The organism is Lysobacter sp. P5_B12 (genome assembly GCF_056400425.1).
In genome coordinates, this window is record NZ_JBFULG010000004.1 from 227,140 (window position 1) to 312,786 (window position 85,647).

General features: G+C 66.3%; 89 protein-coding genes and 2 pseudogenes (1 of these 91 only partly in view). 41 read left to right on the forward strand and 50 right to left on the reverse strand.

The window, feature by feature from the left end; translation table 11 throughout:
• Positions 1-315: the 3' portion of a 4a-hydroxytetrahydrobiopterin dehydratase gene (locus AC1DOM_RS08835; RefSeq protein ID WP_498962315.1), read on the forward strand. The gene continues 27 nt to the left of window position 1, outside the view; only the last 315 of its 342 coding nucleotides appear in the window; the start codon falls outside the window, past its left edge; the stop codon is at positions 313-315.
• Entirely contained in the window at positions 312-983 is a 672-nt protein-coding gene (locus AC1DOM_RS08840) for a hypothetical protein (RefSeq protein WP_498962317.1), read from the forward strand. The genes AC1DOM_RS08835 and AC1DOM_RS08840 overlap by 4 nt, the downstream gene beginning before the upstream one ends.
• Here the strand turns inward: AC1DOM_RS08840 and AC1DOM_RS08845 are convergent, their stop codons facing one another.
• A complete protein-coding gene (locus tag AC1DOM_RS08845; protein WP_498962319.1) occupies positions 984-1,949 on the reverse strand; it encodes an RluA family pseudouridine synthase in 966 nt (321 codons plus the stop codon). It lies immediately after the preceding gene.
• 435 nt (positions 1,950-2,384) lie between these two features.
• On the opposite strand from AC1DOM_RS08845, the gene rne reads away from it, so the two are divergent.
• Positions 2,385-5,381, forward strand: coding sequence for a ribonuclease E (gene rne, locus AC1DOM_RS08850; RefSeq protein ID WP_498962321.1), 2,997 nt, complete (start codon positions 2,385-2,387; stop codon positions 5,379-5,381).
• A gap of 45 nt (positions 5,382-5,426) precedes the next feature.
• Here the strand turns inward: rne and AC1DOM_RS08855 are convergent, their stop codons facing one another.
• Positions 5,427-6,074, reverse strand: coding sequence for a response regulator (locus tag AC1DOM_RS08855; protein WP_498962323.1), 648 nt, complete (start codon positions 6,072-6,074; stop codon positions 5,427-5,429).
• Positions 6,075-6,238: 164 nt separating this feature from the next.
• On the opposite strand from AC1DOM_RS08855, the gene AC1DOM_RS08860 reads away from it, so the two are divergent.
• Complete coding sequence (locus AC1DOM_RS08860; protein WP_498962325.1) at positions 6,239-6,565, forward strand: antibiotic biosynthesis monooxygenase family protein; 327 nt, start codon at positions 6,239-6,241, stop codon at positions 6,563-6,565.
• Here the strand turns inward: AC1DOM_RS08860 and AC1DOM_RS08865 are convergent.
• The 10 genes from AC1DOM_RS08865 to AC1DOM_RS08910 all read right to left on the reverse strand — a co-directional run bounded on the left by AC1DOM_RS08865 (position 6,549) and on the right by AC1DOM_RS08910 (position 12,944).
• Positions 6,549-6,758: a dodecin gene (locus AC1DOM_RS08865; protein WP_498962327.1), complete on the reverse strand. Its 210-nt coding sequence runs from the start codon at positions 6,756-6,758 to the stop codon at positions 6,549-6,551. The two genes, AC1DOM_RS08860 and AC1DOM_RS08865, sit on opposite strands and share 17 nt — an antisense overlap.
• Positions 6,759-6,819: 61 nt before the next feature.
• Entirely contained in the window at positions 6,820-7,983 is a 1,164-nt protein-coding gene (locus tag AC1DOM_RS08870) for a hypothetical protein (RefSeq protein WP_498962329.1), read from the reverse strand.
• A gap of 7 nt (positions 7,984-7,990) precedes the next feature.
• Complete coding sequence (locus tag AC1DOM_RS08875; protein ID WP_498962332.1) at positions 7,991-8,911, reverse strand: HAD family hydrolase; 921 nt, start codon at positions 8,909-8,911, stop codon at positions 7,991-7,993.
• Positions 8,904-9,308: a YidH family protein gene (locus tag AC1DOM_RS08880; protein ID WP_498962334.1), complete on the reverse strand. Its 405-nt coding sequence runs from the start codon at positions 9,306-9,308 to the stop codon at positions 8,904-8,906. The genes AC1DOM_RS08875 and AC1DOM_RS08880 overlap by 8 nt, the downstream gene beginning before the upstream one ends.
• Complete coding sequence (locus AC1DOM_RS08885; RefSeq protein ID WP_498962336.1) at positions 9,305-9,670, reverse strand: DUF1622 domain-containing protein; 366 nt, start codon at positions 9,668-9,670, stop codon at positions 9,305-9,307. The genes AC1DOM_RS08880 and AC1DOM_RS08885 overlap by 4 nt, the downstream gene beginning before the upstream one ends.
• Before the next feature lie 9 nt (positions 9,671-9,679).
• A complete protein-coding gene (locus AC1DOM_RS08890; protein ID WP_498962338.1) occupies positions 9,680-10,633 on the reverse strand; it encodes a formylglycine-generating enzyme family protein in 954 nt (317 codons plus the stop codon).
• A complete protein-coding gene (locus AC1DOM_RS08895; protein WP_498962340.1) occupies positions 10,630-11,172 on the reverse strand; it encodes a DUF4136 domain-containing protein in 543 nt (180 codons plus the stop codon). The genes AC1DOM_RS08890 and AC1DOM_RS08895 overlap by 4 nt, the downstream gene beginning before the upstream one ends.
• A 20-nt stretch (positions 11,173-11,192) precedes the next feature.
• Entirely contained in the window at positions 11,193-11,660 is a 468-nt protein-coding gene (locus tag AC1DOM_RS08900) for a YidH family protein (protein WP_498962342.1), read from the reverse strand.
• Between the two features lie 78 nt (positions 11,661-11,738).
• Positions 11,739-12,164 carry a response regulator transcription factor gene (locus tag AC1DOM_RS08905; RefSeq protein ID WP_498962344.1) on the reverse strand — a complete coding sequence of 142 codons (426 nt, stop codon included), beginning with the start codon at positions 12,162-12,164 and terminating at the stop codon, positions 11,739-11,741.
• A gap of 93 nt (positions 12,165-12,257) precedes the next feature.
• The gene (locus AC1DOM_RS08910) at positions 12,258-12,944 is read right to left on the reverse strand and encodes a response regulator transcription factor (RefSeq protein ID WP_498962346.1); all 687 of its coding nucleotides are present in this window, start codon (positions 12,942-12,944) and stop codon (positions 12,258-12,260) included.
• Positions 12,945-13,141: 197 nt separating this feature from the next.
• Here AC1DOM_RS08910 and AC1DOM_RS08915 point away from each other — a divergent pair, with 197 nt between their 5' ends.
• From AC1DOM_RS08915 to AC1DOM_RS08930, 4 genes are all read left to right on the forward strand, one after another.
• On the forward strand, positions 13,142-14,734 hold the full coding sequence (locus AC1DOM_RS08915; protein WP_498962348.1) for a sensor histidine kinase: 1,593 nt from the start codon (positions 13,142-13,144) through the stop codon (positions 14,732-14,734).
• A 70-nt stretch (positions 14,735-14,804) separates the two neighbouring features.
• Positions 14,805-15,758, forward strand: a complete 954-nt coding sequence (locus AC1DOM_RS08920) for a SphA family protein (RefSeq protein WP_498962350.1) — start codon at positions 14,805-14,807, stop codon at positions 15,756-15,758.
• Between the two features lie 11 nt (positions 15,759-15,769).
• Entirely contained in the window at positions 15,770-16,483 is a 714-nt protein-coding gene (gene aqpZ, locus AC1DOM_RS08925; RefSeq protein ID WP_498962352.1) for an aquaporin Z, read from the forward strand.
• Position 16,484: 1 nt separating this feature from the next.
• Positions 16,485-17,786: a peptidase MATCAP family protein gene (locus AC1DOM_RS08930; RefSeq protein ID WP_498962354.1), complete on the forward strand. Its 1,302-nt coding sequence runs from the start codon at positions 16,485-16,487 to the stop codon at positions 17,784-17,786.
• Between the two features lie 3 nt (positions 17,787-17,789).
• On the opposite strand, the gene AC1DOM_RS08935 is transcribed toward AC1DOM_RS08930, so the two are convergent.
• The 6 genes and pseudogenes from AC1DOM_RS08935 to AC1DOM_RS08960 form a co-directional block, all read right to left on the reverse strand.
• Complete coding sequence (locus tag AC1DOM_RS08935) at positions 17,790-18,671, reverse strand: bile acid:sodium symporter family protein (protein WP_498962356.1); 882 nt, start codon at positions 18,669-18,671, stop codon at positions 17,790-17,792.
• Positions 18,672-18,677: 6 nt separating this feature from the next.
• Positions 18,678-19,112, reverse strand: coding sequence for a hypothetical protein (locus AC1DOM_RS08940; protein ID WP_498962358.1), 435 nt, complete (start codon positions 19,110-19,112; stop codon positions 18,678-18,680).
• Between the two features lie 102 nt (positions 19,113-19,214).
• A pseudogene (locus tag AC1DOM_RS08945) lies at positions 19,215-19,889 on the reverse strand (copper resistance protein B); the annotation flags it as partial.
• 38 nt (positions 19,890-19,927) lie between these two features.
• Positions 19,928-21,709 carry a copper resistance system multicopper oxidase gene (locus AC1DOM_RS08950; protein ID WP_498962360.1) on the reverse strand — a complete coding sequence of 594 codons (1,782 nt, stop codon included), beginning with the start codon at positions 21,707-21,709 and terminating at the stop codon, positions 19,928-19,930.
• 78 nt (positions 21,710-21,787) lie between these two features.
• Positions 21,788-22,177, reverse strand: coding sequence for a CopL family metal-binding regulatory protein (locus tag AC1DOM_RS08955; RefSeq protein ID WP_498962362.1), 390 nt, complete (start codon positions 22,175-22,177; stop codon positions 21,788-21,790).
• A gap of 46 nt (positions 22,178-22,223) precedes the next feature.
• The gene (locus tag AC1DOM_RS08960) at positions 22,224-23,018 is read right to left on the reverse strand and encodes an OmpA family protein (RefSeq protein ID WP_498962364.1); all 795 of its coding nucleotides are present in this window, start codon (positions 23,016-23,018) and stop codon (positions 22,224-22,226) included.
• 174 nt (positions 23,019-23,192) lie between these two features.
• Between AC1DOM_RS08960 and AC1DOM_RS08965 the strand changes: the two genes are divergently transcribed.
• On the forward strand, positions 23,193-23,591 hold the full coding sequence (locus AC1DOM_RS08965) for a low affinity iron permease family protein (RefSeq protein ID WP_498962365.1): 399 nt from the start codon (positions 23,193-23,195) through the stop codon (positions 23,589-23,591).
• A 6-nt stretch (positions 23,592-23,597) separates the two neighbouring features.
• On the opposite strand, the gene AC1DOM_RS08970 is transcribed toward AC1DOM_RS08965, so the two are convergent.
• From AC1DOM_RS08970 to AC1DOM_RS08990, 5 genes are all read right to left on the reverse strand, one after another.
• Positions 23,598-24,629, reverse strand: coding sequence for an alpha/beta fold hydrolase (locus AC1DOM_RS08970; RefSeq protein ID WP_498962367.1), 1,032 nt, complete (start codon positions 24,627-24,629; stop codon positions 23,598-23,600).
• Positions 24,626-25,393 (reverse strand): alpha/beta fold hydrolase, encoded by a 768-nt coding sequence (locus AC1DOM_RS08975; protein ID WP_498962369.1) that lies wholly within the window; start codon positions 25,391-25,393, stop codon positions 24,626-24,628. The genes AC1DOM_RS08970 and AC1DOM_RS08975 overlap by 4 nt, the downstream gene beginning before the upstream one ends.
• 133 nt (positions 25,394-25,526) lie before the next feature.
• On the reverse strand, positions 25,527-26,573 hold the full coding sequence (locus tag AC1DOM_RS08980; protein ID WP_498962371.1) for an NAD(P)H-dependent flavin oxidoreductase: 1,047 nt from the start codon (positions 26,571-26,573) through the stop codon (positions 25,527-25,529).
• Positions 26,574-26,576: 3 nt separating this feature from the next.
• Positions 26,577-27,338, reverse strand: coding sequence for a LytR/AlgR family response regulator transcription factor (locus AC1DOM_RS08985; RefSeq protein WP_498962373.1), 762 nt, complete (start codon positions 27,336-27,338; stop codon positions 26,577-26,579).
• Positions 27,335-28,408, reverse strand: a complete 1,074-nt coding sequence (locus AC1DOM_RS08990; protein WP_498962375.1) for a sensor histidine kinase — start codon at positions 28,406-28,408, stop codon at positions 27,335-27,337. The genes AC1DOM_RS08985 and AC1DOM_RS08990 overlap by 4 nt, the downstream gene beginning before the upstream one ends.
• A gap of 148 nt (positions 28,409-28,556) precedes the next feature.
• On the opposite strand from AC1DOM_RS08990, the gene AC1DOM_RS08995 reads away from it, so the two are divergent.
• Positions 28,557-29,231 (forward strand): DUF2306 domain-containing protein, encoded by a 675-nt coding sequence (locus AC1DOM_RS08995; RefSeq protein WP_498962378.1) that lies wholly within the window; start codon positions 28,557-28,559, stop codon positions 29,229-29,231.
• Here the strand turns inward: AC1DOM_RS08995 and AC1DOM_RS09000 are convergent.
• The 12 genes from AC1DOM_RS09000 to AC1DOM_RS09055 form a co-directional block, all read right to left on the reverse strand.
• Entirely contained in the window at positions 29,228-30,148 is a 921-nt protein-coding gene (locus AC1DOM_RS09000) for a rhodanese-like domain-containing protein (protein WP_498962380.1), read from the reverse strand. The two genes, AC1DOM_RS08995 and AC1DOM_RS09000, sit on opposite strands and share 4 nt — an antisense overlap.
• A 4-nt stretch (positions 30,149-30,152) precedes the next feature.
• Positions 30,153-31,460, reverse strand: coding sequence for a sensor histidine kinase (locus AC1DOM_RS09005; RefSeq protein WP_498962382.1), 1,308 nt, complete (start codon positions 31,458-31,460; stop codon positions 30,153-30,155).
• Positions 31,457-32,197 (reverse strand): response regulator, encoded by a 741-nt coding sequence (locus AC1DOM_RS09010; RefSeq protein WP_498962384.1) that lies wholly within the window; start codon positions 32,195-32,197, stop codon positions 31,457-31,459. Before AC1DOM_RS09010 ends, AC1DOM_RS09005 begins: the two co-directional genes overlap by 4 nt.
• Before the next feature lies 1 nt (position 32,198).
• A complete protein-coding gene (locus AC1DOM_RS09015) occupies positions 32,199-32,774 on the reverse strand; it encodes a thioredoxin family protein (RefSeq protein WP_498962386.1) in 576 nt (191 codons plus the stop codon).
• Between the two features lie 8 nt (positions 32,775-32,782).
• Entirely contained in the window at positions 32,783-33,208 is a 426-nt protein-coding gene (locus AC1DOM_RS09020; RefSeq protein ID WP_498962388.1) for an organic hydroperoxide resistance protein, read from the reverse strand.
• 8 nt (positions 33,209-33,216) lie between these two features.
• On the reverse strand, positions 33,217-34,038 hold the full coding sequence (locus AC1DOM_RS09025; protein ID WP_498962390.1) for an HvfC family RiPP maturation protein: 822 nt from the start codon (positions 34,036-34,038) through the stop codon (positions 33,217-33,219).
• Positions 34,031-34,888, reverse strand: a complete 858-nt coding sequence (locus AC1DOM_RS09030) for an HvfB family MNIO-type RiPP peptide maturase (protein WP_498962392.1) — start codon at positions 34,886-34,888, stop codon at positions 34,031-34,033. The genes AC1DOM_RS09025 and AC1DOM_RS09030 overlap by 8 nt, the downstream gene beginning before the upstream one ends.
• Before the next feature lie 31 nt (positions 34,889-34,919).
• Positions 34,920-35,375 carry an HvfA family oxazolone/thioamide-modified RiPP metallophore gene (locus tag AC1DOM_RS09035; protein ID WP_498962394.1) on the reverse strand — a complete coding sequence of 152 codons (456 nt, stop codon included), beginning with the start codon at positions 35,373-35,375 and terminating at the stop codon, positions 34,920-34,922.
• Between the two features lie 45 nt (positions 35,376-35,420).
• Entirely contained in the window at positions 35,421-36,050 is a 630-nt protein-coding gene (locus tag AC1DOM_RS09040) for an HvfX family Cu-binding RiPP maturation protein (protein WP_498962396.1), read from the reverse strand.
• 197 nt (positions 36,051-36,247) lie between these two features.
• The gene (locus AC1DOM_RS09045; RefSeq protein WP_498962398.1) at positions 36,248-36,958 is read right to left on the reverse strand and encodes an SDR family NAD(P)-dependent oxidoreductase; all 711 of its coding nucleotides are present in this window, start codon (positions 36,956-36,958) and stop codon (positions 36,248-36,250) included.
• A gap of 116 nt (positions 36,959-37,074) precedes the next feature.
• Complete coding sequence (locus tag AC1DOM_RS09050; RefSeq protein ID WP_498962400.1) at positions 37,075-37,986, reverse strand: LysR family transcriptional regulator; 912 nt, start codon at positions 37,984-37,986, stop codon at positions 37,075-37,077.
• 13 nt (positions 37,987-37,999) lie between these two features.
• Positions 38,000-38,941 carry a GlxA family transcriptional regulator gene (locus AC1DOM_RS09055; protein WP_498962402.1) on the reverse strand — a complete coding sequence of 314 codons (942 nt, stop codon included), beginning with the start codon at positions 38,939-38,941 and terminating at the stop codon, positions 38,000-38,002.
• 114 nt (positions 38,942-39,055) lie between these two features.
• On the opposite strand from AC1DOM_RS09055, the gene AC1DOM_RS09060 reads away from it, so the two are divergent.
• From AC1DOM_RS09060 to AC1DOM_RS09100, 9 genes are all read left to right on the forward strand, one after another.
• A complete protein-coding gene (locus AC1DOM_RS09060; protein WP_498962404.1) occupies positions 39,056-39,859 on the forward strand; it encodes an SDR family NAD(P)-dependent oxidoreductase in 804 nt (267 codons plus the stop codon).
• A gap of 41 nt (positions 39,860-39,900) precedes the next feature.
• A complete protein-coding gene (locus tag AC1DOM_RS09065) occupies positions 39,901-41,502 on the forward strand; it encodes an MFS transporter (RefSeq protein ID WP_498962406.1) in 1,602 nt (533 codons plus the stop codon).
• On the forward strand, positions 41,499-42,530 hold the full coding sequence (locus tag AC1DOM_RS09070; RefSeq protein ID WP_498962408.1) for an HlyD family secretion protein: 1,032 nt from the start codon (positions 41,499-41,501) through the stop codon (positions 42,528-42,530). Before AC1DOM_RS09065 ends, AC1DOM_RS09070 begins: the two co-directional genes overlap by 4 nt.
• A gap of 40 nt (positions 42,531-42,570) precedes the next feature.
• A complete protein-coding gene (locus tag AC1DOM_RS09075; protein ID WP_498962410.1) occupies positions 42,571-43,491 on the forward strand; it encodes an SDR family NAD(P)-dependent oxidoreductase in 921 nt (306 codons plus the stop codon).
• A gap of 13 nt (positions 43,492-43,504) precedes the next feature.
• Positions 43,505-44,494 carry an esterase/lipase family protein gene (locus tag AC1DOM_RS09080; RefSeq protein ID WP_498962412.1) on the forward strand — a complete coding sequence of 330 codons (990 nt, stop codon included), beginning with the start codon at positions 43,505-43,507 and terminating at the stop codon, positions 44,492-44,494.
• 134 nt (positions 44,495-44,628) lie between these two features.
• On the forward strand, positions 44,629-45,354 hold the full coding sequence (locus AC1DOM_RS09085; protein ID WP_498962414.1) for a TorF family putative porin: 726 nt from the start codon (positions 44,629-44,631) through the stop codon (positions 45,352-45,354).
• A gap of 58 nt (positions 45,355-45,412) precedes the next feature.
• Positions 45,413-47,056 (forward strand): MFS transporter, encoded by a 1,644-nt coding sequence (locus AC1DOM_RS09090; protein WP_498962416.1) that lies wholly within the window; start codon positions 45,413-45,415, stop codon positions 47,054-47,056.
• Complete coding sequence (locus tag AC1DOM_RS09095) at positions 47,053-48,171, forward strand: HlyD family secretion protein (RefSeq protein ID WP_498962418.1); 1,119 nt, start codon at positions 47,053-47,055, stop codon at positions 48,169-48,171. Before AC1DOM_RS09090 ends, AC1DOM_RS09095 begins: the two co-directional genes overlap by 4 nt.
• Complete coding sequence (locus AC1DOM_RS09100) at positions 48,168-49,550, forward strand: efflux transporter outer membrane subunit (RefSeq protein ID WP_498962420.1); 1,383 nt, start codon at positions 48,168-48,170, stop codon at positions 49,548-49,550. Before AC1DOM_RS09095 ends, AC1DOM_RS09100 begins: the two co-directional genes overlap by 4 nt.
• Positions 49,551-49,554: 4 nt before the next feature.
• On the opposite strand, the gene AC1DOM_RS09105 is transcribed toward AC1DOM_RS09100, so the two are convergent.
• Together AC1DOM_RS09105 and AC1DOM_RS09110 are read right to left on the reverse strand one after the other, a co-directional pair.
• Positions 49,555-50,370, reverse strand: coding sequence for an enoyl-CoA hydratase/isomerase family protein (locus AC1DOM_RS09105; RefSeq protein WP_498962422.1), 816 nt, complete (start codon positions 50,368-50,370; stop codon positions 49,555-49,557).
• Positions 50,371-50,431: 61 nt separating this feature from the next.
• Entirely contained in the window at positions 50,432-51,358 is a 927-nt protein-coding gene (locus AC1DOM_RS09110; protein WP_498962509.1) for a LysR substrate-binding domain-containing protein, read from the reverse strand.
• Between the two features lie 152 nt (positions 51,359-51,510).
• Here AC1DOM_RS09110 and AC1DOM_RS09115 point away from each other — a divergent pair, with 152 nt between their 5' ends.
• The 3 genes from AC1DOM_RS09115 to AC1DOM_RS09125 all read left to right on the forward strand — a co-directional run bounded on the left by AC1DOM_RS09115 (position 51,511) and on the right by AC1DOM_RS09125 (position 53,683).
• Positions 51,511-52,212 (forward strand): pirin family protein, encoded by a 702-nt coding sequence (locus AC1DOM_RS09115; protein WP_498962424.1) that lies wholly within the window; start codon positions 51,511-51,513, stop codon positions 52,210-52,212.
• A gap of 26 nt (positions 52,213-52,238) precedes the next feature.
• The gene (locus tag AC1DOM_RS09120; RefSeq protein WP_498962426.1) at positions 52,239-52,631 is read left to right on the forward strand and encodes a DoxX family protein; all 393 of its coding nucleotides are present in this window, start codon (positions 52,239-52,241) and stop codon (positions 52,629-52,631) included.
• A 113-nt stretch (positions 52,632-52,744) separates the two neighbouring features.
• A complete protein-coding gene (locus tag AC1DOM_RS09125) occupies positions 52,745-53,683 on the forward strand; it encodes an alpha/beta fold hydrolase (RefSeq protein WP_498962428.1) in 939 nt (312 codons plus the stop codon).
• A gap of 3 nt (positions 53,684-53,686) precedes the next feature.
• Here AC1DOM_RS09125 and AC1DOM_RS09130 read toward each other — a convergent pair whose 3' ends face one another.
• The 5 genes and pseudogenes from AC1DOM_RS09130 to AC1DOM_RS09150 form a co-directional block, all read right to left on the reverse strand.
• Positions 53,687-53,992 (reverse strand): DUF1330 domain-containing protein, encoded by a 306-nt coding sequence (locus AC1DOM_RS09130; RefSeq protein ID WP_498962430.1) that lies wholly within the window; start codon positions 53,990-53,992, stop codon positions 53,687-53,689.
• 20 nt (positions 53,993-54,012) lie between these two features.
• Positions 54,013-55,056 carry an MBL fold metallo-hydrolase gene (locus tag AC1DOM_RS09135; RefSeq protein ID WP_498962432.1) on the reverse strand — a complete coding sequence of 348 codons (1,044 nt, stop codon included), beginning with the start codon at positions 55,054-55,056 and terminating at the stop codon, positions 54,013-54,015.
• A 91-nt stretch (positions 55,057-55,147) separates the two neighbouring features.
• Complete coding sequence (locus AC1DOM_RS09140) at positions 55,148-56,413, reverse strand: alginate export family protein (protein WP_498962434.1); 1,266 nt, start codon at positions 56,411-56,413, stop codon at positions 55,148-55,150.
• Positions 56,414-56,478: 65 nt separating this feature from the next.
• Positions 56,479-56,628, reverse strand: a pseudogene (locus AC1DOM_RS09145) (DUF1427 family protein); the annotation flags it as partial.
• An 11-nt stretch (positions 56,629-56,639) separates the two neighbouring features.
• Positions 56,640-57,308 (reverse strand): isochorismatase family protein, encoded by a 669-nt coding sequence (locus tag AC1DOM_RS09150; protein ID WP_498962436.1) that lies wholly within the window; start codon positions 57,306-57,308, stop codon positions 56,640-56,642.
• 219 nt (positions 57,309-57,527) lie between these two features.
• On the opposite strand from AC1DOM_RS09150, the gene AC1DOM_RS09155 reads away from it, so the two are divergent.
• From AC1DOM_RS09155 to AC1DOM_RS09165, 3 genes are read left to right on the forward strand one after another with little or no spacing between them, the layout of a single operon-like run.
• Complete coding sequence (locus AC1DOM_RS09155) at positions 57,528-57,977, forward strand: DoxX family protein (RefSeq protein ID WP_498962438.1); 450 nt, start codon at positions 57,528-57,530, stop codon at positions 57,975-57,977.
• Positions 57,974-59,833 carry an amidohydrolase gene (locus AC1DOM_RS09160; RefSeq protein ID WP_498962440.1) on the forward strand — a complete coding sequence of 620 codons (1,860 nt, stop codon included), beginning with the start codon at positions 57,974-57,976 and terminating at the stop codon, positions 59,831-59,833. Before AC1DOM_RS09155 ends, AC1DOM_RS09160 begins: the two co-directional genes overlap by 4 nt.
• A 10-nt stretch (positions 59,834-59,843) precedes the next feature.
• Positions 59,844-60,527, forward strand: a complete 684-nt coding sequence (locus AC1DOM_RS09165) for a YoaK family protein (protein ID WP_498962442.1) — start codon at positions 59,844-59,846, stop codon at positions 60,525-60,527.
• Positions 60,528-60,586: 59 nt separating this feature from the next.
• Here the strand turns inward: AC1DOM_RS09165 and AC1DOM_RS09170 are convergent, their stop codons facing one another.
• The gene (locus AC1DOM_RS09170) at positions 60,587-61,324 is read right to left on the reverse strand and encodes an alpha/beta fold hydrolase (RefSeq protein WP_498962444.1); all 738 of its coding nucleotides are present in this window, start codon (positions 61,322-61,324) and stop codon (positions 60,587-60,589) included.
• A gap of 185 nt (positions 61,325-61,509) precedes the next feature.
• Here AC1DOM_RS09170 and AC1DOM_RS09175 point away from each other — a divergent pair, with 185 nt between their 5' ends.
• Positions 61,510-61,920 (forward strand): nuclear transport factor 2-like protein, encoded by a 411-nt coding sequence (locus AC1DOM_RS09175; RefSeq protein ID WP_498962446.1) that lies wholly within the window; start codon positions 61,510-61,512, stop codon positions 61,918-61,920.
• Here the strand turns inward: AC1DOM_RS09175 and AC1DOM_RS09180 are convergent.
• Positions 61,902-63,584 carry a PAS domain-containing sensor histidine kinase gene (locus tag AC1DOM_RS09180; RefSeq protein WP_498962448.1) on the reverse strand — a complete coding sequence of 561 codons (1,683 nt, stop codon included), beginning with the start codon at positions 63,582-63,584 and terminating at the stop codon, positions 61,902-61,904. The genes AC1DOM_RS09175 and AC1DOM_RS09180 overlap by 19 nt on opposite strands.
• A gap of 112 nt (positions 63,585-63,696) precedes the next feature.
• Here AC1DOM_RS09180 and AC1DOM_RS09185 point away from each other — a divergent pair, with 112 nt between their 5' ends.
• The 5 genes from AC1DOM_RS09185 (at position 63,697) to AC1DOM_RS09205 (ending at position 68,237) form a co-directional block, all read left to right on the forward strand.
• Positions 63,697-63,888: a hypothetical protein gene (locus tag AC1DOM_RS09185; protein WP_498962450.1), complete on the forward strand. Its 192-nt coding sequence runs from the start codon at positions 63,697-63,699 to the stop codon at positions 63,886-63,888.
• 125 nt (positions 63,889-64,013) lie between these two features.
• Positions 64,014-64,652, forward strand: a complete 639-nt coding sequence (locus tag AC1DOM_RS09190) for a response regulator transcription factor (protein WP_498962511.1) — start codon at positions 64,014-64,016, stop codon at positions 64,650-64,652.
• A 36-nt stretch (positions 64,653-64,688) separates the two neighbouring features.
• Complete coding sequence (locus AC1DOM_RS09195; RefSeq protein ID WP_498962452.1) at positions 64,689-65,060, forward strand: response regulator transcription factor; 372 nt, start codon at positions 64,689-64,691, stop codon at positions 65,058-65,060.
• A 25-nt stretch (positions 65,061-65,085) separates the two neighbouring features.
• The gene (locus AC1DOM_RS09200) at positions 65,086-66,927 is read left to right on the forward strand and encodes an amidohydrolase (protein ID WP_498962454.1); all 1,842 of its coding nucleotides are present in this window, start codon (positions 65,086-65,088) and stop codon (positions 66,925-66,927) included.
• Positions 66,927-68,237, forward strand: a complete 1,311-nt coding sequence (locus AC1DOM_RS09205; protein WP_498962456.1) for a tyrosinase family protein — start codon at positions 66,927-66,929, stop codon at positions 68,235-68,237. The genes AC1DOM_RS09200 and AC1DOM_RS09205 overlap by 1 nt, the downstream gene beginning before the upstream one ends.
• 26 nt (positions 68,238-68,263) lie before the next feature.
• Here AC1DOM_RS09205 and AC1DOM_RS09210 read toward each other — a convergent pair whose 3' ends face one another.
• The gene (locus tag AC1DOM_RS09210; protein ID WP_498962458.1) at positions 68,264-69,172 is read right to left on the reverse strand and encodes a LysR family transcriptional regulator; all 909 of its coding nucleotides are present in this window, start codon (positions 69,170-69,172) and stop codon (positions 68,264-68,266) included.
• Between the two features lie 204 nt (positions 69,173-69,376).
• Entirely contained in the window at positions 69,377-70,114 is a 738-nt protein-coding gene (locus AC1DOM_RS09215; protein ID WP_498962460.1) for an MgtC/SapB family protein, read from the reverse strand.
• A 127-nt stretch (positions 70,115-70,241) separates the two neighbouring features.
• Here AC1DOM_RS09215 and AC1DOM_RS09220 point away from each other — a divergent pair, with 127 nt between their 5' ends.
• Positions 70,242-71,093: an alpha/beta fold hydrolase gene (locus AC1DOM_RS09220; RefSeq protein WP_498962462.1), complete on the forward strand. Its 852-nt coding sequence runs from the start codon at positions 70,242-70,244 to the stop codon at positions 71,091-71,093.
• Between the two features lie 62 nt (positions 71,094-71,155).
• On the opposite strand, the gene AC1DOM_RS09225 is transcribed toward AC1DOM_RS09220, so the two are convergent.
• A complete protein-coding gene (locus AC1DOM_RS09225; RefSeq protein WP_498962464.1) occupies positions 71,156-73,006 on the reverse strand; it encodes a S8 family peptidase in 1,851 nt (616 codons plus the stop codon).
• A 17-nt stretch (positions 73,007-73,023) separates the two neighbouring features.
• Positions 73,024-75,189 (reverse strand): YadA-like family protein, encoded by a 2,166-nt coding sequence (locus AC1DOM_RS09230; protein ID WP_498962466.1) that lies wholly within the window; start codon positions 75,187-75,189, stop codon positions 73,024-73,026.
• A 173-nt stretch (positions 75,190-75,362) separates the two neighbouring features.
• On the opposite strand from AC1DOM_RS09230, the gene AC1DOM_RS09235 reads away from it, so the two are divergent.
• Positions 75,363-76,760, forward strand: a complete 1,398-nt coding sequence (locus AC1DOM_RS09235) for a sensor histidine kinase (protein WP_498962468.1) — start codon at positions 75,363-75,365, stop codon at positions 76,758-76,760.
• On the opposite strand, the gene AC1DOM_RS09240 is transcribed toward AC1DOM_RS09235, so the two are convergent.
• The gene (locus tag AC1DOM_RS09240) at positions 76,745-77,446 is read right to left on the reverse strand and encodes a response regulator transcription factor (protein ID WP_498962469.1); all 702 of its coding nucleotides are present in this window, start codon (positions 77,444-77,446) and stop codon (positions 76,745-76,747) included. The two genes, AC1DOM_RS09235 and AC1DOM_RS09240, sit on opposite strands and share 16 nt — an antisense overlap.
• A 126-nt stretch (positions 77,447-77,572) precedes the next feature.
• Here AC1DOM_RS09240 and AC1DOM_RS09245 point away from each other — a divergent pair, with 126 nt between their 5' ends.
• The 7 genes from AC1DOM_RS09245 (at position 77,573) to AC1DOM_RS09275 (ending at position 83,525) form a co-directional block, all read left to right on the forward strand.
• Entirely contained in the window at positions 77,573-78,742 is a 1,170-nt protein-coding gene (locus tag AC1DOM_RS09245; RefSeq protein ID WP_498962470.1) for an acyltransferase family protein, read from the forward strand.
• 199 nt (positions 78,743-78,941) lie between these two features.
• Positions 78,942-80,180, forward strand: coding sequence for a tyrosine-type recombinase/integrase (locus AC1DOM_RS09250; RefSeq protein ID WP_498962471.1), 1,239 nt, complete (start codon positions 78,942-78,944; stop codon positions 80,178-80,180).
• A gap of 35 nt (positions 80,181-80,215) precedes the next feature.
• Complete coding sequence (locus AC1DOM_RS09255; protein ID WP_498962472.1) at positions 80,216-80,731, forward strand: hypothetical protein; 516 nt, start codon at positions 80,216-80,218, stop codon at positions 80,729-80,731.
• Positions 80,732-80,830: 99 nt separating this feature from the next.
• Positions 80,831-81,055, forward strand: a complete 225-nt coding sequence (locus AC1DOM_RS09260; RefSeq protein ID WP_498962473.1) for a helix-turn-helix transcriptional regulator — start codon at positions 80,831-80,833, stop codon at positions 81,053-81,055.
• A 19-nt stretch (positions 81,056-81,074) separates the two neighbouring features.
• Entirely contained in the window at positions 81,075-81,566 is a 492-nt protein-coding gene (locus tag AC1DOM_RS09265; RefSeq protein WP_498962475.1) for a helix-turn-helix domain-containing protein, read from the forward strand.
• Entirely contained in the window at positions 81,559-82,677 is a 1,119-nt protein-coding gene (locus AC1DOM_RS09270; RefSeq protein WP_498962477.1) for a tyrosine-type recombinase/integrase, read from the forward strand. The genes AC1DOM_RS09265 and AC1DOM_RS09270 overlap by 8 nt, the downstream gene beginning before the upstream one ends.
• A 578-nt stretch (positions 82,678-83,255) precedes the next feature.
• Positions 83,256-83,525 (forward strand): hypothetical protein, encoded by a 270-nt coding sequence (locus AC1DOM_RS09275; RefSeq protein WP_498962479.1) that lies wholly within the window; start codon positions 83,256-83,258, stop codon positions 83,523-83,525.
• A gap of 10 nt (positions 83,526-83,535) precedes the next feature.
• Here the strand turns inward: AC1DOM_RS09275 and AC1DOM_RS09280 are convergent, their stop codons facing one another.
• Positions 83,536-84,117, reverse strand: a complete 582-nt coding sequence (locus AC1DOM_RS09280) for a hypothetical protein (RefSeq protein ID WP_498962481.1) — start codon at positions 84,115-84,117, stop codon at positions 83,536-83,538.
• A 190-nt stretch (positions 84,118-84,307) separates the two neighbouring features.
• Here AC1DOM_RS09280 and AC1DOM_RS09285 point away from each other — a divergent pair, with 190 nt between their 5' ends.
• Positions 84,308-85,150: a hypothetical protein gene (locus AC1DOM_RS09285; RefSeq protein ID WP_498962483.1), complete on the forward strand. Its 843-nt coding sequence runs from the start codon at positions 84,308-84,310 to the stop codon at positions 85,148-85,150.
• The last annotated feature ends 497 nt before the right edge of the window (positions 85,151-85,647 follow it).

The following is an 85,647-nucleotide window of genomic DNA, read 5'->3' on the forward strand; positions in this document are numbered from 1 at the left end:
GCCCACTGCATCCCGCGCCGCGGCACCGAACACAAGCTCACCGAAGCCCGCGTGCGCGAGCTGCTGCCGCAGATTCCCGGCTGGGAGCTGGCCGAGGACGGGCATGCGCTCGTGAAGACCTTCAAGTTCAAGGACTACTACCGCACGATGGGCTTCGTGAACGCGCTGGCCTTCATCGCCAATGCCGAAGACCACCACCCCGACCTGGGCGTGCATTACGACCGCTGCGTGGTGCGCTTCTCCACGCACGACGTGGGCGGGCTGAGCGAGAACGACTTCATCCTGGCGGCCAAGACCGAACGCCTTACGGGATGAGCAGCCAGGACTGGGAGCTCCGGCAGGACGACATCCACCTCGAAAACCGACTCTGGCCGCGCGTGTTCGCGGCCGTGCCGGAACTGGTGATGGCGATTTCCATCGTCGCGATCTGGCTGTGGCCGATGGCCTTCGGACGCGTCGGCGTGATCAGTACGGCGATCGCCGTCGCCTACGAACTCCCGGTGTTGCTGATCTGCGGTGGACTGCGCCTGCTTGGCATGCGGCGGTGGTTCGATCCACGCTTTCCTGCAATGGGGATCGGGCCGCTCGTGATTGCAGCGTGGTGGTCGAAGGTGATCTTCGTCGACTGGTGGTACGTCGCCCCCGAGCGCTGGCTGGCATGGGCGATCATCGGCGTGCTGATCGGCAAGGCGATGATCTTCTGGAATTCGCGACGCAATGCACCGGCGTTCGATGCGACGGTCGCCTATGTCCAGGCGCTCGCGTTCGCGACCTGCATCCTGTTCGCGATGAACGCACCCGACCGTGGGCTCACGCCGGAAGTGATCGCGGCGCTCGACCTGCCGAATTCGCCCTCGTTCCCGAATTTCGGCGAAACCGGCGTCCAATGGGGACAGGCCGCCGCCGGTGCGGCCTCGTATTTCGCGATCAGCGCAATCCTTCGCTTCCTGTTCCTGGTGCGGCTAGCGCCCGCTCGAAGCTGATCAGGCGAGCCGGTCGAGGACGTCGATCAATTCCGGCGCCAGCGGCGCATTGAGCGAATACGGCGCACGCCCGCCATCGAGCGCGAATTCCAGCGTCGATGCGTGCAGGAACATCCGCTTCAGCCCGACCTGGTCGCGCAGGCGCTTGTTCGCCGCCGGATCGCCGTACTTGTCGTCGCCGGCGATCGGATGGCCGATGTGCTGCGCGTGCACGCGGATCTGGTGTGTCCGGCCGGTTTCGATGCGCACCTCGCAATACGACTGGCCGCCGCGCCGCTCCAGCGCCTTGAAGTGGCTCAGCGAAGGCTTGCCCTCCGGATTGACCTGTACGTGCCGTTCGCCGCCCTGGCGCAGGCCGATGTGCAGCGGCGCGTCGACGGTCATCGTGCCGTTGGGCAACCGGCCCACCAGGAGCGCCAGGTAGCGCTTGGCGATCCCGCCCTCCTCGCGCATCAGCGCCTGCAATTCGGTGAGCGCCGAACGCTTCTTCGCCAGCACGAGCAGGCCGGAGGTGTCGCGGTCCAGGCGGTGCACGAGTCCCAGGCCATCCTTCGGGCGCAGCACGCGCAGCGTTTCGATCACGCCGAAGCTGATCCCGCTGCCGCCGTGGCTGGCCACGCCGGCGGGTTTGTTGACCGCCAGCAGCCGCGCATCCTCGAAGACGATGCTGGCTTCCATCGCGTCGAGCAGGCCCTTGGCGGGCGTGCCCTTGTCGGCCGGTTCGTCCAGGCGCACCGGCGGGATCCGGACCTCGTCCCCGCCCTCCAGGCGCCGGTCGGCCTTCACGCGGCCGCCGTTCACCCGCACCTGGCCCGACCGCACGATCTTGTAGATCAGCGAACGCGGCGCCCCCTTGAGGTAACCGAGCAGGAAGTTGTCCAGCCGCTGGCCTTCCCGGTCTTCGGCAATGCGGACGGTCCGTGCCTGCGCGGGGGCGCGGCCGGGGGTCGGATCGATGGGGTCCATGCTCGCCTTTGACCTGCTACACTCGCCGCGCGAAGTAAGGGTTTGATTTCGCAGGGAGATTGCGCGAAGGACCGCGAACATCGCGTTCCCGCACAGCCAACGGGCCGAAAGCCCGCCTCCCGCGATCCCCGACACAGTGCGCGACCACCGCCCCCGGGGCGGCCATGTTAGCGGCTCGTCGGCAGGCCCGGCCATCGCCCGATGCGTCAGACATCGGCGCTCACACGACCCGCGCGACCCAAGGCTCCCCCGCCATGCGTCGCCGGCCCGCAAATTGGATTGGAAGTACAAGCGCTCCCGCGGTTCGCCGAGGTGTCGTAGCGCTGGCATACAAGAAGCGACAACGATGCGCCTGCATGGCGCGCCGATGGCGCCGCGGTATCCAGAGGCGAACGCCCACGGCGTTCCGCGTGCGACAGCGCGCGAGGAACGCAAATGAAGCGAATGCTCATCAACGCCACGCAGGCCGAAGAACTGCGCGTGGCCATCGTCGACGGCCAGACCCTGTACGACATCGACATCGAACAGCCGTCGAAGGAACAGAAGAAGTCCAACATCTACAAGGGGCGCATCACGCGCCTTGAGCCCTCCCTCGAAGCGGCCTTCGTCGAGTACGGCGCCGACCGCCACGGTTTCCTTCCGCTGAAGGAAATCTCCCGCGACTATTTCCAGCAAGGCGTCGACCACAACAAGGCCGGCCTGCGCGAGCTGTTGCGCGAAGGCCAGGAAATCGTCGTCCAGGTCGACAAGGAAGAACGCGGCAACAAGGGCGCGGCGCTGACGACGTTCATCTCGCTCGCCGGCCGCTACATGGTGCTGATGCCCAACTCGCCCACCGCCGGCGGCGTTTCGCGCCGCATCGAGGGCGACGACCGCGCCGCCCTCAAGGAGGCGATGGACAAGCTGCAGATCCCGGACGACATGGGCGTGATCATCCGCACCGCCGGCGTGGGCCGCGATGCCGAAGAACTGCAGTGGGACCTGGATTACCTGCTCCAGGTGTGGAAGGCGATCGCCGAAGCCGCGCTCACCAAGCCCAGCCCCTTCCTGATCTACCAGGAATCGCGCCTGATCATCCGCGCCCTGCGCGACTACATGCGCGCCGACATCGGCGAGATCCTCGTCGATACGCCGGAGATGTTCGAGGAAGCCCGCGAGTTCGTGCAGCAGGTGATGCCGCACAACCTGCGCAAGCTCAAGCACTACACCGACGACACCCCGCTCTTCAACCGCTTCCAGATCGAATCGCAGATCGAGAACGCGTACGAACGCACCGTGCGCCTGCCCTCCGGCGGCGCGCTGGTGATCGACCAGACCGAAGCCCTGACCGCGGTCGACGTGAACTCCGCGCGCGCCACCAAGGGCGGCGACATCGAGGAAACCGCGTTCCAGACCAACCTGGAAGCGGCCGAGGAAGTGGCGCGCCAGTTGCGCCTGCGCGACCTCGGCGGCCTGGTGGTCATCGACTTCATCGACATGGCGTCGAACAAGCACCAGCGCGAGGTCGAGAACAAGCTGCAGCATTCGCTCAAGTACGACCGTGCGCGCGTCCAGCTCGGCCGCATCTCGCGCTTCGGCCTGCTCGAGATGTCGCGCCAGCGCCTGCGCCCGAGCCTGGGCGAATCCAGCCAGCTGGTCTGCCCGCGTTGCGAAGGCCACGGCCGCATGCGCAGCGTCGAGTCGCTGTCGCTGTCGATCCTGCGCATCGCCGAAGAACACGCGATGAAGGAAAACACCGGGCAGGTGCTCGTGCAGGTGCCGACGCAGATCGGCAACTACCTGCTCAACGAAAAGCGCCGCGCCCTGGGCGAGATCGAACAGCGCCACGACGCGCCGATCGTGATCGTCGCCGACGACCAGCTCGAGACGCCGCATTACGAAGTCACGCGCATCCGCGAGAACGAGATCGGCGAAGAGAGCAACAAGCCGAGCTACATGCGTGGCACCCCGCGCAAGCTGGCCACGCACGCGCTGACCAAGGCGCACCTCAACATCCCGAACCTGCCGGCCGTCACCAACGTGCGTCCCGCGCAGCCCGCGCCCGTGCGCGAGGAACCGCGCGAAGAACCCGTGGCCGCGCCGGCGCCCGTCGCCGTCGCACCGGTGGCCCGTCCGGCCGGCGGCATCGGCGGCTTCTTCAAGCGCCTGTTCGGCGGCGGTGAACCCGTCGCCGCAGCGCCCGCCCCGACCGCGCGTTCGCAGGAGGAGCGTGGCCGCAACGCGCGCGATGGCCGCCGCGATGCACGCGACGGCCGTGGCCGCACCCCGCAGGGCGGCCGCGACAACCGCCGTGAGGAAGGCCGCCGCGATGAAAACCGCCGCGACCAGAAGCCCGGCCAGCAAAAGGGGCCGCAGCAGGCGCAGCAGCAGAAGGGCCAGCAACCGCAGCAGCCCAAGCAGCAGAAGCAGCCCAAGCCGCCGCGCGACGACGCCCAGCGCGAACAGCAGCGCATCGAACAACAGCAACGTGCCGAGCAGCAACGCGCCGAACAACTCGCGCGCAATGCAGAGAAGCAGCGGCTACGCGAACAGCAGGCCGCCGCCGATGCAGCAGCGAAGGCAACCGAAGCCAAGCCCGCACCGATCGCGCCTGCAGTGACCGCCGTCGCGCCGGGCACCGCGCCTGCCGCCGAGGCCGCCGTCGCCCTCGCCGCTTCCACGCAGACCACCGACGTCACGCAGGACGCCGTCGCGCAGCAGCCGATGGTCGAAGGCGCCGAGCATCCGCACGACGCGCACGCCGACGCGGGTGAAGCCGGCGGACGCCGCCGTCGCGGCCGTCGCGGTGGCCGCCGCCGTCGTCGCGGCCAGGGTGGCGCCGAGGGCGAAGCCGGGAGCGAAGCCGACGCGCAGGGCGCGATGCACGATGACGCCGACAGCGGCGAAGTCGTCGCACAGCATCGTTCGCAGCCGGAGTTCGACTTCGAGGACGACTTCGCGCCGGCCCCCGTCGCGACGCAGCCCGCCGAAGCCGCCGCCGCGCCGCAGCAGGCCGCCGCGCACGACGCGCAGTTCGCACAGGCGCCGGTGGAACACGACGTCGAGCGGACGTCGCAGGCCGAAACCAACGTCGAATCCGCGGCCACCGCATGGGACGACGCATCGGCTTCGACGCCGGGCGCCTGGACCGATGCACCGATCGCGAACGAAAGCGTCGCCGACGCCCCGCCCACGCAAGCCGAAGCCGAACCGGTCGAAGCCGCGCCGGCCCCGCAGCAGGCTCCCGTCGTTGAAGCGCAACCGGCCTCCGAAGCGCAAGCTGAAGAAACGCCCGTCGTCGTGCATCACGACGCGCAACGCGACGTGCAGGACGACACCGTCGCCGACGTGCGCCCGGCACCGGGCCTGTTCGACGCGATGCCTGCCGCCGACCCCGCGCAGGCCGCCGCCGACGCCGCGGAAGACGCCAAGCACGAGCAGCGGAACGCTTAATCCTCCGCGGCCCTCCCCTGCTTGCAGGGGAGGGAGCTGAGCGGACTACCAGGCCAAGGCCGGATCGCACATCCCGTAGCGGCTCACCATCCGCGCCAGCGCGATCGGATCGCGGATCCCCAGCTTTTCGAACAAGCGCGACTTGTGCGTGTTGATCGTCTTCGCGCTCAGGCTCAGGCGCCGCGCGATGTCTTCCTGGCGCAAGCCGCGCACGAGCAACAACGCGACTTCCAGTTCGCGCGGCGAGAGTGCGTCGAACGGACAGCCGCCCGCACCATCGATGCCCGCCAGCGCCATCTGCTGTGCGATGCCGGTCGCCAGATAGCGTTGCCCGTGCGCGACATCCCGCAACGCACGCAGCAGCTCGGCCGAATCATGGCTCTTGCCCACGTAGGCCGACGCACCCGCTTCCATCGCACGCCGCGGCAGCGGCCCCTGGTGTTGAGACGACACGACGATCACGCGCGTGCCGTAGCCGCCACGCACGACACGTTCGGTGACCTCCAGCCCGCTGATGCCGGGCAGATGCACATCGCACACCAGCACGTCCGGCCGCATCCTGCGCAATTGCGGCAACGCGTCTTCGCCGCTCCCGGCGTGCCCGACTATGTCCACGCCGGCCTCGCCGAGGATCAAGCACATTCCGGTGCGCACCATGACGTGGTCGTCGACCACGAATACACGGATCGTCATCCATGACCTCCTTTCGCAACAGCCTACGGCGAATGCGAAACGCGCTCGTGCGACGCCGGTCAGCTTTCGCTCGCGGGCACGGTCGCTGATGGACAGTGGAATCTTCCGCGCGCCCGGCGCACGGCGTGACAGAATCGCCGCGTGACCCCCATGGAGCCCCGCCCATGATCGTTCGCATGTGGCACGGCCGCACCGCCGCCCACCACGCCGATGCGTACCTGGCCTTCCTCGAGGAACGCGCGATTCCCGATTACCGCCGCATTCCCGGCAACGCGGGCGTGTGGCTGCTGCGGCGGATCGAAGACGACGCCGCGCACTTCATCACCATGACGCACTGGTCTTCGCGCGAAGCCATCGCGGCCTTCGCCGGCGAGGACATCGCGAAGGCCAAGTACTACCCGGAAGATCGCGACTTCCTGCTGGAGTTCGAACCGACCGTCGTGCACTACGAGATCTGCGCGAGCGCCGGTCCGCTCAATCCTCCAGCGTGAACCCGGCCTTGATCGTGACCTGCCAGTGCTGGACGCGGCCGTCCTCGACGTGGCCGCGCGTCTCGATCACCTGGAACCACTTCAGGCTCCGGATCGTCTTGCCGGCGCGTTCGATCGCGTTGCGCACGGCATCGTCGGTGCCGGTCTTCGACGAACCGGTGAGCTCGACCGCTTTGTAGACGTGGTTGGACATGCGTGGATCTCCGATTGGACGTTCGAACACAACGGGCCACCGGCGCGCCGGCGGCCAGCCCTCAAGCCAACGCGCCAAGCAGCCGCTGCAGCACCTCGTCGATCGAGACCGCGTGCAGCACCAGCGGGATCATCGGCAGCGCGGTGGCCACCGCCACGCCGAGCACCGACAGCTTGTTGACCGGCACGACCGACATCGTCCGCACGGTCGTGTACATCTGGGTGAAGTCGGCGATGGCCGAAGGATTCGGGCTTTCGAGCAGCGCATCGCCGCTGCGCAGCGCATCCGGATTCTCCCAGCGCGTGGCGAACGCGCGCGAAGCCGCCTGCCCCAGCGCCCCGAGCTCGTGCATGCCGTGGCGGCGCGCACGCACCAGCGGCCGCATCAGGAACACCAGCGGCCCGAACACGATCAGCACGCTGCCGATGATGCAGCCGAGCAATTCCCACTGGACCGACTGCAGCGATGCGTGCGCGTACTCCATCTGCACCAGGAGGTTGCCGCAAAGGATCGAACTGCAGGCGAGCGTCAGGGTTGCGAACCAGGCCTGCGTCGGCGCGAGGAACCCCAGCCCGCCCGCACCATCGGGATGCGCGGCCAACAGGGACAAGCGCAGGCGTGCGAAACGCCACAGGAACCAGGTCCACAGCGCGAAGCGCCAGAGCCACACCAGCGCGATGAAGCGGAACATCGGCGCGGACACCACCGCGAACCACTCCCCCGCCTTCGACAGCGATGCACCGTCCGTCGCCCAGTGCGTGAAACCGACCACGTGCGAAAACCGCGCGTCGGTGCCGAAGGCCGACAGCAGCGCGAGCGCCGCGCAAAGCAGTTCCGGCACCACCGAATCGCGGGCGGCGTGGCCCTGGCGCACCAGCCGTTCGAAGCCTTCGTGCGCCGGCGGTGGAACCAGGCCCGAACGGCCGATATACCGCACGCTCGCGCGCAGGACGGCGTCGCAAGGCCCCGCGCCGAGGACGAGGATCGGGAGCGCGACGAGCAATCGCGCGAGCACCGCGTAGTCGCCCAACAGGGCGATGCGATCCGGCGATGGCAGCAACATCCCGTCCATCGCCGCGAGTACCACCAGCGGTACGAACGACACCAGCACGATCAGCGCGAGCACCAGCCACTTCGTCGGCACGCCGGCGCGCAGCGCGCCGAGCCAGTGCATCGCGCGATACACCGGTCCACCGTGCAACAACGAGAAGGTGTCGGAAATCATCGGCGCCTCACGTCGCGTCCGGGTACACGACCTCCCAGTCGCGCGCCATGTCGATCAGCACCCAGCCGCGCTGCGCTGCTGCGTCGAGCCCGCGAGCGAGCTTGCCCACCACCGAGGTGCGGTCGTAGGCGAATTCTCGCGCGCCGTCGGTGTGGTGCAGCAACGCGCCGAAGCGCGGGCCCGCGCCTGTCGTCGTCCATTCCAGCATTTCGAAATCGCCGTCGGAGTTGCCGAAGGCCATCACGGGCCGACGCCCCAGGAAGCGCTGGATGCCGACCGGCTTGCCTGCGTGATCGTCGACGAGTTCCGGTTGCTCGGTCTTCAGGATCGCAGGCTGCGCGCCCGGGACGTACGCCAGGCCCGCATAGCTGCCGATCACTTGTTGCGGCGGAATGCCGTAGGTGGTTTCCACCCAGGCGCGCAGGAATTCCTGGCCACCGCCCGACACGATCCACGTGCCGTAACCATTCGCCCGGAGATACGCCATCAACTCCTGCATCGGCTTGAACACCATCGCGTCGTAACGGCGATGCGTCGCCGGATGCCGCGCGGTGGCCAGCCAATCGCGCACGATGTCGGCGAACGCTTCGGTCGTCACGCCGGCGTGCGTCGCGGCGATGATCGGCATCAGGCCCTTCCCGCCGGCGGCGGCGAGCGACTTCATATCGTTCTCGATGACCCATTTGAACGGCGTCGTGGTCTTCCACTCCGGATGCGCCGCCGCGAGCGCACGCACGCGGTCCAGCGCGAACAGGAACTGGAAGTACAAGGGTTGCTCCGACCACAGCGTGCCGTCGTTGTCGAACACCGCGATGCGATCGGCGGGCGCGATGAAGTCCTGTGCGCCGGCCTGCGTCGTGCGCAGCACGAAGTCGACGATCGCCTGCCGCGTGGGTGTCTCGCGCCACGACGGCAGCCAATCAGACACGGAACAGCCAGGCCGCGGTCACGCAACCGATGAGCAGGAAGACCAGGGTCATCGTCACCACCGCGCGGTCCATCGGCCGGAAGCGCGCGTTGCGGATGTCGTTGTTCACGCGCTTGTAGCGATAGATGGACCAGCACGCGAGCACGATCCCGAGCACCACCATGCCCATGCCCACGTTCTGCGTATCGTGCATCGCGCCGAAGGTCTGGCCTGCCTGGAGCTTGTCGTTCTGTTGCAGGAACACCGCGAAACGATTGAGCGTGATCCCGAAACCGATCAGCGACACGCACGTCCGCATGTACGCCAGGTGCGTTCGTTCATTGGCCAGGTGCGAGCGCAGGTCGGCCAGGCTCGTGCGGGTCGCGGCGAGTTCGTTCGAGGTCGGTTGCGTGCTCATTGGCCAGCCTCCACGGCCTGCGCCTGCCCCTCGCGCGCGGCGGCGTCGAGGTCGCGTTCGAGGAAGAAGTTGAGGAAGGTGCGGATCAGGGCGATCGCGGCGAGCTTGCCGATGTCGTCCCAGGTCGGCGCGATCGCGGTGCGCACGATGTCGGCGGCGAGCATGAATTCCAGCCCCAGCAGCAACCACCGGCCCAGGCTCAGCCCGGCCGCGCGCCGCATCCCCTGCGTGGCGCGGTTGCGCAAGAGCGGCACGACGATGCGCACGATCCCTTCCACCGCGCCGATGGCGATCATCAGGACGGAGATCGCTTCCAGCGCGAGCGCGACGGCCTGGCTGAGTTCGCGGAAGATCTCTTCCATGCGCTGCGCTCAGCCAGGCAGCACGCAGCGGAAGCCGAGGTGCGAAGTCGACGTATCGACCGGCTGCGCCATGCGCGCGGCGGGACGATAGCGACGGCAGTAGTTCGGCGCGCACAGGTGCGAGCCGCCTTTCATCACGCGGCGCGGAATGCGCAACTGCGGTTGCGCGGGATCGAAGCTGGACTCGACTGGCCCGCCGCGCGGGTTTTCGGGAATGCAGCAGGCTTTCTGCGCTTCGGCGGGATGGCGCGGGCGATACCAGTCCGACGTCCATTCCCACACGTTGCCGATCATGTCGAACAAGCCATGACCATTGGCGGGAAATGCGCCGACGGGCGAGGTTCCGACATAGCCATCCTGCGCGAGGTTCTGCCACGGGAACTCGCCCTGCCAGGTGTTCGCGCGATGCAGGCCGTGCGGCGTGAATTCATCGCCCCACGCGAACTCGGCGTCGTCCAGGCCGCCGCGCGCCGCGCATTCCCATTGCGCTTCGGTCGGCAATTGCTTTCCGGCCCATTGCGCATACGCCTGCACATCATTCGCGGCCACGTGCACGACGGGATGATCGTCCTTGCCGTCGATCGACGAATGCGGGCCGAGCGGATGCCGCCAATCGGCGCCGCGGATGAATTGCCACCAGCGATAGTGATCGTCCAGGCCCACGCGATGCGCCGGCGGAACGAACACCACGGAGGCCGCGACCAGCATCTCCGGCAACGCGCCGGGATAGTCCTCGGCCTTCGGCGGAATCTCCGCCAGCGTGACGTGCCCGGTCGCTTCGACGAACGCCCGGAATTGCGCATTCGTCACCGGCGATGCATCGATCCAGAACCCGTCCACGCTCACGCGATGCGCCGGCGCTTCTTCCGGATAGTGATGGTCCGATCCCATGCGGAAGGTGCATCCGGGGATCCACACCATGCCGGCGCTCACGTCGCTGCGCATCGCGGGTTGCGCGCTCACTTGACGACCGCGCCCGGCGGGAAGCTGGCGAACATCTTGTCGAGCGCGGTGTTCACCGCGGTCTCGGTCTTCTCCGGCGAATCGGGCACCGTGCCGCTGGCGACACCACGCCAAACCGCCTTCTTCGTCCCCGTATCGAACATGTCGAGCACCAGCGTACCGACGGTGTAAGTGTTCACGCGCGTGGTCGAAGTGGCCATTCCGCCATAGCCCCATCCCGGCCCATAGCCCCAACCGCCCATGCCGGTGCCCGTGTACATCGTGTCGAGCGTCTGCTTCTCCTGGGTCGCGACGTTGCCGACGATGGCGAGGTCGCCGCTGCCTTCCTGCCGCGTGAAGCCCTTGGCGGCCATGCGCGCATCGATACCCGCGAGGATGCGTTGCTTGGCCAGCGGGTTGCTGATCTGCAGCTCCTGTGCCCAGTAATACGTGTGATAGCGCGAGAAGTCCGCGGCGGGGTCGTGGTCGACGGTGACGTCCGGTGTCGATGCGCAACCGGCGAGAAACACGGTCAGTGCGAATGGAATGAGCGCCTTCATTGCGTTTCTCCTGGAGTGTCCTAACCGAAGGGTTTGACGTCGAACACCATGCTGGCGATCGCCATCAGCCCGAGGAACAGCAGCACCACCGCACAGATCAGGATGGGCGAGATCGGATACGCACTCTGCCCGTGGATGAGCCCGTCGCGAATCATATGCATGCGTTCCAGGCGCAATTCCCGCATGTAACGCGCGTGATAGACGATGCCGACAATCAGCAAGAGGATTCCGAGGGCGACCAGCGCGATGCCGAAGTTGCGTGGCGCCTCGCGCGCCAGCGGCGCACCCGGGTTCTCCAGCCAGTGCGTGAACACCTGGTAGATCGTGAAGCCGAAGCTGATGAGCGACAGCGAGGTGCGGATCACCGACATCAGCGTGCGGTCCGCGCTCAGGCGCGTACGCTGGAAGCTCATGCCGGTGCGGCGCGAGGAGAGCTCGACCGAGATGTCGTCGGAGGTCTTGTATTTGGCGGGATCGACCGGGGCCATGGCCCCAGCTTCGGGTTGCCGCACGGACCGCACAACGGGGTTTACACGGTCGGGTGTCTCAGTATTTCTACTGTCCGGTCACCGCCGCAGCGCGTGCCGATTGAGCGAGGCCGACCCGAACCAGCGACCGGCCATCACCGCATCCACCGCGGCGGCGAGTGCGTCGCCGGCATCGGCCTTGAGCACGTAGGCGGTGCGCGGAAGCGCACGCGCGCGTTCGACCAGAGCCGGTTCGTCGTGCACCGTGATGAAGACCACGCGCAAGGCCGGATGCGCCTTCAGCGCGAGCTCGGCGGCCTGCAGCCCATCCATGCCGGGCATCGAGATGTCGGTGACCAGCACGTCGGGCTGGAAGGCCTTCAGCGCGGGCAGGATGGCATCGCCGTCGGTCACCAGGCCCAGGACCTCGAAGTCCTGCGCCAGCAGCGTCCGCAACTGGCGCGCGACGACCGGGCTGTCTTCGGCCAGCAACACCCGCGTGCGATTCGGCGCGACCCCATGCATGCCGCCCAGCGTGACGGTGCGCGCGCGCCGCGCCTATCGCGAAAACGACTGAAACCGGGCAGGTAAAACTACTGCCCCCCATCAGTACACGGCTCAGGGCGGCGCGTCGATCGCGATCAGCCCCGCGTGCGCGGCCTTGCGGACCAGTTCGACGGTACTGTGCACGCCGAACTCCTGCATGATCGCGTACTTGTGCGACTCGACCGTGCGCACCGACAGGCCAAGTTCGAAAGCGATCTGCTTGGAACGCAGGCCTTGCGCGACGCGTTCGAGGATCTCGCGCTGCTTCTGCGTCAATGCGGCGTCGGGCGTGGACCGCGAGGCCAATGGCGCACCATGCGCGCGATGCGCGCTGGCGCGGATCGTGCGTGCGGCGAGCGTCGGCGTCACGTAAGTGCGTCCAGCCAGCACTTCGAAGATCGCGCGCACCAGTTCGTCGCCGGCCGAGGATTTCAGGACGTAGGCGCTCGCGCCCCCTTCGATCGCCTCGGCGGCGAGTTCGGGATCGGCGTGCATCGTCAGGAACACGAAGGGCACCTCGATGCCCATCGCGCGCACCGCGCGCATCGCTTCCAGGCCACTCATGCCGGCCATGCTGATATCGGAGACCACCACGTCGGGTGGATCGCGCTTTACCGTCGCGACGAGCGACTCTCCGTCGCTCACGATCTGGATGTTGCAGAAGCACTCCAGCAACAACATTTCCACGCCTTGGGCGACGAGCACGTGGTCGTCTGCCAACAGCACGCGGGCCCGTTCGCTCGAATTCGCAGCGTCCATTTCTGGTCCCCCTCCTACATTTCGATGGGTCCCCCGCGTCCGGTGAGCCTCGCGTGAAATGCGTTCAGACCGCGTGAGGGGCAGGCGCGCATTCATGTATTCGAACGGGTCATCCATCCGTCGGAACAGTGACCTTCCGTCATTGCCCGGCGCGTGTACGAGGTGTACACGAAGCTGAAAACGTATTGGGGCTCAGCATGGACCAGGCACCCGCACGCACGGGGTGGCTCCTGCCCGCGGCCGTCGCCGCGGCGGGGGCGCTCGGGCAGACGATGACCATGACGCCGTGGATGGCGTCCTTCCTCGGGCAATCGGTCTGGGTTCCCGGCGCGATCCTGATGTGCGGCCTTCTCGCCACGCCTGGTTCGCGTTGGCCGGTTGTCTTCGGCGCCGCGCTGTTCGGCAGCGCGATGGCGTGCGTGGGGATGGAGCGCGAGTTGTTGCCGCATTGCGTGGTGTTGATGGGCGAATTCGCGCTCGTCGTCGTCGCCACGTGGTGGCTGCATCCCGAGCGCGACGGGCGCATCTCGCCCACGGGCTGCGATCCGATCAAGTTCCTGCTCATTTGCGGCGTGCTTCTTCCCGTGGCAGGCGGTGCATGGGCGCATGCGGCCGGCGCGCAACTCGGCACGATGTCGATGCCGATGTCGTTGACCGACAGCCACGAAATGCTCGCGCGCAGCATCGGCTACCTGATCGTCGTGCCCGCCTTCACCGGCGCGGTGCGCCTGGCGAACGAGCACGTTGAAGACGAAGGCGACGCACGGGGTTGGCAGCCGGCGATCATCCTGGTCGGCGCGCTTGCGATCGTCGTGCTGTGGATCTCGCCGATCGGCAACGGCGAAGCCTTCCCGCTGTTGTTGCTCGCACCGATCATGTTGCTGCTGTGGTCCGACCACACGCTCGGATCCGCCTGGACGCGCGTGGCCTGGCTGCCGGTGTGGCTCGGCTGCCTGTTGTTGACCTCGCTGGGCATCGGCCCGCTCGTGCACGATGTGTCGCTCGCGACGCTCTCGCACGTGCAATGGTGGTCGATCGGCACGACCGTCGTGTTGCTGCTGCTCACCGCGCTGCGCGACCAACGCGGCGAATCCAGCGAGGCCCTGCGCGATTCCGGCGAACGGCTGAGCCAACTTGCGCGGCGCGCGATGAACATGCAGGAGAACGAACGCAGCCGCATCGCACGCGACCTGCACGACGACGTCAACCAATCGCTGGCTTCGATCTCCATCGAACTCAGCAGCCTCAAGCGCAACGCCGATCCACCGGGCCGCGATCGCATCGAAGGCTTGCAGGATCGCCTGCTCGGCGTGTCCGACGACATCCGCCGCCTCTCGCACGAACTGCACCCGAGCATGCTGCGCTACACGAGCCTGGCCGCGTCGCTCGAAGGCCTGTGCGCGAGCCATTCACGTGAAGACTTGCACGTGCGTTGCGAAACCGACGAGTCCTTCGACCTGGCCGAGCCGCAGAAGCTCGATCTGTTCCGCATCGCGCAGGAAGCGCTGCACAACGTCGAGAAACATGCGGGCGCACGGCATGTGCGCATCGAACTGCGCCGCGACGGCGGCAACCTGGCGTTGCTGCGCGTGGAGGACGATGGCCGCGGACTACCCGCCGATCGCGCTGCGGCGCCGCGGCGTGGCCTGGGCATGATCAGCATGGTGGAACGCACGCGCTCCTTGCGCGGCCGCATCGAGTTCGGCGCAGGCCCGCGCGGCGGCACGCGCGTGGACGTGCGCTTCCCCGTCGCCGCGTCATCGGTAGAAGTACTGAGGCCTGTCCCGTAGAAGTCGGGTTGGGCTATGCGGCGGCGACGCGGAGGATAGGCGGCGTCCCGTCGTCAGCGGAAAACCGCACATGCGCTCGAGCGCGCGTCCCCTCCCCCTCGTCGTCGCGCTGGCCTGTGCCCTGCCCTGCACGTTTGCCGATGCTCCCGCCCATGCCACGGAAGGTGGCCTCGGCAAGCCCATCACCGGCTTGCAAGGGACGTCGTATGCAGGCCTCGTTCCGCCGACGCCGGGATTCAACCTCGACATCGAGTACATCTATTACTCGGGGCAAATCGGGGGGCAGCGCGAAACGCCGATCGGCCGCAGCACGGCGATCGGCCTGGATGCGCAGTTCAACCTGCTCAGCTTCACCGGCGTGTATGTCTGGCCCACGGGCGAAGGCCGCTGGAACTACGCGAGCGCCGTTGCGGTGCCCTTCGCGAAGGTCGACGTGAGTGCGGACCTGCGCATCGGCCGGCTCGGCCTGTCGACCGACGACCGCGACAGCGGCCTGTTCGACATGACCTTCGTGCCGGTGATCGCCAGCCGCCACTTCAGCCAGGCCAAACACCTGTCGCTCGCGCTCTACGTCAGCGCACCGACAGGCGCTTACGACCCCGACAAACTCGCCAACGTCAGCCTCAACAACTGGTCGTTTTCTCCCACCGTCGCTTACACGCAACTGGGCCAGGCCGGCACGCTCGAGTTCACCACGCTGGCGGCGGTCGACCTCTACACCGAAAACAACGCGACCGATTACCAGAATGGCGCAGTTTTCCGCGCGGATGCGTTGTTGATCAAGAGGACCAAAAGCGGTTGGGGCTTCGGCGGCGCAGGCGGCTGGATCCAGCAGCTGGAAGACGACACCGGGCCGACCGCCGATCGCCTGGATGGCTTCAAGGGACATTCGCTCGCGATCGGCCCCATCGCCACCTACAAAACCGGCAAGGTCGAGTTCTCCGCACGCTGGTTGTACGAGTTCGACGTCAAGAATCGATTGGAAGGCAACCCGGTGATGGTCACCGGCACGATCATGTTCTGAGGAGACCGACCATGCTCAAGCGACTGCTCGCCGAAACCATCGGCACCTTCTGGCTCGTGCTGGGAGGCTGCGGCAGCGCAGTGCTCGCGGCAAACTTCGGCGGCGACGGCAATCCGCTCGGCATCGGTTTGCTTGGGGTTTCCTTCGCCTTCGGCCTGACCGTGGTCACCGGCGCATACGCGTTCGGGCATATCTCGGGCGGACATTTCAATCCGGCCGTGAGCGCAGGCCTGTGGGCCGGCGGTCGGTTCCCTGCGAGAGAGTTGATTCCTTATTGGGTCGCGCAAACCCTCGGCGCGGTGCTCGCCGGTTTCGTGCTGTGGCAGATCGTGCACGGCCGCGCGGATGTCATGATCGATACCAGTGCCGCGGGCGCGTTCGCGACCAACGGTTACGGCACGATGTCGCCGGGCGGTTATTCGATGGTCGCCGCGCTTCTTTGCGAGCTGGTGATGACCGGCATGTTCCTCGTGGTGATCATGGGCGCCACCGATCCGAAGGCGCCTGCGGGTTTCGCACCGCTCGCCATCGGCCTGGCGCTCACGCTCATCCACCTGATCAGCATTCCGGTCACCAACACCTCGGTGAATCCCGCGCGCTCGACGGGCGTTGCGTTGTTCACCGGCGGCATGCCGCTGCAGCAACTGTGGTTCTTCTGGGTCGTGCCGATCATCGGCGGCGTCATCGGTGGCGGCCTGTATCGCTGGCTGAGGCAACCAGAATGAAATGAACGCCATCCTTGCTGACCCTTTACTCGATCGTCTGTTCACCGCCGACGCGGCCATCGTCAAGGTCGGGCGCAAGATCCGCGTGCTCGATGCGATCGGCTGGCCCGCGACAATGGAGACGCGCTTCCTCGAACGCCTGCGCGCGGGCCAACCCGAACTGCCGCAACCGCCCACGCAGCCGCAAGCGCTGGAAGCCGAAGTCGACGAACTCGACGCGCTGATGCGCGGCATCGACCGCGGGCATCCCATCGGCCACTGGTTGTGGAAGACCGCGTGGAGTTACCGCGTCGCCGCGCAGATGCTGCGCGGCATCGGCACGCCCGAATTCACGCGCTGCTCCACCCTGCTCTATGGCCGGCCGGATACGAAGTACCAATCGCAAGACATCACTTCCGACGACGCGGCGCGCGACATGCTCGCGACCACCGATCATTTGATCGATTCGCGCCTGATCCCGGAAACGCCCTGCGACATGACGGCCGAAGTCTTCGCGGAACGCATCCGCGCGCGCATCGATCCGTTCTTCACCGACGACAAGGTCGAAGTCGTCCTCAATCCCGACCTGGCTTCGAAGGCCGCCGCCGGCAGCAAGCAGATCACCTTGCGCGCGACCGCGATGTTCTCCGAACTGGATGTCGAGCAACTGGTCCAGCACGAAGCCTTCATCCACTCGGCCACCTTGCTCAACGGCAAGCACCAGCCGCACGTCAAATCGCTCGGCGTGGGTTCCCCGCGCACCACGCGCACGCAGGAGGGACTGGCGACGTATTCGGAGATCATTACCGGCGCGATCGATCTGCAACGCCTGCGGCGCGTTGCGCTGCGCATCGTCGCCGTGGGCCAGGCCCTGCAGGGCGCGGACTTCATGGAGGTCTTCCGCACCTTCCTCGATGCGGGCCAGACCGAAGTGGAAAGCTATCGCAGCGCCGCGCGCGTGTTCCGCGGCGGCGACGTGCGCGGCAAGGTCTGCTTCACCAAGGACGGCGCGTACCTGGAAGGCGTGATCATGGTGCACCTGTTCATCTGCAAGGCGCTGCACGAAGGCCGCGGCGACATCCTGCGCATGCTGTTCTGCGGGCGCGTCAACACCGCGGACGTCATCACGCTGACGCCCTTCCTCGAAACCGGGCTGATCGTCGGGCCGCGTTACGTCGCGCCGTGGGCGAAATCGCCCGAACGCGTGCTCGCGACGATGGCCTTCTCGGCCGCGACGGAGAAATTCCGCCTGGATACGTTCAAGCTCGATCGCTTCGTGGAATACGAGGACGAGCGCATCGCCGAGTCCGGTATCGGCGCCTGAGCGTCAGCGCGGTGGCAACGGTGGCGGCGACGGCGACGGGGGACACTCCGCGCGGCGCTGCCACATCACGTAAGGCACGCCGACGAGCGTCGAGACGAGGACATAGAGCAGCACGGTGCCGACGAACTTGATGTCCGGGAAATTCGCCGAGGCGATGGTCAACGCGATCGCCGGATGGCGGCACGCGCTGGCGAGCGCGAGCACGACCGATTGCTCGCGCACGGGCCTGCCCAGCCAATGCCCGACGCAAAGGCCGATGACGACGAACAGCGTGATGGCGAAGATCGACCCGTCGCCGACGGCGGACCAGATACTGCGCCACGCGGCGGCAAGCAAGGCAACCACCGCCAGCGGCAGCAGGACCTTCGCGATCCACCCCGCGATGGGCGCGAGGCGTTCGGCCAGCTCCGGCAGGCGCCGCCGAATTGCGAAGCCCACCAGCAACGGCGCCAGGATCATCGTGATGACGATCCGCGCGATCGCGACGAACGAGGTGTGGAACTCGCGATGGAACATCCACGACAGGATCGCGCCCGAAAGCGGGATCACCACGATGGCGGTCAACGAGAGCGTGACCAGCAGCGCCACCATGTAGGAGTGCCCCCCGCCCGCGCGATCGGTCTTGGTCGGCAACAGCGGAGGCAAGGGCGAAAGGGAAAGCGCGACCAGCGCGAGCTCCGTCGCGCGTGGGAAGTTGCAGGTCTCCTGCATCACCACCGCGACGATCGGCATCACCAGCAACACCGACAGCAAGGACTTCGCCATGAGCCCCGGCCGGCGCCAGAGGTAAAGCAGGTCGTTGCGCTTGGTGTGCAGCCCGAAGCCCAGCACCGTGCAGATGATGCTCAACTGGAAGGCGAAGATGACGATGTGTTTGGGATCCATCACGTCTCAACGCGCATAGAGGTCGACCCTCACGCCCTCCGCCGAGTTCTCCCCCACCTGCACGCTGAAACGCCGCTCGCCATGCTTCACACGCACGAAGACATCGCCCTTGGCGACGTCGGTTTCGAAATCCTTCGTGCCCAGTTTGTCGCGAAACAGATCCCGCGTGGCGAGCGCGATGCTGTTCTCCGTCTGGCCCTGCCGCACCGGCACGACGACTTCCGTCGGCGCGTCCTCGTCGTTCTGCCAGACCAGGAACTTGATCTGGCCGTCGCTTTTGGCCGAGCGATCGAAATCGATCGTCCAACGCTTGGCTGCATCGCCGGGGCGCTTCATTGCAGAGGCAGCGTCGGCGGACGCTGGCGCTTCGGTCGATTGCGCGAGCGCGCCACCGCAGCCGAGCGCGGCGAGGAGGAACAGCACGACACAGGACGAGCACATCGCGGATCTCCCGGAGGCAGAACCTCACAATGGCGGGCACCGGGCGGTGGAACTACCGCAATTCCACTTTGCGGCGGGCCAGTAGAACTACTGGACTGCACACTAGAACCAGACTCGCACCCCCGCAACCAGCCGCGTATCCCCCGCGCCCTCGCCCGCCGCGCGCCGGAAGTCCGCAGTGTCGCCATACGCGCGTTCGTACACCAGCCCCACGTACGGGGCGAATTGCCGATGCACTTCGTATCGCAAACGCAGCCCCGCTTCGATGGTCGACAAGCCGGAACCGATGCCGCGTTGCGGATCGTCCTTTCCGTAGAGATTGGCCTCCATCAAAGGCTGCAGGATCAGGCGGTTGGTGAACAACACGTCGTACTCGGCTTCGATGCGTGCCGAGGTGCGACCGGACGGGCCCAGGTACGCGGTGGCCTCGACTTCGAACTTGTAGGGCGCTACGCCGGCGACGCCCAGCGCCGCCCAGTCCTGCGAAGCGCCCGGTTTGAAATCGTGGCGCACGCCGGCCAGCAGATCCCACCACCGCGCGATGGGTCGGCCGTACAGGGCTTCGAATCCGGCTGCCTCCGTGCGCCCATCGATGCGTTCGCCTTCCGAGCGCAACCACAGCTTGTCGGTATCGGTGCCGATCCACGCCTGCGCTTCCCATTCCAGGCCCGTGCCGTGGTCCGCGTCGAATCCTTCCAGGCGATTGAACAACACGTAAGACTGCACACTATTGTCGTGCGCGGTTTCCCCGTGCGCGTGATGCTGCGCGTACGCACTACCCGACGCGAGCAACCCGACGGCGATGACGAACGCCTTCATCGTTCCACCCGCACTTCGCGCATCATCCCGGCTTCCATGTGGAACAACAGGTGGCAGTGGTACGCCCATGCGCCGGGTGCGTCGGCGCGCACGCGATAGCTGCGGCGCGTGCCGGGCGGCATGTCGATGGTGTGCTTGCGCACGTGGAATTCCCCGTCTTCGTCCTCGAGGTCGCTCCACATGCCATGCAGGTGGATGGGGTGCGTCATCATCGTGTCATTGACCAGCACGATGCGCAGGCGCTCGCCGTAGTTCATGCGCAAGGGTTCGGCTTCGGAGAATTTGCGCCCGTCGAAGCCCCACACGAAGCGCTCCATGTGGCCGGTGAGATGCAGTTCGATGTCGCGGCCGGGTTCGCGACCATCGGGGTCGTCGAAGAGGCTCTTCAGCATTCCGTAGCGCAGAACGGTGCGTCCGTTGTCGCGCAGGCCGACGCCCGGATCGTCCAGGCGCGGCGTCGGCGCGGCGGCCTGCATGTCGACGAAGGGATTGCCGGTTTCGCTGGTGGGATGGGTTTGCGCGGGCATCGCGTGGCCCATCGCGGCGTGGTCCATGCCGGGCATGCCAGCCATGTCGTGCATCTCGTGCGACATCGCGCTGTCCGATGGCATTGCATGCGACATCGGACCATGCCCCATGTCCGCCATCGTCAGGATCGCGCGCGGATCCAGCGCAGGCACCGGCGCGCGCAGGCCCTCGCGCACGGCGAGCGTGCCGCTCACGAAGCCGGTGTGGCCCATGTCCTGCGCGAAGATCGTGAAGGCGTCCTGCCCCGCCGGTTCGACGATGACATCGAAGGTTTCCGCCGCCGCGATGCGGAACTCGTCGACGGTCACCGGATGGACGTATTGCCCGTCTGCGGCGACGACGGTCATCTTCAACCCGGGGATGCGCACGTCGAAGTACGTCATCGATGATCCGTTGATGAAACGCAGCCGCACCTTCTCGCCGTGGCGGAACAGGCCGGTCCAGTTGCCCAGCGACGTCGCGCCATTCATCAGGTAGGTGTAGGTATTGGCGTTGACGTCCGACAAATCGGTCGGCGTCATCCGCATCCCACCCCACATGCGGCGATCGGCGAGCGTCTTCGACAGGCCGGCGCGTTTCGCATCGCGCAGGAAGTCGCCGACCGTTCGCTTGTGGTAATTGTCGTAGCCCGGCATTTTCTTCAAGCGCGAGAACAACGCGGACGGATCGAGATCGGTCCAGTCGGTCAGCATCACCACGTGTTCGCGGTCCCAGGCGAAGGGCTCGGGTGCAAGCGGATCGATGATCAGCGGTCCGTACAGCCCCGCCTGTTCCTGGTAGCCCGAGTGGCTGTGATACCAGTACGTGCCACCCTGGCGCACGTCGAAGCGATAGTCGTAAGCCTCCCCGCGGCCGATGCCGTCGAAGCTGATGCCCGGCACGCCATCCATGTTCGCGGGCAACACGATGCCGTGCCAATGGATCGAGGTGCGATCGCCATGGATCGACCCGGGCGGCAACGCGTTGCGCACGCGCAGGTGCACGGTGGTGCCTTCCTTCCACCGCAACAGCGGCGCGGGAAGCGAACCGTTGACGGTGACCGCGGTGCGCGCGCGGCCGGTGAAGTTAACCGGCGATTCGCCGATGGACAGATCGAACTGCGTGCCGGTGAGCGCGGCCTGGCGCATTGCGCCCGAAGACGCACGCAAGGGCCACGCACCGATGCCGGCGAACACGCCGGCGGCCGCGAGGCCTTGCACGAAACGGCGCCGCGCGGGTTGCGCAGGCGCGTCGAAAGGATCGAAAGACATCCGACACTCCGGAAAACGGACAGGCGTGCGCACGGGCGCACGGCGGGAAAGGCGTCGCGACGGACGCCGATGGACCGCTTAGCCGATGGGAGGTCGGATCAGATTCGGGAGCGAGGGACTCGCGCGTGATGCATCACGCACGGCGACGGACAACACGGCGGAACCTGGCGTCCACGCCACGATGCCGGGCATCGGCAGGGTCGCGGCCTGCGCGATGCAACTGCACATGCAGGCGCCGGGCGGACAGCAATCGGCGTGTGATGCCGAGGGTGCAGCGGGCGCATCGTGCGTCGCCGCCGCCGTCGCTTCATGGCATGGCGCCGCAGCGTGTTGCGTGCTGGTGGCCACATCGCCCAAGGCCATGCGGACATTCGCGAACGCCGTCGTCGTGCCGTTCGCCAACAGGGCGAGGCACAGGAGCAGGCGCAGCAAGCACGGCAACGGACGCATGGCCAAAGAGTAACCCATGCGCCCGTCATCGAAACAAGCCCCGCGGTGGCGGGGCTTGATCGGTTCACTTCTGGGGATTGACGCCCTTGTCGACGACCAGTTTCACGACGACCTTGCGCGCATTCGCGTTGTTCCCGGAGCCGGCGTCGGGCGCCACGCCCATGCCGTCGCCCGCGGTCACGCGGCCGGGTTGCAGGCCACCGGAACGCTGCAGGTAGTTCGCCACCGCTTCGGCGCGGCGCTTGCTCAGGCGTTCGTTCGCCGCGGCATCGCCCGTCGAATCGGTGAAGCCCTGCATCACGACGGCGTAGTTCTGGATTTCCTTGGCCTTGGTCGACAGCGCCATCAAATCCGACTTGCCCTTTTCCGAGATCGCGGTGCTGCCCGAAGCGAACATCACTTCGGCCGTGGCGACCGCTTCGTATTTGCCGAAGTCGTCCATGCGCTTGCCCATCGCATCGACCTTCGTCGATGTCGGCGCGACGCCTGCCTGGACTTGCTGCGCGGTGCGCATGTCGTCGGAACGGAACGAAATGGCGGTGGCCTGCAGTTGGTCGCCCTGCGCGACGAGGTCGGCCACGATCGGCAGGCCCGGCATCAGCGCGGTCTTCTGCATGCGTTCGAAGCGGACGGCCGCGAGGCCTTCCTTCTTCTTGATCTCGGTGGTCGAGGTCAACATGATCTTGTGATCGACGTTGTTGCTGTCGCGCACGGTGACGGTATCGCCGTCGATCGCGGTGATCAGCCCCTTGACCGTCGACTTGTCGCCATCGGCGGCGAAAGCCGATGGCGCGAGGGCGAGCCACGTCAGCAGCGCGGCGATCCAGATCGCGTGTTTCGAAGATGTCCAGCGTGCCATGGCATGTCCCTCCAGGACGATTGGCCGAGTGGAAAGCCTCGCGCCGGGATCGTGGCCTCGCAATTGCCCGTTGGGCCAATCCGTTTTGGCTCATCCGTGGGCGCGACCGACCACCACGCGCCCTGTTCACCCGGCGTGCCACGCTCGGCACCGGATTCCGCGCGAGCCAGCCCCATGTCCAAACGCAACAAACTCTTCACGCGCTTCGCCAAGAAGTCCGCGCACTTCACCGGCACGCCGGCGTGCTTCGTGATCGCACTGGCCGTCCTGGTCGTATGGGCCGCGACCGGGCCGATGTTCCATTTCAACGACACCTGGCAACTGGTGATCAATACCGGCACCACCATCATCACCTTCCTGATGGTGTTCCTGATCCAGAACACGCAGAACCGCGACACCGAGGCGATGCAGATCAAGCTCGACGAACTGCTGCGCGCCAATCGCTCGGCGAGCAACACGCTGCTGGACCTGGAGGAACTGGAGGAAAGCGAGATGGAGGAGCTGCGCAAGCACTACGAAGCGCTGGCGGAGAAAAGCCGCACGCGGCGCAGGAGTCCGCGCGATCGCAAGTGAGGCGCGTCAGAGGCGATCCGAATCGATGATCGCCTGGGCGAATTCGTGCGGCGCTTCCTGCGGCAGGTCGTGGCCGATGCCGCCGGTGAGCAAGCGGTGCGCGTACTTCCCGGTGAAGCGTTTGGCGTAGCTCTCCGGCGGCGGATGCGGCGCGCCGTTGGCATCGCCTTCCAGGGTGATCGTCGGCACGCCGATGCCGGGGAATCCCGCCAGCTTCTTTTCGATGTCGTCGTACTTCGGCTCGCCCTGGGCCAGGCCGAGGCGCCAACGATAATTGTGGACGACGATGTCGACATGGTCCGGGTTGTCGAAGGACTGCGCGCTGCGATCGAAGGTCGCATCGTCGAACGCCCACTTCGGCGAGGCGATTTTCCAGATGAGCTTCGCGAAATCGTGCGTGTACTTCGTGTATCCGGCACGCCCGCGATCGGTGGCGAAGTAGAACTGATACCACCACTGCAGCTCGGCTTCGGGTGGAAGCGGTGCCTGCGCCGCGGCCTGGCTGCCGATCAGGTAGCCGCTCACCGCGACGAGCGACTTGACGCGTTCGGGCCAGATGGCGGCGACGATATCCGCGGAGCGTGCGCCCCAATCGAAACCGCCGAAGACGGCCTTGTCGATCTTGAGCGCATCCATGAAGTCCACGACGTCCTGCGCGATCGCAGCCGGCTGCCCGTTGCGCATGGTGTCCGTCGAAAGAAAGCGCGTCGTGCCGTAGCCCCGCAAATGCGGCACCAGCACGCGGAATCCCTTCGCGGCCAGTTGCGGCGCAACCTCGACATAGCTGTGGATGTCGTACGGCCAACCATGGAGGAGCACGACGGGCGGCCCAGCCTTCGGTCCGTCCTCGGCGTAGCCGATGTCGAGGACGCCGGCGCGGACCTGCTTGATGTTCGCGAATTTCGTCGCACTGGCCGTCGACATGGCGGCGCGCGTCTCATGCGCGAAACTCAGCGGCGCGAGTGCGGCAGTCCCCAGGAGAAGACGCCGCCGCTGATCGCCCAGGCTCGGCAGTTGCTCGTGCATGGTGGCGTTCACTTGATCGAATCGACCGCGGCGAGGACCACTGTCGCGACGGCCTCGGGTTGCGAAACCATCGGCACGTGGCTGGAATCCAGTTCCGTCGTGGTCGCCTTGATCTTCTTGGCGAAGGCGCGTTCGGCATCGGGCTGGATCATGTGGTCGTTCTTCGCGACGATGTACCAGCTCGGTCGCGTGGACCACGCGGCCTTCGTCACCTTCGTATCGAAGGCCTTCGAATTGATGGGGCCCTGCGTCACCGCGATGAGGTTCGCGTCCTGTGGACCGACGTCCTGCGCGAAGTCTTTCGCCACCGTGTCCGCCGACAACGTCAGGAAGCCGTCCGCACTCGCGATCGGATGCGCGAGGCCCGGCGGCGGCGGGAAGCCCTTGCCGCCATCGGCGGTGGACTCGCCTTCCGAGGGTGCGAAGGCCGCGACATAGACGAGTGCCTTGACCTTGTCGTGGTTGCCGGCTTCGGTGATGACCGTTCCGCCCCACGAGTGTCCGACCAACACGATGGGGCCTTGCTCGGCATCGAGCACGCGCTTGGTCGCGGTGACGTCGTCGGCCAGCGAACTCAGCGGATTCTGCACCGCGACCACGTGCAGGCCCTTGGCCTGCAGCAGCGGGATGAGCTTGTTCCAGGACGATCCGTCGGCGAATGCGCCATGCACGAGCACGACAGTGGGCTTGCCCTTCCCCTCGGGTTCCGCGGCGCGAGCGGGCGTGGCGGCGAAGACGGCGAGTGCGACGAATGCGGACAAGAGCATGCGGTTCATGACGGCACCTTGGTTCACGCTGTGAATGGGAACGACGCCTTCGCGGCATCTTCGCCGCCCGCCGCGCGGATACGCGCTCACCCGCGCAGGCGATTGCATTCGGCGCGCGTGTGGCAAAGCGGCGATTAGCTGATCAGCGCAGTTCGGCGATCAATGCGTCCATCAGGGCGCGCGTCGACATGCGACGCGCGAGCGGCGCGCCCTGCCCGGCCCATTGCGCGCCGTAGCCCGATTGCCCGTGGGCGTCGGCGGCTTGCGCAAGCGCCTTGCCTGCGTCGTAGGCGATCGGATAGTCGGGAATCGCCGCATCAGGCAACTGCGCGCCAAGCCGCGTGAAGTCGTTCGCAAGGCAACGCGCGAGGCGACCAGAGATCGCGCGCGTCATGATCGTGTGGTGCGCGGCATCGGAATGCAGGCGCGCGCGATAACCGGCGTTCGCGAGCGATTCGCCGGTGTCGATGAAGGCCGTTCCCAGTTGCGCGGCACACGCGCCCAGGGCCAGCGCAGCGCGAATGCCGGCGCCGTCCATGAGCCCGCCGGCGGCGATGACGGGAAGTTGGGTCGCGCGCACCAGCACGCGCACCAACGCCATCGTGCCCAGGCGATCGTCGGGTGCATCGGGATCGAATACACCGCGATGGCCACCAGCCTCGAAACCTTGGGCGACGATGGCATCGAGGCCCGCAGCTTCGATCATGCGCGCTTCCGCGAGGCTCGTCGCCGAAGCGATCAGCACCATGCCCGCGGCACGCAACGCATCGCGCTGCGCATCCGTGGGCAGGCCGAAATGAAAGCTGACGACCTCGGGACGCGCCTCGACCAGCGCGGCCAGCATCGCATCGTCGACGCGGAACGAGGTATAGATCTCGCGCAGTGCCTGCGGCGGCTGTGCGTCGAAGCGCTGGAATTCGGGCGCCAGGCGCGCGAGCCATTCGCGCGCCTTCGCAGCATCGGCGACCGCGGGCCGATGCGCGAACACGTTGACGTTGAGCGGCCCGCGATGCAGCGCACGCGTGGCGGCGATCGCCTCGGTGGCCTGCGTCGCGGACATCGCGCCGACGCCCAATGCGCCGAGCCCACCGGCCGCCGACACCGCGGCCGCCATCGCGGGCGAGGAGACGCCCGCCATCGGGCTCTGGAAAATCGGAACGCGCACGCCAAGTGTGTCGAGCAGGCCCATGGGTCACCCCGCGCGGAAATGATGGGAATAGCGCCGACTGACCGGGAGCACGTCGGTACGCGACTTCAGGTGCAAGCGCGCCGTCTCGTTCTCTCCGCGCACCACGTGGCTGACGGCACGCAGGTTCACCACCACGGCGCGATGCACCTGGACGAACTGCGCCGGATCCAGTTGCGCAAGCAGGTCCTTCAAGGGCGTGCGCACCAACGCTTCCCCACCCTTGCCGGATTCCCCGCGCCACGCCACGCGCGTGTATTTTTCGTCGGAGCGCAGATAGTCGATGTCTTCGACGGCGATCAGGCGCACGTCGTTGCCCACGGACGCGCGCAGCCATCGCAAATGCTGGCGCGCCAGGTGCTGCAGCAGCGGCGCAAGATCCGCCATCGGCGCGTTGGTATCGAGCTGCGCCTGCAGACGCGCGACCGTGTCGGCCAGGCGCGCGGGCTCCACGGGTTTGACGAGGTAATCGATCGCGCCCTGTTCGAAGGCCTGGACCGCGTACCGGTCGTATGCAGTGACGAACACGACGTGGGCGCGCCGGTCGATCGCACGCGCGGCATCGATCCCGTCCAGGCCGGGCATGTGGACGTCGAGGAAACACACGTCGGGCTGCAAGGCTTCGAAGCGATCCACCGCTTCGCGCCCGTTGCGCGCCTGCGCCACGACTTCGAGTTCCGGCCATGCGTCCGCCAACAGACGCACGAGCGCGCGTCGCAGCAGCGGTTCGTCCTCCGCGATCAACGCGGTCGGTGCGCGGGCAATCATGGCGTCGGCGCCTGCGTCGGCAACAATAGTTCTGCGCGCGTCCCTTGCGGTTGCACGGCCGTGAGCGAAAGTCGCGCGGCGTCGCCGAAGGCGAGTTGCAGGCGTTCGCGCAGGTTCGACAGGCCCGTCCCATCGAGGGTCGAGCCAGACAGGCCGACGCCGGTATCGGTGACCTCGATGACGCACGCATCGCGCTGGAGCGTGGCACGGATGTCGATGCGACCGCCCTCCTCCGCAGGATCGATGCCGTGGCGCACCGCATTCTCCACGAGCGTGAGCACGCTGGTCGGCGGACACGCGACTTGCAACGCGGCCGGCTCGGCATCCACCGACCACTGCAGCCGATCGGGCATGCGCATGTGCATCACCGCGAGATACGCGCGCACCAAATCCAGCTCCTGCGCCACCGTTCCCCCCGGTTCATGCAGGCGCGGGACCGCCGCGCGCAGGTAGGCGATCAGGCTGCCGAGCACGCTGGAGGCCTGCGGCGATCCGGCATCCACCAACTCGCGCACGTTGGCGAGCGTGTTGAACAGGAAATGCGGTTCGACCTGCGCCTGCAGCAAACGCAAGCGTGCGTCGAGCGCATTGCGTTCGTATTGGCTGCGCTCGAGTTCGAAGGCCAGCGCCTGGCTGCGTGCCTGCCCGCTGATCTGCCGATACAAGGCCGACATCGCGACCCAGGGCGCGACCAACAAGCCCATGAACGCGATGAAGCTGAAGCCGCCCATGTGCGACTTCACCGACCACCAATGCACGTCGTGCGGCGTGGTGAAGGCGTAGGACAGCGCGGCGGCGATCGGCATGACAACGGCGACGCTCGCCACCTGCAAGCCCCAACGTGGAAACCACGCCGGCAACCGGCGCGGCCAGCGTTCGAACAGGCCGAAGACGAACAGCGCAGCGAGCCCGACCAGGAGCAGCCGCAACAGCAGCAACACGTAGGGCGCGGTCCAGTTGACCGACATCGGCAGACTGACGATGAAGGCCGCAAGGCCCACCACGCGCAGCCGGCGCCACCCGAACCACGGCCCGGGCACGGACGGAGGCGAATAACTGGCGTCGGACATGGCGCGACGATACCAGCCTGCCGCCTGCGCATCGTCGGCGCCGACCGTGCTTCATGCCCGCCAGACCGTCGTTCGTCGCAGGCGGGCTGGACGCACCCCTCGCACGCTTCCACATTCGGCCCACACCGGACCCGGGAGGTCGTTCGCCATGCTGTTGCGCTGGGTGCACATCGCTGCCGGATCGGTCGCCATCCTTGCGGGCTTCACCGCACTGTTCGCGAAGAAGGGTTCACCGCTGCATCGTCGTTCCGGCGATGCGTTCGTCGTCGCGATGATCACCTTGACCGGAACCGCCTGGTACGCCGCTTCCTTCGTCCATCCCAATCGCGGCAACGTGCTCGCCGCGATGGTGACGCTTTACCTGGTGACGACCGGCTATCTCACGGTCAAGCGCGAAGTGGTCATTGCGCACGGCTGGTATGTCGCCCTGTTGTTACTCGGCGCCGTGGCGACCGCGCGTGCGGCCTGGCTCGGCCTGCTGGCGGTGCGCGACGGCGGCGTGGATCACTTTCCCGCGGGTGTGTTCTTCGCGTTCGGATTCGTCAGCCTGGCGGGCACGCTCCTCGACGCGCGCCTCCTGATCGCCGGCCGCATCGCAGGCGCCCAACGCCTCGTGCGACATCTGTGGCGCATGGGCACGGGGCTGTGGATCGCGACGGCATCGCTGTTCCTCGGACAGGCGAAGTTCTTTCCCGATGCGATGCGCGGGTCGGGTGTGCTGAGCGTGCCGGTGTTGGTGGTTGCCGGCGTGACCTTGTTCGAACTGGTGCGCACCGTGCGCCGCAGGCGGAAGCCGGCGATCGAGCGAGGCCTCGCGCGCTAGACGCCGCCCTCGACCGCGCGCCCTTCGGCACGCCACGCCTCGAACCCGCCCGCCAACGGCCGCACGTGTCGGAACCCACGCGCCTTGAGCGCATGCGCCAGCACCGCCGCGCTGATCTCGTTCGGGCAATCGCAATACACGATCACCTCGCCGTGCGGCGGCGCCTGCGCTTCGTCGGGCGTGCGCACCAGCATCGCGCCCGGGATCCAGCCCGTGCTGTCGTGCTGGCCTTTCTCGCGAACATCGAGGATCAAGGGCGAACTGCCGGAGGCAATCAACGCGTCGAGTTCCGCGGGCGAAATCCGCGCCATGCGCAGGGCGCGCAGGAAGCGCTGTCGCCGCCACCATTTCCACGCGACGAAGGCAATGATGAGCCCGAGCACCACCGGCAGCGCGAAGTGGCCCGTGTTCTCCAGCGCGTTCAAGACGTCTTCGACGGCATCCTCGAACACGATGCCCAGGAGCACGGCGCCACCGGCCCACAGGGCCGCGCCGATCGCGTCGAAAAACAGGAAGGTCCGCGTCTTCGTGCCCGTTTGCCCCGCAAGCGTGGTCGCGACTGCGGCGAACCCCGGGACGAACTTGGCGACGATCAGCGATGCGGGGCCCCAGCGCCCGTACACACCGCGCGTGCGCATCACGCAGGAATCGGGCGAGAGCGACAACTTGCACATCAGGCGCACGAGCGTGTTGCCGAAGCGGCGCCCGCCGAGGAACCACGCCCAATCGGCGAGCACGGCCGCGAGGGTCGCGACGAGGAAGATGGCGAACGTCGATTCGCCATGGTGCACCGCGACCGCGGTGGTCACGATGACCAACGGATACGCGGGCACGGGAATGCCGCCCTGGTCGAGCAGCACCGAGGCGAACACGACCAACAGGCCCCAGGTTGCGATGAGTTGGAGCATCGCGTCCATCAGCTCAACTCCGCAGGCGCACGGTGGCTTCCAAACCACCACCTTCGCGATTGCGCAACGATAACGTTGCACCGATCGAATCGGCCAGCTGCTGCGCGATGGCCAGGCCCAGCCCCGTGCCGCCGGTTTCGCGATTGCGTGAGGCTTCGACGCGGTAGAACGGTTCGGTGACCATCGACAGTTCGCCTTCCGGGATGCCCGGGCCACGATCGCAGATGCGCACCACGACGTCGCCCGAAGGCTCGGCCATGGCCACGACGTCCGCCGCGCCCGCGTACTTGAGCGCATTGTCGACGAGGTTGGCGAGGATGCGGCGCAACGCATGCAGGCGCGTGGCGACCCGACGCTCCACGCGGCCGGAGAGCGTCACGGCCTTCCCCGTGTCGAGGTAATCGGCGACCAGGCTGTCGAGGAACGCATCGAGATCGGCGCGCACGATCGGTTCGGAGGCACCATGCGCCGAGCGTGCGTACGCGATGCCTTCGCGCACGAGGTGCTGCATTTCGCCCAGGTCGGCCAGCATCTTGCGGCGCTCTCCGGATGCGTCCATCGCTTCGGCGCGCAGGCTCATGCGCGTGATCGGGGTTTGCAGGTCGTGCGAAATCGAGGCGAGGATCTGCAGGCGTTCGCGCATGTAACGTGCGATGCGGTCCTGCATCGCATTGAAGGCCGCGACCGCATTGGCCACTTCCGTCGGGCCACCGGGTTGCAGCCGCGCGCCTTCGCCCGTCGGGCTCAGCGTCTGGGCCGCGCGCGCAAGCCGTTCCAGGGGGCGGGTCGCGAACCGGACGGCAACCCAGGTGCAGATCAACAAGAGCCCCAGTTGCGCCGCAAGCACGTAGGGCAGCCACGTGGCCAGCGGCATGACCGACGGCCGTGCGTCGATCGTGACCGGGCTGCCGTCGCCCAGGCGCACGTGCATTTCGAATCGCCGCGGGTCGCCGGCGATCGCGTTCGCGGTGATCGGATAGCGCGGACCAAGCACGGCGCCGATGCGCTGCACCAGGTCGCGCGCCTTCGCATTGGCCAGGGGCGCACCGCCCTCGCCCGGCCCCAGCACATAGTGGAACGTGCGCCGACGCATCAGCGGCAACATCTCCGCGCGCTCGGCCGCAGGAAGCCGGTCGAGCATGTTGACCGAAACGACGACGTCCTGTTCGACGTTGGACATCAACATCGAGCGCGCGGCGTCGTAACGTTCATAGAATTGCGACGCGAAGGCGAGCGCGTGCGCGATCAGCAACCCGCCCGCCAGGATCAGGAACAGGCGCGCTGCGATCGACTGCGGCCACCAGCGCGGCGCTGCGTTCATTCGCCCTCGCCCATCAGCGTCACCGCCATGCTGAAAACATAGCCTTCGCTGCGTACGGTCTTGATGTAGGTCTGTTCGCGCGCGCCGTCCTGCAGGCGCTGCCGCAAGCGGCTCACCAGCAGATCGATCGAGCGTTCGAACAATTCGGCATCGCGCCCCTGCGTCAGGTTGAGCAAGTGGTCGCGGCTCAGCACCCGGTTGGGATGATCGAGGAAGACGCGCAGCAGGCGGAATTCCGCACCGCTGAGCGAGACGACCGTGCCATCGGGATCGAGCAGATGGCGCGCGGTGGTATCCAGCTTCCAGCGGCCGAAGCCGATCATGCGCGCGGCCTCGGTCACCTGGAGATTGGGCGGCAGCATGCGCGTGCGGCGGATGACCGACTTGATGCGCGCCAGCAACTCGCGCGCCGCGAAGGGCTTGGTCACGTAATCGTCCGCGCCCATTTCCAGGCCGATGATGCGATCGGTCTGGTCGTCGCGCGCGGTCAGCATCACCACCGGGATCGCGCGGTGTTTGCCGGCGCGCAGATCGCGCGCGATGGTCAGGCCATCCTCGCCCGGCATCATCAGGTCCAGGACGATCAGGTCCACGGCGTTGCGTTCGAGCACCGCGCGCATCTCGCGGCCGTCAGCGACGGCCGTCGCGCGCAGGCCGTTCTTCGCCAGGTAATCGGCGACCATCCCGCGGATTTCGGCGTCGTCGTCGACGACGAGGATGTGGTCTGCGTGGTCCATCTCAATGCGTTCCCAGCAGTGCCTGGATCCGCGCTTCGGTCTGGGCGTAACCGCCCTCGCCGTAGTGGCGGTAGACCACTTTGCCGCTGCGGTCGACCAGATACAACGCCGGCCAGAAGCGGTTGCCCCAGGCATCCCATGTCTTGTAGTCGTTGTCCTGTACCACCGGATAATCGATCCCGTAAGTCGCGATGGCGTTCTGCACGTTGGCGGCGACGTGCTCTTCGTCGAACTCGGGCGTATGCACGCCGACGACCACGAGGCCGTCCTTTGCGTAGCGCGCATGCCACTGCTTCACCTGCGGCATCACGTGCAGGCAGTTGATGCAGGTGTAGGTCCAGAACTCCACCAGCACGACCTTGCCGCGCAAGTCGGCCATGGTGCGGGGCGTGCTGTTGAACCACTGTCCGGTGCCGGTGAATTCCGGCGCGGGCTGCGGCGTGACGGCGCCGGCATCGGGCGTACACCCGACACCGACGAGGAGGAAACACACGCCCGCGACGAGGGCCTGTGCCCAGCTCCGCGCCGCCGGCACGATGCCGGCGGCCTGGAAGCGCTTGATGCGCGTGCGTGCCATGGCGTGCATCACGCAGCCGCCACTTCCACTTCGATGTCGCCACGCGTGGCGCGCGAATACGGGCAGGTCTGGTGCGCGATCTCGACCATCTTCTTCTTGGTGTCCTCGTCGATACCCGGCAGGTTGACCGTCAACTTGGCGGACAACTGGTACTGGCCTGCACTGGTCGTGCCGAGGGTGACCGCGGCGTCGACCGAGGTGTCCTGCGGCAGGCGCACTTTCAACTGCTGCGCGGCGAAGCCCAGCGCGCCGATGAAGCAGGCCGACCAACCCGCCGCGAACATCTGTTCGGGGTTCGTGCCCGGCTTGCCGGAGCCCGGCGTGCTGAAGTCGACTTCCAGCTGGCCGTCGTCGGACTTCGCGTGGCCTTCGTGGCGGCCGCCGATGGTGTGGGTGTGCGCCGTGTAGAGCGCCTTTTCGAGGGGAAGGGTCATGACTGCGATTACCTTGTTGGGGAGGGAAGCAACGACAGAGCGGCGTTTTCGACACGCCGTGGGGCCTGTGGAGACACAGGATTCGTGGGCAACGCCGTGCCGGGCACGACGCCATCGATTCGCAATTGTTCGAGCACCGGCAGCGCGAGTGCGCGCAGTTGCTCGGGGTCGGCGCCAACCTCTCGCGCGAGGAGCGCCAGGTGTTCGCGGCCCGTGCGCGCATGCGACCGGATCATTTCGAGCAAACGATGCACGAGCGGCGCGATCTTCGTGAAACGCACCTCGCCCTGCGCATCGCGATGCACGAGCAGCGTGGTCGCCTCCTTCGGCGCCTGCTTCGGCACCTGGCCCGGCCCGATCTCGCTCACCGGCCAGCGATAGGCCAGCGGCAACGCAAGCGGCGACAGGACCGGGACGCCTTCGATCAGATCGCCATCGCGATCGTGCGGGGGAATCGTTGCATCGCTGACGAACAGCGCCTGCTCGACCCATTCGTAATGCGCGAGTTCAGGCAGCCAGGGCAACAGCATGTCCTCGCTCGCGTGCATGTCGAGGTATTCGACGAACTCGCCGGCGACCTGCGGAAACAGCGGCGTGCGGCTGCGATGCCGTGCGTAGAACGCGCGGACCAGCGCCTTCCAGCCGGCTTCGCCGAGCGTCTGGCGGATCACCGGGAAGCCGCCGGCCAGCAAGGATTCGATCGCATTGAAAAACAGCTCGCGGTAAATCCGCAGGCGTCGTTCCTCGATGCCCGGCGGCGGCGCATGCGCGTCGGGATCGCGAAGGTGGCGCGCCATCGTGAATTGCTGTTCGCGCAGGATCTCATGCACGGCGCAGCTCCTTCAGTCGCTGCCGATCGGTGTAAGTGTGTTGCAACATGCGGATGCGGTCGGTTTCGGCCAGGAGTTCGGCGATGGGCGGGAAATTGAAATCGCGTTCGAGCAAGGTCGGGCGCACGCCGAAACGGCGATACGCGCTTTCCAGCAACTGCCACACATCGCCCTTGACCGGCGCGCCGTGCGTGTCGACCTTCAGGTCGATGTCTTCGTCGTAATGCCCGGCGATGTGGTACGAGGCGATGCGATCGGCCGGCAGTTGCGCGATGAAGCGCTCGGCGTCGTAACCGTGGTTGATCGAATTGACATAGACGTTGTTCACGTCGAGCAGCAGGTCGCAATCGGCTTCGGCAAGCACGGCATTGATGAAATCGCCCTCGGCCAGCGCCTGGTAGGGCGCCGCATAGTAGGAAACGTTCTCCACGGCGATGCGCCGGCCGAGCACGTCCTGCACCTGCCTGATGCGGGCGGCGACGTGGTGGATCGCTTCCTCGGTGAACGGGATCGGCATGAGGTCGTACAGCTGCCCGTCGTCGGACGTATAGCTGAGGTGCTCGCTGTAGAGCACGACGCCGAACCGGTCGTTGAACGCGCGCGTCTTCGCGAGCAGGTCCATGTCCAAGGGTTCGGTGCCGCCCAGCGAAAGGGACAGGCCGTGGGCGGAGATCGGGAAGCGCTTGGACAAGGTGTCGAGTTGCTCGCCGAACTTGCCGCCCACGCCGATCCAGTTGTCGGGGGCCACTTCCAGGAAATCCACGGCATGCGCGTCCATCGCAAGAAGGTCGTTCATCAGGCCGCGGCGAAGGCCGAGGCCGGCTGAGGTCAGGGAGTCGATGCGGCGCATGGGCGTGGATTCCGGGAAGTGGAAAACGTGGTTACTCGGGGAATGCAGCGAAGAGGTTGAGCGGGATCTTCCGGCCGTTCGCCTCGAAGCGACCCTTGACGTAGTCGTAGGCTTCGCGCTCGGAGATGTAGCCGTCCTTGTTCGCGTCCTTGTCGGCCCAGCCCTGTCCGGTCGGAACGCGGGCGAGGTATTCGGCGTGCGAGACGCGGCCGTCGTCGTCGGTGTCGGTCTTGGCGAAGCGTGCGTCGCCGCACTGCCCTTCGCCGCACTTGCCTTCGGCGGTCTTGCTCGCGGCAGCCTGCCTGGCCGGCTTGGCGTTGTTCGTGCCGCACTTGCCTTCGCCGCATTTGCCTTCATCGCCGACGTGGGCGGCGGCCACCATGTAGGGCTGCGCGAGCGGCTGCACGGCGAAGGCCGAGGTGCTGAGGGTGAGGCCGGCGAGCGCGAGGCCGAGCATGCCGAGCGTGGTGGTGTTGGAACGGGACATCGTGGAACTCCAGTAGGTGCGGCGTCGCCGCGGGGGAATGGACGATCAGGAAACAGTGCGTGCCGTCGGGCGTGCCGCCGGCCAGGCCGCGAGCAATAGGCCGGCGATCGCCAGCGCGCCGCCGAACCACGGCAACAACAGCGAGGTGGTGACACCGATGGCGAGGGTCACGACGCCGAAGGCGCGCGCATCGACGTTCGTGCGCGGCACGCCGCCGCGGCTGGCGGCGATGAAATGGTCGACGCTCAGGCGGCCTGCGCCGTTGAGCATCAGCGGCAGCAGCATCAGCAGGTAGATCAGCGGCAACTTGTAGTTGCCGAAGCCTTCGTTCGTGATCGCATAGCCCTGCCACAGCTCCGACAGGCTCGACCAGTCGCTCGGCCAATGCACGGCGTAGATCGCGACGACGGTGAGCACGAACAGCGCCGAGGCGACGTAGCGCGTGCCCAGGCCGACGACCAGCGCGATGCTGCCGAGCAGCTCGATCCACRTCGCCAGCGTCCAATTGAGCGAGGGCGAAAGCAGCGAGAACGGCACGGGGAACTTGTCGGCGGCATCGACGAACCAGTTCTGGCCGGTCAACTTCTCATGGCCGGCTTCGAAGAACTCCCAGCCGAGGATGGCGCGCAGGCCGAGCGGTGCGAGCCATTGGCCGACGCCGTCCACTCGGGTCATGAAGGGGGAACGCTTTGTGGGAATCGTGTCGAGGGTGTTCATCGGGGAATTTCCTTTGGGGGGGCCGGAGGGGCCCCCTTCTGCATGGCGCCATTTGGCGCTTCCCCCGTATCGCCCGCGTTTCGCAAAACCCCGTTTTTGTCGGGAAACTTGGCTGTGTGGCGGGCGGATACGTTGCGTTACAAAACGCCGATCATTCAGTGACCGGCGCTCTGGCCGCCATCGACGTGCAGGATCTCGCCGGTGACGAAGCCCGCGCTCTCCAGGTACATCACGGCCTGGACGATGTCGCTGATTTCACCCATCCGGGCGACGGGATGCAGCGCGGAGAGGAACGCGTGCGTTTCCGGCGGGTGCATCGGCGTCTTGATCACGCCGGGCGAGACTGCGTTCACGCGGATGCCGCGCTTGGCGTATTCCACCGCGAGCGACTTGGTGGCCGAGTTCACGCCGCCCTTGGTGAGGTTGGCGAGCACCGACGGCACGCCGTCGATCGCATGGTCGGCCAGGCTGGTGGTGATGGAGACCACGTGCCCACTGCCCTGCTTTTCCATTTCACCGAGCGCTGCCTGCGTGAGGTGGAAGAACCCGCCCACGTTGGTGCCGATCGCCGAGGCGTAATCCTCCGCGGTGTACTGCGCGAAGGGCTTGGCGATGAAGACGCCGGCGTTGTTGACGAGCGTGTCGATGCGGCCGAACTTCTCCAGGCCCTCGCGCACGATCTTCTGCGCCACGGCCGGATCGGCGATGTCGCCGGCGACCACGTGGATGTCCGGGTCGCTCGAGGCCTTGATCGAACGCGAGTTCGCGATGACGCGATAACCACGGTCGCGGTAGGCGCGGACGAGGCTGGCACCGATGCCCTGCGATGCGCCGGTGACGATTGCGACTTTCTGTTGGGTGTTCATTGCTGTGTTCCTTGAATGGGGGAGGCGTCGTTTTTCGACGGGGCCCAATCTAGGCGTGCAGCACGCGCTTTAGAATCCGCCGATCCAGGCAGACATTCTTCCGCGCAGCGAACGAATCAGACGCGCAAACCGGCGAAGGTGGCGCGCAAACGCGGCAAGGCGAACTCGACGAAGGCGCGCACCTTCGGCACCGACAAGCGACCCTGCGGGCACACCAGGCTGACGGGAATCGGCTTGGGCTCGTCGTCGGGCAAGACGATGCGCAACGCGTCCTGCGCGATGAGCGGCGCGACGTGATAGGACAGCACGCGGCCGATGCCGTGGCCTTCGACGACCGAAGCGATGGCCGCATGCAGGCTGTTCACCACCAGGCGCGGCACGAACGCGACCGAACGCGGAATGCCTCCCGCCTCCACGGCCGGGAAACGCCAGCCATCCAGGCCCATGTGGTCGGTGGTGATGATCGCGTGCTTGGCCAGGTCGCCGATCTCGTCGATGCGCGGATGCGTGGCGAGATAGCGCGGCGAGGCGACCACGATCCTGCGCACCTCCCCCACGGGTTTGGCGATCAGCGTCGAATCGGCCAGGTGGGTGATGCGCAACGCGACATCCACGCCCTCCTCGATGAGGTTCGCCGGCCGCTCCAGCAATTGCAATCGCACCTGCACCGTCGGATGCGCATCGATGAAGGCATCGACGATCGGGCGCAGGATCTCGACCCCGGTGTACATGGTCGCGGTGATGGTGAGCGTGCCGCGCGGCACCGATCGCTCGCTGGCGGCTTCGCGATCGGCCTGTTCGAGTTCGGCGAGCACGCGTCGCGAAGCCGCCGCATAGCGCTCGCCGGCTTCGCTCAACTTGAGCGAACGCGTGGTCCGGTGCAGCAACGGCACGCCGACGTGCGCTTCGAGGTAGGCGATCGCACGGCTCACGGCAGCGGGGGAACGCCCCGTTCGCCGGCTCGCGCCCGCAAGGCTCCCTTCGTCCAGTGCGGCGACGAAGATCTTCATGGCCTCGATGCGATCCATTCGCCTACTCCGCTCAGGCCGCCGTCAGGCGCGCGTTGCGCCGGATGACCTGCGGCGGTTGTCCGAACGCGCGCAGGAACGCACGCCGCATGCGCTCGGGATCGGCGAAGCCCGTTTCCGTCGCGACTTCGTCCATGGTGATGCGGCTTTGCTCGACCATCATGCGCGCGGCTTCCACGCGCAGTTGCTCGACCGCCTTCGCGGGCGATTGGCCGGTTTCGGAGCGGAATGCGCGGCTGAATTGCCGCGGGCTCAAGTGCGCGGCCTCCGCGAGTTCCTCGACCGTCAGCGCCGAACGCAGGTGCTGGCGCGCATACGCCAGCGCGCCCTGGATGCGATCGGTCTTCGCATCCAGGTCCAGTAACGCCGAATGTTGCGATTGCCCACCCGCGCGCCGGTGGTGCACGACCAGCAGGCGCGCGACGGCGCGTGACATCTCGGCGCCGAAGTCTTTCTCGATCATGCCCAGCGCCAGATCCACGCCCGCGCTCATGCCGGCGGAAGTCCACACGTTGCCGTCGATGATGAAGATGCGGTCTTCCTCGACGTGCGCATCCGGGAATTGCGCCTGCAGCGCCTTCGCCCAGCTCCAGTGCGTCGTGACGCGCCGGCCGCCGAGCAGGCCCGCTTCGCCGAGGAGGAACGCACCGGTGCACACCGATGCGATGCGACGCGTGGTGGTCGCCTGGCGTCGCAACTGGCGGATCAGGCCCGGTGGACCCGGCCTGGGCTGGATCAGCCCCGTGACGATCAACGTGTCGACGCGCTGCCGCGACAAGGCCTTGGTTTCCAGCGGAACGCCGAAGGAATTCACCAGCGGCCCGCCGTGCTCCGACAGCAGGCGGATGTCGTACAAGCGCTCGCGCGCGGCGGTGTTCGCAAGTTCGAAGGCCGACGCGGCCGCAAGGCCCATGATCTGGAAGCCCGGCGGCAAGACGAAACCGATGGTGATCATGGCAGTTCCTCGCGATGGCATGAAACGAGGTATATACGACATTTCGGCCACGCACAACCCGGCCTAGAGTGCGCCCCGTACCCGGCACCCCGCCGACCTACGGAACCCCACTCCATGAATACCCTCCTCCACCGCGGTACGGCGCTGGTCACAGGCGCATCCTCGGGCATCGGCGCGGTCTATGCCGACCGCCTCGCCCGATCGGGTTACGACCTGATCCTCGTCGCGCGTCGCGCCGATAAGCTCCGCGCGCTCGCCGAAGACCTCACCAACCGCACGGGTCGTTCGGTCGAAACGCTGGCCGCCGACCTGACGGATGCGGCGGGCGTGGCGAAAGTCGAAGACGTCCTGAAGCGAGACGCGAGCATCACGATGCTCGTGAACAACGCGGGCATCGGCGCCACCGCGCCGCTGTTGCAGTCGGACATCCACGAGATGGAGCGGATGATCGCGCTCAACGTCAACGTGCCGACGCGCCTGTCCTACGCGGTGGCGCCGGCCTTCGTCGCGCGCGGCCAGGGCACGATCGTCAACATCGCCTCCGTCGTCGCCATCGCGCCGGAACTGCTCAACGGCGTCTACGGCGGCAGCAAGGCTTATGTCCTCGCGTTGACGCAATCGCTGCACCATGAACTCGCTGACAAGGGCGTACGCGTGCAGGCCGTGCTGCCGGGCGCCACCAGGACCGACTTCTGGGACGTCGCCGGCAAGCCCGTCGAAGAACTTCCGCAAGAAATCGTGATGTCCGCGCAGGACATGGTCGACGCCTCGCTCGTGGGCCTGGAATTGGGTGAAGTGGTCACGATCCCCGCGTTGCCGTCCGCCGAGTTCGACGCGTGGCAAGACGCGCGCAATGCGTTGGCGACCAAGCTGTCCTCCACCACGCCGGCCGCGCGCTACGCGGTCGCCGCGAAGTAAGGAACAGGACCGGCGCGCCCACGCGGCGCGCCGGACCGACCATGTCCATGAACGCAATCGCCGCCACCGCCCACGCCGCCGCTGCACCCGCACCCGCCGCGGCCCCGCGCACCGGAACGCTGGTGTTCACCGCGCTCGCGGGAAGCTTCCTCGCGAACATGAGCGCGCAGTTCACCGGCACCAACATCGCCGATATCCAGGGCGGTCTGGGCGCGTCGGCCGATGAAGTGTCCTGGGCCACCACGCTCTATTCGGCGGCGAACTTCTTCGGTTTCGTGGCATCGCCCGTGCTCGCACGGACCTTCGGCCTGCGCCGCCTGTTCCTCGCCAGCGCGGTGGCATTCGCGATCATCGCGTGGCTGTCTTCGAGTGCGACGTCGCTGCCGTTCCTGCTCGTGATGCGCGCATTGCATGGCTTCGTCGGCGGCATGTTCGGCCCCATGGCCTTCACCGCGCTCTTCCGCGCCTGGGGTGGCAGCCCGCGCCTGCCCTTCGGCCTGGCCTTGCTGGCCTTCGTGTTGCTGGTTTCCGTCAATGCAGGGCCCGTGGCGTCCGGGTATATCGAGGCGGCGTTGGGTTGGCGTTCGTTGTTCCTCCTGCAAGGGCTTTCCGGCGTGCTGCTGATCTTCGCCGGCCTGCGCTGGCTGCCCGCGTCGCCCGTCAACAAGGCGGAATTGAAATCCGATTGGATTGCCGCGCTGCTGTTCGCCGTCGCCACGAGCAGCCTGCTCATGGTCGTTTCGCAGGGCACGCGCCGCTTCTGGTTCGACAGCCCGATCATCGCGACGCTGGCCGCGATCGGCATCGGCGCCGGGATCGGTTTCGTCGTCATGTATTTCACCTCGCCGATGCGCATCGTCAACTTGCGCAAGTTCGCCGACCGCCGCTTCGCCGTGCCGATCACGATGAACTTCATCGTTCGCGCGACCTTCGCCATCACGGTCTATCTGATTCCGTTGCTGCTGGGCTACACGCAGGGTTATCGCCCGCTGCAGACCGCCGGCGCGCTGTGGTGGAACCTGGTGCCGCAGATCCTCGCCTTCCTGCTGGCGTGGTCGCTGGTGAATCGCTTCGACGGACGCGTCTCGATGCTCGTCGGCGTGCTGGCGTGTTTCTTCGGCGTGGCGCTGGGCAGCGATGCGAGCAACCTGACGGCCGGCGCGCAATTGCATGCGAGCTTGGCGTTGATCGGTGCCGGGCAGATGCTGTTCCTCGTGCCCGGCGTGATGATCGGCGCAGGCTCGCTCAAGCCCGAAGACGGCCCGACCGCGGCCATCCTGTTCAACATGACGACCGTCGGCGGCACCGCGATCGGCGTCGGCATGCTCACGCACTTCACCACCGAGCGCGAGAAGTTCCACTCCAACGTCCTCGTCGAGCATGTCTCCTGGCTCGATCCCTCCCAGGCCGATCGACTGACCGCACTGGCGGACAAATGGTCCGCACGCACCGGCGACGAAACGCTCGCCATGGCACGCGCCATCGCACAGGTCGCCGCAAGCGTGCGCCGCGAAGCCTGGCTGCTCGCGATCAACGACGCCTTCGTGCTGGTCGCCGTGCTCCTGCTTTTCACCGGGTTGCTCGTGACGCTGCTCGGCCCCGTCCCTCCCCCCGTTCGTGTTCGTACCGGAGCCACTCCATGAAACTTCGCACCGCTTCGATCGTCGGCGTGATCGCCGCCGCCGTCGCCACCGCCGCCGCGGCCGCGGCCCTGCATCCCGATGGCGTCGTGCAGTCCTGGGGATCGCATTACACCGACAACGCGTACGTGCGCGGCGATGTCACGCAACTCAGCCCGAAGGTCGCCGGCTACGTGGTGGACGTGCGCGTCAAGGACAACCAGCGCGTGGCCGCCGGCGAGATCCTGTTCCGCATCGACGACCGCGACTATCGCGCGAAGCTCGCGCAGGCGCAGGCCGCGGTCGCTGCACGACGCGCGGCGGTGGTCAACCTCGACGCGCAGCTGCGCCTGCAGCGTGCCGTGATCCGCCAGGCCGATGCGGCCGTCGGCGAAGCCTCGACCGAAGCGGCGCGTTCCTCGCGCGATGCGGCGCGCGGCGCGCAACTGGTCAGCCAGCAATTGATCGCCGCCGCGTCGTTCGATCAACTTCAATCCTCGGCGCAAGCCGCGGCATCGCGCGTCACCGAAATGCAGGCCAACGCCGCCGCGGCGAACCAACGCATCGCCGTGCTCGAAAGCCAGCGCCCGCAACTGCAGGCCGATATCCGCGCGGCGGAAGCGACGGTCGCGCTGGCGCAGCTGGATGTCGAAAGCACGACAGTGCGCGCGCCCGTCGCCGGTCGAGTGAGCGAGCGCATCGCGCGCGTCGGCCAATACGTACGGCCCGGCACGCAGTTGATCGGCCTGGTGCCGACGGAACTGTGGGTGGTGGCCAACTTCAAGGAAACCCAACTGCACGGCATGCGCATCGGCGATGGCGTCGACGTGGAGATCGACGCGGTGCCCGGCACCAGCTTCCACGGCCGCCTCGAAAGCCTGTCGCCGGCCAGCGGCGCGCAATTTGCATTGCTGCCGCCCGACAACGCCACCGGCAACTTCACCCGCATCGTGCAGCGCGTGCCCGTGCGCATCGCATTGGACGACACGCGCGAACTCGACCGTCTGCTGCCCGGCATGTCGGCGAGCGTACGCGTCCTGGACGGCGAGTGATCCGGCCTCCGTTCTTTCCCCTGGAACTCCGAGAATCCCCATGAACACAGCACCCCCCATCCTCGTGACCGGCGCCGCAGGCGACATCGGCGCCATCGGCCGCACGCTCACCGAACTGCTGCTCGCAAAGGGCCATCGCGTGCGTGCACTGGTCCGCCGCGAAGACGCGCGCGCCGCCGCTTTGCGCGCCATGGGCGCCGAAGTGGTGCAAGGCGACCTCACCGACCTGTCCGACATGCACCGCGCGATGGAAGGCATCAAGCGCCTGTACTTCGGCATGTCGATCTCTCCGACCTACCTGGATGCGACGGTCAACACCGCGGCGGTCGCGCGCCACCACGGCGTGGAAGCCTTCGTCAATCTGTCGCAGATGACCGTGTCGCAGATGAGCATCACCGAATCGACCCGCAGCCCGCAGCACAAGCAGCATTGGCTCGCCGAGCAGGCGCTCGCCTGGTCGGGCCTGCCGGTGGTGACCGTGCGTCCGACGGTGTTCCTCGAAGGCTTCTTCCTGCGCCTGGCGGCCGATGCCGTGCGCGCGAACGATGCGCTCATGCTGCCGCTGGGCCAGAGCAAGACCTCACCGATCTCTTCGGTCGATGTCGCGCGCGCGGTCGCGGTGATCCTCGATGAACCCGCGCGGCACATCGGCAATGTCTACAACCTCACGGGCTTCGCCTCGACCGACCTGGACCACTACGCGGCGGATTTCTCGAAGGCATTGGGCCGCCCGATCGCGTATCGCGACGTCCCGTTGGAAACCTGGGCGCAACGCCTGCGTGAAGCGGGCTTGCCGCCGCACATGGTCGCGCACCTGGTCGAGATGGCGCACTTGCACGTGGCCGGCCGCTACGACCGCATGACCGACGATTTCGCACGCATCACCGGCCACTCGCCGATCAGCATGCGGCACTTCGTCGAACGCAACGCAGCGGCGTTCACGCAGGCGCGGGCGGCCTGATCGACGGCGCGGCATGTCGCTGCTGCCCGTCACTTCCGCGCGGGACAACCTCCGGCACTTCCGGGTGGCACTGCGCGGGCTGGTCGGCGGCGAACATACCGCCGATCGCACGGGCGTCCACCTGCCGCAGGGCTACGACGCCGACAAACGCGTGCTCGTGATGCTGCATGGCCTTTTCAGCAGCCCGCTGATCTGGTTGCCGTTGACGGAGGCCATTGCACAGGATGCGCAGCTGCGTGCGCGATTCCAGACATGGCACGTGCTGTACCAGACGAATGTCCCGGCGATCGTCGCGCGCCGGCGCGTGCACGACGACCTGATCGCCGCGTACGACTTGCTCGATCCGCGCGGCGATGCAGCGGCGCGCGAGCACCTGGTGCTCATCGGCCATAGTTTCGGCGGCGTGGTCTCGCGCCTGCTGTGCGCCGACAGCGGCAACGTCCTTTGGGACGCGGCCTTCCAGGCCCCGCCCGAACGCGTACAGGCAAGCGATGCCGACGTGCGCTCGGTGCAGGAGGTTTTTACCTTCGCGCCGCTCCCGGGCGTATCCCGTGCGATCTTCATCGCAACGCCGCATCGCGGCAGTCCGCGTGCATCGACCGCGCTCGGCCGGTTCACGCGACTGCTGGTGGGCCGCCGCACGCCGGAGATCGATACGCTCCAACGCATCGCCACTGCCGACCCCGATGCGGTCCGACCGGAGTTGCGCACGTTGTATCGGCGCGGCTCGGTCGACAGCGTCACATCCTTGCAGATCACGCAACCCGTGCGCGTGGCCAGCGAATCCCTGATGCCGGGCGCGCGGATCCCCTTCCACACGATCGCCGCCGCGATTCCCGGACGCAAGCCGGAAACCGACGGCTCCGTGCCGCTGGACAGTGCATTGATCGAAGGCGCGCGCTCGACCCTCGTCGTGCCGGGCGACCACCATTTGTTCAACCATCCGGCGACCATCGCCGAGGTGTTGCGGATCCTGCACGAGGCGCTGGAGCCGGTGCATTGATCAGGATCGACGGCCACCGGGTTTACGCCGAATTGATGCGCACGCACGTTCCCGGGAATGGAGATTTGAGGGGCCGACTTTCGACAATTGCCGCGTGGCCGGACCGGGCCACCTGTGGATCGAAGGATGGCTCGATGCATGCGCAATTCCGGGCGCGCACAACCGCCCTGCCCCTGATCACGACGATCTGCGCACTGGCATGCGCGTTGGGCCCCGCACGCAGCGAGGCTGCCGATTTCAGCGGCAACGCGGCGCTGACGTCGGACTACGTCTGGCGCGGAAGCACGCAGACGCACGGAGACCCCGCGGTGCAGGCGGGTTTCAAGGTCGCCGGGGCGTCCGGGCTGTATGCATCGGTGTGGGGCTCGAGCGTCGAGTTCGCGCCGGAAACGCACGCGAGCAGCGAACTCGATTTCACCGTCGGTTGGAGCAACGCTTTGTCCGACGACTGGGCGCTGGACATCAACCTCCTGCGCTATCAGTTCCCGTCCACGACGATCGACCTCAACTGGACTGAATTGAATTCCACGCTCACCTGGAAGAACAACTACTGGGCGTCGGTCGGCTGGTCGGACGAAGCGCTCGGCTACGACGCCAGCGGTACCTACGCGCTGGTGGGCGCGAAGCACCCGGTGAACGACACCTTCCGCTTCGAAGCCGCGCTCGCGCACTACTTTCTTGACGACGCAGTGGTCGCCGAAGACGGCTACACGCATGGCTCGGTCAGTGCCGTGTGGGCCTTCCACGCGCCCTTCGAACTGCGCGTGACCGCGCACGGCACCGATTCGAATGCCAAGCGCATCTTCGGCGAGGACTTCGCCGGATCGCGCATCGAAGCGGCATTGCAAGCAAGTTTCTGATGCGGGCACCCGAACGGGTGATGCGGCGGCGGCGCGGGTTGGAGCGACGCTTGTCGCGATGTCCGACGCACGCCTCGATCCTTATCGATTCAAGCCGGAGGAATACCCGATCGTGCCGGGTGGGCCGTACACGCCCTGGCATCCGGTGCGCCGGCGCGTGGCCTATGCGGCGCTCGGGGTCAGCATCGGCGTGTTGGGATCCTTGGGCAATGCGCTGGTCAACGTCAACGTCAACGCCCTCGCCGGCGGTATCGGCCGGGACACGGTGCAGGCCAATTGGCTGGTGGCGGTGGCCATTGCGGCGAATGCCAGCGCGAACCTGATGTTGATCCGCGCACGCTTCCGGTTCGGCGTGCCCGCGATCACGCGCGCCGTGATCCTGTTCTACGCGGCGATGGCCTTGCTGCAATTCGCGTTTCCCGGCTACACCGCGGCGCTCGCCATTCGTTTCGCGAGTGGCATGGCGGCCTCGGGCCTGACGACGCTGGGGCTGTATTCACTGCTGCAGGCCATGCCTGCGCGCATGCGGCCTTCCGCGCTCGCGATGGCCATCGTGCTGCCGCAATTGGCCACGCCCATCGCGCGCCTGTTCCCCGTCGAACTCCTCGCGCAGGATGCCTGGCACGGACTGCACCTGATCGAATTGGCGAGCGCTTGTCTCTGCCTGGTGCTCAGTTCGGTGCTTCCGCTTCCACCGACCGATCGCAAGCCGGGACTGGAGCGACTGGATTACGTGACCATCGCCGTCCTCGTGCCGGCCATCTTCTGCCTGTGCGGCGTGCTCGGGCTCGGTCGCGTCGTGTGGTGGACCGACACGCCGTGGCTGGGCTGGACGCTCGTGGCCTTCGTCCTGCTGCTCACGATGGTCATTCTCCTCGAACGATCGCGCGAGCAACCCCTGCTCTACATGGCGTGGCTCGGCAGCCGCGAGATCCTGCGTTTCGCGGCGGTCGCCGTGCTCGTTCGGCTGGCGCTGGCGGAGCAGACCTACGGCGCGGTCGGCCTGCTGACCTCGGGCGGCCTGACCAACGATCAACTCCGCACGCTGTTCCTCTGGGTGCTCGCCGCCATGGTGCTCGGCACGTTGACCGCAGGCTTCACGCTCTCGATGTCCCGGCTTCCCTACCAGGTGATGATCGCCGCGTGGATCATCGCGCTCGGCGCGTGGCTCGACAGCGATGCGAGCAACCTGACGCGGCCGGAGCAGTTGTACTTCAGCCAGGCGCTGATCGGATTCGGCACCAGCCTGTTCGTGGGGCCGGCGCTGGTGTTCGGATTCACGCGCATGCTCGGCGCCCGGCGGCCGGACTTGTTCGTCAGCATCATCGTCTTGTTCAGCCTGACGCAGAACATCGGCGGCCTCGCCGGCTCGGCCATGCTCGGCACGATCCAGCAATACGAAGCCCGCGCGCATGCGCAATCGCTGTCCGAACGGCTGGTCGCAAGCGATCCGCAGGTCTCGGCGCGATTGCAGGGCGGTGCATCGGCGCTGGCGCCCACCGTGATCGATCCCAACCTGCGCATCGCGCGCGGCGGCGCCTTGCTCACCCAGGCCCTCAATCGCGAAGCGGCCGTTCTCGCCTACGACGTGGTGTTCAAGGTCGTCGCGTTTCTCGGCGCGGCCACCGGACTCTACGTGGCCTATCTGATCGTCCTGCGCGCCCGCCGGGAACGCATTGCTGCGTTGGCCTCATCGACATGAGCACCGAACCGTCCTCCGTTCCGCCGCCCGCGGCCACGCCGTCTCCTGCACAAGCGGCGCCCTCGCCGCCCGTGTGGCGGCCGCCGCCTTTGCGTCGGTGGCAGATCGTGGTCACCGTCATCGCCGCGATTGTCGCGGTGCTGGCGATCCTCGCGGCCTGGGACCTGTGGCCCTTCGGTGGCGGCGTGCAAACCACCGACAACGCCTACGTGCGCGGACGGATCGCCTTCATCGCACCGCAGGTCAGCGGTTACGTGGTCGCCGTCAAGGTCCGCGATTACGCGCAGGTGCGCACCGGGGAGGAATTGGTGCGCATCGACAATCGCATCTATCGCGCGCGCGTGGAGCAGGCGATCGCCAATCTCGCCGCGCAGCGCGCCGCACTTGCCAACAGCACGCAGGCGCATGCATCGCGGGCGGCTGGCATCCAGTCGCAGGTCGCCGGCATCGCGAACGCGCGCGCACAACTGCTGCGCGCACGCGCCGACATGGCGCGCGCCGACGACCTGGTGCGCGACGGCTCGATCTCGATCCGCGAACGCGACCAGACGGCAGCAGCCTTGCGACAGGCCGAAGCCGGCGTGCAACAGGCGATCGCCAGCGGCGAGATCGCGCACGAGGATCTGCGCACCGTGGATGTCGGGCGCGACGGCCTTGTCGCGCAGGTCAAGGCGGCTGAAGCGCAGTTGCACCTGGCGCAGATCGATCTCGGCAATACCGTCGTGCGCGCCCCCGAAACCGGCCAGATCGGCGAAGTCGGCGTGCGCCTCGGACAGTACGTCACCAATGGCGTACAGCTGCTCGCGCTGGTGCCGGTCGACCGATGGGTCATCGCGAATTACAAGGAACGGCAAGCCGCCGGGATCCAACCCGGGCAACGCGTGCGCTTCACGGTCGATGGCCTGGATGGCAAGGAATTCACCGGCCGCGTCGAGCGGATTTCGCCGGCGGCCGGTTCGGAGTTCGCCGTGCTCAAGCCCGACAACGCGACCGGGAATTTCGTGAAGGTGCCGCAACGCATCGGCATCCGCATCGCCATCGATCCGGGCCAGGAAGGCCTGCAACGACTGCGCCCGGGGATGTCGGTGGTCACGCACGTGGAGATCGGCCGGTGAAGCCGATCGCGACCGCGGCGTGTGCTGCGTTGCTCGCGGCCTGCGCGGGACCGCGACCGCAAACGCCGCCCGCCTCCGCTGTCGTGCCACCGGCGCAATGGCGCACCACGCTGCCGGCGAACGCGGCGCACATCGATTCGCAATGGTGGACCGGCTTCGGCGATGCGACGCTCGATGCGCTCGTCGCCACTGCGCTGGACCGCAACATCGACCTGGCCGTCGCCGCCGCACGCGTCGACGAAGCACGCGCGCAATATCGTTACGCGAGCGGCCTGGCCGGGCCCGATGTCGCACTCGGGTTCGCCGGCGGACGCCAACGCGTGGTGAGCGCGTTCGGACGTGGCCTGGATTCGACCTATGGGCAAGGCCTGGTCTCGGCCGCCTACGAAGTCGATCTGTTCGGACGTCTTGCGGCGACCACCGGTTCGGCACGCGAAGCATTGCTCGCAACGCAGGATGCGCGGGAAACCGTGCGCCTGGCGGTGATCGCCACCACCGTCAGCGGCTACGTCACGCTGCTCGCGCTGGACGCACGCCTCCAGCTCCTTCGCGAGACCTTGCAGACCCGCGGCGAAACCGTGCGCGTGGTACGCAGGCGCGCAGACGCCGGCTATGGCTCGCTGCTGGAATTGCGCCAGGCCGAAACCGACTACCACGGTGCCGAACAACTCATTCCCGCGACGCAACTGGCGATCGCGCGACAGGAAGACGGACTGCGCGTCTTGCTGGGGCTGGAACCCGGCGACATCCATCGTGGCGGCGAACTGATTGCGCTGCACATGCCCGCGGTTCCGCCCGTCGGTGTTCCTTCGGCGCTGTTGCGCGCGCGACCCGACATCGCCCAGGCCGAACACCAACTCGCTTCCACCGACCAGAGCCTGGATGCAGCGCGCGCGGCCTTCATGCCCCGCCTGCAGCTCACCGCGTCCGGCGGACGCGTGGATTCCAACATCCTGCGCAGTGGCATCGATGTGTTCGCGGTGGGCGGCAGCATCCTCGCGCCCTTGTTCCAGCGCGGCAAATTGCATGCGCAGGCCGATGCGGCCGCGGCGCGTCGCGACCAGGCGGCTTACACGTATCGCCGCACGGTGTTGGTGGCATTCCGCGAAGTGGAGGATGCGCTGGCGGCGATCGAACGACTCGACGAACAGGAAACCGCGACCGCCGCACAACGCGATGCCGCGTCCGCCGCACTGCAACTGGCCATCAATCGTTACCGCGCCGGTTACTCGCCCTACCTCGAGCAACAGGATGCGCAACGCATCCTGCTTGCCGGCGAAATCGCACTGATCCAGGCGCGCGCCGATCGCTTGTCCGCCGTCGTGTCCCTGTACCAGGCGCTCGGCGGCGGTTGGGAAGAACAGGTCTCCGTGCGATAAGCGCTCAAGGCGCGAGTTCGGACAGGCGCTCGCCGAATCGCATCTCGAAGTCGCCGCGCGTTCCCACGCCCAGCGCGAACGCCTTCTTCGCGCGCGCCTGAGTTTGCGGCCATGCGAACGCGCCGAAGAACGCGGCTTGCGATTCCTTGAGCGACGCGCCGTCCGGGAGCGCATCGCGATTGAGCAAGCCCTTGGCGAGGGCCAGGGCCTGTTTGTCGAACGACGCGATGCGTCGCGCGAGCGTGTCGACGAAGTCGTCCAGTTCCGCATCCGGCAATGCGCGATTGATCCAACCGTAGCGTTCGGCGGTTGCCGCGTCGAAGTCGCCTGCACCGAGGATCGCTTCCATCGCGCGCGCGCGTCCGATCAACGCCGGCAAGCGTTCCGTTCCACCACCGCCGGGGATCAGGCCGACCCCGACTTCCGGTTGCCCGAACACCGCGCGCTCGCGGCTTGCGAAGCGCATGTCGCAGCCCATCGCGATTTCGTTGCCCATGCCGCGTGCGCGGCCACGGATCGACGCGATGCTGACGACCGGTACGTTCGCCAGGCGCGGCGCGATCCCCAACCAGGGCGGCGGCGACCCACCCGAGCGCGTCGTCTGCGCGCTGGGTGCGATGTCCCAGTGGGCGAGGAAGAAATCGGGATCGGCGCTGTCGAACACGACGACCTTGAGGTCGTCCGACGTCTCCATCTGCGTCACCAGCGCATCCAGTTCGACCAGCGTGTCGGGATTGACGAGGTTGATCGGCGGGTTGTCGAAGCGGACGCGCCAGAAGGCGGGATCCGCGCGATCGATCGACAATTGTTCGTCTGTCATCGCCCGGATCCTCGCGTTGCGGCAAGGCGCAACTGCACCACGCGCCACGCCGCCGCGTGACTTACCCGGGTGGGTGATCCGGGCGCCCGAGCAACAGCCGCGGCAAGGTCGTCGGCCCACGCAGGCGCTCGCGCCACCAATCCAGTGCCGCGCCGCGCTCGCTGCTGCGCCAGGCCAGGTGGAAGGTTTCGGGTAAACGCGGTTCTTCCACCGTCAGCGCGACGAGACGGCCGGCGCGAATCGGCTCGCGCGTGCAGGGTTCGGGAAGGAAACCGAATCCCAGCCCCGCGCTCTGGAACGCCAACTTCGTCCGCATGTCGGGCACGGTGATCGCGCGTTGGCCGAACAAGACGCCGACGGTGCGCGCCGTCAACTTGCGCGCGGTGTCGGCGACGACGATGGCGCGATGTTCCTGCAGGTCCAGCTTCGTCAGCGGGCGGTCGATGCGCGCCAGCGGATGTTCGGGCGAAACCGCGAACACGAACCCCACCTCGCCCATCGGTTCGGAAAGATAGCCACCACCCGAGGGCCCCTCGCCCGCCGCGCCGACGACCAAATCCACGCGTCCTTCCAGCAACGCTTCCCACGTGCCCGACAAGGCATCGAGTTCGATGCGCAGGTGCGTTTGCGTGGCGATCGCATGGAAGTCGCGCACGTCGTCGAGCAGGCCCATCGGCGAGAGCATCGAGTCCATGCCCAGCGCGAACTCCGTTTCCCAGCCCGAGGCCACGCGGCGCACGCGCTGTTCGAGATCCTGCGCCGCCTTGAGCAGGTAGCGCCCTTCCTTCAGCAACTCCGCGCCGGCAGGCGTCAATGTCACGCGCGGCCCCTGCCGCTCGAAGACCTGCACATCGAGGTCTTCCTCCAATTTGGCGACCGTGTAGGAGATCGTCGAGGGCACCTTGTGCAGCTCCTTCCCCGCGGCGGCGAAGGACCCGCGCCGGTCGATGGCATCCAGGATCTGCAGGGCGTCCAGGCTCAGCCGCAACATTCGAATTTCTCGATCATAGGAAGGCAAACCACTCGCTTTTCTTGCGCCACGCCTGCGCCCAGACTGCCGCCCAAGCCGAAACCGCTGCAGTTTTCCCGGGAGTCGGCCACATTCGAATTGTTCGCACATAGAGGCGATTGGAGCAAGCGATGATGCAGGTCCGTCGGAGCGAAGAACGCGGTCGTGCGGAGCACGGCTGGTTGAGTTCGCGCCATTCCTTTTCCTTTGCCGAATACCAGGACGCGAACCACATCGCGTTCGGCCCGCTGCGCGTGATCAACGAGGACAAGGTCCTCGGCGGCCAGGGCTTCGGCACGCATGGCCACCAGGACATGGAGATCATTTCCTACGTGCTGGACGGCGCGCTGGAACACCGCGACAGCATGGGCAACGGCTCGGTGCTGCGTCGCGGCGACGTGCAGCGCATGAGCGCGGGCACCGGCGTGCGCCACAGCGAGTTCAACCACTCGCCCAACGAACGCGTCCACTTCTTGCAGATCTGGCTCTTCCCCGACCAGCGCGGCTCGGCGCCGAGTTACGAGGAGCGCAACTTCACCGACGCGAGCAAGCAAGGGCGCCTGCTGCCGATCGTGACGCCGGACGGGCGCGAGGGCTCGGTGCGCGTCCACCAGGACGCTTCGATCTTCGCCACCGTGCTCGACGGGCAGGACCGGATCGAACATGCCATCGCGCCCGGACGTCGCGCGTATGTCCACGTCGTGCGCGGCAACGGCGTGCGCGTCAACGGCATCGCGTTGCGTGCCGGCGATGCGCTGAAGATCGAAGACGAATCCGAAGTCGTCCTCGACCACGCGACCGATACCGAAATCCTGCTGTTCGACCTTCCCTGAATTTCCTTTCTTTCGGAGACCCCACCATGAACGCTCTTTCCAACATCCGTTATCCCATCGCGCGCATCTCCATCGGCGCCATCTTCTTCATCCTCGGCCTGATGAAGATCACGACCTTCGCCGGCGTGGCCGGCTGGATGGCCGCCTCGGGCGTGCCGCTGCCCAAGTTGTTGCTGGTCGCGACCATCGCGATCGAAGTCGGCGCCGGCCTGCTGCTGATCATCGGCAAGCAGTTGCGCCTGGCCGCACTCGCGCTCGCCTTGTTCATCGTTCCGGTGACGCTGGTGTTCCATGGCTTCTGGAGCGCCGACGCTGCGTCCTTCCAGGACCAGTTGACGCAGTTCCTGAAGAACCTCGCGATCTTCGGCGGCATGCTGTTGCTGATCGACCGCCCGGTGCCGGCGAAGAAGAAGGGCTGATCGCGGGTCCGGCGCGCGCCATCACGCGGACCTGACCAGGGCGCGGCCACGTTGACCGTGGCCGCGCCGTTTACCGCGTTCCATCCAAATCGACCCCACCAAGGACGCCACCGATGAGCTCCCCTTCCCGCTTGCACGCGACCGTCCTGCTGGCCCTGCTGTTGGGGTTGAGCGCACTGGGTCGCGCACACGCCGAAGTCCATCCCTACTCCGCGGCTTTTCATGGCAGCGACATGGCCGTGACCGGTGGCACCCAATACGTGCGCGTCGGCGGGCACGGTCCGGCGGTGTTGTTGTTGCACGGCTTCGGCGACACAGGCGACATGTGGCAGCCCCTCGCCGAGCGCCTGGTGAAAGACCACACGGTGATCGTTCCCGACTTGCGCGGCATGGGCCTGTCTTCGCACCAGGATGGCGGCTACGAGAAGGCCGCGCAGGCGCGGGACGTGGCCCGAATCCTGGATGCATTGAAAGTCGACAAGGTGCAATTGGTGACGCACGACATCGGCAACATGGTGGGATACGCATTGATCGCGCAGTTTCCCGATCGCGTCACCAAATGGGTCTTGATCGATGCGCCGCTCCCGGGCCTGGGCAGCTGGGACAAGCAACTGCTCAATCCCAAGGTCTGGCATTTCAATTTCCGCGGGCCGGATGTCGAACGCCTCGTCGCCGGCCGCGAGCGCATCCTGCTCGATCGGTTCTACAACGACATGTCCGCCAATCCCGCCGGCATCGATGAAGCCACGCGCGCGCACTACGCCGCGCTGTATGCGCGCCCGGGTGCGATCCACGATGCGACCAGCGGCCAGTTCGGCGCGTTCGCGCAGGACGCCAAGGACAACCAGGCGCTGTTCGCGAAAGGCGGAAAGTTGAAATTGCCGGTGCTCGCGATCGGCGGCGACCATTCCTATGGCGCATCGATGAAGACCGAGGTCGCCACCGTCGCCGACAACGTCGAAGGCGCGGTGATCACCGACGCCGGCCACTGGATCATGGAAGAGCAAACCGACCAGGCTGTCCGGGTGATCGAAGCCTTCCTGCGCAAATGACGATCAGGGCGAAGCGGCCTCGATACCCTCGATGACCCGCACGTCGCGTTCGGCGGCGCCGACCAGGTGCGGCAGCGTCGCCTGGTAGGCGGGACTCTCGTACGCGGCGATGGCCGCCTGCAGGCTGTCGAATTCGACGATGACCAGTCGCGTTTGCAGGCCCTCTTCGTAGGCCCTTGCGGGCTCGCCGCCAGCAATGACGCGACCGCCGCCCGCCACGATCGCGTCGGTCGCGGGCGCGACGTAGCGCCCGACGGCCGCCTGGTCGGAGATGGATCGCCACGCGATCACCCAGTAGCCCTTGGCCATCCGAGATTCCTCCGACAACGCTATTCGATGCGCAGCACCTGCTCCATCGAGAAGCACTGGTCCCACGCGAACACGTCGAACCCGGCCAGGCGCGACTGCCATTTCGGCGTGATCGCGTTCATGCACTTCACCACGACGCGATCGATGAAGTTGTCGTAGACCGCCCACGGATTGGCCATGTCGCCAGGATCCACGCCCTCGCCCGGCTTCGTCGATCCCAGCGCATCGGCCGCGGCCTGCTTGAGATCGCGGTAGAAGTCGAGTTGGGCCTGGACGTCGGCATGCGTTCCGCTTCGCGTCACGTGCCCGCCGATGAAGGTGTCCCAATCCAGCTTCGCGATTTCTTCCGCCTGCGCCATGGAGCCGAGCACGCTTTCGGCGATCGCGAAGCGCCGCCACGGCATCCATCCGGGGAAGACGACGTCGACGACCATCAACACCCGTTGCTTCGGTGCGCTGATGAAAATGTTGCCGGGCAAGTGCGCGGGGCCGCCGTGATAGGACAGTTCGAGCACCTTTCCGCCGACATTCACTGTGTACTTGTCTTTGAAGGTGACGGTGGGCAGCGGGCGATCCGGATCCTTGTCCCGCTCGAGCAGCTTCTTGGTTTCTTCGTGCGCGATGATCACCGGATGGCCGCCGAGGCTGCCGGCGCCGCCGATGTGGTCCTTGTGCGCGTGGCTGTAGATGATGTGCGTGATCGGCTTGTCGGACACTTCGGCGATCGCCTGCTTCATCTTCGCCGCATACGTCTGCGGCACGTCGACGACGACCACGCCCTTGTCGTACACCAGGAACATCGACTGGTTGGCGTTGTCGGTGATCATGTACAGGCCATCGCCGAGATCCTGCAGGCGATAGCCTTTCGCCGCGTCGACCGGCGGGCCCTTGGCGCTTTCCGGAACATCGGCGTACTTCGCGATGCGCACGCCGATGGGGGCGATCTTCGGCATCCCGTCGTAGGGCTTGCTCGCCGCTTCGCTCGGTGCATCCTGGGCGAGCGCGATGCCGGGGAGCAGGATTGCGCAAGCAAGGACGAGGCACGAGATCAATCGCATGGCCATCTGGAACTTCCCGCTGCGAAAGCACGAAAATCTACTCTGGCCGGTCGGTGCCGTGCGCTCACCCGCGTGGGCGATTGCGATCGCGAGCGCTTTACCAGGTCACGACGGCCTCGACCGATCCATAACGACTGTCCGATCCTCCGGCCGCGCGGATCGCATCGTCGATGCGGAAGTCGACGAATTCCGCGGCGAAGGAAACGCGATCGTTGAGTTCCCAATCCGCGCGCAATTGCAGGTATGCACCCGTTCGCCGACCGGCAACGCCCGCGGTGCCATCGATCGCGACGTCCGGCTGCAGGTAGACCGCGTCGGTCGTCGTGTCGCGCCACACGTTCGCGTGGGCGATGCCGAGGACGAGCTTGTCCGTCGGCGAGATCTGCAACGACGGTTTGACCTGCAGCAGGTTGAGGTAACCCGTCAGCCCCGCCCGCGAGAACGAGTACGAGCCATTGGGGAACAAGGGATTGAACGTTTCCAGGCGCCCATCGCCCGCATGTCGATCGCCCGACGCGCCATTGAGCTGCAGCCCGATGCGCGGCCGCCAGCGCCGCGCGAAGGCGTAGCCGCCGCGCGCACCTGCCGCCCAGGCGTGCACGTCGGCAGGGCCGACGCGTCCCCACTGCACCATGCCTTCGACGTCCCAATCCCATCCGGTGTCTTCGCCTTCCTTCGCCCATCGCACGTCGATCGCGTGGCGACGTTCGCGCCCGGCGACGTCGGCGATCTGCGTGTCTTCGTTGTGCACGCCCGCGTAATACGCCGTCACCGCGCCGGCATGGCGCATCTTCCGTTCGACGCGCAGCAAATCGAGCCGCGCCTCGGGGCCGCTCTTGTCGTCGAAGGGTTCATCGGCGAAGTACTGCACGGGCCGGCCGACGAAGGCATCGGCCGTCCACGCGCCGCGTGCCACGCGCAGCCAGGCGGCATCGAAGGCCTGCCGCACGTTCGGCGCGTCGCGCACGGACAGGAAACGCTGCTGCCCGAACGCCAGTTCCTGCCGACCGACCTGCACCTTGATCGTCGCGTCCCGCCATGGCCGGGTGTAGGCGATCCACGCCGTGCGCAGATCGGTCGGATTGCGATCGGTGGGCGTGGGATGTTCCTTGCCGAAGGTGCGCACGTCTTCAAGCGCACCGTGCAACGTCCATCGATCGGTGAGCGCGATGTCGGTGTGCAGTTGCAGGCGTTGCAGGAACGCGACGTCGCTGCCCGTCTGCCCATGCGTGCCGAAGGCCGGCGCATCGGTGGCTTCGAGCCGTTCGCGCCAATCGATGCCGGCTTCGACCTTCGCCTGCGCATGCACGAGCGTGGAAGCGCCCATGCACGCGGTGAACGCCAGCGTGCGCCGCAATCCCATCACGCGCGCCGGTCCGGCTCCGATGCCACGGGCGCCTCGTACTTCGCCTCGCGGTGGAACGCATCGCGCACCAACGGCGGGATCTGTTCACCGATCAGGATGCCGAGCAGGCCGACCAGCGCGATCACCGGCGGCGCCGGCGATCGCACGTGGAGCAGCGCATACACGATCCCGACCAGCAGGCCGGCGCCGAGCGAGAACAAGTACGGCTTCATGGGGCCTCCTTCTACGCCGACGGCTTCGCCGCCGACTGCGCGCGGACGTAGCTTTCCACGACCGCGGCGTAGTTCGGCGCCACCATCCCGTACAGCTTGGCCAGGTCGGCGGCTTCCGGGCGTGCCCAGGTCCGATGCGCTTCGCACAGCACCGCGTTGGCGCTGGTCGGCACGATGCCGGCTTGCGTGAAGCGCGCCAGCGTCGTGCGCGAGGCCATCTCGCTCGGATCGCCGGAGGCGTCCATCACGGCGTAGACATCGAAGCCCGCGGCCTTCGCGTCGAGTGCCGGGAACATCACGCACACGCTCGTCCACACGCCCGCCATGATCAGCGTCTTGCGCCCGGTGGCGCGCACCGCTTCGACGAAGTCGGTGTTGTCCCAGGCATTCACTTCGCCCTTGCGCGGGACGAATTTCGCGTGCGGCGCGTTCTCGTGGATCTCGGGCATCAGCGGGCCGTTGGGCCCGTTGGGCTCCGACGCGGTGGTGATCACCGGGATGTCGAGCAGCTTGGCGAGTTTGGCGAGCATCGTCGTGTTCGCGCGCAACTCGGCAACGCCGATGTCCTTCACCGTCTGGAACAGGCCCGACTGGTGGTCGAGCAACAGGATCACCGCGTCGGACACATCGAACAGCGCCTGCCCGCCTCCCGACTTCACCACGTTGTGCTTCATCGCCATTTTCGAACTCCTCCGCATCCGCGGAAACATGGGAGGCGCCAGTGTCCTGCGAACGCCACGCAGACGACATCACGCATGTGGGGAGGCGGCGTCATACCATCGTGTGGTCGACGCAAACGCGAGGGCGATAGGCGCGCCTGCACCCGRCGAATAGATTTCCGGACGTCACTCTTGTTTCGGGAAGCCCGCATGCGACACCACGCCACGTTCCACCCTCCCATGCCATTGCCCAGGGCCCGTTCCACTGCCCGTGTCGGATCGAGCCGCTCGGATCTCGGCCTGTTGCTGTTGCGATTGACCGCAGGCGGTTTCCTGTTGCCGCATGGGCTCGGCAAACTGTTCGGCTGGCTCGGCGGTCCGGGCCTGGCGGGCTTCGCCAATGAACTGCACGCCTTCGGCTTGCCGGCGTTCGAACCGCTTCCGTTGGTGCTCGCGTGCGTGCAAACCGTTGCCGGGCTGTTCGTCGCCCTTGGCCTGTTCACCCGCACGTCCGCCGTTGTTGCCAGTGGTTTCCTGGCGACCACCGTCGCGCTCAACCTTTCCCACGGCTGGTTCTGGATGCACGGCGGCATCGAGTATCCGCTGCTGTGGACGGTGTCGATGGCATCCATCGCACTGCTCGGCGCCGGCCGCCTCGCGCTGGATGCGATGCCGCGGAGAACGCGATGACCGACATGATCGTTCGCAACGCCCGGATCACGACGCTGGATCCCGCGCAGCCCGCCGCCACCGCGCTCGCCGTCGAAAATGGCCTGGTGGTCGCCATCGGCGACGAGGCGACGGTGATGCAGCGGGCCCACCCCGCGACGCGCGTCATCGACGCAGGGGGCCGCCGGCTGATCCCGGGCCTCAACGACAGCCACACGCACCTGATCCGCGGCGGCCTGAACTACAACCTGGAACTGCGCTGGGACGGCGTGCGCAGCCTCGCCGATGCGATGGCGATGCTGAAGGCGCAGGTCGCGCGCACGCCGGCGCCGCAATGGGTGCGCGTGGTCGGTGGCTTCACCGAACACCAGTTCGTCGAGAAACGCCTGCCCACCCTGGCGGAGATCAACGCGATCGCGCCGGACACGCCGGTGTTCCTGCTCCACCTCTACGATCGTGCACTGCTCAATGGCGCCGCCCTGCGCGCCGTGGGCTACGACCGCAACACGCCCGATCCCCCGGGCGGCGAGATCGTGCGCGACGCGCAAGGCAATCCGACCGGACTGCTGCTCGCGCGGCCCAACGCGCTCCTGCTGTACGCGACGCTGGGCGCCGGTCCGAAATTGCCGATCGAGTACCAGCGCAACTCGTCGCGTCACTACATGCGCGAGATGAATCGGCTGGGCATCACTTCGGCGATCGACGCCGGCGGCGGATTCCAGAACTACCCCGAAGACTACGAGGTCATCCAGCAGTTGCATGCAAGCAACGAACTGACGGTGCGCATCGCCTACAACCTGTTCACGCAGACCAAGGGCGGCGAGCTCGCGGATTTCGACCGCTGGACGAAGATGCTCGAGCCACGCCAGGGCGACGACATGCTGCGCCACAACGGCGCCGGCGAAATGCTCGTGTTCACGGCGGCGGACTTCGAGGATTTCCGCCAGCCGCGCCCGGAGTTGCCGCAGGGCATGGAAGGCGACCTGGAGGACGTCGTGCGCCTGCTTGTGCGCAATCGCTGGCCCTTCCGCATCCACGCGACCTACGATGAAAGCATCACGCGCATCCTGGATGTGTACGAGAAGGTGGATCGCGAGGTGCCCTTCGACGGCCTGCGCTGGATCGTCGACCACGCCGAAACCGTCTCCGACGCCAACATCGCGCGCATCGGCGCGCTCGGCGGCGGCATCGCCGTGCAGCATCGGATGGCGTACCAGGGCGAGTACTTCGTCGAGCGCTACGGCGCGCAGGCCGCCGCACGCACGCCGCCGGTGCGGCGCATCCTGGATGCGGGCGTTCCGCTCGGCATGGGCACCGACGCCACGCGCGTGGCCAGCTACAACCCCTGGGTCGCGCTGTACTGGCTGACGACGGGGCGCACGCTGGGCGGATTGCAACTCTACGGCGAGGACAACCAGCTCGAACGCGAGCAGGCACTCGCGCAGTGGACACACGGCAGTGCGTGGTTCTCGAACGAGGAAGGCGCCAAGGGGCGGCTCGCGGTCGGGCAGTTCGCCGACTTCGCGATACTGTCGGCCGATTATTTCAGCGTCGCGGACGAAGCGATCAAGGACATCACCAGCATGCTGACCGTCGTCGGCGGCAAGATCGTGCACGGCGATGGCGACTTCGGCGCGCTTGCGCCGCGCTTGCCCGAGCCGATGCCCGACTGGTCGCCGGTCCGCCATTACGGCGGTTACCAGGGCGCCACGCTGGCGCAGGCATCGGCGGCATTCGCCGCGGCCCACCATCACGCACACGACGAAGCGAATGCGTGCAGCGTGCACCGCCACTCGCATGCGGCCCACCACGCTGCACCGACCAGGGAATTCCAGGGCTTCTGGGGCGCACTGGGCTGCTCGTGTTTCGCGTTCTGATGGGTGCGGCGTGAAGATCACGATTCCAGCGTTGCTCACCTTCAACGGCGGCTACGTCGATGCCGCCGGCTTCCTCGCGATGCAGGGGCTGTTCACCGCGCACGTCACCGGCAACTTCGTGACCATCGGGGCCAGCCTGGTGCAAGGCACTTCCGGTATCGTCGCCAAGCTGCTCGCGCTGCCGGTGTTCTGCGTGGTCGTCTTGCTGGTGCGCTATGCGAGCCAGCGCAAGGCGAACCCGGGCGCCAACACGACGCGCACCTTGTTGGCGATCAAAGTGTTCCTCCTGTTCGTCGCAGCGGTGCTTGCCTGTTGGTGGGGGCCGTTTCCACTGGGCGACCACCTGCCTTCGATCGTGACCGGCATGGTGCTCGTCGCGGCGATGGCGATCCAGAACGTCATCCATCGCGTGTATTTCCCGAAAGCACCGCCAACGACGCTGATGACCGGCAGCACCACGCAGGTCATGATCGATGTGGCCGACCTGTGGCGCGGCGGCCTGTCGCCGGAGGCGCGCGCTGCGATCAAGGCGCGCAGCGCCACCATGGCGACGAGCGTCTGCATTTTCGCCGTCGGTTGCGCGCTCGCCGCGCTGGCTTACGCGGCGTTCGGGGTGCGTGCGTTCGTGGTGCCGCCCGTGATCGCGGCCCTCACCCTGCTGCCGCGATTCCATCCCACGCCCGCGGCGGATTGAAAAACGCCCGACAGGGTGGCTTGGCCTCCCTGTCGGGCGCGGGACATGCGACGCGATCGTCAATCGGACAATTGCGCGGCTTTCTCGATCAATGCAGCCACCTCGCGCGGGTGCGAGATGAAGACCGCATGGCTGGCCTTGAGCTCGATGGTTTCCGAACGCGCCCGACGGCTCATGAAGCGCTCCAGTTGCGGATTGATCTCGCGATCCTGCGTGGCCACGACGGCATAGCTCGGCTTGGCCTGCCACGCGGGCGACTGCGCGACGGCAGCGAAGGAAGCGCCGGCGATCGGGACCTGCGAGATCGCCGAGAAATGCACGAGGCGCTCCGGCAGATCCTGCGCGACATCCTGGTGGAACAGTTCGGGCTTCACTTGCAGGAAGCCGCCGCCCACCGGAACGACGCTGGTTGCGGCCGGCGGCGCCTTGGCCTGCAACGCGCCTGCGCTTTCGCCGGCGATCGGTTGGAACGCGGCGACGTACACCAGGCTGCGCGCGGCGGGATGATTGCCCGCTTCGGAAATGACCATGCCACCCCAGCTGTGGCCGACGAGCACCGACGGCCCCGCGCGGTCCAGCACCAGGCGCGTTGCCGCGACGTCGGCATCGAGCGACGTCAACGGCTCCTGCACGACATTCACCGAATAGCCGTCGCGTTCGAGGATGTCGGCAACCGACTTCCAGCCCGAGCCGTCGACGAACGCGCCGTGGACGAGGACAACGCTTTTGACGGCGGCGAATGCCGATGTCGTCATCAGCATGCCCGCCGCCGCAAGGACAAGGGGAAACTTTTTCATGAGTACGCCTCTGTTGTGGAGAACGTGGCCAGCGCCACCGGCATACGGTGGATGTCGGTCGCCGGCCATTCCATCGGACGAAGGTTTGGCGCGCTCATCCTTTTGGGACATCAGACTTTGGTGCAATTGAGGGGCGCTGCGACGGCCGACATCCTTTCCGTCCCTGCGAACAAGAAGGAACCACCATGCATCCGTTGCGCAAACTCCGGGAATCGGGCAAATCCACGCCCGCCCAGGTGCGTGAACTGCTTGCCGAAAACGTCGTGTTCAACAGCCCGATCCTGGCAAGGTCGATCGATGGGCGCGATGCCATCGCGGAGATCTTTGCCCAGTCGAGTTCGACGCGCGGTTCGGGTGCCTACACGGCCGAATTCAAGCTCGATGCGCGCACCACCTTCCTGCGCTGGGAAGGGACCATGGATGGGCACAAGTTCGAGAGCCTGGAGGTGATCGTCGACGACGCGCAGGGCTTGATCGTGGAGCGTACGATCGCCCTGCGGCCGTATCCGGCGTTGAAGTTGTTCCGCGATGCCATGTATGCATCGCTCAAGGACAAGTTGCCGCCCGACGTGTGGGACTATCCGGCGTCGGAGTGAGTTTCGCCGCGCGTCGGCAAGGTCACGCGGAAACGCGCGCCACCCTCGGGATTGTCCAGCGCTTCGATCCGCCCGCCATGCGCTTCCACGATCGACCGGCAGATCCGCAGTCCCATGCCCATGCCGCCTTCGCGGGTCGAATAGAAACGCTCGAACAATCGCGGCACCTGGTCCGGTGGAATGCCGGGCCCGGAATCCTCGACGCATACGAATAGTTCGGCAGCGCCCGCACGCCCGGTGGCGATGCGCAGGCGACGACGATCCGCGGGAACCCCGCCCATCGCCTGCATGGCATTGACGACCAGGTTGAGGACGACCTGCTGCATCTGGATCCGATCGGCGTGGATGTCCTCCAGGCCATCGGCGAGCTCGAGGCGAACTGCGACGTCATGCGCCCGCAATTCCTGCTGCAGGAACGCCGCGACTTCCTCGACGACACTGTTGATTGCGATATCGGAAGCCTGCGACCCCTTGCGCGTCGACATCCCGCGCACCCGGTCGACGATGTCGGCCGCGCGGCGCGCATCGCCGACGATGCGCGTGAGCACGGCACGCAACTCCCCGACATTGGGTTGCGCACGATCCAGCCAACGCAAGCCCGCCTCCGTGCTCGTCGTGATGGCGGCCAGCGGCTGGTTGATCTCGTGGGCGATGGACGCCGTCAATTCGCCCAGCACCGACAAGCGCGTGGCATGCGACAGGTCGTTGCGCATCTCCTCGAGCGCGGCGCGTGCCGCGACTTGCTCGGTGAGGTCGATCAGGCCGACGAGCACGATGCCCTTCTCGCGCATCTCGGGCGTGGCGATGAAGAACATCAACGCGTCGACCTCGCTTCCGTCCATCGCACGCACGCGCGTTTCGCCCTGGAAGCCGGCCTGCCCCCGGAAACCGGCTGCGAAGCTGTCCCGGATCAAGCGTTCCTTGCCGGGGCTCCAAAAACGCGAGATCGGGCCGAGCAACTGCGCGGCATCCCTCGCGCGATACAACTGCACCGCGGCCTGGTTGGCTTCGACGATCCGCAAGCTTTCCATCGCCGCGCAGACGAAGTCGGGATGCGTCGCCAGATATGCGTCGATGTCGACGATACCCGCCTCGCGCAGCCGCTCGAACATCTCGCGCAGCGTGGACGACTCGATCCTGAGGAACGGGACCGCCATCCCATGGAACATGTTGCGGTACATGAACTGCGCATGCTCGAAGGCCGCGCGCGCACGATTGCGCTCCGTGAGATCCAGGAACCCGACCGTCACGAATCCGCCATCGTTGTTGGCCGGATCGAAATGCACCGCGACCTCCGCCTCGAACTCGGCGCCCTGCGCCGTGCGCAGCACGGTTTCGCGCAGGAAATTCGGCTCGCCGGTGACGGCCGCAACGACGCTTTCGGCGAATATCGGCGTCGACGCATCGGGCCAGAAGCGCTCCGGGGACCCCAGCAGATCCGCTTTTCGACCCGGGCTGAACAATTCGACGGCGCGTTCGTTTGCTGCGACTACGCGCGCAGCGCGCATCATTTGCCGGACCAGCTCCGGATGCGCCAGCAGGTGGCGCCGCAAATCGGCGACGCCGGACGCGCGCAGCGCAGCCACCATCGCGCCGACATCGGAGAAGTCGATCTCCAGGAACGCGGCAGCCGGGCTCTCGAAGAGATTGGCGTAACTGCGCACCGGATGAGTCGACCATACAAATGGATGGGTGGCGCGTCCGTTCGTCTGATGGTGCCGGCCGGGCGTGTCGATCACGCTGTACGCGTCGATCCAGCCCCCCCGGAGTGTTCCCATGAACGTCCACGCCCCCTCGATCGTCCTCGATCTGCGCGCACTGCGCGCCACTCGACGCACCACGCATCGCGCGAGCGACGACTACGCAACGAAGGTGATTCCGGCGCGCACGAGCACACCCGCGCGCATCGACATCGACTTCGTGGCCGGCGCGCCCGTCCTGCCTTACGGCAGGGTCCGGCTGCACTGAAGGAGGCGGCCATGGGTCGCGCATTCCACCGCGGCGCCTGGTCGACGGCGCGCGCAATTGCCAACCCGCCGGGCTCGGCGGAAGATGCCGACCAGCGACATCGCGCGACGCGGGATGGGCATGGGATGGACGCGCTGGTCCACATCATCGACGATGACGAATCGGTCAGGCAGGCGCTCGACAGCCTGTTCCGCTCGGTCGACATGCAAACGCGGCTGTATCGCTCGCCGCAGGAGTTCCTCGACGCGCCGCGACAGGAATGTCCGTCCTGCCTCGTGCTCGACGTGCGGTTGCAGGGCATCTCCGGGCTCGATTTCCAGGAACGCCTGGCGCAACAGCACATCCACGTGCCGGTGGTGCTCATCACCGGGCACGGCGACATTCCGATGTCCGTGCGCGGCATGAAGGCCGGCGCGGTCGACTTCCTGACCAAGCCCTTCCGCGACCAGGACATGCTCGATGCGGTGGGCACCGCGATCGAGCGGGATCGCGCACGTCGCGACGAAGAACGCGAAGCCAATGCCATCCGCAAACGCTTCGCAACGCTGAGTCCACGCGAACGCCAGGTCATGGCGTTGGTCACCGCAGGCAAGATGAACAAGCAAGTCGCCGGTCTTCTCAACCTGAGCGAGATCACCGTCAAGATCCATCGCGGCCAGGCGATGCGCAAGATGGAGGCGCGCACGCTCGCCGACCTGGTGCGCATGGCGAGCGATCTGCAGCTCACGCCCGCATCCGTGTTGCCGGATAACCCGCACGTATAATGTTCATTCGCGATGCGTCGCTGCATTGTTCGCATCGTGAATACCGAACAGACAAGCAAGCGCATCTGCGTCATCGACGACGACGATTCGATGCGCTCGGCGACCACCGGCCTGCTCCGCGCGGCGGGATACGCCACTGCAGCGTTCGACTCCGCCGAAGCCTTCCTGGATGCGGGCGAGGCGCACCGTTTCGCATGCGTCGTCGCCGATATCCAGATGCCGGGCATGGACGGGATCGCGCTTGCCGAACGACTCGGCCTGCCGCCATCGGTGCCCGTGATCCTGATGACGGCGAAGACCGAACCCGACGTACTCGAACGCGCCGCGGCAAGCCGCGCGGCCTTCGTGCTGCGCAAACCGTTTCCCGCGCAGCGGCTGCTCACCTGCCTGCAGCGCGTGCTGGCCTGACCCTTCGACCGACAGCGAGGCTCCGATGAACGCACTCCTCCAACGCAACCAGGCACGCGGCGCCGTCCGCACCGGCGCGATCGCCCTGCTCCTGCTTGCCGCCGGCGCCACGCATGCGAGCGAGGTCGCCGACCTGATCATCTACAACGCGAAGGTCACGACCCAGGTGGCCGGTGGCGCGACTGTCTCCGCCGTCGCCGTCAAGGGCGAAACGATCCTCGATGTGGGCGACGACAAGACGATCCTCGCGTTGCGAGATGCGCACACGCAAGTCGTCGACGCCAAGGGGCGCCGCCTGATCCCGGGCCTCGACGATTCGCACCTGCATCCCACGCGCGAAGCGCGCTACTACGCCGCGGAGCTGCGTTGGGATGGCGTGCCCACGCTCAAGCAGGCGCTCGAGATGGTGCGCAAGGCCGCAGCGACGACGCCCGAAGGCAAGTGGGTGCGCGTGATTGGTGGTTGGTCGCCGTATCAGTTCGCGGAGAAGCGCATGCCCACGCCGCAGGAGTTGACCGACGCGGCGCCGAATACGCCCGTGTTCGTGTTGCATCTCTACAGCTCGGGCATCTACAACAAGAAAGGCATGGAAGTCGCCGGCCTCACGGCGGATACGCAAGCGCCCGAAGGCGGCACGATCGAAAAGGACGCGAAGGGCCAACCGACCGGACGCATCCTCGCCACGCCGCGGCCCACGATCCTCTACCAGGCAGTGGGCCACCTCGGCGAACTCACGCCGGAAGAACAGGCCTCGTCAGCGCGCCACTTCTATCGCGAACTCAACCGCTTCGGCCTGACCTCCGCGATCGATGCCGGCGGCGGTGGCCACGCGTATCCGGCCAACTATTCGGCGAGCGTCGACATGGCGCGCGCCGAAGGGCTGCCACTGCGCATTTCCTACTATCTCTTCGCACAGAAACCCGGGCAGGAGCTCAAGGACTACCAGAGCTGGATCGAAAGCGAACGCCCCGGCACGAACACCGACACACACCATACCGATGGCTTCGAACTCGAAGGCGCGGGCGAAAACCTGGTGTGGTCGGCGGGCGACTTCGAGAACTTCCGCGCCGACCGCCCCGACCTCGATGCCAATCCGAAGTGGCGCGAAGAACTCACCGCTGTCGTGCGCACCCTGGTCGCCAAGCGTTGGCCGATCCGCATCCACGCGACTTACGACGAAACCATCGATCGCATCCTGTCGGTGTTCGAAGCGGTCGACCGCGAAGAGAAGGCGGCGGGCCGCCCCGGATTCACCGGCCTGCGCTGGGCGATCGACCACGTCGAAACCATCCAGCCCGCGCAGATCGCACGCATCAAGGCACTCGGCGGCGGCGTGATGATCCAGGACCGCATGGCCTTCGCGGGCGAAGACTTCATCGCGCGCTATGGCGAGCAAGCCGCTTCGCATGCGCCGCCCATCAACGCGCTGCTGACCGCGGGCATTCCGGTCGGCGCCGGCACCGATGGCACGCGCGTGGCGAGCTACAACCCCTGGCCGTCGCTGTACTGGCTGGTGTCGGGCAAGAGCGTCGGCGGCACGCAGTTGCTGTCGAAGGACAATCGCCTCGACCGCGCGAAGGCATTGGAGTTGTACACCGTCGGCAGCGCGTGGTTCAGCGGCGAAGACAAGGTCAAGGGTCGCCTGGCGCCCGGCCAGTACGCCGACATGGCGTTGCTGAGCGAAGACTTTTTCACCGTCCCCGAAACGCGCATCCCGCGCATCGAATCGGTGCTCACGATCACCGCGGGACATCCGGTCTACGCCGCCGGGCCCTATCGCAACCTCGTTCCGCAACTTCCTCCGATCCTGCCGGCGTGGTCGCCCGTGCGGACGTTCGGTGGCTACTACAACCCGGAGACGAAGTGATGCGCAGCGATGGCATCGATTCCTTCCGCCGGAGACTGGTGCTCGGCGCGGCGTCGGCGATTCCCGCCATGGCGCTGGGAACGCTGGCGGGCACGCAATGGGCATCGGCGACCCCGCGCCCGGCCGGCATTCCCGTGCGACGCGACATCGGCGCACTCTCCCCCGACGATCCTTACGTGCAGTTGTTCCGCGATGGCGTCGGCCTCCTGCGCCAGCGCAGCGAACGCGATCCGCTCGATCCCACCGGGTGGCATGCGTTGGCCATCCAGCACGCGCTGTACTGCTCGTCGGTGACGCCGGCGCTGCAGATCCACTGGGGCTGGGACTTCCTCACCTGGCACCGCGCCTTCAGCTGGTCGGTCGAACGCGTTCTGCGCGATGCGCTCAGGGAACCGCAGTTCGCCCTGCCCTATTGGGATGCGACGCGGCATCGCAGGATCCCCGCCGCGTATTGGGGCAAGGACAACGCCCTCGACGATCCGACGCGCCTGATGGGGCCGGAGGATGTGATCCCCGACGATTTCCTCGACGTCTCGGGCGCGTTGTCGCTGGAATCGTTCTTCGCCTTCGGTGGTTATCCCTACGACAACGCCAGCGGCGACATGATCGAGGGGAACCTCGAACAGAGCTTCCACAACAACGTGCACAACTGGATCGGCGGCAACATGGGCATGTTCGCCACCGCCGGATTCGACACGCTGTTCACCGCGCACCACAACAACGTCGACCGCATCTGGGAAATGTGGCGCAAGACGCACGGCGCCGCAGCCGAACCGCAGGACTATGCGTGGCGTGGGCGGCGATACAGCATCGTCGACGAGAAGGGACGGCGCGAACTCGTCGCCGTCGGCGACCTGATCGACACGCAGAAGCTGGGCTACGTCTACGAAGGCATGAGCGTGCAGCCGCGCCAGCGTCCGGATCCCGTGCTGACCGAGGGCGCGGGCGTGACGCTCGCGGTGTCCGGCGGCTTCAACGATGCGGGCCGCGCGCCACGCATCCTGCGTTTCGAACGTTCGAACGTCCCGATCCAACCCTTGTGCTGCCGCGTCTTCCTGCGCGATCGCGATCATCCGAACGAATCCGCCTATGTCGGCACCTTCACCATCCTGCCCGTGCAGCGCGGTGGCGCCCATGGACTGGACCGCAACGTGGTGATGCAGCTTGCGTTGCCCGAAGCGACCCGCAACCAGTTCGCCAATGTCGCCAACGTGGAAGCGGTGCTGGTCGGCGTGCCGCTCAAGGGGCGTGTCATTCCGGATGCGCCGATCCCGCTGGGCAAGGCGGTTTTCGCCAGCGACGTCGCGTAGGCGCACGCATGCAATCGCCAGGACGCCTACAACACATCCAGTGCGATCCGCTCGACCAGGAAGTCCACGAACGCGCGGACCTTCGGCGATTGCACGCGCCCGCGCGGAAACACGACATTCAAATCGAAGTCCGGCCCGCTCCATTCGGGCAACACCCTGCGCAAGGTTCCGCCGCTGGCGTAGCGCTTGACCATGATGTCGCCGGCCAGCATGAGCCCTTCGTCGGCGAGCATGGCCACGCGCAGCGCCGAGGGATCGTTGGCGACGAGGATCGGGTCGATCGGGAACTCGCCATGGGCTTTGCCGCTACGCAACGCCCACGCATGGCCCGCACCGCGTCGCTTCGCCATCGCCAGGGTGGCGTGGTCGCGCAGCGCATCGGGATGCGCAGGTTCGCCGTGGCGATCGACGTAGCCCTGGCTCGCATAGACATGCGTGTGGAGCACGGCCAGCTTCCGCGCCGAAAGCGTGGAGTCCGGCAACGTGCCCGCGCGCACCGCGACGTCGATTTCCTGGTCGATGAGGTCGAGCGGATCGCTGTTGAAGGCATCCAGCAGCAATTCAACGCGCATCTCCGGATGCCGCTTCCGCAGGTCCGCGAGCAGTGGCGCGATCCATTCGTTGCCGATTTCGTAGGGCGCGGTGACGCGAAGCCAACCGCGCGCCCCACCCTGCAACTGCCCGACCGCGCTTTCGGCATCGTCGAGGTCGCGCGCGATGCGTTGGCTGAGTTCGAAATACACCTTGCCGGCTTCGGTGAGGCCGAGCTTGCGCGTCGTGCGATGCAACAGTTGCGCGCCCAGTCGCGCCTCGAGCGCATGCACGCTGCGGCTGACGTTGGTCTTGGGGAGCCGCAACGCCCGCGAGGCCGCGGTGAAACTGCCGAGTTCGACGACCTTGACGAACAGCAGCGTGTCGTTGAGATCGCGAGCCATGCGTGGCTCCCAGGGCCGCCTAAGCGAAGATTGGCCCGCGGAAGGAACAATTATTCCCCGATCTGGCGGCTAATCAAGCACGGACCGAAACGATAACGTTTGCCCGACCCAAGAAGGAAACCAATCCATGGTGAGCGCCGCGCTGTTCCTTGTCCTCATTCGTTATCTCGGCCGCCGCATCGACGATGCCAGCGGGCACGGTGGCTAGTGCCGAACCGGGGTGATGCTGAAGCTCTGGATGTCCGGATCTTTCGAGAGTTCCTCGGCGATGTGCGCCGGCGACACGGCGCGCGAACGCTCGAGCGCCACCACGCCGAATCGCCAGACCGCCTGCTTGTCGCTGAAGGAAATGGTCAGGCTTTCCCTGAGCACGCGATAGCCGCGGGCTTCGCCGGTCTTGACGACTTCCCCGAGTTTGGGCTCGAACGCGGCGCAGAACTTGATCGTGACATCCAGCGACGCCCGCCCCGGTAGCCGCATCTCGATCTTCTGCAGGAACGACATGGACGCAGCGCATAGCAGCGCCAGCAACAGCGCCGCGGCGTAGAAACCGGTGCCGAGCAGGATGCCGACGGCGGACACCGCCCAGATCGAAGCGGCGGTCGTCAGGCCGCGGATGCTCAGGCCATCTTTCACGATGACGCCGGCGCAGAGAAAACCGATGCCGGTGACGATGCCCTGCACGACGCGCGTGGGATCGGCGACGGCGTGCGCGTTGGAAGCGCCGTACCAGAACGGCGCGAACCCGACGATGACGGTGAGCGCCGTCGAGGCCATGCACACCAATCCGTAGGTGCGCATTCCGGCCGCGCGACCCTGGTAGGAACGCTCGTAACCGACGAGCATCCCGAGGAGCAACGCGCCCAACAGGTTCAACCCGATGAACGCATTCACCGCCAACAGCTCCATTCCCCAGTAGTGGTGCAACGTTTGGGAATACATCGGCGTTCTCCGCACGAACGGGGCCCGTATGCCGCTGCTTACGCGAAAAGCCCTGCGCCGGTCAGCACCCGGTCGGGTTGTATCGGGGCCTGCGACCGCTCATTAGCCTGAAGCCGAGGAGGACCGAATGAACACGACTGCCCGCGCGAACGACGCGCCCAATCGTTTCCTCGAACACAACGGCCGCACGCTCGCCTATCGCGTCATCGGAAGCGGCCGCCCGATCCTGATGTGCACGCGCTTCCGGGGCAACATCGACCAATGGGATCCCGCATTCCTCGATGCGCTCGCCGCCCAGGGGATGCAGGCAATCACCTTCGACTTCAGCGGCCTGGGGCTTTCGACCGGTGAAGCGAGTTACGACCCGATGCGCCTGGCGACCGATGCCGTCGATCTCGCCCGCGGGCTCGACTTGCACGACGCGATCCTGTGCGGCTGGTCGATCGGTGGCATCGCGGCGCAGATCGCATTGACCATGCTCACCGATCGCGTCACGCATTGCGTGCTGATCGGTACGACGCCGCCCGGACCGCTCGTCAAATTGCCGGAACAACTGTTCTTCGACACCGCGAAGAAGCCGGTCAATTCCTTCGAGGACCTGGTGATCCTGTTCTTCGAACCGCTGTCGGCCCGCGGGCGCGAGGCGGCACGGCGCTCGATCGAACGCATTTCCGCGCGCACGGAAGGACGCAGCCCCGAGGTTCCCGCCCAATTCGCCGCCGACAACATCGGCGCCGGGCCGCGCAGCCCGATGTTCCCGGCCGACGCCATCCTGGAATTCCTGAAACACACGCAAGTTCCGATCCTGCACGTCGGAGGCGATCACGACATCATCTTCCCCGTCGAGAACTGGTACGCGCTCAACGGCCTGTTGCCCACCTTGCAATTGCTGACCTATCCGCGCGCAGGCCACGGTCCGCAGCACGAACATCCCGAGGCGACGGCCGAGCACATCGGGAGCTTCGTGCGGCACACCTGAAAACAAAAAAAGGGCCGTGCATCCTGCACGGCCCAAGTAACGCGACTGCAGGGGTACAACGTTCAGTACGTCGCCAGCACCGCCACTCCCGAGGTGGGCTGTTCTCCCTGCACGCGCAAGAAATAGTCGCCGGCGGCCGGGCGCGGGAGGACGATCGCTTCGGCGGTGCCCAGGTGTGCGGAGCGCCATCCGTACGTGGTCGTCGTCGGCACCACGGTGCGCGACAGATACAGCGAGACATCGCCGCTGCCGCCATACGTCCGCACGTTGAGTTGCGCCGCGCCGACGGGAACAGTGATGCGATACAGACGGCCTTCGCCGTTACCGACGGCCTGCGCCGTGATCGGTGCGCGAGATGCGAGCGGAATGGCGAGATCGGGTTCGGTGACACCGGCGGCGGCCACCGCGACGATGGCCGGCAAGTCGAGGATGCCTGCGCCGATCGGCGTCGCTGCAGAAGGCTGCACGCCGAAGGGCTTGGCTTTCGCGCGCAATACCGAGCGCACCAGGTCCGGCGTAAGCGCCGGATGTCCGGCGGCGACCGAAGCGCTCTGCATCAGCGCGACGGCGCCGGCCACGTGCGGACTCGCCATCGACGTGCCGATGTGCGCCAGCACGACATCGCCTGCGGGGCTGGCCACGGGCGCCGTGCGACTGCTGTTGCCGAGCGACCAGATCCACGCGTCGTCAGGTGCATCGCCCGTGCTCGCGTTGCCGCCGGGTGCGGCAAGCGCCACGGTCGCGCCGTAGTTGGAATACCACGCACGCGCACCATCCACGCCCGTGGCACCCACGGTGATGACGTTGCGACAACTGGCCGGCGAGAAGTGCGCCGCGTCCATGTTGGAATTGCCGGCCGCCACGACCACCGTCGTGCCCCGCGACACCGCGCCGTCGATCGCGTCCTGCATCGCCGGATCTTCGGCGCACGTGCCGTAGCCACCGAGGCTGAGATTGATGACCTCGGCGGGCGTCGGATTGCGCGGCACGCCCGGCACGTCGCCGCCGGAGGCCCACGTCACGCCGTCGATGATGTCCGACGTCAGCCCGCCGCAGTGACCGAGCACGCGCACCGGCTGCACTTTCGCGCCGTAGGCCACGCCCGCGACGCCGCGCGCGTTGTTCGTCACCGCCGCGACCGTGCCGGCGACGTGCGTGCCGTGCCAGGAGCTGTCGGAAACCTCACCGCCACAGAACGTCTCCTGGCCGGTGAGGAAATCGCCGGGATCGTGCGCATCGGCGTCGCGCCCGTTGCCGTCGCCCGCGACATCGGGATACGGCGTGCCGTCTTCGGTTTGCCCATACCAGCTGATGAAGTCGTAGCCGGGCACGAGATTCGCGGCGAGATCGGAGTGATCGACGAAGCCGGTGTCGATGACGGCGACCACGACGCCGCTGCCGGTCGTCGTATCCCACGCATGCGGCGCGCCGATACCGGACATCGGATTCGTGAAGTCCCACTGCAAGGTCGCGAAGTGCGTGTCGTTGGGCACCGTGTCCATGCGGTACTTCATCGTGTCCGCCTGCGCCCACGCGATGTTCGGGTCGCTGCGCAGTTGCGCGAGCAACGCGTCGCGTTCGGCGATCGACAGCGCACGCGAGCTGCGCACCAGCGTCGCGCCCTGCCCCAGTGTGCGGACGCGCCGGATCGAAAGCAGCGCAGCCGAGGATTGGCGGACGCCCGCGCGTTGTGCGGCACTCGCGACAAGCGTTTCCGGTGCCAGGGCCGTGCGCGACTTCACGATGAAGCGCGAGAACGACGTCGGCGTGCGGGTGATGTCGGGCGCGAAGCGCGCCGCGCTCGTCGGAACGCCGGCGCGCTGCTTGTTGGCGGACGAGACCTGGATGGCACCGGCGTGGAAGGCCGTGCCGCACAGGGCGACGCACAGGGTGGTGCGTGTGAGGAAGTTCATGCGTGCGTTCCTTGTGTTCACAGGTCGATGCCGAAGCCGACGCCGGCGGCGCTGTCGCCGTCGGAGAACGAGCCGCCCAGGCTGAAGGACGCGCGGCCGATGGATTTCGAATAGCCGATCGACAGCGCGGATTGGCCGTTCTGCAGGCCCGCGCCGACACCGAGGCGGCCACGCTCGCTGCGTGCGTTGGAAGCATTGATCGACATGCTCATCATCGCGGCGCTCATCGCACCCATGCGATCGATGCGCTGGTCCTGGCGATCCAGGCGGCGATCCATTTCGCGGCTGAGGTCGATGAACTGGTCGTTGAAGGCGGCCAGGCGCTGGTCGGTGTAGGCGTTGGCGCTGTTGAGCGTGCGTGTCGCGCTGGCGTCGGTGTACTGATGCGAGGAAGCCAGCGTCGCGGCGTCACCACGGTCCATCTGCGCCACGTTCGCGGCATCGCGACCGTCCACGCCGTCGGCGACGTTCTTCACCTGCGTGCCGCCGGTGCCACCGAGGGTGACGCTGCCGTGGCCCGCGTCGTCGTAGCCGATGCCCTCGCCGCTGCCCGGGGTCGTGGGATCGGTCGGACCGCCGGGATCCGTCGGATCGGTCGGCGGATGGTCGATGCCATCGACCGCCTGCTGCAGATTCGACAACTTTGCGTCCACGGCGGCGAACGCACTGCCCACGTCGCCGTAGCTGCCGCCCTGGATCGTGTACACGGGCGCTTGCATCATGCCGCCCGCGAACGACGCGCCGCCACCGAATATCGACGCGACCTGCCGCGCCTGCCCGACGTTGACCGCATCGTTGTCTTCGGTGCCCGCGGACACATTGATGATCTGGCGCGTGAAGCCCGCCACGGTCGAACCATCGCTTCGCATCCAACTCTGCGAGGCGCCGACGGAGACCGCGTTGTCGCGATCGGCGAGCGAGCCCGCGCCGAGCGCAACCGCGTTCTCGCTCAGCGTCAGGCTGTTGTAGCCCAACGCGATGCTGCCGAAACCGAAGGCTTGCGCCCCCTGGCCGAAGGCAATGGCGTAAATGGGCTGCTCGAGCCGTTGCGGACCGGGGCCTCCCGGGATGCCGGGTCCGCTCCCGCAATCGGGATCGTTGGGATCGCACGGCGGCGGCAAGGCTTGCAGAGGGCGATCGCCACCCGTCGTGGCGAGCTTGCCGATCGCGATGGAGCCGTCGCCCCAGGTGTGTGCCTGGTAGCCGACGGCGACCGAAGCGTACCCGTCGGAATACGCGGCGTTGCCGACGGCGAGGGAGAGATCGTCCCATGCGTGCGCGAACATGCCGAGCGCGGTGGATTGCTCGCCGTGCGCATACGATTGGGCACCGATGGCCGTCGAGAACATGGCCTCGGCCCTGCTGGCACCACCGATGGACGTGGAATAGAACGCGCGCGCCTCGGCCTGGCTGCCCATCGCCGTGCTGAGGTAGTCGCCTGCGATGGCGAAGTTGCCGACCGCGACGGACACCGTCGTGGCCTGCGCACGATGACCGATTGCGACGGCCACCGGATCGGTCGCCTGCGCGCCCGGCCCGATCGCGACCGATGCTTCGCCATCGGCTTGTGCGCCCGGGCCCAGCGCGGTCGACAACGCGCCGTCGGCGCGCGTCACGAACAAGGCATCGCCCTGCCCGATCGCCACCGTCAACGTGGCTTCCGTACCGATCGCGATCGCACCGGCGCCGTTGCTGCTCGCGTTGTAACCGAGCGCCAGCGACGCGAAGCCCGAGGCGTTCGATCCGTAGCCCATCGCGGTGCTGTAGTCGCCGAGCGCCGTCGTGCCGAAGCCGAATGCCGAAGCGCCCGATCCGATCGCGAGGGCGAAGGGCCCCACTGCGGTGCTGTCGTCGCCGAGCGCGGCGCTGCCGTAACCGAAGGCGGACGCATTGATGCCGCTCGCCACGCTCGATGCGCCGGCCGCGGTCGAATTCAGACCATCGGCGGCCGCGGCATCGCTGCCATCGCCCGCGCCATCGGCGTCGAAGTAATCCTGCGCGGCCGTGAGGGATTGCGCCTGGACTGCATCCGGCGCGCCCGCGAGCGACGTAGTTTTCTTGTCGACTTGCGTCGTATCAGGGGACGGATCGATCGCGAACGCGGGCGGCGCCGCAAGTGCGAGGGCGATGGCGATCGGAATGGCACGGCGTGCGACGATCCTGCGTGGTGCGATGCGGAGCATGTGCGGTGTTCCCCTGCGAAGCGTGAGTGATGTGTGTGTTCGTGCAATGCTTCCCTGCGACGCAAACCTCATTTTTCCAGCCGGGAAACACTACTTTTCAGTTCGATGACTTGTCACGCACGCCATCTCCGCAACATCTCACCTATTTCTCACCGTTCACCACGCACGCCTTCATGACGACCGAATCCGTTCGCGCGATGTTCCCGACCATGCCGTCGTTCGCAGCCCATGGCGTGCGCTGGCTCGCCGACGTTCCCATCGCCGATGCGATCGACCGGCGCAATGCGCCGACGATGCAGGTGCTGTTCGCGTTCATGGCGATCACGCTGCCCATCAGTTGGGCGATCCACTTCTCATCGATGCACCTCGTCCCGGGGATGCTGTTGCTCGCGGGAATGGATTTGCTCACGGTGATCACGGCGTTGGTCGGCATCCATTTGATACGGCGCGGTGCATTCCGCATCGCGGTGGTCGCATTCCTCGCCTCGCTGCTGCTGGCCTTGTTCGTCACGCATGCGCAGCTGGGGTATCAACGCGTCGCGGTCGACCAGACCGGGCAGATGTTGTCGCTCGCCATCGGCGGCCTGGTCCTCGGGAGGCGCGCGTTGTGGACGGTGTTCGGCGTGCTCATGCTGGTCTTCCTCGCCGGGTTCACGACGGACGCAGCGCTGCTGTCCGCTTCCGGCCAATCGCCGATCACGGCCTTCCACTTCGCGCCGTCGGCCGCCTTCAGTTACTTCGTGATCGTGCTCGTGCTGGATCGTTGCATCACGGCGCTGCGCGTCGCGCTGCGTGAATCGGAAGCGCACCGCCGCGCGTTGCAGCAGGAAATCGACGAGCGCGAACGCATGCAGGCGCGCCTGCTGCATGCGCAGAAGATGGAAACGATGGGGCGCCTGGCCGCCGGCGTCGCGCACGATTTCAACAACGTGCTCGGCGTCGTGATGGGCTACGCCGACGCGCGCCATCGCATCGACGACGTGGGCGACGATCCGCGGCAGATCGCGCGCGACATGGCCGATGCACTCGAAGGCGTGGACGCCGCCGCGCAGAAAGGCGTCGAGCTCGCCAGGCGCCTGCTGTGTTTCGGACGCCGCGATGACGAACGTTTGGTCATGCTCGATGCCGGACAATTGTTGGCCGACATGCAACCAATGTTGCGCCGCCTGCTGCCGCGCTCCATCGCGCTGACGCTCCACTCGCAGGCCGTCGATGCGCCCGTGCGCGTCGACCGCAGCCAGTTCGAACTCGTCGCGCTGGACATCGCGACCAACGCGCGCGATGCGATGCCCGAAGGCGGTGCGCTGCATGTGGTGGTCCGCGACGAAGGCGACCACGTCGAGATCGCATTCACCGACACCGGGCACGGCATGTCGGCCAACGATGTCGCGAACGCATTCGAACCGTTCTACAGCACGAAGCCCGCAGGCGCGGGCACGGGCCTGGGCCTGGCCACGGCGCGCAGCGTGGTGGAACGCGCGGGTGGCACCGTGGCGCTGGACAGTGCGACCGGCCGCGGCACCACGGTCCGCGTGCGCTTGCCGCGCGCATCGGATCAGCCGACGACGTAACCCTCGCCGTGCACGCAGATCAACGGGAACGTTTCGCCCGAGGTCTTCATCACTTTGCGGCGTAGCCGGTGGATCAGTGAATCAAGGCGATGCGGATCGAAGTCGTGCGCGTCGGGCGCGAGCTGCGCGATGATCGCCTCGCGCGTCATCATGCGGCCCTGCCGCGCCATCAACGGACGCAGCAGGCGGCGTTCGGTCTTGCTCAGCGCGATGCTCGCGTTGGTCGGGCTCACAAGGCACCAACCCTCCGAATCCAGGCGCCATGACGGCACGTGCGCGGCGATGCGCGATGGCTGGACGCGTCGCGCGACGCTGTGCAGGGTCGCCGCAAGCAGGCCCAGGTCGATGGGCTTGGACAGATAGGCATCCGCGCCTTCGGTGAGCCCGCGGATGCGGTCCTCGGTTTCGCCGCGCCCGGTCAGCATCACGATCCCCATCGCGGGCCAGCGCTCGCGCAGCGAACGCGCGAGCGTGAAGCCGTCCGCGTCGGGCAATCCGACATCGAGCACCACGATCTGCGGCGGCGCCTGAAGCAGGCTCGCGTTCAACTCGGCGGCGGTGCGCATGGGCACGAGCGCGAAGCCATAAGCACGCATGCGTGGCACGAGCACATCGTCGCGAAGCGTGTCGTCGTCCTCGACGACGGCGATCCGCAGATCGCCGTAGGCCATGTTGAACGCGGTCATGCAGTCCACGGGGGAGGCGGAACGGAGCGCGGATGGTAGCGCCGCTTGGGGTCGGAAGCTTGTCCGGAGCTGGCGCCGTGTCTCCCCTGGGCTAACATCCGCGGGGTTTCGCGAACGGATGGGCACATGCACAAGGATCTGGCAGCCGATGGGCTGAGGGGCGTCGCCGCCTTGTCGGTGTTGTTCGCGCATTTCATCCTGACCTTCATGCCCGCCGGACTGGCGCGCACCTTCGCATGGGTCGCCAGCGACACGGCGATCCACGGCCACCTGGAACGATTCCTCGCGATCCCCATCCTGTCGTCACTGTGGAATGGGCGCTTCGCCGTCTGCATTTTCTTCATCCTCAGCGGCTATGTGTTGACCATGGCCTTCCACCGGACGGGAAGGATCGAGGTCATTCGATCGCTGGCAGCCCGCCGCTACTTCCGCCTGGGGATTCCCATCTTCGCCAGCGTCATGTTCGCTTACCTGCTGTGCGTGCTCGGCGCTTTCGACACGGCGCGCGTCGCCGCGCTGACCGGCTCGTCGTGGCTTGTCAGCCAGTCGCCGCCGACGGATCCCTCCCTGCTCGATGCCATCAAGGACGGTGTGTACGGCGTCATCTTCAACGGCAGCACGCGCTTCAACGGCGTCTTTTGGACGATGCGGATCGAGTTCATCGGATCGATGTTGATTTTCGCGTATGCGCTCTTGTCGGGGCCGACGTCGCGAACGTGGATATTCCCGCTGATCTACGCAGCATGCGTGATCTTTTTCGCACCCAGGGAGTGGCCGTTCTACCTCGCCTTCCTGATCGGTAGCCATTTGAACGCGCCGATACCGAAAGCGCCGGCGTGGCTCACGTCCGTGGGCATCGTGCTGGCGATGTACCTGGCCGGCTTCGACGGATCGCCGTTGTATGCGCCGCTGCGCGTCCTGGTCCCGGACGACGCGCTCGCAGCGGCGCTATGGGGGACTCTCGGCGGAGCGATCGCAGTCCTGGCCGTGCGTGCTGGCGCATTCCGCGCGGTGCTGACCGGCAAGACCTCGCAGTTCCTGGGACGCATCTCGTATCCGCTTTACCTTTTGCATGCGCCGATCATCATGACGGTGGGTTGCGGGGTCTATCTGTCGATGTACGGGCATGGCCCGCGCGTGCTGTCCATCGGTGTTACGTTCGTGGCGAGCGTGGCGGCGATCGTGCTGGTCGCGGCGCTGTTCGAGCGATGGGTCGACCAGCCGGCCATCCGTTTCGGAAAGTGGCTGCTGGGTCGCGGCAGGCAGGACGCGATGGCGGCCGACCGGGCACCGTAGACGCCTGGCGGGGCGCATCGTGGGGTTGGCGGAGGGAGTGTCCGCCAAACCAAATTCCACTGAGATCCTACTACATCCGAATTACCCTTCAAAACGGCCTGTTTTTTAAGGGTCCATTCGTCGGATCATCCAACGTGAGCCATTGACTACCCGTAAGAGCCGGCGCCAAATGTAGGGAACCCCGTATGGCACGAACGGAATGGTCCGGGCCGTCAACAAGCTTTCGAATTTGCGTATTAGGGCCATCAAGACGCCAGGACGCTACGGCGACGGCGACGGGCTCTACCTCTATGTTTCCAAATCCGGCAACCGGTCGTGGGTGTTTCGGTACCGGGATCGGGTGACCGGAAAACTTCGCGACCGCGGGTTGGGGCCCGCGCGGGATGTGACGCTGGAAAAGGCGCGCGAGTCCGCCAAGGCTGCCCGAGGGGAGCTTCGTGCGGGCATTGACCCAATCGACGCAAGGAAAGCGGCACGCTTCGAAGCGCAACGCGAGCGCCTTCAGGCAATCACTTTCGGCCAGTGCACGAATCGGTATATCGAATCCCATCGCGCCGCCTGGCGAAGCGCGAAGCACGCCGACCAGTGGCGATCTACGCTGGACACTTACGCCGCGGCATTACTTCCACGCCCCGTTGCCGACGTCGACGACGCCCTCGTTTTGGAGGCTCTCGAGCCTATCTGGACGACCAAGACAGAAACTGCCACCCGCGTGCGGCAACGGATCGAAGCAGTGCTGGATTGGGCAACAGCTAGGCAGTACCGCCGTGGTGATAACCCCGCCCGGTGGCGTGGCCACTTGGATCACCTCCTCCCTAAGCCCAACAAGTTGAAAGCAGTGCAACCTCGCGCTGCCCTCCCCTATACCGACGCGCCTTCATTCTTCTTGCGGCTGCGAAGGGAGGGCGGCATGGCGTCGGTCGCCCTGCAATTGCAGGTCCTGACCGCAACCCGGCCGGGTGAGGTCGTCGGCGCGCAATGGAAGGAGTTCGATCTGGGGAAGCTGACCTGGACCATCCCAGGTGATCRGATGAAAGCAGGCAAGGCCCATCGGATTCCCCTGTCTCCGCAGACGGTCGAACTTTTGAACGGGATTCCTGATGACCGCCAGTACCTCTTCCCTGGCGCGCGCGGAGGGACGATGACCACGGCAGCGCCGTTAAAGGTCCTAAAATCGCTGCGCCCTGGACTAACAGCACATGGATTTCGATCGACGTTCCGCGACTGGGCTGCGGATATGACCGCATTTCCGAGAGAGGTTGCCGAACAGGCACTTGCCCACAGCCTTTCAGACAAAACCGAGGCTGCGTACCGGAGGACGGATCTGTTCGCCAAACGTGCGCTCCTAATGGCGGAGTGGGCTAGGTACTGTGTGTCGCGCAAAGCGACTGCCTCTAAAGCTCATCTGAAGCCGCGAGGCAAAAGACGAGCAAGCTAATGGGCCATTTTTTGCTGCTGCTTATCTGAGATGCCATGAACGAGTCCGCGCAACTACCTCCGGGACACAAGCCGTTCTATCCGTTGCAGGAGATTGCAACTCTCCTGGCCATTCGCATAGGCCGGCCAGACCAAAAAATGCGGACGTCGGTAGACAAGGTGCGAAAACGCCTCCTCTACGCAGTGGAAAAAGGTGACCTTCATGTAATGGCCGTCACCAATGAGCTCCAACTGTTTTATGCCGCGCAAGTGTTTGCGTGGGCGCGTCGAAAATGGCCCGATGCGTTCGGCGATGTGTCGATCATGCAAGCCGCGGATGCTTCGGACACTCTTAGGCTTTCGGATGCAGCCAAAACATGGGTGTATCCAGGCGACTTGGATGCTTGTCACACATTGCTTCGGAGCGCGTACGACGATATTGAATTGCTCAAGGAGGAGTTGTCATCTGCAGAGCGGGAGCTCGCGCGCCTTCGGCCATTAGCCGAGCGTTACGAGGAGAATCGCGACAAAAATCGTCATTCGGCCAAGATGCCTAGAAAAGGCGGCGCCTGACGCTGCGGTCGTTGTAGAGAAATTATTAGCGTTGCTAAGATTTTTTCTCTACCCACAATGGGGTAGCCATGTTCCCAAGCGCACCAAGGAGCGCGCGACATGGCCAACAAGACCCAACACATTCCACCCAAAATTTCGATCCTTCGCCGCCCCGACGTCGAAGCCCGGACCGGCCTTTCGCGCAGCACTATCTACCTCAAAGTTGCCCAAGGCTCCTTTCCGAGGCCTGTAAGTCTCGGTGCGCGTGCTGTGGGATGGGTCGCGTCTGAAGTCGAGGCTTGGCTCGAACAGCAAGTCGCCGCCAGCCGCGCGAACAGCGCCTGACCAGCAAGGTCACGACCGCGTGGGCACTCGCAACTACAACCACCGCCTGGTGAAGATTCACCGGACCTATGCCGTCGACGAGATGGCGGACTTGTTCGGTATCCACCGCAACACAGTCAGGCAATGGCTCATCCAAGGGCTAGAGACCATCGATCGCCGCCGCCCCTTGCTGGTCAGTGGAAGTGTCCTGGTGACCTTCCTCAAGGAACGCCGTGCAAGGAACAAGCGCCCCTCCGCTCCCGGTGAGATCTACTGCTTGCCCTGCCGCATGCCGAAGGTGCCCGCCGGCAATCAGGTCACCTATCAGAGTAAGACAGACGACCGCGGGAACTTAGTTGGCAGCTGTCCGGACTGTGGCGCCCGACTCTACCGTCGTTGCAGCTTGGCAAAACTCGAGGCGTCGATCGGCAATTTGCGCGTAACGCTTCCGCAAGCACTGGAACACATAAACGAGAGCTCTCACCCCTCCGTGAACTGTGACTTCAACCCGGAAGCTCTGGACCATGCCTAATTACAACGCCAATAACGAGCGCATCAAGCGCCGTTACTTCGCATTCCTCAAGGAGGCAAAGCGCCAGGCCGAACCCACAATCGACGGGGTCGCTATGGCCCTTGCTCGATTTGAGGCCTACACCAGCCACCGGGACTTCAAGGCGTTTCACGTCGAGCAGGCGATCGGGTTCAAGAAGTCGTTAGCCAGCCAGAACAGCAAGAAGTGCGAGGGGAAGCTGAGCAAAGCCACCTTGTATTCGACACTTGCGACGCTGAAGCGCTTCTTTCAATGGCTTGCGGGAGAGCCTGGCTATCGTTCAAAACTGACTTACTCAGACGCTGAGTATTTCAACCTGTCTGACAAGGACACGCGAATCGCCACAGCCCGCAGGCCCCGGCCGGTCCCAACACTTGAGCAGGTAAAACACGCTATCTCCACCATGCCTGCCATTACTGAAGTTCAACAGCGAAACCGCGCCGTCGTGGCCTTCACCCTCCTCACCGGTGCGAGAGACGGAGCGATCGCCTCCGCGAAGCTCAAGCATGTGGATCTAGCGTGCGGCAGCTTCTTTCAAGACGCACGAGATGTCCGGACCAAGTTCAGCAAGAGTTTCACGACTTTCTTCTTTCCGGTTGGAGATGATGTGAGGCAAATTGTGGCCGACTGGATCACGTACCTGCGGCGCGAACGAAAGTGGGGGAATGATGATCCACTCTTTCCGGCGACAAGGATGGGACTCGGACCTACCAGCCAATTTGAAGCGATTGGCTTGGCGTCCAGTCACTGGAGTAACGCAACTCCGGTTCGAAGCATATTCAAAAGCGCATTTGAAGCGGCCGGGCTGCCCTATTTCAATCCGCACAGCCTCCGAAATCTAATCGTGAGAATCGGACAAGGCCGATGCCGTACCCCGGAAGACTTCAAGGCCTGGAGCCAAAATCTGGGTCACGAGGGCGTGCTGACTACGTTCACCAGCTACGGATACGTCGACACCCGGCGACAGGGCGTCCTCGTCCAAGCTTTGACAGAAAATGCCAAGCCTGACTCGAGCGTTGAACTAGCAGAGGCCGTCGCCCGCCACCTCGTCGAACAGGGGATCTTTCCGCGAACTCCCGGTAGTTCGCGCTAGGTGTCGCAATGGTACTTCCTCTGGCTAGCCCACCGGTCCCGAGAGTGAAGCTCCCAAGGCCCTAGATCCCTTTCACATTTCGGTATAGCTCAACATCTCCTCGCCGAGGCCCGAAAAACAAGGACCTAGGTAGACTCCGCCGACCCCCATTTCGGTATAGGGCTATCGGCGTGAAGGAGCGGCTCAGGGAACTTGCGGAGGCCGCCAGTCGCGGCGGCGTTTCCGTCTGCGTTACTTCAGCTGCAGGGGCATCATCGACCCTCAACCAACAAGAGGTCGAAGAACTCCTCAGGCGCGCAGTGGGTGGACCACGGAAGCCGCTCACGCCCGCCCAAGAAGCTGTGGCCAAGGCACTGCGCGACGACTTGGAAGCGAGGACCACGGCATTCGGACTACTCCGATACGCTCACGAATATCGCTCAGCTGCCGTACTTGTTCGAACAGGCAGACGAGACGGCCATCATTCGCCACCTGCAGCGATGCTCTTAGGTCACTCGCTAGAACTCGCCCTTAAAGCGTTCCTGCGGTCGCGCGGTCACACGCTTTAGGACCTTCAAGAACTCGGCCACCATTTGGGAGTGATTCTTGATGAAGCCCAGCGACTGAAGCTGCATCGCCTCGTCAAGGTTTCCGACGAACTCGCGCAGGTGATACGCGACTACGGCGAAGCCCATGCAAGCGGCGATTTTCGCTACATCAGGAACGGAACAATCACCCTACCGAGTTGGGACATCACCGCAATCGTCGCCCTTCAACTCACCCAAAGCCTCCGCGAGCACTGTCTTCGTGCAACGTTCGGCCGAGCGAAAGCACACGAGATCATGGCCAACAGAGGCGATCGCTTCTAGGCCCATCGTCTTAGCGAGGGTCCTCTAGCAAGCCAAGATGTCGAGACAAACGATTGGCGACGTCGACCACCTTTTCGGCAGCTTTGGCGAGGTCTTGTGCAGCCGCCTTAAGCTGCGGAAGGACTAGAGGGTTCGGTCGAACTGGGTCATTGAACTGCTTGAAGACCTCGACGTTGGCGATGAACTGCGCGCGGTTAGTTCGCTCCCGCGCATACAACCAGTTAACGGCGTCGGCAACCTCTTGCGGCAATGACTTCACATGCTCCGCGCGGTGGCCGAAGTCGGTGAAACCGATGTGCGTCAATGACTCAAACCCCATCTGCGCGATTTTCGCGGGGTTACCGTCTAAGCGAAGCTGGGCGAGCGTGTCACCGAGGTTCCTCAGGCGCCTGGCGTAGTCCATTGCTTCAGTCCTCAGCCCAGATAGCATCGCGCGCGCTGCTATTGCGTCCCGCTGTTCCTGATCGCGCTTCAGGCGCCTTGAGATGACGTTGGCTTGGAATGCGACCCACGCGGCCGCGCCACCAACAACCCATGTTCCCACCGCGCCAATCGCGTCCCAGTCGATTGCAGACGTATCGCACCAGTCCATGTTCGCCCCTCGCCGTTTTGGTCACTATGGCAAGGACGAACCCCTCAAACCAGCGGTGGCCCGGCATGTCCCTCGAGGTTGGGCATGGGTGTGTGTAGGGTGGGGCATGGGGGGAGTGGGGAACGCTTGGTCCATCACCCCCCTTCGAAAAAATTTCTAGAAACGGGGCCGCCTGGACTGGGGAGAGTCAATGGCACGTCGAAACCTTGGAAACCGAAAAGACATACAGCCGGACGCGCTGCGGCAGCGTCGCGATCTCTATGCAATCGCAATCGGGTTGATGCTTTTCTACGCGGCTGGAGGCGGCTTCTCTCAGGACGCCAACGTCGGGTCCATGTTCGCAGTTCACCTAAAGCGCCCCGGGTTCATTCTCTGGGCGGCGTGGGCGGGCCTGATCTACTTCTGGTGGCGCTTCTGGCTTATTACGGAAGCGAGGCCAATGCGCGACTTCTTTGAAGATGTTGACTGGCAGGCGGGCGATACGGTGATGGTCAGGCGTATCACTCAGAAGTACGTCAGCAACGTTCACTCCATATCGGGGGAGGAAAACGCGAAGGAGATTGTTCTGCCCGGTCAGCATGTGCCTAAGATCGCGTGGAAGGGCCTGACGCTGAATCTTTCGCTGGCTCACCTGCGTCGGAGGCGTAGCGACGATTCACCCAAGTCTTACGGTCCCCATCAAGTTGAGTTGGAGTCGAAAGACCGTGCGGCGCTTTGGCGGGCTTGGCTGCTGTCGGTACCTCGGGGCGCATGGTTCGAGCGGAGCTTCACGGACTACACGCTGCCGCACCTGTTCGCGCTCGCAACGATGGGAGTAGCAACCTGGGCGTGTCTGCATGGGGAGCCTGAAACGACAAAGCCCCGGACAGCGCCCCAAGGCTCAGCCAAGGTCACCTCTGTTGTCCTGCCAGCAGTGCCAGCGAGTGTGTCGCGAAGTGTGCCATTGGCTCCTCCGGCTAGACCGTCCGAAACGGTGCCGAAGACCCCTAATGTCTCCCCTAAGATCGCGCCTAAATCAGCCGTAAAACACTGATTTATAAGGGTCTGAAGGGGGTGGTGCCGGAAGTGGGACTCGAACCTTGCGTATCAGATCCACTCAGTTAGCCGGGGAACTCGACGCACGCGACTCCCACCCGAGCGAGTCATTCCGAAATGACTCGGGGCGGAGGTAGCGACGGCCCAGGGCCTGCGGCGGATGTGCGCGTTCGCCTTTGGAACTGGTGCTGTAGCGGTGGACATACTCAGCGACGGAGCACTCCTCCGCCGATCGGGACGTAATTGCTAGAGAGAATGCCGCACCGGGCCCGCCCAGTTCGGTCCTTCCCTACGCTGTTCCCACCGCCGCTTGTGGCCAGGTCCGATGTCCGCTATTGGCCAGAAGAGGACACTCGCAACGCAAGCATCAAGCCGACCCGCGAAGAGGCTTCGGCTTGAATGCATTGTTGGACCGCTTTCGCTCGATGCTGAAAATGGCAATCCCCATGGAAAGGCCAGCGATGGGATACACGAGATCGAACAACGAAGCGGGAC

Coding starts and splice junctions, on each gene's coding strand:
- AC1DOM_RS09045 (WP_498962398.1), bottom strand. CDS start 36,958: ATGAACACCCAACAGAAAGTCGCAATCGTCACCGGCGCATCGCAGGGC.
- AC1DOM_RS08865 (WP_498962327.1), bottom strand. CDS start 6,758: ATGTCCAACCACGTCTACAAAGCGGTCGAGCTCACCGGTTCGTCGAAG.
- AC1DOM_RS08870 (WP_498962329.1), bottom strand. CDS start 7,983: ATGATTTCCGACACCTTCTCGTTGTTGCACGGTGGACCGGTGTATCGC.
- AC1DOM_RS09215 (WP_498962460.1), bottom strand. CDS start 70,114: ATGTATTCCCAAACGTTGCACCACTACTGGGGAATGGAGCTGTTGGCG.
- AC1DOM_RS09260 (WP_498962473.1), top strand. CDS start 80,831: ATGGCCAACAAGACCCAACACATTCCACCCAAAATTTCGATCCTTCGC.
- AC1DOM_RS09050 (WP_498962400.1), bottom strand. CDS start 37,986: ATGGATCGCATCGAGGCCATGAAGATCTTCGTCGCCGCACTGGACGAA.
- AC1DOM_RS08960 (WP_498962364.1), bottom strand. CDS start 23,018: ATGGCACGCTGGACATCTTCGAAACACGCGATCTGGATCGCCGCGCTG.
- AC1DOM_RS09060 (WP_498962404.1), top strand. CDS start 39,056: ATGAATACCCTCCTCCACCGCGGTACGGCGCTGGTCACAGGCGCATCC.
- AC1DOM_RS08840 (WP_498962317.1), top strand. CDS start 312: ATGAGCAGCCAGGACTGGGAGCTCCGGCAGGACGACATCCACCTCGAA.
- AC1DOM_RS09070 (WP_498962408.1), top strand. CDS start 41,499: ATGAAACTTCGCACCGCTTCGATCGTCGGCGTGATCGCCGCCGCCGTC.
- AC1DOM_RS08990 (WP_498962375.1), bottom strand. CDS start 28,408: ATGTCCGACGCCAGTTATTCGCCTCCGTCCGTGCCCGGGCCGTGGTTC.
- AC1DOM_RS09115 (WP_498962424.1), top strand. CDS start 51,511: ATGATGCAGGTCCGTCGGAGCGAAGAACGCGGTCGTGCGGAGCACGGC.
- AC1DOM_RS08900 (WP_498962342.1), bottom strand. CDS start 11,660: ATGGCCCCGGTCGATCCCGCCAAATACAAGACCTCCGACGACATCTCG.
- AC1DOM_RS09230 (WP_498962466.1), bottom strand. CDS start 75,189: ATGCTCCGCATCGCACCACGCAGGATCGTCGCACGCCGTGCCATTCCG.
- AC1DOM_RS09280 (WP_498962481.1), bottom strand. CDS start 84,117: ATGGACTGGTGCGATACGTCTGCAATCGACTGGGACGCGATTGGCGCG.
- AC1DOM_RS08975 (WP_498962369.1), bottom strand. CDS start 25,393: ATGAACCGCATGCTCTTGTCCGCATTCGTCGCACTCGCCGTCTTCGCC.
- AC1DOM_RS09155 (WP_498962438.1), top strand. CDS start 57,528: ATGCCATTGCCCAGGGCCCGTTCCACTGCCCGTGTCGGATCGAGCCGC.
- AC1DOM_RS09160 (WP_498962440.1), top strand. CDS start 57,974: ATGACCGACATGATCGTTCGCAACGCCCGGATCACGACGCTGGATCCC.
- AC1DOM_RS08855 (WP_498962323.1), bottom strand. CDS start 6,074: ATGACGATCCGTGTATTCGTGGTCGACGACCACGTCATGGTGCGCACC.
- AC1DOM_RS09055 (WP_498962402.1), bottom strand. CDS start 38,941: ATGATCACCATCGGTTTCGTCTTGCCGCCGGGCTTCCAGATCATGGGC.
- AC1DOM_RS09075 (WP_498962410.1), top strand. CDS start 42,571: ATGAACACAGCACCCCCCATCCTCGTGACCGGCGCCGCAGGCGACATC.
- AC1DOM_RS09255 (WP_498962472.1), top strand. CDS start 80,216: ATGAACGAGTCCGCGCAACTACCTCCGGGACACAAGCCGTTCTATCCG.
- AC1DOM_RS08885 (WP_498962336.1), bottom strand. CDS start 9,670: ATGGAAGAGATCTTCCGCGAACTCAGCCAGGCCGTCGCGCTCGCGCTG.
- AC1DOM_RS08915 (WP_498962348.1), top strand. CDS start 13,142: ATGGACCAGGCACCCGCACGCACGGGGTGGCTCCTGCCCGCGGCCGTC.
- AC1DOM_RS09035 (WP_498962394.1), bottom strand. CDS start 35,375: ATGTCCCGTTCCAACACCACCACGCTCGGCATGCTCGGCCTCGCGCTC.
- AC1DOM_RS09285 (WP_498962483.1), top strand. CDS start 84,308: ATGGCACGTCGAAACCTTGGAAACCGAAAAGACATACAGCCGGACGCG.
- aqpZ (WP_498962352.1), top strand. CDS start 15,770: ATGCTCAAGCGACTGCTCGCCGAAACCATCGGCACCTTCTGGCTCGTG.
- AC1DOM_RS09015 (WP_498962386.1), bottom strand. CDS start 32,774: ATGGCACGCACGCGCATCAAGCGCTTCCAGGCCGCCGGCATCGTGCCG.
- AC1DOM_RS09270 (WP_498962477.1), top strand. CDS start 81,559: ATGCCTAATTACAACGCCAATAACGAGCGCATCAAGCGCCGTTACTTC.
- AC1DOM_RS09220 (WP_498962462.1), top strand. CDS start 70,242: ATGAACACGACTGCCCGCGCGAACGACGCGCCCAATCGTTTCCTCGAA.
- AC1DOM_RS08880 (WP_498962334.1), bottom strand. CDS start 9,308: ATGAGCACGCAACCGACCTCGAACGAACTCGCCGCGACCCGCACGAGC.
- AC1DOM_RS09200 (WP_498962454.1), top strand. CDS start 65,086: ATGAACGCACTCCTCCAACGCAACCAGGCACGCGGCGCCGTCCGCACC.
- AC1DOM_RS09005 (WP_498962382.1), bottom strand. CDS start 31,460: ATGAACGCAGCGCCGCGCTGGTGGCCGCAGTCGATCGCAGCGCGCCTG.
- AC1DOM_RS09245 (WP_498962470.1), top strand. CDS start 77,573: ATGCACAAGGATCTGGCAGCCGATGGGCTGAGGGGCGTCGCCGCCTTG.
- AC1DOM_RS09150 (WP_498962436.1), bottom strand. CDS start 57,308: ATGGCGATGAAGCACAACGTGGTGAAGTCGGGAGGCGGGCAGGCGCTG.
- rne (WP_498962321.1), top strand. CDS start 2,385: ATGAAGCGAATGCTCATCAACGCCACGCAGGCCGAAGAACTGCGCGTG.
- AC1DOM_RS09185 (WP_498962450.1), top strand. CDS start 63,697: ATGAACGTCCACGCCCCCTCGATCGTCCTCGATCTGCGCGCACTGCGC.
- AC1DOM_RS09175 (WP_498962446.1), top strand. CDS start 61,510: ATGCATCCGTTGCGCAAACTCCGGGAATCGGGCAAATCCACGCCCGCC.
- AC1DOM_RS08980 (WP_498962371.1), bottom strand. CDS start 26,573: ATGGGCCTGCTCGACACACTTGGCGTGCGCGTTCCGATTTTCCAGAGC.
- AC1DOM_RS08860 (WP_498962325.1), top strand. CDS start 6,239: ATGATCGTTCGCATGTGGCACGGCCGCACCGCCGCCCACCACGCCGAT.
- AC1DOM_RS08965 (WP_498962365.1), top strand. CDS start 23,193: ATGTCCAAACGCAACAAACTCTTCACGCGCTTCGCCAAGAAGTCCGCG.
- AC1DOM_RS08935 (WP_498962356.1), bottom strand. CDS start 18,671: ATGGATCCCAAACACATCGTCATCTTCGCCTTCCAGTTGAGCATCATC.
- AC1DOM_RS08995 (WP_498962378.1), top strand. CDS start 28,557: ATGCTGTTGCGCTGGGTGCACATCGCTGCCGGATCGGTCGCCATCCTT.
- AC1DOM_RS08940 (WP_498962358.1), bottom strand. CDS start 19,112: ATGTGCTCGTCCTGTGTCGTGCTGTTCCTCCTCGCCGCGCTCGGCTGC.
- AC1DOM_RS09065 (WP_498962406.1), top strand. CDS start 39,901: ATGTCCATGAACGCAATCGCCGCCACCGCCCACGCCGCCGCTGCACCC.
- AC1DOM_RS09000 (WP_498962380.1), bottom strand. CDS start 30,148: ATGGACGCGATGCTCCAACTCATCGCAACCTGGGGCCTGTTGGTCGTG.
- AC1DOM_RS09030 (WP_498962392.1), bottom strand. CDS start 34,888: ATGCGCCGCATCGACTCCCTGACCTCAGCCGGCCTCGGCCTTCGCCGC.
- AC1DOM_RS09120 (WP_498962426.1), top strand. CDS start 52,239: ATGAACGCTCTTTCCAACATCCGTTATCCCATCGCGCGCATCTCCATC.
- AC1DOM_RS09130 (WP_498962430.1), bottom strand. CDS start 53,992: ATGGCCAAGGGCTACTGGGTGATCGCGTGGCGATCCATCTCCGACCAG.
- AC1DOM_RS09125 (WP_498962428.1), top strand. CDS start 52,745: ATGAGCTCCCCTTCCCGCTTGCACGCGACCGTCCTGCTGGCCCTGCTG.
- AC1DOM_RS09010 (WP_498962384.1), bottom strand. CDS start 32,197: ATGGACCACGCAGACCACATCCTCGTCGTCGACGACGACGCCGAAATC.
- AC1DOM_RS09080 (WP_498962412.1), top strand. CDS start 43,505: ATGTCGCTGCTGCCCGTCACTTCCGCGCGGGACAACCTCCGGCACTTC.
- AC1DOM_RS08910 (WP_498962346.1), bottom strand. CDS start 12,944: ATGGACGCTGCGAATTCGAGCGAACGGGCCCGCGTGCTGTTGGCAGAC.
- AC1DOM_RS09140 (WP_498962434.1), bottom strand. CDS start 56,413: ATGGGATTGCGGCGCACGCTGGCGTTCACCGCGTGCATGGGCGCTTCC.
- AC1DOM_RS08905 (WP_498962344.1), bottom strand. CDS start 12,164: ATGCATGGGGTCGCGCCGAATCGCACGCGGGTGTTGCTGGCCGAAGAC.
- AC1DOM_RS09235 (WP_498962468.1), top strand. CDS start 75,363: ATGACGACCGAATCCGTTCGCGCGATGTTCCCGACCATGCCGTCGTTC.
- AC1DOM_RS09170 (WP_498962444.1), bottom strand. CDS start 61,324: ATGAAAAAGTTTCCCCTTGTCCTTGCGGCGGCGGGCATGCTGATGACG.
- AC1DOM_RS09020 (WP_498962388.1), bottom strand. CDS start 33,208: ATGACCCTTCCCCTCGAAAAGGCGCTCTACACGGCGCACACCCACACC.
- AC1DOM_RS08845 (WP_498962319.1), bottom strand. CDS start 1,949: ATGGACCCCATCGATCCGACCCCCGGCCGCGCCCCCGCGCAGGCACGG.
- AC1DOM_RS09105 (WP_498962422.1), bottom strand. CDS start 50,370: ATGACAGACGAACAATTGTCGATCGATCGCGCGGATCCCGCCTTCTGG.
- AC1DOM_RS08930 (WP_498962354.1), top strand. CDS start 16,485: ATGAACGCCATCCTTGCTGACCCTTTACTCGATCGTCTGTTCACCGCC.
- AC1DOM_RS09190 (WP_498962511.1), top strand. CDS start 64,014: ATGGACGCGCTGGTCCACATCATCGACGATGACGAATCGGTCAGGCAG.
- AC1DOM_RS09135 (WP_498962432.1), bottom strand. CDS start 55,056: ATGGCCATGCGATTGATCTCGTGCCTCGTCCTTGCTTGCGCAATCCTG.
- AC1DOM_RS09210 (WP_498962458.1), bottom strand. CDS start 69,172: ATGGCTCGCGATCTCAACGACACGCTGCTGTTCGTCAAGGTCGTCGAA.
- AC1DOM_RS08985 (WP_498962373.1), bottom strand. CDS start 27,338: ATGATTGCCCGCGCACCGACCGCGTTGATCGCGGAGGACGAACCGCTG.
- AC1DOM_RS09095 (WP_498962418.1), top strand. CDS start 47,053: ATGAGCACCGAACCGTCCTCCGTTCCGCCGCCCGCGGCCACGCCGTCT.
- AC1DOM_RS08895 (WP_498962340.1), bottom strand. CDS start 11,172: ATGAAGGCGCTCATTCCATTCGCACTGACCGTGTTTCTCGCCGGTTGC.
- AC1DOM_RS09240 (WP_498962469.1), bottom strand. CDS start 77,446: ATGACCGCGTTCAACATGGCCTACGGCGATCTGCGGATCGCCGTCGTC.
- AC1DOM_RS09090 (WP_498962416.1), top strand. CDS start 45,413: ATGTCCGACGCACGCCTCGATCCTTATCGATTCAAGCCGGAGGAATAC.
- AC1DOM_RS09085 (WP_498962414.1), top strand. CDS start 44,629: ATGCATGCGCAATTCCGGGCGCGCACAACCGCCCTGCCCCTGATCACG.
- AC1DOM_RS08950 (WP_498962360.1), bottom strand. CDS start 21,709: ATGTCTTTCGATCCTTTCGACGCGCCTGCGCAACCCGCGCGGCGCCGT.
- AC1DOM_RS09225 (WP_498962464.1), bottom strand. CDS start 73,006: ATGAACTTCCTCACACGCACCACCCTGTGCGTCGCCCTGTGCGGCACG.
- AC1DOM_RS09205 (WP_498962456.1), top strand. CDS start 66,927: ATGCGCAGCGATGGCATCGATTCCTTCCGCCGGAGACTGGTGCTCGGC.
- AC1DOM_RS08955 (WP_498962362.1), bottom strand. CDS start 22,177: ATGGGTTACTCTTTGGCCATGCGTCCGTTGCCGTGCTTGCTGCGCCTG.
- AC1DOM_RS08920 (WP_498962350.1), top strand. CDS start 14,805: ATGCGCTCGAGCGCGCGTCCCCTCCCCCTCGTCGTCGCGCTGGCCTGT.